Raw genomic sequence first — 106,346 nt, 5'->3', positions numbered from 1 at the left:
TGCCCGCCCGCCCCGTTCGAGTGAATGGACCATTGCACGGCTGAGACGTATGCAGGGTGACATCCACGCGCACGGTGTCCTCGCGTGAATGAACCATCGCACCGCCGAGGGCAGTTTCAAGCGGTCGTTGCAACGACTAGCTCGTTGATCACTTTTGCTGGTGAGTTCCAGCCTAGCGTTCGGCGGGGGCGGTCGTTGAGTTCGTCGGCGACCGCTTGAAGCCGCTCTGCGGTATGCGCGGAGAGGTCTGTGCCCTTCTTGAAGTATTGCCGCAGTAGCCCGTTGGTGTTTTCGTTCGTGCCACGTTGCCAGGGACTGTGGGGGTCGCAGAAGTAGATGGCCATGTCGGTGGCCATCGTGATCTCCGCGTGCCTGCGCATTTCCATGCCTTGATCCCAGGTCACCGACTGCTTGAGCGTGTCCGGCATCGATCGGATCGCGGCGATCATCGCGTCTCTGACGGCGTCGAGGTTGTGTGAGTGCGGCAGGTGCAGCAGCATCGTGAATCGGGATGTGCGCTCGACCAGGGTGCCGATCGCCGATTTGTTTCCGGCGCCCAGGATCAGGTCGCCTTCCCAGTGCCCAGGGACTTTGCGGTCTTCGACGTCGTCGGGGCGCTCGGAGATCAGCGTCTTGTCGGGAATGTGGTGGGCATGGCTGGGCACTCGCCCATGCTTGCGGCGATGTGCCCGGCCGGTCCGGAGCGCGTCGGCGACATCGGCTTTGAGTTCGCCTTTGGCTTGAACGTAGATGGCGTTGTAGATCGTTTCGTGCGACACGTGCATCTCCGGCCGATCGGGGTAATCGATCTTCAGTGTCGCCGAAATCTGTTGTGGTGACCACTTTTTCCGCAGACGGCGAACAACTTCCGCGCGGAGTTCACTGTCCGGATCGGCCAGCTTCGCAGTCTTGGGTCGGCGGGCGCGTGTCTCCGCTCGTTGCTGCGCGGACACCGATCGGTAGGTGCCACCGAGGTTGGTGTTGCGGCCGAGCTCGCGTGAGACGACCGACTTGTCGCGACCGATGAGATCGGCAATGTCGGTCTGAGACAGCCCCATCGCACGGCCGATGGCGATCTCTTCTCGTTCGGACTGAGAAAGGAATCGTCCGCTGGGTTCGGACCGGATCCGTTTGGCCCCGCGGACGATTCCTCTCCTCTGATCTGTCCACCGCATTCCCGTGGATCGACTGACACCGGCGGCGGCCGACGCAACGATCACTGACGCGCCCGAATCTCGCATGGCATGGAACCTAGCGACTACCTCTGCTCGGTTCGGGATGACACGTCGGGACATCTGCTCCACATCTCCTCAGGTCAGGAGCTGTGTTGCAACCATCGCTTGAAACTGCCGAGACGTGTGCAACGGTCCATTCACGCGGGAGGGCGGGGAGCGGGGGCGAGCAGAGGGTGAGTGCTAGATCAGCACCGCACCGTTCGAGGCCGATCCCACCAGCTTCGAGTATTTGGCCAGCACTCCGCGGGTGTAGCGCGGCGGCAGGGGAGCCCAGCCCTTCGCGCGGGAGTCCAGTTCGGTTGCGTCGACGAGCAGGTCGAGGGTGCCCTTGCCGACGTCGAGTCGAATCTGGTCGCCGTCGCGCACGAAGGCGATGGGACCGCCGTCGACTGCCTCGGGTGCCACGTGTCCGACGCACAGGCCGGTGGTGCCGCCGGAGAACCGTCCGTCGGTGAGCAGCAGGACGTCCTTGCCGAGGCCCGCGCCCTTGATTGCTCCGGTGATCGCGAGCATCTCGCGCATTCCCGGCCCGCCCTTGGGTCCCTCGTAGCGGATGACCACGACGTCGCCCGCTGCGATGGTGCCGTCTTCGAGGGCGTCCATGGCCGCGCGTTCACGTTCGAAAACTCTTGCCGTGCCGACGAATACGTCGGAGTCGAAGCCTGCGGACTTGACGACGGCCCCACCCGGAGCGAGTGAGCCCTCGAGAATGGTGATGCCGCCGGTCGGGTGGATCGGCTTGTCGAGTGCGCGCAGTACCTTTCCGTCCGGGTCCGGCGGTGCGATGTGAGCGAGGTTCTGCGCCACTGTCTTTCCGGTGACCGTCATGCAGTCGCCGTGCATCAGGCCGGCGTCGAGCAGAGCCTTCATCACGACGGGAACTCCACCGATGGCGTCGACGTCGGTCATGACGTGCTTGCCGAAAGGCTTGACGTCCGCGAGGTGCGGCACTTTCGCGCCGACGCGGGTGAAGTCGGCCAGGGTCAGCTCCACCTGAGCTTCGTGGGCGATGGCGAGGAGGTGCAGGACGGCGTTGGTCGAGCCACCGAAGGCCATGACGACAGCGATGGCGTTCTCGAAGGCTTCCTTGGTGAGGATGTCGCTGGTGCGGATGCCGCGTCGGAGAAGATCGACGACGGCCTCGCCGCTGGCGTGCGCGAATCCGTCGCGTCGACGGTCCGGTGCCGGCGGGGATGCGCTGCCGGGCAACGACATTCCCATGGCCTCGGCTGCGCTGGCCATCGTGTTGGCGGTGTACATCCCGCCGCAGGCGCCTTCACCGGGGCAGATGGCGCGTTCGATGGTGTCGACGTCGGCCCGCGACATCAGTCCACGCGAGCACGCTCCGACGGCCTCGAATGCGTCGATGATCGTCACCTGATGCTCGCTGCCGTCGGACAGGGTGGCGAAGCCGGGCAGTGTGGAACCGGCGTAGAGGAACACGCTCGCCAGGTCCAGACGTGCTGCGGCCATGAGCATTCCGGGCAAGGACTTGTCGCAGCCGGCAAGGAGCACCGAACCGTCGAGCCGCTCTGCGCTGATGACGGTTTCGACGCTGTCGGCGATGACCTCACGGGAGACCAGTGAGAAGTGCATGCCCTCGTGACCCATGGAGATGCCGTCGGACACCGAAATGGTGCCGAATTCCAGCGGGTACCCACCGGCGGCGTGGACGCCCTTCTTGACGGCCTTCGCCAGCCGTTCGAGCGAAAGATTGCACGGAGTGATCTCGTTCCAGGACGACGCCACGCCGATCTGGGACTTGCCCCAGTCGTCGTCGCCCATGCCGACGGCGCGGAGCATGCCGCGGGCAGCGGTCTTCTCCAGCCCGTCGGTGACGTCGCGACTACGCGGCTTGACGTCGATGTCGTTGGGTTGCTCTTCCGGGGGATTCTGCGGGGTCGTCATGACTCTCCTGAGCGGTCGGCGGACGCGCGTCCTCAGGTTCCGCTCCTGAGTCGCATTCACCGTCAACACTAAACCTGTGGTTGCCGCCGTCGATCGGCCTGCACCCAACTCCTCTACCGGAATGCCCTCTGTCGAGTGACGAATGGCCCTGTCGAGCGGTACCAGCTGGAAGCGACAGTGGTTGTGCAGCCACCGCATCGAGGTGGGAGGTCGAGGAGAGACGATGAACGATCAGCCGGATACGGCCGTGGTGGAGATGCTGGTGGAGCTCGCGTGTCGGGCACCGTCGGTACACAACAGTCAACCGTGGCGGTGGACCTACTCCGCACGCGGACTCGATCTGTACACCGACAGCTCGCGAGTGCTCGGGGTGATCGACCCGGCGGAGCGACAGATGGTGTTGAGCTGTGGGGCAGCGTTGGACCATCTCGACAAGGCTGCCGCGGCGTTGAGGTGGACGACCGAGATCGATCTGCTGCCCACACCGGGTTCGCCCGATCATCTCGCGCATGTTCGCTTCGTTCACGACGCACGTCCGCGCTCGCACGAGTTCGATCTGTTGGCTGCGATCAACCGCCGCCACTCGGATCGGCGGGCATTCGGACCGGTGCCGAGCAATCGCATTCTGACGAGGTACCTCGGGCAGGCGCACTACGGCACGCAGATGACCGTCCTGTCGCCGGAGTCCAAACAAACGTTGGCGAAGGCCTCGACGCTGAGCGCGAGCGTGCGAAAGTACGACGCGACCTATCAGGCAGAGATCAGATGGTGGGCCGGGCACTCGTTCCGCTCGGGAGGAATTCCGCCGGAGGCCCTGACGAACCGGGCCGAGGCGTCGAGGGTGCAGGTCGGGAGACAGTTCCCCGAACCGCACCGGGTAGCCGAGACCACGACGCAGGAGCCGGTCGAAGACGAGTCCACAGTGTTGCTGCTCGGCACGGCATCGGACGAACGCCTCGATTGGTTGAACTGCGGCCGCGCGATGTCTTCGTTCCTGTTGGCCGCGACTGCGGACGGGCTGGCGACATGCCCCTTGACGCACATGACGGAACAGTCGGGGAGCAGGCACCTGGTCGAGTCCCTGGCCCCGCGAAACGGCCTGGCGCAGGTGTTGATTCGAGTCGGCACCCCCATGATCGGCTCGCCGCCACCCCGAACCCCGCGACACGCCGTGGCGTCGGTGCTGTCTGCGCCCGCCCACACAACGAATCGAAGGCGATCATGATGAGTACATCCACCGACCGAGTGCTTCCCATTCTGGTGGGCATCGACGGTTCGACCGAGGCCGATGCCGCAGCGCTGTGGGCGGCCACCTACGCCGCGAGGACACATTCGTCCGTTCGCTTGATTCATGCTGTCCCCGAGGGGGATTGGTACGGATCGGCAGCGTTCGTCGACGCCGGTGCGCTCGAGCGCGACCTCCGTATCATCGGACGCAAGCACCTCACTCGAGCGGCCGGTGCGATGCACGACGCGGCACCCGAGGTGTCCGTCGACATCGTCACCGTCGATGGGACGATCGCGTCGTACCTGTCGAATGCCGACGCAGAATTGATTGTGCTGGGATCGAGGAAGTCGAGTGCACTACGAGACCTGACCCTGGGCAGCAACACCCTCCGAGTCGTCACGCACGCCCATTGCCCTGTGCTGCTCGTGCGTGGCGGTGGGGAGAGCGTCGATTCCGCTCGGCCCATCGTGGTGGGTGTCGACGGAAGTGAGCAGTCGGATCGAGCGTTGAGTGCCGCGCTCGAGTTCGCGCATACCGTCGGTGCACCGGTGGTCGCGGCGAACTATTGGGGATTCGCGGCCCAGCCGGGTCTGGGAACAGGATTCGAGGGTGTCGACTGGGTGAGCGTTCGCGAACACGAAAAGCATTGGCTCGATGCGCATGTGGGGAAAGTGCGCGAGAAGTACCCGGAGGTGACGTTGACGACCGTGAGCACTCAGTCGAGCCCGACGCGAGGGTTGCGTGCGATGTCGGCGTCCGCGTCGATGCTCGTGGTGGGTTCTCGGGGTCGAGGTGTACTCCGCGGTGCGATTCTGGGATCGGTCAGTCAGAACCTCGTTCACCACGCCGACTGTTCGGTGCTGATCGTGCGTTGAGTCACGCGCTCCGGCGCGGTGCCATCGGTGGTGACGTCATGTCGCAGTGCGGTGGGCAGTTCGACGCCTCGCCGCCCGTTCCTCGGATCAGTACGGCTGCGATGAGGGCACCGATCACCAACAGTCCGGCACACAGGAGCATCGCTGTGTGGAAGCCGGCCGAGAACACCTCCGGCGCAGAGTAATCGGACCCGGCGATTCCGGCGAGCGCAGGCAGGGCTGCGACGGCGAGCAGTTGGCTGGTGCGGGCCACGGCGTTGTTGACCCCCGACGCAATGCCGGCGCGGTCGGTCGACACCGCACCGAGAACGGCTGCCGTCAACGGGGCCACCAGAGCGGACAGGCCGAGACCGAACACGACGACCGCGGGCAGAATGTCTGTGACATAACTGGATCCAGGACCGATGCGCAGCATCAGCACCAGCCCGAGGGCCGACAGTAGCGGCCCGACCGTCATCGGAATGCGTGGTCCGATACGCCCGGCCACCCGGCCCGCGCGGGCCGACAGTACGAGCATCAGTGCTGTGATCGGCAGCGTCGAGACTCCGGCCGAGATGGGCGAGTAGCCCACGGCGAACTGCAACTGCAGCACCAGCAGGAAGAACACTCCGCCGAGTGCCGCATAGACGGCGAAGGTAACGAGGTTGGCCGCCAGAAAAACTCGGGAAGCAAACAGTGACGGCGGTACCAATGGATCGTGCGAGCGGCGCTCGATCGCCACGAACACTCCGACCGCAACAACCCCGAGTACCAGCGCCACGGTGTGCGACTCGATCAACCCGTACGTGAGCAGACCCAGCGCCACCGCGACAGTCACCGCGCCCGGCACGTCGAGTCGTCCGGACGCGTGCGGATCTCGGCTCTCCGGAACATGTTTCGCGGCTACCGACACGACCACGACGGCGAGGGGGATGTTGATCAGGAACACGGCACGCCACCCGACGGCGTCGACCAACCAGCCCCCGAGCAACGGGCCGATGGCCGACGCGACACCACCCAATCCCGACCACAGCCCGATTGCCGCGCCCCGATCCTCGGCCTTGATGGACGCCGAGATCAGTGCCAGCGAACCGGGAGTGAGCAGCGCTGCGCCGACACCTTGCAACAGCCTCGCCGCGATCAGCACCTCGATGCTGGGAGCGAGGCCGCACAGCACCGACGCGGCGGCGAACCAGACTGTGCCCCAGATGAACACCCGTCTGCGCCCGAGCCGGTCACCGAGGGAGCCGCCGAGCAGAATCAGCGAGGCCAGCGCGAGGGTGTAGCCGCTCAGAGTCCATTGCAGACCGGTGACGCCTGCACCGAGGTCGCGGCCGATCGCAGGCAACGCAATATTGACCACGGTGGCGTCGAGCATCGCCAGAGCCGAACCGAGCACCGTGGTCGCGACGATCCACCGCCCCCTGGCACTGGAGAGTGCGATGCCCTCAGCGGTCACAAGCGTTCTACGCAGACGACGAAGTTGCGGGAGTCCTTCTCGTACCCGTAGAGAGCGGGGTCGGGGCAGTCGTCGACCGAGGAGGTGCCCTGCAGGATCGTCACGACGCGGCGAGTGTCGGCACCGGGGGTGGCGCAGTCGACCCGTTGGGCGAATTCACCGACGATGTCCATGCATCCGCCCACAATCCAGTCGATGTCGAGGCACAGGGCTCCCTGTTCGATGTCGAAGTACGTCTCGTAGTAGTACTGATCGGCGTCCGCGGGACATTCGGCCGATGTGGGCGTCTTGGCGAAGACGACATAGTTGGACTCCGGCGATCCGCAGGCCGCATTGGCGATGGTGGCCTCGTCGACGGTTCCGCCGAGGTTCACACACTCGCCGATCTCCACATCGATGTCGACGCTGCCACCGTCGTCGATGTCGGGGGTCGGGGCGCTCGTGGTGGTGCGAGGAGCACTCGTGGTGGTGGGCGCGATGGTGGCACCCGAGATGGCGACGGCGGTACCGGACACTTCCGAGGCGCACCCGGCGAGTATCAGGGCCGTGCACGCCGTCAGCGCGAGAACGAGAGCGCGGACCGAACGGTTGGATGACGCCATGGTGAGTCCTGCCCTCGTGAATTCAACCGTGCTGTGTGCATCGATCGTCTGTGTGTAGAAAATATCGGACTCGGTTGTCGGCCGCATGAGGCAGGATGATCTGCGTGGATCTTCCTCTTGCCGTGCCGGTCGCGCCGATGCTCGCCAAAGCAGCCAAAGTGGTGCCCGCCCAGCCCGAGGACGGGCCACCGGTGTGGTCCTACGAGCCGAAATGGGACGGGTTTCGCGCCATCGTCTTCCGCGACGGCGACGAGGTGGTGCTCGGTTCACGCGGGGGCAAGGACCTGGCGAGATACTTCCCGGAGTTGGTCGAGGCGGTCAAGGCCGAGCTGCCGGAGAAGATCGTCGTCGACGGCGAAATCGTCGTTCCCCGGGCGAAGGACGGTTCCACGCGGCTCGACTGGGAGTCGCTGTCGGAACGAATTCACCCCGCGGCGAGTCGGGTGACGATGCTGGCGGAGAAGACGCCCGCGCAGTTCATCGGATTCGACCTGTTGGCCGTCGGCGACGAGGACCTGACGAGCGAGCCGTTCTCGACGCGGCGAGCGAGATTGCTCGACGCGGTCGGCACAGGTGGGCCGAGCTGCTTCGTCACCTCCGCCACCGATGATGCGGCGGTGGCCGAGGATTGGTTCGAGCGATTCGAAGGTGCCGGTCTCGACGGTGTGGTGGCCAAGAAGCTCGACGGTCTCTATCTACCCAACAAGCGCGAGATGATCAAGATCAAGCATGCCCGCACCGCAGACTGCGTGTTGATCGGTTATCGAATCCACAAGTCCGGCAACGGTATCGGATCACTGCTGCTCGGGCTCTACGATGGCGACGATCTGCGGATGATCGGCGGGGCCTCGGCGTTCACCGACAAGCGGCGCCTCGAACTGCTCGAGGAGCTCGAGCCGCTGCGACTCGGTGACGACGTCACGTACGACGGCGAAGCGACCCGCTGGAATTCGTCCAACGATCGCAACTGGATACCGGTGCGCATCGAGCGAGTCATCGAAGTGGCCTACGACCAGATGGAAGGTGCACGGCTACGGCACGTGGCGCGGTTCCTACGGTGGCGACCCGATCGCGATCCGCGCTCCTGTGCGTACGACCAGCTCGAGGTTCCGGTGCGCTACGACGTCGCCGATGTCATTGCCGGAGGGCGATAGCCATGGCCGCGAAAACACCACCGGCGTTCGTGCAGGTCGGCGAGCGGGAAGTGCGGGTGTCGAGCCCCGATCGCGTCATCTACGAGGCGACCGAACGTACTCCCGAGATCACCAAACTCGAGGTCTGTCAGTATTTCGCCGCCATCGGTGAGCCACTGATGCGGGCGATCGGCGACCGCCCGACGGCGATGGAGCGGTGGCCCGACGGCTATCGCGAGGGCATGCGATTGGCGCTAGGCCCACAGGACAAGGAGGGCGATGGCTTCTATCAGAAGCGGTTGCCCAAGGGCGCGCCCGAGTGGATCGAAACGGTGAAGATCGCGTTCCCCAGCAAGCGCACCGCCGAGGAGCTGTGTCCCTCCGAACCGGCTGCGTTGGTGTGGGCAGCCCAGATGGGCACGCTGACGTTCCATCCGTGGCCGGTGCGTCGACCGGACGTCGACCATCCCGACGAGTTGCGTCTCGACCTCGATCCACAGCCGGGCACCACGTTCGCGGACGCCCTGCGGGTCGCCGAGGTGACGCGAGAGTTGTTGGAAGAGTTGGGTTTACGTGGCTATCCGAAGACGAGCGGCAATCGGGGCATTCACATCTATGTGCGCATCGAGCCCGAGTACACCTTCGAGCAGGTGCGGCACGCGGCCATCGGTTTGGGTCGAGAACTCGAACGGCGTGACGACGGGGTGACCACCAACTGGTGGAAGGAGGAACGCGGAGAACGCATCTTCATCGACTACAACCAGAACAACAGGGACCGTACGATCGCCAGTGCGTGGAGTCTGCGCGCTCGACCGGGCGCACCGGTGAGTACTCCGATGACATGGTCGCAGTTGGCCGACGTCACCGATCCGCGTGAATTCAACCTCGTCACAGTGCCGGAACTGGTGCAGGACGGCGACCCGTGGGCCGACATGGATTCGCAGGCCTACTCGCTCGAACCCCTTCTGCACCTGTGGGAAACACTGCCGGGCGGGGAGCTGAACTTCCCACCCGATTATCCCAAGATGCCCGGCGAACCGCCGCGGGTGCAGCCGTCCAAGAAGGTCGCCGAGCATTGGGATGCCGAAGGAAACCGCACCGAGAGCTGACTCCGCTCACTCCGTGCGTACATGTCGTTCGGCCTCCCGGTCGGCTTTGATTCCGGCACCCGTCAGGATGACGGCGGCCCCGAGTGTCAGCGCCACCGACAGCAGCAGCAATGCCGTGGCGGGTAGGGAGCCGAGGGCCAGTAACCCCACGATCAACGCTGCGGACACCAAGCAATGGGTGGCGCCCGCCATCATGTAGGGATAAGCGGCTCGATGGCCGGCGACCCATGCTTCCTTGCCGGACTTGGTCGCCCGCGTCTTGATGCCGATCAGCGAATTGGGTTCCTGATCAGGTCCTTTGGTCACCAGCGCTGTCATGTACACCGTCAGCGACAACACGAACAGTGTCAGCGCGAACGCACCGGCTACTTCTCGAGCGGACTGCGGGTCCACCGTCGATCCCTTCGTCGGCGTGGGTCTCGTTCCGGGAAAGAATACCGAAAAGTCCTATTCGGTGGTTTGCCGACTCTCCTCCAGCGCTCGGATCAACGTCGCCGCATCGTACGGTCCGATGTGTCGGGTCAGGTTCTTGTCGCCGCGACCCAGGTAGAACGTCGGAGTGCCGCCCACATCGGAGGAGGTGGCGTCGAGTTCGTCGTCCTCGACGCGCACCACGTAGTCGCCGGTGCGGATGTCGTCCTCGAATCTGTCCATGTCGAGGCCGAGTTCGCGCGCGTAACCGTCGATGTCGTCGGGTTCGAGGGCGTCGCTGTTACGGAACAACACGTCGGCCATCTCCCAGAACTTGCCCTGCGCTGCGGCAGCCTCACTGGCGTACGCGGCGTAGCGGGCATGCGGGTGATAGTCGTCCAGTGGCAGGTGGCGGTAGACGTACCGGAGGTCGTCACCGAAGTGCTTGCGTACCTCGGCGACGCTGCCGGTTGCCTTGCTGCAGAACGGGCACTCGAAATCGGCGTACTCCACGATCGTCAAAGGAGCGTCGACGGGACCGCGGATGTGATCGCGCTTGGCGCTGACCGGACGCAGAATACGGAGCGACGCTTCGGCTTTCGGTGGATGAATTCTCGCGTCGATGCGGAACAGGATCCAGCCGAGCAGCGCGGCGATCACCGAGGCCGCCAAGACGCCGACGCGGGCCTCGTCGGCCAGTAATGGGTCGTCGAGCGCGAGGTCGATGATGAACAGGGAGATCGTGAATCCGATTCCGGACATCGCCGCACCGCCCGCGATGTGCGAGAGCGTCAGGCCCGGTGCCAGGGCCGAGGGCCGCAGTTTGGCGAAAATGGCTGATGCGCCGGTGATTCCGACGAGCTTGCCGAGGACGAGACCGGCGATGATGCCCCAGGTGAGCGTCGACGTCGATGCGGCCTTCAGGGTGTCGGAGCTCAGTACCACTCCGGCGTTGGCGAGCGCGAAGATCGGGACGATGATGAACGCCGTGTACGGCTGGTAGAGCCGCATCAGCCTCTCGTTGACCGAGACGGCTTGATCCAGGCCGAGTCTCGCGGCTCGCGCGTATTCGGGATTCGGTGATTGACGGAAGGCGCGGGTGAGGTCGGATGCTCGCTCCACCTCGGAGCGGCGCGGCGGGTAGACCGGAAGAATCAGCGCGATCATCACGCCGGCCAGCGTGGGGTGAACTCCCGACTCGTACATCGCGACCCACGTGAACAGTGCGACGACGAAATATCCGACACCGCGCCACACCTCGAGTCGACGCAGTAGGAAGATCAGTCCCAGCCCGATGAAGGCCAACACCAACGGCACCACATCGAGATCGTCGGTGTAGAAGAACGCGATGATCGCCAGCGCGCCCACGTCGTCGGCCACCGCGAGGGTGAGCAGAAAGATCCGCAACCGCGCGGCCTTCTTCGGTCCCAGGACGGCGAGTGCACCGAGCAGGAACGCAGTGTCGGTGGAAATGACGACGCCCCACGCCTGGGCGGCCGGCCCGGAGGGATTGAAGGCGAGGAACAGCAACGCGGGTGCGGCCAGTCCGGCGAGTGCAGCCACGATCGGGATGGCGGCGCGTGATCGGTCGGTGAGCTCACCCATCGCGAACTCGCGCTTGACCTCGAGGCCGACGACGAAGAAGAACAGCGCCATGAGCCCGTCGTTGACCCAGTGGGCCAGATCGAGAGAAATGCCGTGCTCACCGACGGTGACCGAGAGCTCTGTGTGCCAGAACGATTGATACGTCTCACCGAGTGGTGAGTTCGCCCAGATGAGGGCGATCAGGGTAGCGGCCAGTAGGAAGCCTGCCGCCAGGGTCTCGCTGTTTCTCTCGCCGCGAGCCCGCGAGATCCGTTCGACGAAGCGTGCCATCGGCCGATTCGTCGGCGTGATCTGATCTGCCATCTGCAGTCCGAGTCCTTCCGAGGAGTGTTGTGAAGCAGTCTGTACCAACACCGCTGTCGGCGCTTTCCTTCCACGCACTCGAGTAGAGTTGTCGGGTCGCGGGCTCGGTGCGCCGGGAGAGATATGCACGACATATTCGGGACAAGGCATTAGTCCGCGGATAAACGGGAATACGAGCCCGACCCACCCCTGCCACGAAGGAACATCCATGCGTGATTTCATCTGCCGCAAATGCGGACAGAAGCTGTCGTTCGAGAACTCACTGTGTCTGAGCTGCTCGAGCGCACTCGGCTTCCATCTGCCGAGCAGGGCGCTGCTGGTGCTGCCGGACAAGGCCGACGACGGCGTCGCCGAAGCCGAGGTGGACGGTACGACGTGGAAGATGTGCGCCAACCTCAACACCGCGCGGTGCAACTGGCTGGTCGACACCGCGGACACCGACGATCTGTGTGTGTCCTGCCGACTGACCCGAACCCGGCCGGCCGACGACGATGTGGACGCGATGGCCGCCTATGCCGATGCCGAGACCAACAAGCGTCGCGTCGTTCTCGAGCTCACCGAACTTGGTCTGCCGATCGTGGGACGAGACGAGGACCCGTCGACGGGTCTGGTGTTCGATCTACTCTCCAGCGCCGACCAGCAGGTGATGACCGGCCACGACAACGGTCTGATCACTCTCGACCTGGCCGAGGGCGACGACGTGCACCGCGAGCAGTTGCGCGTGGCGATGTCCGAGCCGTACCGCACTTTGGTGGGCCACTTCCGGCACGAGATCGGCCACTACTACCAGATGGTGCTGGTCGGAGACGGTGAGCATCGAGCAGCGTTCGAGGAACTGTTCGGCGATCCGGACTCGAGCTACCAGGACGCTCTCGATCGCCACTACAGCGAGGGTGCGCCCGACGGCTGGGAAGACAATTACGTCTCGTCCTACGCCACCATGCACCCGGCCGAGGACTGGGCCGAGACCTTCGCCCACTACCTGCACATCCGCGACACCCTGGACACAGCGGCGGCGTTCGGGATGGCACCGGCGGGTTCGACGCTGGAGAGCCCGCTGCCGGGTGACGTCGGCTTCGATCAGATCATCGAATGGTGGCTGCCGTTGTCGTGGGCGCTGAACCAGATCAACCGGTCGATGGGGCATCAGGACCTCTATCCGTTCGTGCTGCCGCCGACCGTCGTGAAGAAGATCGGGTTCGTGCACTCGCTGATCGCGCCCAGCACGCTCTGATGCGTCGCTAACGGTTCCCGAGCTTTCTCGCCTGGGGCGTATCCTGTGGTGTCGGCATTCGGCCGATGCCGGGATGCGCCCCTGTGAGTAGCGGGACCAGTGCAGCAGTAGGACGAGGTGACCACCATCTGCGAGCAGACACTGAACGAGTCGGGTGCAATCCCGCGGGTTACCGACTTCCAGCTGAGTCGACGGCTGGCCGAGGTGGCCGAGAAGCTGCGGCGTCAGCATTCGGATCCCGATCGGGTTCTGGCCGTCATCACCGAGTCGGCGGTGGCCAATGTCCCCGCTGCGGAGTTCGCGTCCATCACCACCGTGCTGCAGGGCAAGTTCGTGCACAGTGCTGCGCTGTCGGGTGAGCCTGCCGGCCACTGCGACAAGATTCAGGAGCAACTGGGCGAGGGCCCGTGCCTCGAATCGGCCATCGAACAGAAGACCATCAGAATCGACGACATGGACAGCGACACCCGCTGGCCACTGTTCGCAGACGCCGCGTCCGCGCTCGGGGTCAAGAGCATGATCTGCTTCCAGCTCTACGTCGAGGGAATCAACTTCGGCGCTCTGAACCTGCATTCCACCCGTAAGAACGCGTTCTCGGACGAGGCCGAGTCCATCGGCTCGCTGTTCGCTGCTCATGCCGCCATCGCGTTCTCCACTGCACGCGAGGAGCAGCAGATCCGGGCCGCGTTGACGAGCCGAGACCTGATCGGTCAGGCCAAGGGCATGTTGATGGAGCGGTACAACCTGAACTCGCAGGCAGCATTCGCGTTGTTGGCCAAGCTTTCTCAAGACACCAATGTCAAACTCGCCGACCTCGCCGAACAGCTTGTGATCGACGCGGCGAAGTCCACCGACTGAGCCCCATCTTCGGAGATCGAGCGCCGTCAGCGCACGTCGAGGCCGTCCGTACTCGCGACCGACACCGCAGGCCCATCGGAGGCGACGAAGACCTCGATGCGGACATCCTCGTCCAGGTAGCGGCTGAGCAATGCCAATCCTGGTGTTGCGGCGATGATCTCGTGTACTCGATCCCCCGAGATCGGATAGTCGTCCACGTCGTGACGCCAGTGCGCTGCCACCAGAGTGCCGCCGATCTCCAGATGATCGACGACGCGGTTCATGGCCGACGCCAGATCGGCGGCATCGAGGTAGTACCCCACCTCGCTGACGACGATCAGATCGAAGGGCTCCTTCGCATCGGGCAGGGCCGACCAGTCGTCCGTCAGAGACCACAGCGCGAATTCCACTGCAGCCGAATCCTGTACGCGGGCCCGCGCCGAGTCGAGGGCGCTCTGCACCACGTCGGTCGAGACCACGTGCTCGCACCGGACGGCCAACTGTTCGGTGAGTACGCCGATCGAACAACCGGGCTCCAATGCCCGCCGGTACTGCGCCTTGGGTAGCGACGCCATGGTCAGCGCATATTTGCGCCGCTCGTACCACTTGCTGTCGAGCATGAACGGATCGTCCTTCGCCGCGTAGACGTCACGAAAGTACTCGGCGCTCAGGCTCGTTGGAGAATTGGGGCTCGTTCGAGAACCCTGGCTCACGCGAACACCACCTCGAACGGGCGCCGGTAGCGGGCCAGGATGTGCGGCGGCAGCACGGCTCGGTCCGCAGGGTGATCGGACAGGGGCCGGATCTGAGAGTCGAACTGCTCGATGGATGCTCGTTTGGCTTCGAGGACGTGCGCCGGGAGATCGACACGGCGGCACCGCGTCCACGGCACGGCCGGATGCTCCGGAGTTGCCCAGTGCCACATCCAGATCGGATACTCCACCACCGGTATCCCCACCGCGTTCGCCGCGGTGAGACACGCTCTCGCGGTGGCTTCGTGATCGGGATGGCCGTCCCCGCGCCACGGCGTCAGGCACCAGGTGCCCGGGGTGGCGTCGAGCAGCGGCATCAACGCATCGGCCACCGCACCCTCGTGCTGCTCGACGGCACCGTCGGTGATCTGCAGACGCGTCGGTGAGTGGTCGATTCCCAGCTCGGCCAACGCACGTTCGGACTCGACGGGGCGTCGCGCACGCAGGTCCTCCGCCGTCACCGTCGGGGATCCGGGATGTGAGCCGTCGCCGTCGGTCACCGCGACCACCCGCACGTCGACGCCTGCCGCGGCCGCCAACGACAACAGACCACCGACACCGAGTATCTCGTCGTCGGGATGTGGGGCGACGACGACCATGGTGACGACGTCGTTCCATTGCAGCCCGGGGACGGACCAGTCGGCCGTCATCCAGTTCGATTCGGTGGTGCCGACATCCACTTCGGCATCGAAGGCATTCTCTACCATGGGTTTTCCTCCTCGGCGACATCGTGACCGAGTGCTTCGAGGTCGCGCTCGGCGTGACTCTGCCGCAGGTAGACGGTGAGATCGGCGACGCGTCGGGCATGCTCGGCATCACCGCACAGGGGTCCGGCACCGAGAGCGCGGCCCACGCGGTCGATGCACTCCGTTGCTGCATTCTCGACCACTGCCCGCACGATCCGAGCCCGCGTGCGCGCGTGACCGGAACGGTCGAACGGATCGGCGTCCACTTCCGCCGCAGCGGTGGTCAGGGCGCTCGACGCGGCACCGAGCGCCGCTGCGATCGCACCGAGATGGGCCGCGCGATGCGGGTCCGGCCTGTCCCGAACAGCAGCGTGCAGCGTGTCTGCGACCGCACACGCGCTGCCGAACCAGGCCGCCGACACCCCGATTGCGCCGTGCCAGAAGCCCGGTCGGGTCAGGTAGTCGGTCGGTCCGCCGACGGCGACGGCGGGAACGCTGTCGAACTCGACCGAACCGGAATCGCTCTCACTCATTCCGACGGCGTGCCACGAGTTCGGTACCGGGGTGACGCCTGGATGCGTCAGGTCGACGGCGAACAACCGAGGACCGCCGTCGACACGCGCGGTGACCAAGGCGTGTGTGCACAGCGATGCACCCGAGCACCACGGCTTGGTCCCGGTCAGAACCCAGCCCGAATCCTGTTGTAGCGCTTCGAGGATCGGTGCCGGGGGTTCCGCGGCCCACACGCCCCAGATCTGACCACGCCGAGGCGTCGGGCCGTCGAGTTCGTGCAGGATCGCGATCGCATCGGTGTGCGCCTCCGACCATCTGCCGAGCACGGTGTTGTGCCGACTGAGGGCGGCGAGCGACTGCCATCGCAGGTCTGTGTAACCCGACCCTGGCAGGGCCAGATCGAGACGGCCGTCCGCCTCGAACGCCAGGAAGGCGGCGCGCAACCCGGTGTGCTGTCTCGGTCGGTCGATCGTTTCGTGGATACCGGTGTCGATCATGCAGAAGGCTCCAGAGATCGTAGGAATCCGGCCATACCGTCGGGCGCTCTGCCTCGCAGGCGACCCGACGTCGTGACCGAGAGGTCGCACACCCGTCGGCATGTGACGCCGCCGAGCTCGAGGCGTCGGACCAGGTCGTGGTCCTCGCCGGTGGCCAGCGGCGCGAATCCGCCGACGGCGATGTAGTCCGCAGCTCGGACGCCCAGATTGGCACCGTGCACGTGTGGATGGCCGAGTTGGTGTCGGTAGTGCGCGTCGTACGTCGAGCGCAGCCGAAGATCTTCCTCGACGCGACCCTCGAAGTCGACGATCACTGTTCCTGCCACCGCCCGGGCACCGTCGGCGGCGTGCCGGAGATGGCCGACCAGCCAGTCCTCGCCCACCCGGGTGTCGGCATCGGTGGTCGCGAACCAGGTGGTGTCGGCGCGTTCGAGGCCGTGGTTCGAGAATCCGGCTGCTCGCGCCGCTCCGACGTTGCGGTGCGCGACTGCCACGGTCGACACCGATGGGTGACGAGCGGCGATCGAGGCGGAGTCGTCGGTGCAGGCATCGAGCACGACGATCGTCTCCACGGTCACCGGGGCCACCTCGACGACGCGACGCTCGGCCCGTGACAGCGCCGTCAGGCAGGCGTCGAGCAGATCCTGTTCGTTGTGCGCCGGTACGACGACGACGATGTGACCGACGGGGGTACGGCTGGGGATACTGGAAGAATCTTCGAAGACCACGGTCCACCCTTTTCAGACACCGGACTGGAGGACAGTCCGCGAACGGGAAACCGCCGGTGTCTGGACGGATGAGGTTCCTTCTCTAGTACCCGTTCCCGGCCTGTCGACACATGCGCTCTGGCCAGCAGAGACAATGTCGGGGTTGGGTTGGCGCAAGGTACTCGTACTCGAGGTTTTTTTCGGCCGTTTCGGAAATATCCGATTAGCAAATGTCCGAGCGGTATGTGTTAATGGGCTTTGCCCGCGCTCAGCACTGTCGATGGGCATCGCGACGCAGCACGAAGGATGGTCGGATTACATGGCATCACCGGTTCGCACACGCAGATTCGCCCGTCTCGGCGCAATCCTTGCAGGTACAGCCCTTGCTGCGTCCGCCGCATTCGGTTCAGCACAGGCCGCCCCGCTGTGGCCGGGCGGGCCCGACATCTCCATTCCCGGGTTGCCGGGTCTCTCGGATCCGGCCGCTCCTGCCCCTGCGCAGCCTCTCGTTCCGCAGCTCGCGCCCGCGAACTTCGCCGATCCGAGCATCAGCCCGTCCGGCGGCGAGGTCGTCGGAGTCGCGCAGCCCATCGCCATCCGCTTCGACGAGGCCGTCGGCGATCGCGATGCTGCACTCCGGGCTATCCGCGTCACCACCGAACCGTCCGTGCCAGGGCACTTCTACTGGATCAACGACAGTCAGGTCCGGTGGCTGCCCAACGAGTTCTACCCGGCACACACCAAGGTGACCGTAGAAGCGGGCGGCGCCAAGGCCGACTTCTCGACCGGCGACTCGATCATCACCACGGCAGACGACAACACCAAGCAGATCACCGTCACCCGCAACGGTGAGGTCGTCAAGACCATGCCCACCTCGATGGGCAAGGTCGGCCACGAAACCCCGAACGGCACCTACATCGTCGGCGAGCGATTCCGCGACATGTACATGGACTCGTCCACTTACGGCGTCCCGGTGGACTCCGAGGAGGGCTACCGCACGTACGTCGAGTACGCCACGCGCATCTCCTACAGCGGCATCTTCGTGCACGCAGCCCCGTGGTCGGAATCCCAGCAGGGGTACTCCAACGCCTCGCACGGCTGCCTCAACGTCAGCACCGAAGACGGCAAGTGGTTCTTCGAGAACGCTCAGAAGGGTGATCCCGTCATCGTCGTCAACACCGACGGCGGCACCCTGAGCGGATCCGACGGCCTGGGAGACTGGAACCGTTAGAGCGGCTTCGCCGCATGTGCTCGGAACTTCGTAGCCCACTACGAAGTTCTGCTCACATAGGTTGGTCTGCGCGACGGTGAGCGTTGGGGCTGAGTTCACCATTCGTTAGCCGAGGCTGAGCACAGTCCTCGCGGTGAGTGCAACAACCGAACGAGTGCTGCCCACGGCACGCGAGAAGCGTTTCTTCTCGCGGCCGTGGACCGACTACGCACTGTTCCTGATTCTCGTGGGCCCCAACCTGGCCCTACTGGCGGTGTTCACGTACCGGCCGTTGGTGGAGAACTTCCAGTTCTCCTTCTTCGACTGGAACCTGTCGTCGCCCACGTCCACGTTCGTCGGCTTCGACAACTACCGCGAATGGGCGTCCCGCGAGGACACCTGGCAGATCGTCGGCAACACCGTCGTGTTCACGGTCGCGGCCGTCGTCGGGTCGCTGGTGCTGGGCCTGGTGCTCGCGCTGCTGCTCGATCGAAAGCTGAGGGGCCGCAACTTCGTTCGCTCTGCCGTGTTCGCCCCGTACGTCATCTCCGGCGCAGCGATCGGCATCGCGTTCCAGTTCGTCTTCGACCCCAACTTCGGCCTGGTGCAGGACCTGATGCGACGCCTCGGCCTCGGCTCGGTCCCGGATTTCTATCAGGACCCCAAGTGGGCGATGGTCATGATCACCGTGACGTACCTGTGGAAGAACCTGGGCTACACCTTCGTCATCTACCTTGCGGCTCTGCAGGGCGTGCGAAAGGAACTGATGGAAGCGGCCGAGATCGATCAGGCGAGCCGCTGGACCACGTTCCGCAAAGTGCTTTTACCGCAGCTTCGTCCGACGACGTTCTTCCTGTCGATCACGGTGCTGCTCAACTCGCTCCAGGTCTTCGACATCATCAATGTCATGACGCGCGGCGGTCCACTGGCCACCGGAACCACCACGATGGTCTACCAGGTCTACGAGGAGACGTTCCGCAACTTCCGGGCCGGCTACGGTGCGACCGTCGCGACGATCCTGTTCCTCGTGTTGTTGATCGTCACTCTCGTGCAGGTACGAATCATGGATCGGGACGATCAGCGATGACCTTGGTGAGCAAGCCCGATGCCGCAGTGCCGGAGAAGGTTTCGCGCAGTCGTGACCCACAGCGCACGCGCCGAAGCGCGAACATCCTCGGTTACGCGGCCATGGTTGCTGTCCTGTTGATGATCGGGCTGCCACTGTTCTGGATCCTGATCACCTCGTTCAAGGACCGCCCGGACATCTACGTTCAGCCGGTCACATGGTGGCCCAGCGTCTTTCATCCGCAGAACTACGACGAGGCGACGACGGAGGTGCCGTTCTTCACCTACCTACGCAACTCCATCATCATCACCACGGCCGTGTCGTCCATCAAGTTCGTCCTCGGGGTACTCAGCGCCTACGGTCTGGTGTTCCTGCGGTTCCCGGGCAAGAACATCGTCTTTCTCGTCATCATCGCCGCGCTGATGGTGCCCAATCAGATCACCGTCATCTCGAACTACTCGCTCATCTCCGAGTTGGGTTGGCGGAACTCGTTCCAGGGCATCATCATTCCGCTGGCCGGCGTAGCCTTCGGTACCTTCCTGATGCGCAATCACTTCCTGTCGTTGCCGCCGGAGATCATCGAAGCCGCTCGTATGGACGGAGCCGGGCCGGTGCGGCTGATGTTCCGGGTGATCCTGCCGCTGTCGGGTCCGACGATGGTGGCCTTTGCCATCATCACGATCGTCACCGAATGGAACGAATACCTCTGGCCGTTCCTGATGTCGGACGACTCGTCGGTCGCGCCGCTCCCGGTCGGCTTGACACTGCTGCAGAACAGCGAGGGCTACACCAACTGGGGAGCGGTCATGGCTGCAACCGTGCTGACCATCCTGCCGATTCTTCTCGTCTTCCTCGTCCTGCAGCGCCACATGATCAAGGGCCTCACCTCCGGTGCGGTCAAGGGCTGATTCACCTCACTATCAGGAGTCGAACACCATGGCACACATCATCAATCGGCGTGGCTTCCTCACGCTCACGGGTGCGGCTGCGGCCGCCGCAGCTCTGGCCGCATGCAGCGGTCCCGGATCGGGCTCGTCCGGCGGTGGCGGCGTCGAAGGCGATGCGAACACGATCAACTTCTGGTCGAACCACCCGGGCAAGTCCCAGGAGTTCGAGAAGGAACTGATCTCGCGCTTCCAGGCCGAGAATCCCGGTCTGACGGTCAATCTCATCGACGGTGGCAAGAACTACGAGGAGGTGTCGCAGAAGTTCAATGCGGCGCTGTCCGGCAACGATGTACCCGACGTGGTCGTGCTTTCGGACGTCTGGTGGTTCAACTACGCACTCACCGGTGCGATCGAGCCGCTCGACAAGCACTTCTCGGCAGCAGGCGTCGATCAGTCCGACTACGTGGATTCGCTTCTCGCCGACTACAACTGGAACGGTAGCCACTGGGCGTTGCCGTATGCACGTTCGACGCCGCTGTTCTACTACAACAAGGCCGTCTGGTCGGCAGCCGGTCTGCCCGATCGTGGACCGGCCACCTGGCAGGAGTTCGACGAGTGGGGCCCGCGCATTCAGGCCGTCGTCGGAAACGGCAAGCTCGCCCACGGCTGGGGTAACGCCGTCGACTACCTCGGATGGACGTTCGAGGGCCCGATCTGGACGTTCGGCGGATCGTACTCGGATCAGTTCGAGCTGAAGTTCGACGACCCCAATACCATTGCGGCAGGCAAGTTCCTGCAGGAGATGATCCACACCAAGAAGTACGCGGCGGTCTCCAACGACATCGCCAACGACTTCGCCGCGGGAATACTCGCGTCCACCATCGCCTCCACCGGCGACCTGTCGACCATCACCAAGGGGGCCGCGTTCGAGTTCGGCACGGCCTTCCTGCCGGCCACGGACGGTGCGCCAGGTTGCCCCACCGGTGGTGCAGGCCTGGCCATCCCGGCGAAGATCTCGGACGAACGAAAGGTGAATGCACTCAAGTTCATCGACTTCGTCACCAACGGTGCCAACACTGCCTACTTCTCGCAGAACACCGGCTACATGCCGGTCCGCAAGTCGGCGCAGCAGGACCCGTCGGAGATCGCCTTCCTCGAGGCCAACCCCAACGCGAAGACGGCCGTGGATCAGCTGGCGCGTACCCGCTCACAGGACGCCGCTCGTGTGTTCGTTCCCGGTGGCGACAAGATCATCGGTAGCGGACTGGAGCAGATCGCTCTGCAGAATGCCGATGTGGCAACGACATTCGCCTCGATCTCGGATCAGCTGCAGCAGATCATCGACCGCCAGATCACCCCGAAGCTGCCGAAGTAATGGCCGCCGTTCACTACGCCGGTGTCTCGCACCGGTATCCGGGAGCCGATTCACTCGCAGTCGACACACTCGAACTCGACATCGCGGACGGTGAATTCATCGTCCTGGTCGGGCCTTCGGGCTGCGGTAAGTCGACGAGTCTGCGGATGCTCGCCGGTCTCGAGTCCGTCGAAAGCGGGCACATCGACATCGGCGGAGTGGACGTCACCTCGTTGGCCCCGCGGGCAAGGGACGTCGCGATGGTGTTCCAGAACTACGCGCTGTATCCCAACATGACCGTCGGCGACAACATGGGTTTCGCGCTGCGCAATGCTGGAATGAGCAAGGCGGACACCGCAGCACGGGTGCTCGACGCGGCGAAGATGCTCGAGCTCGAACCGCTGCTGAACCGTAAGCCCGGCAAGCTCTCCGGCGGACAGCGACAGCGAGTGGCCATGGGACGCGCCATCGTGCGTCAACCCAAGGTGTTCTGCATGGACGAGCCGCTGTCCAACCTCGACGCCAAGCTACGGGTGTCGACCAGAGCCCAGATCGCCGGTCTACAGCGACGACTGGGCACCACCACGGTCTATGTCACCCACGATCAGGTCGAGGCCATGACCATGGGTGATCGCGTCGCAGTGTTGCTCGACGGCAAATTGCAGCAGATCGCCGCGCCGCGGGAGCTGTACGACAATCCTGTCAACACGTTCGTCGCGGGATTCATCGGGTCGCCCGGCATGAATCTCGTCGACGCTCCTGTGCACGACGGCGCTGCCGTACTCGGCGAACTACGCATCCCGGTCCCGTCGTCAGCACGCGAGCGCGTCGTGGTCGGAATTCGCCCGGAATCGTGGGACCTGGTGGGCGACAGTACCGGCCTGCAACTGACCGTCGAGCTGATCGAGGAACTGGGTGCGGAGTCGTTCGTCTACGCATCCGCACCGAGCACCGACGGCGGGTGGACGACGACCACCGGACGTATCTCGGTTCGCGTCGACCGCAAGCTGTCCATCGCACTGGCCGAAACCATCCGACTCGTGCCCAAGCTGGACGAGCTGTTCTTCTTCGACTCCGCTACCGGTCTGCGGTTGTCGTAGCAGGTTCACCGAGATCGATGGGGAGCGTGGCCCATCCGTGGAGGACGCGGGTGTTGCGCCGGGTTCCCTCGCCTGCCGAGCGCAGGTGGGGGAACCTGTCGAACAGCGCTTTCAGGCCCACCTCCGATTCGGCCTTGGCCAGTGCTGCGCCGAGGCAGTAGTGGCGGCCGCCCGAGAACGACAGGTGCTTGCTTGCGTTGGCGCGGGTGACGTCGAATCTGTTCGGATCCTCGAACACCAGCGGGTCGCGGTTGGCGCCGGCGAGCACGAGGATCACCAGTGATCCCTCCCTGATCGGCACGCCCTCCACCACCACGTCGTGCTTGGCGGCTCGCGCGGTCAGCTGCACCGGAGATTCCATCCGCAGCATCTCGTCGATGGCAGTGGGCCAGTGCGACGGATCCTGCTGCAGCACGGCGAGTTGATCGGGGTGATCGAGCAGCAACCGGATTCCGCTACCGAGCAGATTGACGGTCGTCTCGAATCCTGCTGCCAGCACCAATCCTGCAGTGGCCCTGAGCTCTTCGTCGTTGAGGCCGATGCCCTCGTCCTTCGCGGCGATCAGCTGGCTCATCAGATCGTCACCGGGAGTGCGGCGCAGCTCGGCGATGTGCTGGGAGAGCCAGGCGTCGAACCCGATCAGCCCACGCTCGACCTGCTTGAACTGGTCCCAGGACAAGCCGATGTCGAGGCTCGGTGCGGCCATCTCACCGAACTCGAGAACCCGCTGGTTGTCCTCCACCGGAACACCGAGGATCCGCCCGATCACCGCGACCGGCAGGCGCGCGCAGTAGCGATCGACGATGTCGACAACCGGAGAACCGTCGGACAGCTCGTCGAGTAGCGCGTCGGCGGTTTCCTGCACCTGATCGCGCATCTGCGCCACGGCCCGAGCGGTGAACACAGAGGACACCAGCTTGCGGTACCGCGTGTGATCGGGCGGTTCGACCGAGAGAAGAGACGGCGGCAGAATCGGATGCAGGGCACCGGATCTGGTGTGCCGTTCGACCCACTGCAGCGGCGCGGGCAAGGTGCCGCCGAGCCTAGTGACTCTGAAGTCGTCGGAACGGAGCAGGTCGAAGGCCACGCGATGGTGCACGGTGATGTTCGAGATGCGGGTCTTCACCAGCGGTGCCGTGACGCGCAGTTTTTCGTAGACCGGCGTCGGATTCGCCCGCGTCGCGGGATCGGCCACGAGCATGGCCTGTGGATCACCCGCTGCCGCTGCCCGTCTGGCCGCGAACCGAATGACCCCGTGCGCTGCAAGCCATCGTACGAATTCCCTCATCCGAACATCCTCCCCTTGTCCTACCCCGTGCGTTACCAGATCTTGACGCGATTGCCCGGTTCCAAGTACAACGCATCTCCGGGCTGTACGTCGAAGGCTTCGTGAAAACTGTCCAGATTGCGCACGACGCCGTTGCAGCGGAACTCCGGCGGCGAGTGCGGATCGACGGCGAGACGACGGATCGCCTCGGCATCGCGTGCCTTGGTGCGCCACACCTGCGACCACCCGAAGAACACACGCTGCAGCCCGGTCAGGCCGTCGAGCACCGGTGCATCCTTGCCTTCGAGCGAGATCTCGTAGGCTGCGACCGCGATGGAGAGCCCGCCGAGGTCGCCGATGTTCTCGCCGATGGTGAACTCGCCGTTGACCTTGTGGCCGGGCAGTGCCTTGGGCTCGAACTCGTTGTACTGCTCGATCAACGCCGTGGTGCGCTTGCCGAATTCGGTGCGGTCGCTGTCGGTCCACCAGTCGACCATGTTGCCGTCGCCGTCGTACTTGGCGCCCTGGTCGTCGAATCCGTGGCCGATCTCGTGGCCGATGACGGCTCCGATACCGCCGTAGTTGGCCGCGTCGTCGGCCTCGGGGTCGAAGAACGGTGGCTGCAGAATCGCTGCGGGAAAGACGATTTCGTTCATGCCCGGGTTGTAGTACGCGTTGACGGTCTGTGGCGTCATGAACCACTCGTCGCGGTCGACCGGACCGCCGAGCTTGTCGAGGTCGCGTTGGTAGTCCGCGGTGTAGCCGCGGCGGTAGTTACCGAGCAGATCGTCTGCGCTGATCTCGACGCTGGAGTAGTCGCGCCAGCGATCGGGGTAGCCGATCTTGGGGGTGAACTTGCCCAGCTTGTCCAGTGCCTTCTCGCGCGTCTCCGGGCTCATCCATTCGAGCTCGGAGATGTTGCGGCGGTACGCCTCGGTGAGGTTCTCCACCAGCACCTGCATCCGCGCCTTGGAGTCGGCCGGGAAGTGCCGTTCGACGTACAGCTTGCCGACGGCCTCGCCGAGCACGTCCTGCACCACGGAGACTCCGCGCTTCCACCGCTCCCGGTTCTCCTCGGTTCCGGTCAGCGTCGCTCCGTAGAACGCGAAGTTCTCGTCGACGATCGCGCTCGTCAGGAACGGTGCGCGCGAATGTACGACGCGCCAGGCGAGCCACGCCTTCCATGTCTCGATGTCCTCGGAGACCCACAGCGAGACGAACGTGCCGAGGAACGGCGGCTGTCGCACGACGATCTCGGCGAACTGCTCGGTGGTGGCTCCGAGCCCGGAAATCCATGCAGCCCAATTGAATCCGGGTTCGTTCTGCACGAGGGTGTCGAACTGGACGAGGTTGTAGCTCTTCTCGGCGTCACGCCTGGCGACGACGTCCCAGTGGCCGGCTGCGATCTTCTGCTCGAGGTCGAACACCGCCTGCGCGTCGTAGTCGATCCCGCTGAGCGCGAACATCTTCGAGATGTGTTCGACGTAGCTCGCACGGATTTCGGCGTACTCGTCCTGGCGGTAGTACGACTCGTCGGGCAGGCCGATGCCGGATTGGCTGAAGTGCACGAGGTAGCGATCGGACTGCTTGGCGTCGGTGTCGACGTACTGGCCGATTCCACCGCCGACGCCGGTGCGTTGCAGTGAGCCGAGAATGCCTGCGAGCGTGACCGGATCGGCTGCGTCGGCGATGGCGGTGAGCTCGTCGGCGATGGGGGTGACGCCGAGCTGCTCGGCACGGTCGGCATCCATGAAGCTCGAGAACAGGTCGCCGATCTTCTGTGCGTCGCTGCCCACGGGGGGATTCGCGGCGGCGGACTCCTCGATGATGGTCTGGACGTCCACCTCGGCGCGGTCGTACAACGTCCGGAAGGCTCCGTCGACTGCGCGGTCTGCCGGGATGTCGTAATTCTCGAGCCATTTGCCGTTGACATGCACGAAGAGGTCGTCCTGCGCCCGTGTGTTCTCGTCCTGGTAGCTGAGATCGATGCCCGAGTTCACTACTGAAGTCATGCGTCCATCTTTACACTCTTGCGCCTCATTGAACGGGTGTTTAGGGTCTTGTACATGCGTACAGCAACCGAGGATCTCACGACCAGGGCGCGAATCCGGGATACCGCGATCGACGTGTTCGGCGCACACGGTTTCACCGCAGGGTTGCGGTCGATCGCCACGGCGGCAGGTGTCTCACCCGGGCTCGTCAACCACCATTTCGGGTCCAAGGAGGGGTTGCGCACGGCCTGCGACGAGCATGTTCTGCGGGTGATCCGGGAATCGAAGACTGCGTCGGCGGGCCCGGCCGGGATGATGGAGCAGCTCGCTCGCATCGACGAATACGCGCCGCTGGTTGCGTACATCGTCCGGAGCTTCTCGGCAGGCGGCGCACTGGCGCGAGAATTGTTCGAGCACATGGTCGACGACGCCGTCCGGTACATCGACGACGGTGTCCGCGACGGCCGGTTCACGCCCAGTCGAGACCCGGCGGCCCGCGCCCGATTTCTGACGCGACAGAACGTCGGCGGACTGCTGCTCTACGTGCAGATGGCCGGCCCCGACGTCGATTTCCGCGAGGCCCTGAACGCTCTCGGCGACGAGGTCATGCTCCCTGCACTCGAGCTCTACACCGATGGATTGCTCACCGACTCGCAGGCTTTGGACACCTATCTGGAGGCGAAGAAATGACCGATGCAATCTCCGTGGCCGGGCTGGTGAAGACATTCGGTTCGGTCCGGGCGCTCGACGGACTGAACCTGCGTGCCGAAACCGGCGAGGTGCACGGCTTCCTCGGCCCCAACGGTGCAGGAAAGTCCACGACGATCCGTGTCCTGCTCGGTCTGGTCCGCGCAACATCGGGCGACGTCCGGCTACTGGGCAGTGACCCCTGGACCGACACCGTGGCACTGCATCGACGCCTGGCGTACGTCCCAGGCGATGTGACGCTGTGGCCGTCGCTGACCGGCGGGGAAGTGATCGATCTGCTCGGACGGATGCGTGGCGGCATCGACACCGCCCGCCGCGCCGAACTGATCGAGCGGTTCTCCCTCGACCCCGGCAAGCGCGCCCGCACGTACTCCAAGGGCAATCGCCAGAAGGTGGCGCTGATCTCGGCTCTGGCGTCGAACGTGGAGTTGCTCATCCTCGACGAACCCACATCGGGCCTCGACCCACTGATGGAACAGCACTTCGCCGACTGCGTGAAAGATGCTGCCCGACGCGGAACCACGGTGCTGCTGTCGTCACACATCCTGTCCGAGGTGGATGCGCTGTGCAGCTCGGTGACCATCGTCAAGGACGGTCGAACAGTGGACACCGGCACGCTGGCGTCGATGCGGCACCTCACCCGCACTACGGTGACCGCCACCGTCGATCGAGTGCCGGGCGATCTCGCAACCGTCGACGGGGTCACCGCGGTCGATGTGGATTCATCGGGTCGCTCCGCAGGCTCCACTCCTGGCGGCTCATCGGGTCGTTCCGCAGGCTCCACTCCTGGCGGCTCATCGGGTCGTTCCGCAGGCTCCACTCCTGGCAGAACTACCGTCACCTGCACGGTGGAGAACGAGGCCCTCGCTGCGGTGATGCACATCCTGGCCGATGCGGGAGTGCAGAGCTTGGTCAGCTCCGCTCCGACTCTCGAGGAGCTGTTCATGAGGTACTACGCATGAGCAGCCTGAGCGGGACGGGGGCATTGTTGCGGTTGTATCTGCGCCGCGATCGCCTGGTAGCGCCGATATGGGTCGTTCTGCTCGGAGCGCTCCCGCTGCTGTACGCGGTCAGCTTCGAGGGGCTGTATCCGACGGCGGCAGACCGGCAAGCGTTCTATCTCGGCACCGAGGCAGTGCCGGCCCAAGCGGCGCTCGTCGGACCCATCTACGGCAGCGACCTCGGTGCCCTGGTGGCGTGGCGCGCCGGACTGATGCTCACCCTCGTTCCGTTGGCGGCGATCCTCACCGTCGTTCGGCACACCCGCGGTGAGGAGGATGCAGGGCGCACCGAGCTGATCGGGTCGACTGCAGTGGGCAGATATGCAGGGCTGACAGCGGCCGTGCTGCTTGCGGGCGGCGGCGTCGTGGCGACGGGAATGTTGTCGTTCATCTCGCTGTGGGCATTCGGTCTGCCGGTGACCGGGAGTCTCGCGTTCGGTGCCTCGATCGTCGTCGTCGGTGCGGCGTTCGTCGGCTGCGCGGCGCTGGCGGCGCAGGTAGCGTCCGGGGCTCGCGTGGCTCGCGGCTACGCCCTCGGCGTGTTGGCCGGAGCGTTCGTTCTCAGAGCTGTCGGCGACATCGGCTCGGGAACCCTGTCGTGGTTCTCACCGATCGGGTGGTCGGCGCAGGTGCGGCCGTTCGCCGAGGAGAGGTGGTGGCCGCTGCTGCTGTCGCTGGCGGCCGCAGCCGCGTTCTGTGCCGCGGCATTCGTGGCAGCCAGTCGACGCGATCTCGGCAGTGGGCTGCGGGCCGAGCGCCGCGGCCGGGTGGCTGCCGTCCCGTCACTGTCCGGTCCCGTCGCCCTCGCCTGGCGACTCTCTCGCGGAACCATCGTCGTCTGGACCGTCGGGCTCGCCCTGTTCGGCATCGTCATCGGATCGTCCACGGACGGGATCGGTGACCAACTCGGCAGCAGCACTGCCATCAGCGACGCGCTCGGAAAATTCGGCGGCACCACACTCGAACAATCGTTCGTTGCCGCGGTGCTGAGCATCGTCGGCATCATGGTGGCGGCCTACTCGGTGTCGGCCCTGCTGCGGCTCCACAGTGAGGAAGAGGCGGGCCTGGCCGAGATCGTGCTGGCCACCGGTACCTCGCGCCTTCGGTGGCTGGCAGGGCATCTTCTCCTCGCCGTTCTCGGCCCGGCGTGGCTGCTGCTGGTCGTCGGTCTCACCGTCGGGCTGACGTACGGGTCGGCCACCGGCGATATCTCAGGCGAACTGCCGTCCGTTCTCGGCGGCGCACTGGGTCAGCTTCCGGCCGTCTGGGTGGTCACGGCCATCGGCGTGGCGTTGTTCGGTGCGGTCCCTCGATTCGCGACTCTCCTGTGGGCCGTCCTGGGCGGCTTCGTCGCGCTCGGGCAGATCGGGTCGGTGATCGGCTTGCCGCAACCGTGGCTCGATCTCTCGCCCTTCACTCACGTGCCGCGATTGCCGGGAGCGGCCGTCTCGCTCGAGCCCTTCGGATGGCTCCTCGTTGTCGCCGTCGTCGTCGGCGCCGTGGGGTCGGGAGCATTCCGCCGAAGTGACATCCGAGGGTGACGACGGTCGAATAGCATCGAGGGTGGCCGATATGTCCGGCCCGGCCCGGCTGTGAAGCGTCCGGTCCGGTGGATTCAGGGCCGGAACGCGCATGGAGGTTACGTGCAGTCGACATTCCTGCGCACGTGGTGGAACCAGCCGCACAGCTACGAGTCGGTGGTCAGCTACCTCGATCTGCACGGTGCGCTCACACCGTATCGACTCGCCGCATCACTGAGCACGTTCTCCTACGGACTCGGTGCAGCCGCCCTGTTGCTGCTCACCGATTCTCCGCCGACCTCTGCGATCAGTAGGTCGATCTTCGTCGTCGCGATCGTGTCGACGCTCGTGGTCGGTGTCGCCTGGCTGAAGGCTCCGTGGCCGTCGAAGCGCGTGTCCCTGATGTTCGCCGGGTACTCGGACATCGGAGTGACGCTGGTTCTGTTGTCCTACGGATCGCCTCAGTCTGTTTTCTTGGCCCTCGCGATGCTCGCCGCCAACAGCGTGTACGTCCAGCTCTTCCACAGTCCGAGAGTCATGGCGTTGCATCTGTTGTGGGCCGGAACGGCCGTGGCGCTGTTCTTCGTGCTGATCCTGCTGTCACCCGACACGGATCACGGCTTGGCCGTCGCGCAACTCGTGGTGCTGATACCCATCACGTTCATGGGCCCGACCTTCTTCCAGTACCTGCTGCTCAAACTGCAGGTCCAGGCGCAGGCGGCCAACTTCGACCCACTCACCCAGGTGCGCAATCGTCGAGGCCTCGACGAAGCACTACCCGTCTACTTCCTCGGTGCAGGCAACGTTGCCGTGATGGTCGTGGACGTGGACAGGTTCAAGTCGATCAACGACCGATTCGGCCATCACCAGGGCGACGCGGCCCTGCAGCTCGTCGCGCGGCGGTTGACGAAGGACGGTGTACTGGTCGCGAGGGTGGGCGGTGAGGAGTTCGCGGTGGTGACCAAGCTGGCCGAGAACGAGGCCAGAGCGTTGGCCGAAGAATTTCGAAACACCGCGCACTCGGCGGGGGACTCCGCGCCGCTGACGGTGAGCATAGGCGTAGCGCACTGCATGTACCCGAGTGCCGAAGGCTCCGGTATCGGTGCCGATGTCGTCACACTCACCACGCGACTGTTACGGCGAGCAGACGCTGCGATGTACGAAGCCAAGCAGCAGGGCGGCAATCAGGTGGTCGTGGCGGACCTGTCGACCCGAGGTGACGTGACTGGCTGAGGCACCGAGTTGCCAGTGCCTCGGCCACGCCTCAGTTCGGTGTCGAGTCGTCGTACTGATTCTCGACGTTCTGCCGGAAATCGTCGGCACATTGCTGTCGCGCTGCAGTATCGCTGCCTGCGTTGCTGATGCAGTCGGTGAAGTCCTGTCCACCGACTGCGTTGAACAAACCGATGCCGACGACGACGAGAACGACCGACAAAGCTGCGGCCACGAAGCCCAGGATGATCGCGACGAGGGATACGGTGCCGTTGGTGGCGACACGCTTTTTGTATCTGGACCGTCCGACGAAGCCGAGAACGATGGCGATCAGGCCGAGAAGAATTCCGCCGACGATGGTCCAGGAGAACAACACACCCAGAATGGCGAGAACCAGAGCCACTGTTCCGATCGTGTTCTTCGGGGCTGTCGGCTGGTCCTGGTACCCGCTCTGTTGCGGATACCCGCCCTGCTGGGGGTACTCGCCGGGTGATGGATAGTTTCCGGGAGGGGGATAGTCACCCGGAGGCGGATTCTGATTCGACACGCTGAGTACCTCCGAAATCGGCGATCGTGAACGCTGGGAGTCTATGTGGGTGTCTCCTGCGCGCACAGGACCCGCGAGTTCCCGTGATCAACTTGTCATCGAACGGGTATGTCAGCCGCCGAGTCGCGAGTGCATCTCCCAGATCAGTACCTCGGCCGGCTCGGTAGCGGTAATGCATTGTCCGCCAGTCGAACTCATGCGTACGGCATCGCCCTCGTACAGTTCACCCACGCCCTCCATCGAGACGGTGCCGCGGGCGACGAAAACATGGATGAACGGTGCGTCGGGCACCGTCACCGAGTTCCCTGGCAACAACCTGGCCGCATGCAGCGCCGCCGACTTCTGCGAAATCCCGATCGCGGCCTGACCACGGTGCTTGTCCATTCCCGACGCCACGGTGACCAGCCCGCCGCGCAGCAACTCGTCGCCGATTTCGAGTTGTTCGTATCCGGGCGTGGTGCCGGGACTGTCCGGCAACACCCACATCTGCACGAAGCGAACGGGTTCGGTGTGCCGATTGCCGTCGATGTTCCAGGAGTCGTTCTTCTCCGAGTGCATGATGCCCTTGCCCGCGCTCATCCGTTGCGCGAGTCCGGGATAGATGATTCCGGAATGGCCGATGGAATCCTGATGCACCAGCGAACCCTGCACCACCCACGTGACGATTTCCATGTCGCGATGCGGGTGCGTCTCGAAACCCTGACCGGCAGTGACGATGTCGTCGTTGTTGACCAACAGCAGTCCATGATGGGTGTTGTCGGGGTCGTAGTGCTGGCCGAAGGAGAACGAATGTTTCGAGTCCAGCCAAGACACACGGGTTTTCGATCGATCGCCTGCGCGGTGTACGTCGATGTGGGCGGTCAGTGGAGCGGACATGTGACCACTCTACGAGCATGTCGGTGCACCGGCGTACGACCTGCATAACGTTCGGGTGTCTTTGCTGCCGGTGTGTGAGCGTCGCCGTGAGTGGGTAGGTTTCGCTGCGTACGGTCACAAGCTCCGCAAACTCCGAAGAAGGCGGCGAGAGATTCTCATGGTCGGTTCCAGCTCGAGTGCGGCACGCATGGTCGAAGCACAGCTCGAGGGCGCTCTTGCGGCGTGGTTGCCAGGTCAACGGTGGTTCGGCGCAAAGGGTTCGACCGTCGATTCGGTGCGGATCGTCGCCCGTGACGTGCTCCGAGACGAGCCACACTTCGCGGCCGAGCATCTGCTGGTGGAGGTTCGGTTGACGCAGGACGGCTCGGCCGTGACGCAGACCTACCAGGTGCCTCTCGGGTTTCGCACCGAGCTGACCGACGAGCTCCGGCCGTGGGCGCTTCCGGTCACGGGTGAGGTGGCCGTGTTCGACGGTTTGCGCGACCCCGAGATCATCGGCCTGTACGGCGACGCATTCGGTTCCGGAAACACAACGGACAACATCGAATTCAAGATCGTCGACGGTTCGAGTGTGCCGAGCGGTCTGCTCGGTCGGGTTCTGGGTGCCGAACAGTCCAACACCTCGGTGATCCTCGGTGATCTGCTGTTGCTCAAGCTGTTTCGTCAGGTCCCGCCGGGAGTCAGCCCCGATGTGGAACTGCATCGTGCGTTGGCGGAGGCAGACAGTGCCAACGTCGCACCGTTGCGAGGCTGGCTGGAAGCCGAAGTCGACGGTGAACCGACCACGCTGGGCATGATTCAGGACTTCGCCGCGAACTCCACCGAGGGATGGACCGCAGCACTGGCCAGTGTTCGCGAGGTGTTCGACTCCCCGGACACGCCGATCGAAGAACTGCCGGGCGATTTCGCCCAGGATGCGCATCGAATCGGAGCAGCCGTTGCACAGGTGCACCACGACCTCGCGTCGGTGCTGGGCACCGTGGAACGCTCGGTGGAATCGACGGCCGTCGAGGAGATTCTCGCTCGTATCTCGGGGGTGGCTCGGGTGGTGCCGGAGATCGCCCGGTACATCCCGGCGGCGACCGCTCTGATCTCGCGGGCGGAGGCGTCGAACAGCACCACCGTGCAGCGCATCCACGGCGATCTCCATCTGGGGCAGGTGTTGGGTACTCCCGAGCGCTGGCTGCTCATCGACTTCGAGGGTGAGCCGGCCAAGACACTGGCCGAGCGCAAACAGATGGACAGTGCCTTGCGCGACGTCGCGGGAATGCTGCGCTCGTTCGACTACGCCGCCAATCACCTGCTGGTGGACCGGCCGGAGGACCCCGCGATGCGGGAGCGAGCCGAGCGATGGGCCGCGCGGAGCATCGCCGCGTTCTTCGACGGATACGCCTCGGTTGCCGGCCACGATCCGCGCGACGAGGCCGATCTGCTGCGTGCGTACGAACTCGACAAGGCCGTGTACGAGGTTCTCTACGAGGCGCGCAACCGGCCGACCTGGTTGTCGTTGCCGATGCGGGCCGTGGAGCGCTTGGTGAGCTGATCGGTGAGCTGGGGGTGCACGTCGACCGGACTGTCTACGACAAGTACCGTATTGCCTGACACGGGAGGCAGGACATGAACGGTATTTTGGCAATTTTCGGCATCGCGGTGGTCGTCATCACCATCGTCGTCGTGGTGGTACTCGTTGCGGTGTTGTTCGTCGCGTCGATCAAGCCCAACAGTCTCAACATCGATCTGGACCGCAAGAAGCGCGCTCGGGAAGAAAGTTCCTCCAAAGCCTGAGACTTCCGTCACGTCCGAGACCGATGTGCGCGTGTTCGGAGTTGTATCGAAGCGAAGCGCCGATCGACGCTTCCGGTTCTACAACTGGAGACCTCGTGAGCACCTCGCTGAAAGCCTCGGCCACGCCCGGGCCATCGGGCTGCGCGCCCCGGATGAAGTCGAGGGTGCTCGGGGAGTCCGTCCTAGCCCAATTCACCCGGTTCGTGGTCGTCGGGGTATCGAGCAACGGTGTGTACGCCCTGTTGTTCGTCGCCCTCGCCTCCCTTGGGCCGTTCACCGCGAATCTCGCAGGCGTCGGTGCCAGCACGGTTCTGGCCAACGAATTACACCGCCGTCACACCTTCCATGCAGCCGACCGAGTCGGCTGGTTCCAAACGCAGTGGGAAGCCGGTGGGCTCGCCCTGATCGGGCTGGGTCTGAGTACCGCTGCGCTCGCAGCAGTGCACGTCCTCGTCCCGGCTGCACCGGCATACGTTCAGGTGCTGGCCGTCATCGCCGTCAGCGGGCTCGTCGGGGCAGCCCGGTTCCTCGCCCTCCGTGGATGGGTCTTCCGAGCACCGAACTTCTCCGGCCTCGAACCAGCCAAGCAATGACCTGTGACGTCGCACCACTGGGTGTCCGCGTCGGTTGCTACCTCTAACAGAATCTCGGCGAGGCTCCACACCCGTCGCACTGTTGGCTCTAGGCTCGTGAGCTGACGTCGATGCGAGGAGACAAGCCAATGGCACGGGATCTGACACAGCTCGAGCTTCTGCAGGAGCTGGTACCCACTGCCGAGGACAACGTGAACCGTCACATCACGATGGCACGCGAATGGCATCCCCACGACTACGTGCCGTGGGACGAGGGCCGCAACTTCGCCGCCCTCGGCGGCACGGACTACGACCCCGAGCAGTCCAAGCTCTCCGACGTCGCCCAAGCCGCGATGATCACCAACCTGCTCACCGAGGACAACCTGCCCTCCTACCACCGCGAGATCGCCGAGAACTTCTCCCGCGACGGTGCCTGGGGAACCTGGGTCGGCCGCTGGACCGCCGAAGAGAACCGCCACGGCATCGTCATGCGCGACTACCTCGTCGTCACCCGCGGCGTCGACCCCGTCGCCCTCGAAGAAGCCCGCATGATCCACATGACCAACGGCTACGCCTCCCCCGCCGGATCGCAGGTCGGACTGCTGCACTCGGTCGCGTACGTCACCTTCCAGGAACTCGCCACCCGCGTCTCGCACCGCAACACCGGCAAGGTCTGCGACGACCCGATCGCCGACCGGATGCTCCAGCGCATCGCCGCCGACGAGAACCTGCACATGATCTTCTACCGCAACATCACCGGCGCGGCGATGGACATCTCCCCCGACCAGACACTGCAAGCCGTCTCGGACATCGTGACCAACTTCGTCATGCCCGGTGCCGGGATGCCGAACTTCCGCCGCAACGGTGTACTCATGGCCAAGCACGGCATCTACGACCTACGTCAGCACCTCGAGGACGTCGTCTGGCCGGTACTGCGCAAGTGGAACGTCTTCGAACGCAACGACTTCACCGCCCGCGGAGAGAACAAGCGCGAAGAACTCGCCGCGTTCCTCGAAGACCTCGAACGCCAAGCCACCAAGTTCGAGGAAATGCGAGACCGCTCCCTCGCCCGCGAACGCGCCAAGGCCGAAGCACGCGCGTCCTAGTCACTGCGGCGAAGCCGCATACTTGGGTGTGAACGAATTCTGGGACCGCATCTCCGCGGTGAGCCCTGATCCACCGGTATGGATCGTCCAAGTTGCGGCTCTGGTTGCACTCGTCATCGTCGTGTTACCGCAGACGTGGCGGATCGCGCGCAACGTGGTCACCATTGCGCACGAAGGCGCGCACCTGTTCCTCGCACTGATCACCGGCCGACAGCTGATGGGATTGCGCCTGCACTCGGATACCTCGGGTGTCGCGATCTCCAAGGGCAAGCCGACCGGACTCGGGGTCATCGCAATGACCTTCGCGGGTTACGTCGGGCCGTCGCTACTCGGCCTCGGTGCCGCGTTCGTGCTGGGGACTCAGCATGCCGTCGCAGTGCTGTGGATCGGCGTCATCTCGATTGCGTTGATGCTGTTGATGATTCGCAACATCTACGGCTTACTGTCACTAGTCGTGGTGGGTGCCGCACTGTTCGTCGTGTCCTGGTGGGGCACCGGGGAGCAGCAGGTCGCGGCGGCGTACTTCATCACGTTCTTTCTGCTGATCGCCGGTCCGCGTCCGGTGCTCGAATTGCAGCGGTCCCGCAGCGCCGGACGGGCACGGGACTCCGACGCCGATCAACTCGCCCGACTGACCTTCCTGCCCGGCATCGTCTGGGTCGGGCTGTTCCTGCTCGTCACCGTCGGCTCATTGGCATTGGGCGCGTGGCGAATTCTGATGCCGGTGCAGTGATGTCGGTCGACCGGAGATTCGGTGCAGAAACCCTCGTTCAGTGAGGGATTCTGCACCGAATCTGCGCGAGGACAGCCTCGGGTCGCTCCACCAAATCGGCCCAGGTGTATCGCAACACCGTCCACTCGCTACTGAGCTCGTTCTGGCGGTGCCGATCGTTCTGGAACGCAGCTGCGTCGCTGTGGAATGCCCACCCGTCGATCTCGATGGCCAGGCGGGCGTCGGGGAACGCGACGTCGATCACGAAACGGCCGTATCGGAAGTTCGCACACCAGCCGGTGATGCCTGCATCCGTCAGTAGCCGGACAAGAATCCGCTCGGCCTCGGACCGCGCGCCACCTTCGGCCGCCCGCAGCAACCGACCAGCGGCCGCCGAGCCACGTCGGCCGGAATTGCGAGCATGCGCGGCTCGAAGTGCGCCGACAGTCGTGTGACGCCCGAGTGCCCGATCCATGACACCGATGCCACCCGTCGTGCTTACCGCGGCCTCCAGAACTGTCAGCGCGACTGCCGTCACGCGGACACCTTTGCGGACGATCACATCGGCGAACGCCAGATCCCGCCGGCGTACACAGGTTCCGGAAAGCGCGTGGGACCGTCCGCGGCGGGGAGTGGTGATCTCCAGGATGTCAGGAAGCCGTGGTTCGAGGTCCAGCCAGAAGGCCGCGGTCATACCCGAGGCAGTGGCTCCGGCTCCGGAGCCCCACACCGCGCACCGCACGCGAGCGCGGTCACCGAACTCACGATCGCAGACGAAGTAGACGTTCGGGGCCTTGCGTTCCCACAGCCCGGAACGGACGCGCCGCTCCACCTGCTGCCGTGACAGACCGCACGCCATCGCTTGGGGGCCGGTGATCACTCCGTCTTGGACGCTGAGCACATCGTTGAGCATGCGAGTAAGACGGCAGAGCGGGCGCGACGGTTCCTCCGCATGAATCGGGTGCACAAACCCTCCTTGATCGAGGGTTTGTGCACCCAAGTCCCGAGCGTGCTAGAAAACCACCCACAGCAGTGATGCGACCGCGAAGATCGCCAGTCCCAGTGTGGTTTCCATGACGGTCCACGTCTTGAGGGTCGTCTTCTCGTCCATGCCGAAGAAGCGGCTGACGAGCCAGAAGCCCGAATCGTTGACGTGGGAGAGGACGGTCGCTCCAGCGGCGAGTGCGAACACCAACAGCGCGATCTTGAAGTTGCTCAGATCCAGCTCGGCCACCTGCACCGAGATCAGCCCGGCGGTGGTGGTGAGAGCGACGGTCGCCGAACCCTGAGCGACGCGTAGCGCGGTGGCGATCAGGAAGGCCTGCAACAGAATCGGCAGCCCGATGTCGGACAACGAGGCGGTCAGGGATTGCCCGATGCCGCTGGCTCGCAACACTCCACCGAACATGCCGCCTGCACCGGTGATCAGGATGATCGAGCAGATGGGGCCGAGAGCCTGGTCCATGTACTTGGCACCGTCGGCCACCGGGAAGCGTCCCGGCGCGAGGATGAACAGTGCCAGCAGCAGGGTGATGAGCAGCGCGATGGGTGTCTGACCGATGAGCGTCAGCGCTGCGGCCCAGGTCTCGTCCCCGGTCAGCACGCCCGAGGTGGTCAGTGTGTTGACCACGGTATTGAGCGAGATCAGCACCAGCGGCGTCAGCAGGATGAGCAGCACCGCACCGAACTTCGGCGCCGGGTCTCGGAGTCCGGCCATCTCCTTGTCGTGTTCTTCGGAGTTGGCTGCGCCGTCGGCGAAGAGGTCGGCAGGCATGGTGACGAATCGTTTGCCGAGCTGGGTACCGACGAGGTAGGAGCCGACGAACCAGGAGACGACGGCGACCGGAACGCCGACGAGAAGAACCGATCCGATATCGCCGCCGAGCAGTTCGGTGGCAGCGACCGGGCCGGGGTGCGGGGGAACGATGGCGTGCATCGCGGCAAATGCGCCTGCCGTCGGGAGGGCGTACAGCAGCACCGATCCGCCGAATCGCTTGGCGACGGTGAAGATGATCGGCAGGAAGACGACGAGGCCGGCGTCGAAGAAGATGGGAAAGCCGAAGATGAGCGCGGCGACACCGAGCGCGAGCGGCGCGCGTTTGGCCCCGAATCGGTTGATCAGGGTGTCGGCCAATACCTGTGCGCCACCGGTGATCTCGAGAAGTCTGCCGACCATCACGCCGAGGGCGACCAGAAGTGCCACCGAGCCGAGCGTGGAACTGAAGCCCGAGAGCAACGCCGACGGCACGTCTGCCAGTGGGATTCCCGCTGCGACGGCGGTGACCGCGCTGACCAGGACCAGGGAGACGAAGGCGTGCAGTTTCACCTTCATGATGAGGAAGAGCAGGATTGCAACGGCTGCGGCGGCGATCAGCAGCAAAGCCGTCGTTCCGTATGCCGGTTCGATCGGATCCATGGGTGTACCTCGTTCGTTCGGCGCGAATTTCGACCATAACGGACAGGTTGGACGTCGCGTGGGGTAACGAGCGCGGTTGTCTGTCGGCCGTGGGCGCGTGGAGTACCGTGCGGGTATGAGTGATGGGGATCACGTAATGGGTGGGGACGGCGCTGGAGGTTCGACGGGGGACCAGGCGAAGGGGCAATTGCGCGAGCAAGCACAGCGCTACGCGGCGGCGGCCCGGCTGAAGATGAAGGAGCGTCGCGAGAAGGCGTCCGGTGGCCTCGGAGCGGTGGTAGCCGAACGCGCGGGCGACTGGAACCTCGACGATCAGAACACCGTGGCGATGGACCGTCAGCAAAAGCTCTGGAACGGCGTGATGGATCGCTATTTCCGCATGGAGATCGACGGCTGGGAGACAATCCCCGAGTCGCCGGTTCTCGTCGTCGGGGTTCACTCGGGTGCGCCGTTCGTCTGGGATGCGTGGACCGTCGGCGCGCAGTGGTGGCGACACTTCGGTGAGAAGCGCATTCTGCACGGCACGGCGCACGATGCCCTGATGGCGTTTCCGTTGATCGGCAGGGTCTTTCGATCCATGGGTGTGCTTCCTGCTGCGCCGGACTCGATGTCGACGGCATTGGCCGAGGGTCGTGACGTCATCGTGTGGCCGGGCGGCGAGGTCGATTCCTTGCGGCCCTGGAGCAAGCGCGACGAGGCGACGCTCGGTGGCCGAACCGGCTTCATCAAGCTCGCCATTCGGATGGGCGTGCCCATCGTTCCGGTGGCAACGGTGGGCGGTGCCGACGCCATGCCTGTACTCATTCGCGGGGACAAACTCTCACAAGCGTTGAAGCTGGACAAGATTGCGCGGTTGAAGGTCTTCCCCATCGCGATTTCGCTTCCGTGGATCATCGCGCCTGCAGCGCTCCCGCAGATTCCGTTGCCCGCGAAGATTCGCACCCGATTCATGCCGCCGGTCGAACTCGACCACGATCCGGCACGGTGCGACGACGAGGCCTACGTCGACGCCAAGTACGAGGAGGTGCGCGCGCGTATCCAGTCGGGAATGGACGAACTTGCCCGCAAGCGAAAGTTCCCCGTCTTCGGCTGATTCTCCACCGTCGTAGCAACGCGGACCGAAGCTGACCGCGATCGTTCCTAACGTCTTCGTCGTACGGATTCATTCAGTGCGACGAGGGGCGTCACCAATGATCGAAACATCGGGACTGACCAAGACTTTTCGACAAGGCAAGAAGACCGTGGAGGCGGTGCGCGGCATCGATCTGACGATCGGCGAGGGAGAGTTGGTGGCTCTGCTCGGCCCGAACGGGGCCGGCAAATCGACCACTCTGCGCATGCTGACGACGCTGCTCGCTCCGACCTCGGGCTCGGCGCGGATCGCCGGATTCGACGTGGCAAAGGATCGGGATCGAGTTCGCCGGAGCCTCGGCTACGTCGGGCAGGGCAACGGTGCGGGCCACAATCAGCGCGTCCGAGACGAGTTGGTGGTGCAAGGTCAGTGCTACGGCATGACACGTCGTCGATCAGCTGATCGCGCAGACGAATTGGTCGAGGCACTCGAGCTCGGCGAACTCGCGGGCCGCACCGTGTCGACGCTGTCCGGTGGGCAGCGGCGTCGACTCGACATCGCTCTGGGGTTGGTGCATCGGCCGCCGTTGCTGTTTCTCGACGAACCGACCACCGGGATGGACCCGCAGAGCCGCGCGAATCTCTGGGACCACATTCTGCGGCTCAGACGGGAGATGGGTACCACCATCGTGCTCACCACGCACTACCTCGACGAGGCCGATTCGATGGCCGAGCGAGTGATCGTCGTCGATCGTGGCACCGTCATCGCCGACGACACGGCAACCGCGCTCAAATCCGAACTGGCAGGAGATCTGATCGTCCTCACCGTGTCCGACGCGCCGGCGCTGGCAGGGCTTCTCGGCGGTGTTGCGGGGGTCAGGGACGTAACGGTGGCGGGCACGCGCCTGAACATCCGGGTCGAGGGTGCCGAGGTGGTTCTTCCGAACCTGCTGCGGATCGGTGAATCTCACGGGATCACTGTGCTCACGGCAGAGATGACGAGACCGACTCTCGACGACGTTTTCCTCGGCCTCACCGGGCGCAGTCTGCGTGAGAGTGCTGCCGCGGTCGACTCTTCTCTCGACATCGTCGGCGCGGCAGGAGAACTCCGATGAACGTACTCGCAGGGAGCACTTTGGTGATGGGCCGCGAACTGCGACCGATGGTGCGCGATCCGTTCACGGTGATTTTCAGTCTCATCCAACCGCTGATCCTCCTGGCGCTGTTCGGCCCCCTGCTCACCGAGGTCCCCGGGTTGGGCAGTGGAAGCGTGTGGGACTGGTTCGTTCCCGGGGTGCTTGCGATGATCACCATTTTCGGAACGTCGATGACGGGCTCGAACTTGTTGGCCGAGTTGCAGCAGGGTTCCCACGAACGAATGCTGGTGACGCCGTTACCGCGATCGGCTCTGCTCGTGGGACGCGCGTTCAAGGAGATGGTTCCGCTGGCTGCTCAGGCCGTCTTGATCATTCTGGTGGCATTGCCACTCGGGTTGTCGGTGAACGCGATCGGCGCTGTCGTGGGGGTCGTGCTCCTCGGCGTGTTCGGTGTCGGGCTGGGCGCGTTGTCCTACACGCTGGCTTTGGCTGTGCGCGGTCAGGATTGGGTGTTCTGGTCGGTCCAACAGACCCTGATGTTTCCGCTGCTCATCCTCTCGGGCACGATGCTTCCACTCACGACTGCACCCGGATGGATGCAGTTCCTGGTGAACATCAACCCACTCGGGTACCTCGTCGACGCCGAACGTGCGCTGTTCGCGGGCGACTTCACGAGTTCGACGGTGACGGCCGGTGTCGTCGCCGCCGTGGCTACCGCGGTGGTCGGACTCTGCGTCGGGATTCGGGCTATGGGTTCCTCGCGGGTGTGACGCTAAGCTCGCTTCATGGATCGGCCTGCGGTAATTCTCGAAAACGATGTGACCGTGTACGACTTCTACCTGCGTCACCAGCAGAACCGTCAGGTGGCGAGGCTGGCGTACGCCACTCTGGCCAGGCGCTTCCGCCCGCGGGTGTCGTATCCCGGTGGTGCCCGCGAGGAGCTGCGTCGTCTGGTGTACGACAACACTCGTCTGCTCATCGCGGTCAATCATCTGACCGAGAGCGATCCCTACACCCTCGCGGCGGCGGCCTGGGCGTCGCCGCTGCGTCCGGTGATCGGACGTACGAGGGTGTTGGCGAAGGACGAGCTCTTTCAGGAACCCAAGCAGCGCAAGCGAATCGACATGATGGGTGGAATCCCCGTTTTCCGGGGCAAGAATCACGGAATGCGCGCGGTCAGCGCTGCGGGCAGCCGCATGATGGATGTCAGCGCCGAGCGCATGAAGCGGGGCGACGACCTCGCGGTGTTCCCCGAGGGCACCTGCAACCTCGAGGATCCGACGACGGTGCAACACGTCGGCAGCGGGATCGGCCACATCGCGCTGCGCGCACGCAAGCTCGGTGTCGAGCCGGTGCTGATCTGCATCGGATTGAGCTACGGCCCTGCGACCAAGGTCAAGCGGGCGAGCGTGTACATCGATTCGCCCATCACCGAACTGCCCGAGAAGCCGATCGACATCACTCGGGTGGTGGCGCAGGGAATGCAGAAGGCACTCGACGGGGCGGTGGCGGCGTACTGACTGCGACACCGGGGTTGGTAGAAACAGATGACAGGTAATTCGATTCGGCGTGTTCCTAGGAGATATTCGTGAGCGATCAGATCAAGACGGCCATCGTCACCGGCAGTGCACGTGGAATCGGCGCTGCGGTGGCGAAGCGGCTGGCCAAGGACGGTTTCGGAGTTGCCGTGGTGGACCTCGACGAGGCCGCGTGCAGTGACACCGTCGGTGCGATCCAGGCCGCAGGTGGGCAGGCAGTGGCCATCGGTGCCAACGTCGCCGACGAAGAATCGGTCCAGACCGCAGTCGATCGGATCGCGAGCGAGTTCGGTGCGCCGACCGTGCTGATCAACAACGCAGGTATCACCCGCGACAATCTGCTGTTCAAGATGACGGTGCAGGACTGGGATTCCGTTCTCGGCGTGCATCTGCGTGGATCGTTCCTGATGACCCGCGCGGTCCAGAAGCACATGATCGACGCCAAGTGGGGCCGCATCGTCAACCTGTCGAGCACGTCTGCCCTCGGTAACCGCGGCCAGGCCAACTACTCCGCCGCCAAGGCGGGTATGCAGGGGTTCACCAAGACCCTTGCCATCGAACTCGGCAAATTCGGCGTCACTGCCAACGCCATCGCTCCCGGTTTCATCGAGACCGAAATGACAGCGGCCACGGCAGAGCGTGTCGGAATGCCGTTCGAGGACTTCAAAGCTGCTGCGGCGTCACAGATTCCGGTCAATCGCGTCGGACACCCCGACGACATCGCGCACCTGGCTTCGTTCTTCGTCAGCGAGGGTGCCGGCTTCATCTCGGGTCAGGTCGTCTACGCCGCCGGTGGGCCGAAGGACTGACCTCTCGCGAATGCGTGAATGGACCGTTCACCGGCCCTGACGGGGGTGAACGGTCCATTCACGCAGACGCGGGCGCGCCTACTACGAGTACGTGTAGAAACCCTTGCCTGTTTTGCGACCCAACATTCCCGCGTCCACCATGCGCTGCAGCAGCGGCGGCGGAGCGTAGTGCGGTTCGCGGAACTCCGCGTACAGCGACTCGGCCACCGCGAGGGTGACGTCGAGGCCGACGGTGTCGGTCAGACGCAACGGACCCATGGGATGTGCGCAGCCGTTCACCATGCCCTCGTCGATGTCCTCGGCGCTGGCGAAGCCGGACTCGAGCATGCGGATTGCCGAGACCATGTACGGAATCAGCAATGCGTTGACGATGAATCCGGCACGGTCACCGGCGCGGATCGTCTTCTTGCCCAGCGTGTTTCCGGCGTAATCTGTCACCGCGGAAACGGTCTCTTCGCTGGTGAGCAAGCTGACTACGATCTCGACCAGCGGAAGCACCGGCACCGGGTTGAAGAAGTGCACGCCGACGACCTTGTCGGGACGCTTCGTCGCGTTGGCCATCTTGATGACTGGAATCGACGAGGTGTTCGTGGCCAGGATTCCCTCGGGCTTGACGATGGAATCGAGCTTGCCGAACAGGTCGAGCTTGAGCGATTCGATCTCCGGTGCCGCCTCGACCACCAGGTCGCGGTCTGCGAAGTCGTTGATGTCGAGCGTCAATGCGATTGCAGCTCGGGCCTTCTCGGCTGCGTCGGCGTCGATGCGGCCGGACTTGACGGCGCGGGCGAAGGACTTGTCCAGGCGGGCTTCTGCGGCGTCGGCCGTCGCCTGGCTCGTCTCGAGGATCAGTACGGAACTGCCGGAGCGAGCACACATTTCGGCAATGCCGGCACCCATGGTGCCGCCGCCGATGACGCCTACGAGGTCGATGTCGCTCATTTGAGCAGCGCCCGCGACATGACGACCCGCTGAATCTGGTTGGTGCCCTCGTAGATCTGGGTGATCTTGGCATCGCGCATCATGCGCTCGACCGGGAAGTCGGTGGTGTATCCGGCACCGCCGAAGAGCTGCACGGCGTCGGTGGTGACCTCCATGGCCACGTCGGAGGCGAAGCACTTCGCTGCCGCGGAGATGAACCCGAGGTTCTTCTCGCCGCGCTCGGCGCGGGCTGCGGAGCTGTAGACCATGAGGCGCGCGGCTTCGACCTTCATCGCCATGTCGGCGAGCATGAACTGCACGGCCTGGAAGCTCGAGATCGCAGTGCCGAACTGCTTGCGGTCCTTGGTGTACGCGATGGCGGCGTCGAGGGCACCCTGTGCCAGGCCGACGGCCTGAGCGCCGATGGTGGGGCGGGTGTGATCGAGCGTTTCCAGGGCGGTCTTGAAGCCGGTGCCCGGTTCGCCGATGATGCGATCGCCGGGGACCTTGCAGTTCTCGAAGTACAGCTCGGCCGTGGGGGAGCCCTTGATGCCGAGCTTCTTCTCCTTGGGGCCGACGACGAATCCCTCGTCGTCCTTGTGCACGATGAACGCGGAGATGCCGTTGGCACCCTTGTCGGGGTCGGTCACTGCCATGACGGTGTACCAATCGGACTTGCCGCCGTTGGTGATCCAACACTTGGAGCCGTTGAGGATCCAGTCGTCACCGTCGGCCTTGGCGCGAGTTCGCATTCCCGCTGCATCGGAGCCCGCTTCCCGCTCGGACAGCGCGTACGACGCCATCGCGCCGCCTGCGAGTGACGGCAGGACCTGCTTCTTGAGCTCCTCGGAGCCCTTGAGGATCAGACCCATCGTGCCGAGTTTGTTGACGGCGGGGATCAGCGAGGACGAGCCGCAGACTCGTGCGACTTCTTCGATGACGATGCAGGCGGCGACCGAGTCGGCACCCTGACCGTCGTACTCCTCGGGGACGTGGATGGCATTGAAGCCGGACGCGTTCAGGGCCTGCAACGCCTCTTCGGGGAAGCGTGAGTCCTCGTCCACCTCTTTCGCGTACGGAGCGATCTCCTTCTCCGACAGCGCCCGAATGGCTGCACGCAGTTCGTCGTGCTCCTCGGGCGATTGGTACAGATCGAAGTCGGGATTTCCGGCCATGTCGGCCACGCTCCTTGAAGTTAGGGGGTCAGCACTGCCCGCAGGGGCACTCAGTGCCAAGGATGCACCTATCGTACGTCCGCAGCTTGCTTGTTTCAAGGGTGGGTCCACGTTGTGCGGCACTGAGTGCCACGCGGTCGGGTGGGTCAGTCTGTTGTGTGATCGGCCAACGCGTCGATGACTTTGGTGACGGACATGCCTCGAGGAAAGGACGCAACGACGATTTCACCGAGGAACTGCGCTCGCACCTGCGCCAACGCAGACCGCAGATCGCCGACGGACGTGGGTAGCCCGTCGCGGATCATCCGGCGAAGAATGTAGTTGTGGGTCGCCGTGACCGACGCCGAGAACTGAAGAATCTCCAGATGTGGGTGATCGGGCAGAGCGCGCTGCAGATATTCGACGAACAGCCGGTCGTAGCGAAACACGGTGACGATCTCTCGATCGCGCAGCGCAGGGTTGCGGTGCACCACCTGATAGCGCAGGCGCGACATCTCCAGCCAGTCGGAGAATCGCTCGTACACCTGCTGCGCGGCGTCGCACACCGCCTGCCAGGGGTCGCCTTCGTTCGAGTCGAGAAATGCGCCTGCCTGCTCGAGCAGTATTTCGTGATCGGCGAATACGACGTCTTCCTTGGCACGGAACTGACGAAAGAACGTCCGTCGCGAGATTCCGGAGGCTCCGGCTATGTCGTCGACCGTTGTCGACTCGTAGCCCTTGACCGAGAAGAGGTCGAGAGCCGCCGTGGCCACGGTCAGCCTGAAGTCGGTGGATTCGTCGGGTTCTCCGCGCATGTCAGTGAAGGTAGCGGAGTTTCGGTAAGGGCAGGGATGGCACTCGTCGCGTCGGCTGATTGCTAGTGTTCGCAATCAGCCTGCTGCGTGTGGCGGGTGACATGGAAGGGGCGTCATGGCCACGGATGCGAGTCGACCGCTGTACCGAATGAAGGCCGACTTCTTCAAGACGTTGGCCCACCCCGCACGTATTCGGGTGCTGGAGCTGTTGAGCGAGCGCGAACATGCAGTGTCCGAGATGCTGCCCGAGATCGGCATCGAACCGGCGAATCTGTCGCAGCAATTGTCCATTTTGCGACGCGCGGGCCTGATCGAGGGCACTCGTGAGGGGTTGTCGGTTTCGTACACGCTGACGTCGCCCAAAGTCGCCGACCTGCTGGTGGTCGCCCGGGAGATACTCACCGGAGTGGTGGCCAACCAGGCCGAAATGTTGGACGGCGAGTCCGGATCAAGCACCTGACTCGACGGTTCGGAACGGTGTCGAGCGTCTCCCTGTCGCCCTGATTCATTACTTGCTAAACTTAGCAATCAGTTACATTGGGTTCGATCGAGTTGTCAGGAAGCGTCGCATGTCCGAACCGACGAAACACACCCGTGCGAACGACGCACTGACGGCCGTATCCGCACTCCTGCCCCGATGGAGCGAGTGGAAGCCCGCGTTCCGCGCACCCGGCGCGGATTTGATGGCTGGACTGATCGTGGCACTGGTCGCGTTGCCCCTGGCCCTCGGATTCGGCGTCAGCACCGGGCTGGGCGCCGCAGCCGGCCTGACGACAGCGATCGTCGCCGGCGTCGTCGCCGCGGTATTCGGTGGTTCCCGCTTTCAGGTGTCGGGGCCTACCGGTGCCATGACGGTGGTACTCGTACCGATCGTCGCCGAGTACGGGCCAACCGGTGTGCTCGCCGTCGGGCTGATGGCCGGAGTCATGCTGCTGGCACTCGCGGGCGCAGGCGTCGGAAGAGCGGTGCGGTACATGCCGGCTCCCGTCATCGAGGGCTTTACCGCGGGAATCGCCGTTGTCATTGCACTGCAACAGATTCCGGCCGCTCTCGGCATATCCGATGCCGAAGGCGACAAAGTGTGGCAGTCCGCGTTCGACGCGGCCCGTTCGTTCGTCTCGCACGCGAGTGTCCTGACCCCGGCAGTCGCGATCGCCGTCGCCGTCGTCATGCTCGTCGGTGGTCGTCTGGCACCGAAGATTCCGTTCTCGTTGGTCGCCGTCGCCGGGGCGACTGTGGCCACCCAGCTCTTCGATCTCGACATCGCCCGCATCGGAACCGTTCCGTCGTCGTTGTCCGCCCCGAGCCTGAGCTTCTTCCACATCGGCGACGTCACGGCCCTGCTGGCTCCAGCGTGTGCCGTCGCCGCGCTGGCGGCCTTGGAGTCGTTGCTCTCCGCCACTGCTGCGGACTCGATGGGCGTCGGCGCACGACACAACCCCGACAGGGAGTTGTTCGGACAGGGCCTGGCGAACATCGCCGCACCATTGTTCGGCGGTATCCCCGCCACCGGTGCCATCGCCCGCACTGCCGTCAACGTCAGATCCGGAGCACGCACCAGGCTCGCGGCGCTCACCCATGCCGTGATTCTCGCCGCGATCATGTACTCCGCTGCTGGGATCGTGGCCCACATCCCGCTCGCGGCACTGGCCGGGGTGCTGCTGGCGACAACGGTGCGCATGGTCGAGACCGCATCCATCAGAGCGATCAGCCGCGCCGGGCGCGGCGACACCGTGGTGATGGTGGCCACCTTCCTCGTCACAGTCGTCTTCGATTTGGTGACGGCAGTGGCCGTCGGGGTCGGGTTCGCTGCCGTCCTGGCCCTGCGCGCTGTCGCGAGATCCGCCACGGTCGAGCAGGTTCCCCTCGATGCACTCGACGCGACCTCGGAGGAAGAAGGCGACCTGCTGCGCGAACACATCGTTGCGTACCGAATCGACGGTGCGTTGTTCTTCGGTGCCGCCCACAGCTTCCTGCTCGAACTTGCCGACGTCTCGGACGTGAAGGTGGTGATCCTGCGCATGTCACGGGTGACCACAATCGATGCCACCGGGACCATCGTCCTCAAGGACACGATCACCGAACTCGAACACCGCCACATCACAGTCCTGATCTCCGGAGCGAAGACCGAGCATCTGCGTCCTCTGACGGCGCTGGGCGTGTTCACCACCAAGGACGACGATGCTCGACGCGTCTTCGACACCACTCCGCAGGCCATCGCCTACGCGCGCACGCTGGTGACCGAGGCAACCACCCCTCGCGGGTAGGGTCGTAGATCACACTTGCGTAGGAAAGGACCAGCTCACCGTGGCTCTTGTTGCCGGAATCGACTCCTCCACCCAATCGTGCAAAGTTTTCGTTCGTGATGCCGAGTCGGGGGAGTTGGTCCGCCAGGGCCGAGCCGGTCATCCAGACGGCACCGAGATCGATCCGCAGCGGTGGAAGGATGCGCTCGACGAGGCGATAGCCGATGCTGGCGGGCTCGACGACGTGGCCGCGGTGTCGGTCGGTGCGCAGCAGCACGGCATGGTCTGCCTCGACGACGCGGGGGCCGTGGTCCGTAAAGCGCTGCTGTGGAACGATACTCGGTCGGCTCAGGCCGCAGACGATTTGATCGCGGAGTTGGGCGAGCGGAGCGGCGGCGACGGCGGGCAAGCCTGGGCCGACGCCGTCGGAGTGGTTCCGTTGGCCTCGATCACGATTGCCAAATTGCGGTGGCTCGCCGACAACGAGCCGGACAACGCCGATCGCACTGCGGCAGTGTGCCTTCCGCACGATTGGCTCAGCTGGCAGCTCGGCGGTGCAGCCGGGCTCGACGCCTTGGCGACCGATCGCGGGGACGCGAGTGGCACCGGGTATTTCTCTGCGGCGTCCGGCGAGTATCGAACCGATCTGTTGCAGTTGGGCTTTCGTGGTCGCAATCCCTTGCTGCCCCGCGTGGCTGCGCCGAACGAGTCGATCGGCCGTACACCGGCCGGGGCACTGATCGGACCGGGGACCGGGGACAACGCTGCGGCGGCGCTGGCTCTCGATGCTCAGCCGGGTGACGTGGTCGTGTCGGTGGGCACGTCCGGCGTCGTATCGGCGGTGACCTCGGTTGCCGCAGCAGACGGTTCGGGCCTGGTGGCTGGATTCGCCGACGCCACCGGCCGTCAACTGCCGTTGGTGTGCACGCTCAACGCTGCTCGCGTCCTCGATGCGACGGCGCGGCTGCTGGGCGTCGACCACGACGAGTTGTCTCGGTTGGCACTGTCGACGGCGAGTGATGGCCTGGTGATGGTGCCCTACCTCGAGGGTGAGCGCACCCCCAACCGTCCCGATGCGTCCGGTGCGATTCACGGCCTGCGACTGCACAATTCGACGCCGGGTCACCTGGCGCGCGCGGCCGTCGAGGGGCTGCTGTGCGGTTTGGCCGACGGTATCGACCATCTGCGTGTCCAGGGGGTGGAAACGAAGCGGGTGCTGCTGATCGGCGGCGGCGCGAAATCGGCTGCACTTCGCGAGCTTGCCCCGGCGATTCTCGGCGTTCCGGTGATCGTGCCAGAGCCGGGAGAGTACGTCGCCGACGGTGCCGCGCGCCAGGCGGCGTGGACACTGGCCGGAACCAGCGAGCCGCCGACCTGGGCGCAGGCAGCGTCGAAAACATACGACGCAGATCCCACCCCTGCGGTGCGTGAGCGCTACGCGGAGGTGCGGGATCTGACCGAGGGCACCAACGCTATGTGAGCGGAAACTCGTAGTGGGCGACGAAGTTTCGTGCACGTGCGGCGCAGCCGCTCTCACGCTCTAGGGAATCAGGCGCGCGTCTCGGTAGCGCTGGATCACCGAGGCGATGGCATCCGGTGTCGACCGGAAGCCGAGGAAGCCGGCCTTCTTCGACTTGTTCATGTCCGTCAGGCATTCCATGTCGCGGCCGAGGTCGCCGTCGGTGTGCCACCACGACGCGAGGCGTGAGACGTCGCTTTCGACCAAATCGTGCTTGTCGGCGATGCGCTTCCACGCGGCGGCCGCGTCGGACATGCGGGGTTCGAGGGGACGCGGCTCGGTGTCGAAGCCCTCGGGCTCGACGCCGAAGTGCGCGGCGAACTGCGGCCACAGCCAGCGCCAACGGAAGACGTCACCGTTGGCGATGTTGAACGCCTCGTTGTGCGCATTCTCATCGGTTGCGGCCCAGACCATCTGCTCGGCGAGCAGGTCGGCGTCGGTGAGGTCGGTGAGTCCGTTCCACTGGGTTTCGGAGCCGGGAAAGACGAACTTCTCACCGAGTTCCTTGCAGATCGATGCGTACACGGACAGCGTCAGCATCATGTTCATCGCGTTGCCGACCGCGAATCCGGAGATGGTGTGCGCGCGGTGCACGCTCCAGCCGAATCCGAACTTCTCGGCACCGGCGAACAGTTCGTCCTCCTGCGCGTAGTAGAAGTTCGGGGTGTCGAGGCGGTCCTCGGTCTCGTGGAACGGCGTCTCGGCCATCACTGCCTCACCGTAGGCATCGAACGGTCCGAGGTAGTGCTTGAGGCCGGTCATCAACGCGACGTGCTGCACCGAATCGAGGGGGCCGAGAACGTTCAGCACATTGCGTAGGGTCGCCGAGTTGACCTCGATGTTCTCCTGCTCCGAGTCCTTCTTCATCCAGGCGGTGAAGAACACGATCTCGGGGCGAATGTCCTTCAGTGCCTCTTCGAGCGAGGTCACGTCGAGCAGATCCGCAGCCACCGGCACGACGCCGTCGACGGGGGTACTTCCGCTGCGACTCAGTCCGTAGGTGGTCCAGCCTGCATCGAGTGCGGCGTGGCACAGGGCCTGCCCGGAAATTCCGGTGGCACCGACGATCAGCGCGCGCGTGGTGTTCGTAGTCATCGTCACCGGTTACCCATTGCGACCGATGCAACACGTGACACGGCCCTCACCTCAGGGCAAGTACCTGTTGTCCGACGAGCACGAGCGCGCCGACGGCGGAGACGGTGATCGCGATGATGCGCAGGCGTCGACGATCGAGAGCACGATTGACCACTCGAGAGAGCAGGAAACCGAGAACGGTCGCCGGGGCCAGGAACACGAACAGCGTCGCGGTATGGGCGTCCACTGCGCCTGCCACCGCGAGTACCGCCAGCGAGATCAGCGAGCCGACGAGGAAGAAGCAGCTCATGGTGCTGCGCAGTTCGGCTCCGGTGTTGCGTTGCCACACAAGAGCCATCGGGGGTCCGCCGATGGAGGTGGCCGTTCCCAGAATTCCCGACGCGGCCCCGGCCACCACCAGATTTCGTCTGTGCGGCAGCGGAACCCAGCCGAAGGACGTCAGGGCGACGCCACCCAACACCACCAGTGCGAGCAGGATCGCCAGTCCGCGTTCGGGCAGCAGGACGAGCAGCAGTGCTCCCACCGCCGAACCGGGCAGGCGACCGGCGAGCGCCCACCCCGCGCCCGAGAGGTCGAGGGCAGTGCGATCGCGAACCAGGACGAGCACACTGACGACGACGGCGAGCATGATCAGCGTCGCCGGGATGAGGCCGGGGTCGACGATGGCCACGATGGGCGCAGCGAGCATGCCCATACCGAATCCGATGGACGCCTGCATCGCCGATGCGAAGAAGATGGCCAGGGCGACGACGACGAATCCGGTGACGCTCAGGTGTGTCGCCATCACGTCCCGGCAGCGACGAGGCCGAGATTGCCTGCAACGAGCGGATAGTGGCATTCGGCGACGTGATCGGCCTCGTCTGCGTCGAGCGCCACCGGGGGTGCCTCACTGGCGCACAGGTCGGTTGCCTTCCAGCAGCGCGTGCGGAACCGGCATCCCGACGGCGGGTTCAGCGGTGACGGTACCTCGCCCTTCAGCAGGATCTTCGTGCCACGGGTCGACGCGTCGAGCGTGGGTGCCGCCGACATCAATGCCGCGGTGTACGGGTGGGCGGGACGCTCGAATACTGCTTCGGTGGCCCCGGATTCGACGATGCGGCCGAGGTACATCACCGCGACGCGGTCGGCGACGTGTCGGACGACCGACAGATCGTGCGAGATGAACACGTAGGAGATGCCGAGTTGCTTCTGCAGATCGTTGAGCAGGTTGAGCACCTGCGCCTGGACCGAGAGATCGAGTGCCGAGACAGGTTCGTCGCAGATGATCACGTCGGGGTTCAACGCCAGAGCCCGGGCGATGCCGAGGCGCTGGCGTTGACCGCCGGAGAATTCCTGCGGGAATCGGTTCTCGTCGCTCGGTCGAAGGCCGACCAGATGCAGCAGCTCACGCACTCGTGCGGAGCGATCACGCCGAGTCTTGTACAGGCCCTTGTGAGTTCGCCACGGCTCGCCGATGATGTCGCCTGCCGTCATCCGCGAGTTCAGCGAACCGTACGGGTCCTGAAACACCATCTGTACTCGCCGACGCCACGCGAGGAGTTCCTTGCCGCGTAGCCCGAACGGATCGACGCCGTCGAAGGCGACGGTGCCCGAGTCGGGTCGTTCGAGCATCATCAGGGTGCGCGCGAGAGTGGACTTGCCGCAGCCGGATTCGCCCACGAGGCCGAGGGTTTCACCGCGTCGAAGATCCAGGTCGATGGCGTCGAGGGCGCGGAGCTTGCCGCGGCCGACGTCGAAGGTCTTGTTCAGGCCGCGGACGGTCAACAGTTGCTCAGACATGGCTGGATACCTCGTTCGGGAAGTGGCAGGCCGACATGCGGCCGCTGCCGACGGATTCGAGCGGGGGGCGAGTGTTGATGCAGATCTCTCGGGCCAGGGGGCAGCGGGCCTGATAGACGCACCCGTCGGGGATGGAGTGAAGATCCGGTGGGGTGCCGCCGATCGACTTCAGATCCTCACCGCGGACGGCGTGCACGGGTACCGAGTCGAGCAGTCCCTTGGTGTAGGGGTGCCGCGGTGCGCCGAATACCTCGGATACCGGTCCGGTCTCGACGACGTTGCCCGCGTACATGATCGCGACCCGGTCGGCCTCCTCGGCCACCAGGGCGAGGTCGTGGGTGATCAGTACGACGGCCATGTCGTGTTCGGTACGCAATTCCTTCAGCAGAGCCATGATCTGGGCCTGCACGGTGACGTCGAGGGCGGTGGTGGGTTCGTCGGCGAGCAGTACCGACGGGCTCAGTGCCACGGCCATGGCGATCAGCAGGCGTTGACGCATTCCGCCGGAGAACTGGTGCGGGTACGAGTCGGCGCGTGATTCGGGCTCGGGAATGCCCACGCGGGCCATGAGTGCGATCGCTTCCACGCGAGCCTCTTTGGCCGACATGCCCCGGTGGATCCGAAACGGTTCGGCCAGTTGCGTTCCCACGGTGTAGACGGGATTGAGTGCCGTCAGTGCGTCCTGGAAGACGATGGCCAGTTCGGTGGCCGCGATGGTGCGTCGAATCTTGGTCTTGGCGGTCACCAGGTCCACGTCACCGAGTTCGACGGAGCCACCGGTGATGTCGGCGATCGGCTCGAGCAACCCGACGATGGCCTGTGCCGTCATCGATTTGCCGCATCCGGATTCGCCGAGCAGAGCGAGGGTTTCACCGCGGCGGGCGGTGAAGGTGACATTGTCGACGGCGCGAATGACGCCCGACGGGGTACGCAGGTCGACGGTCAGTCCACGTACGTCCAGAGCGACGTTGCCGGTGTCGGGGCGCTGTGGTGCAGTTGCCGGTGCGCTCATGAGACGACCTTTCGTACTGGGAGCAGGCGTGATCGCTTGGAGCGGGGCACATTGAGTCGCCACCGCTGTGCCGGATCGGTGGCGATGCGGGCCCAAGCGGCGAGAACGGTGGCCGAGACGGTCGTCAGCACGATGGCCAGGCCGGGGAAGAAGGAGAGCCACCAGGCGGTCTGCAGGTAGGTGCGGCCCTGCGAGACCATCAGGCCCCAGGAGACGTCCGGTGGCTGAATGCCGATGCCCAGGAAGCTCAATGACGATTCGGCGAGGATGACGAAGCAGAAGTCCAGGGTGGCGACGGTGAGCAGTGTCGGCAGCAGAATGGGGGCCACGTGCCGGCGGATCACCGATCCGCTCTTCGCGCCGAATGTTCGGGCGGCGTCCACGAACAACCGACTCTGCAGCTCGGCCGACTCGGCGCGGGCGGTACGCAGGTAGATCGGGATACGCGTGACCGTCAGGACCAGAACGATGTTCGCGGCACTGGGCGAGAAGACGTACAGCACCACGACGGCCATCAGCAGGGACGGGAAGCTGAGGATGACGTCGGCGACGCGCATCGCCGCGGTCTCGCGCCAACCGCGATGGAAACCGGCCCACATACCGATGAACGAGCCGATGATCGCCGAGAGGATCACAGCCGGAACGGCCACCGAGAGTGTGGTTCTGCTGGCCACGATCAACCGGGCCAGCATGCTGCGCCCCAGCGGATCGGTGCCGAGGATGTTCATCCAGCCGGTGTCGAGGGTGAACGGTGGCAGGTTCGAGCGGTCGAGATCCTGATCGGTTGCGGCATCACCGACCAGCATCGGGCCGAAGATCGCGGTGAGGAAGACCAGCACCAGGATCGCGGCGGCGACGGTGGCGACCCTGTCTCGCAGGAGCAGCTTCCACAGCGGGGCCGACGCCTTGCGGGCTTCCACCGGACTCTGCGGTGGAACATCCTCGGGTTCGGATGTTTTCGGTGCCTCGAAGTCGAGTGACATGTTCTTACCTAGACCTTCACCTTGTCGCGAACCCGGGCGTCGAGCAGTGCATAGCAGGCATCGATGACGATGTTGAGCACGAAGATGCTCACCGCCGTCAACAGCACGGCCGCCTGCAGAACAGCGAAATCGCGCTGCAGGATGGCGTCGATCATCAATTTTCCGATGCCGGGCCAGCCGAAGATGGCCTCGACGACCACCGCGCCGTTGACGAGGCCGACCATCAGGTCACCTGCGACGGTCAGGGCCGGTGCGGCGGCGTTGCGCAGAGCGTGGTGGGTGACGACCCGAAGATCGCCTGCCCCTTTGCTTCTCGCGAGCCGAACGTACGGTGCCGACAGCGCCGAGACCATCGCACCGCGGACCACCTGAGTCAGTACTCCGAGCGGGCGAATGAGCAGCGTGGCGATCGGCAGCACCCAGGAGAGCATTCCGCTGTCCACGCCGGACGTGGGCAGCCAGCCGAACACGATGGCGAAGACGTAGACGCCCATGATGGCGAACCAGAAGTCGGGGATGGATGCGGCCGTCATCGACAGCAGGCTCGAGATGCGATCGGCCAGCGAGTTCGGCCGATACGCAGCCCAGCAGCCGATGATCACGGCGCCGAGGATGGCGAGGAACATCGTCGCGAAGGCGAGCTGCAGCGTTGCGGGGAAGGCGCGCAGTGCCATTGCCGACGCGTCCTCACCGGTTCGGAGCGACTGCCCGAAGTCGAGTTGCACGACGCCTTTGAAGTAGTCCAGCAGCTGCGTCAGCACCGGCTGGTCGAAGCCGTTGGTGGCGCGGAATGCCTCGCGCTGCGCCTGGGTGGCCGACTCGGGTAGGTACAGGCTGGTGGGGTCGCCGGTGAGACGAGCGAGGAAGAACACGCCCAGCAGGACGACGAACAGCGGGATCAGGCTGGTGTAGATCCGTCGGCGCAGAAATCTGAACATGTCAGGGCCTCTCGGTATCGGCGCGGGTCATCGCGGCCAGGTGCATTTCGTCGACCGTGGCCGAGTCCGGCGTGTAGTCGACCGAGGCTGCCTTGGCGAGCACCCCGTTCATGTGTGCGATGTAGGCCATCTGCATGATGTCCTTCGGTTCGTCCGCGAACACCTGCGCGTACGCTGCCTGCCTGTCCTCTCCGGTGAGTGCGCCGGCAGCAGCGATCTCCTTGTCGAAGTCCGCTGTGCCGTAGGCACTCTGGAATCCGTCACTGGTGAAGTACTGGTCGACGGTGAACGCGGAGTCGCCGGCCTGATTGCCGTGCTGAATCACCAGTAGATACGGCCCGACGTCCGGGAACGGACGTTCCTGGTATTCGGCGGTACCGGCGGCGTCCATCATCTCGATCTTGACGTTCATGCCGATCTTGGACAGTGAGTTCTGGATGACCTCCACTGTCTCGTTGATCTTGGGGAACTGTCCGGTGCGTCCGATCAGACGGATCTCGGTATCCACCGGTACCCCGTCTGCCCGTGCCTCGTCGATCAGCGTGCGGGCCTGGTCCATGTCGTAGGGCCACGGCGTCAGGTCCTCGTTGAATCCCACGACACCCTCGGAGATGAGTTGCGCTGCAGGCGAGCCGAGTCCGCGGAAGAGTGCTTTGACGATGCCGTCGCGATTGATCGCGTAGTTGATCGCCTGCCGCACCCGGATATCGTCGAGCGGCGGTTGAGCGGCCTGGATGCGCAGCGCCGTTGTCTCGTTGTTGGGGTACGCCACGCCGAGGTCGCCCGCACCGTCCTCCGGTCCGACCGACGTGGCGATCTCGGCCTCGCCGTTGGTCACCATCGATGCGCGGACGCTGCCCTCGCTGCGCCACTGGTACTCGGCCCTGGCGTACTCGGGTTTCGGGCCCCAGTAGGTCTCGTTCCGTACCAGGGAGAGCTTCTGGCCGTAGTCCCAGCGCTCGATCGCGAACGGCCCCGTTCCGATGGGCTCTCGTACCCGCTCGGTGTAGCTGGCTGTGCGCGGGACCATCTCGACGAACGACAGGCGCAGCGGCAGGATGGGGTCGGGTTCGGGGGACTGCACAGTCAGTGTCATCGGGTCGACGGCCGTGACCACCAGGTTCGCGTCGCCGAACACGTACCCCTCGACGTTGCAGCCCAGTTCCGAATTGACTGTGCGGTCGATGGAGAACGCGGCGTCCTCGGCTTCGAAGGGGCTCCCGTCGCTGAACGTCACGCCGGGGTGGATGGCGAACGTCCATTCGGTATCGGAGGTTTGTTCCCACGAGTCGGCGAGCTTGGGTTCGAGGTCGCCGGTGCTGGGATTGCGCTCCATGAGCGGCTCGGTGATGTTCGAGCGAGTGACGACTCCGACCGACGTGAGCGAGACGTCGCAGGCTTCGAGGGTCGGAGGTTCCTGGGGCAGGACGATGCGCAGAGTATCTGCGCGGGCGGCTCCACCGTTGTTGGAGTTGGCGACGGTGCAGCCGCTGGCGATCAGTGAAAGTGACAGTGCGCCAACAGCAATTGCGGCGACGCGGTGGGTCCGTCCCTGCTGCACGAAGAGTGCAGGGCTCATGGTGGCCTCCAGTGGGAAAAGGATCCGCGTCTGCGAGTCGCAGCCGAATCTGTGACGGTAGACACACGGTATGAGCGGGCTGTCTTCATCGTCAACCGGACGAAATGCCCTTTCCGGCCAGTTTTGTGGGTCACAAAGACAGTTGTGATGAGGCCTGAATCACATCTGTAGGGGGCTGACCAGGCCGGATATGGGGAAGGCTGGACAAGCCTGCATCGGCAATGCGTCGTTCATGCCGTTTGGGTATCGGTCCATGTTATTTCCGTGTTGGACAGGTATTCGAGAAGCGGCATACCGTACAGGAAACGCGCACGTTCCACCATCTCGCGAGGAGAACAATGGTCACCGTCAGCTCGCAGAGTTCCTCTGTGTCTCAACCGGATTCGCAACAGGGCGGTCGGGTGCTCCGCGTCGGACCGCTCAAGCCGTCGCTGATGGACACGTTGGTCGCCGAGTACGACGCGCTGGAACTGCCCGAAGGGGATGGCCGCGACGAATTCCTCGATGTGCACGGCGAATCGATCACCGCAGTTGTGACCTCCGGCCGCACCGGGGTCGATGCCGCGCTGATGGAACGGTTGCCGCAGCTCGGAGCTGTGGTGAACTTCGGCGTCGGATACGACACCACCGATGTCGACGCCGCAGCCGACCGCGGGATCGCCGTCAGCAACACCCCCGACGTGTTGACCGACTGTGTGGCGGACCTCGCCGTCGGTCTGGTGATCGACACCATGCGTGGGCTGCCCTCCGCCGAAAGGTTCGTGCGTGCCGGCCGGTGGCCGGCCGAGGGCAACACGCCACTGACGCGTCAGGTCACCGGCAAGCGCGTCGGAATCATCGGACTCGGCCGCATCGGTTCGGCAATTGCCGATCGGCTCAGAGGATTTCGCTGCGAGATCTCGTACCACAATCGCAACGAGATCGACGGTTCGCCTTACGTCTACGCGGCCAGCCCAGCAGCGCTCGCCGAGAACGTCGACGTCTTGATCATCGCCGCGTCGGGCGGCTCGGGAACTGCGCATCTGGTCGACCGCGCGGTGCTCGAAGCGCTGGGGCCGCAGGGGTATCTGATCAACGTCGCACGCGGAAGCGTCGTCGACGAGGAGGCGCTGATCGAGTTGCTCGCCGCGGGGCAGCTGGCCGGAGCCGGTCTGGACGTCTTCGCCCACGAACCGAACGTGCCCGACGCCCTGCTGGGGATGGACAACGTGGTGCTGCTGCCGCACGTGGGCAGCGGGACGGTGGAGACGCGGGCCGCGATGGAAGCACTGACGCTCGAGAACCTCGATCGCTTCCTGGCCGACGGCACCCTCGTCACGCCGGTGACGAAGTGACCGTCGTCGTCGGCTACTCGCCGACCATCGAAGGAAAAGGCGCGCTGCCCTTCGCTTTTCGTGAGGCGCACATGCGTGGAACGGACTTGCTCATCGTGGCCGAGGACAACAGCGCAGCCGACGCCGACTTCGCTGCCACCGTCGAATCGGCCCGCGAGGAGACGGCGGCCGTCGGTGTCACGACGAAAATTCACGACAACGAGGCGGGCCGCTCGCACGCCGACAATCTGATCGACCTGTCGTTCGACGAGCAGGCTCAGCTGGTCGTGATCGGAATCCGGCGTCGATCGCCCGTGGGAAAGTTGTTCATGGGCAGCATCTCTCAGCGCGTTCTCCTCGAGGCGCACTGCCCGGTGACGGCCGTCAAGCCGCCGGTGGGATTGCCGCGGTAACTGTCACGACCACTCCCGCGTCGGCAGCACATCGGTCATGAAGCGGTGCAGTGCTGGGTTGTCGTTGTCCACGCGCCAGGCGGCGTCGAGTTCCACGGGTCGTTCCTTCACGGTCCGAACCGGCCGAAACACAACACCTTCCGGCCGCATGGTCGACGCGGACTCCGGTACCAATGCCAGTCCGATCCCGGAGCGAACGAGCACCAGCATCGTGTGCACCTGGGTCACATACTGCACGTAACGCGGGGTCACCCCGACGATGGTGAACGTGCTGATGAGCAACTCGTGGAAGTACCGGGCGTCGACGGGCGAGTACATGATGATCGGCTGCTCGTCGAAGTCCTCCACCGACAGTTCGTCCTTCTCGGCCAGCGGATGAGTGTCGGGCATCGCCGCGATCAAGGATTCGTGCAGCACCGGCCGGGACGCGATGCCCGGTCGCTTGAGCGGCGGCCTGGCCAACCCGAGATCGATATCTCCGACGGCCAAGGATTCCATCTGTACCGCCGAGACCATCTCGCGCAGAACGAGTTTCACATCCGGAAGCTTGTCGCGCGCGGCGTCGAGCAATTGCGGGAGCACCGCATGGGCCGAGGCGCCGGTGAATCCGACGACCACCGTCCCCAAGTCGCCGGTGGGTACGCGACGGACGGTGAGCAGTGCGCCCTCGGCGAGGTCGAGGATGCGTCGGGCCTCGGGGAGAAAGGCCAACCCCGCGGCCGTCAACGTCACCGACCGGCTCGTGCGGTCGATCAACTGCACGCCGACTTCGCTCTCGAGCTGTTGGATCTGCCTGCTCAGAGGTGGCTGCGTCATGTGCAGCCGTTCGGCAGCGCGGCCGAAGTGCAACTCCTCGGCGACGGCGATGAAGCAGGAGAGCCTGTTGAGCGAGAACATCGATTCATTCCTTGCATCGCGGAGTGAGTTTTGTTGTGCCTCTGTATATGAATCTAGCTCACCGGCTGGGCCCCGACGATTGACAACCTTCTCTCCGGTAAGAGTAGAGTTGCCCGCGGAGTGGACGCCCTACCTGTCGCAGTCCCTCGCACCCATCGAACGGAGTCGTCGTGTCTCGAGCTGCCCAGGTGCCTGTCACCGCCGTCGAAGACGTCTCGGTGCTGGGTGCGTTGCGCTCACCGAGGCGGCTCAAAACAGAGGTTCTTGCGGGCCTGGTGGTGGCGCTGGCGCTCATTCCCGAAGCCATTTCGTTCTCGATCATCGCCGGGGTCGATCCGCGCGTCGGGCTGTTCGCGTCGTTCACGATGGCGGTCACCATCTCCATCGTCGGTGGCCGTCCGGCGATGATCTCCGCTGCGACCGGTGCCATCGCACTGGTCGTGGCCCCGCTGGCTCGGAATTACGGCATCGACTACCTCATTGCGGCGGTGATCCTCGGCGGAATTCTGCAGATCGTGCTCAGCGTCCTGGGAGTCGCCAAGTTGATGCGATTCATCCCGCGCAGTGTCATGGTCGGATTCGTCAACGCGCTGGCGATCCTCATCTTCTCCTCGCAGATCCCGTACCTGATCGGTGTGCCGTGGTTGGTCTACCCGATGGTCGCCGCGGGCCTGGCCATCATGTTCTTCCTACCCAAGCTCACCACCATCGTGCCGGCACCACTGATCGCGATCGTGATACTGACCGGCGTCACACTCGTCTTCGCGCTGGCCGTGCCGGATGTGGGTGACGAAGGAGAACTGCCGTCCTCGCTGCCGTCGTTCCTGATCCCGAATGTGCCGTTCACGTTCGACACGCTGAGCATCATCGCCCCGTTCGCACTCGCCATCGCCCTGGTCGGCCTGCTCGAGTCGCTGATGACAGCCAAGCTCGTCGACGACATCACCGACTCGCACTCGAACAAGACCCGCGAGGGTTGGGGGCAGGGTGTGGCGAATCTGGTCACAGGGTTCACCGGCGGCATGGGCGGCTGCGCGATGATCGGCCAGACCATGATCAACGTCAAGGTCTCCGGTGCTCGCACTCGTATCTCGACGTTTCTCGCCGGTGTCTTCCTGCTGATCCTGGTGGTCGGTCTCGGCGATATCGTCGCGCTGATCCCGATGGCCGCGTTGGTCGCGGTGATGATCATGGTCTCGATCGGAACTTTCGACTGGCACAGTGTCAACCCGAAGACGTTGCGCCGCATGCCCAAGAGCGAGACCCTCGTCATGGTCGCCACCGTCGCGGTCACCGTCGTCACCCACAACCTCGCGTACGGCGTCGTCGTCGGAGTGATCACTGCAATGGTGCTGTTCGCTCGCAGGGTCGCCCATCTGACCGAGGTGGTCGACGTGGCACATCCCGACGAGGACACCCGCGTCTACGCGGTGAAGGGCGAGTTGTTCTTCGCGTCGAGCAACGATCTGATCTATCAGTTCGACTACGTCGGAGATCCGAAGAACGTCGTCATCGACATGTCCGAGTCGCACATCTGGGACGCATCGACAGTGGCGACCCTCGACGCCATCACCACCAAGTACGCGGCCAAAGGAAAGACCGTGGAGATCGTCGGCTTGAACGCGCCGTCGACCGAGCGGCACGATCGTCTCAGTGGAAACCTGGGCGGCGAGCACTGACTAGGGTGGTTGGGCGGGCGAGGAGAGGCGGCACATGGCAGACGACGGCGTACACATGCAGATCGGGCAGGTAGCTCAGAAAACCGAGCTGTCCATCCGCACCGTCCGTCACTACGACGACGTAGGCCTGGTCACGCCCTCTGCCCGCTCCGCAGGTGGATTTCGGTTGTACACCGAGACCGACGTCGAACGCCTGCTCGTCATTCGCCGGATGAAGCCACTCGACTTCACGTTGGCCGAGATTAAACAGCTACTGGAATCCCTCGACATCCTGGGTGACGAGAACGCGGCCGACGATGCTCGATCGTCGGCCGCGGCGTTCGTTCGCGAGTGCCACACCAAGGCCGAGGACAGCTGCCGCACGTTGCGGCGGCAGCTCGCCTACGCCGAGGAGCTGACCGAGGTGTTGTCGACTCGGGGTGCAGCGGCGCAGATCTAGCCGTCGACGACAACCGGGACGATGAGGGGCTGACGTCCCAGGGTTTGCTTGGCCCACCGGGCCGATTCCTGGACGATGCGCTTCTCGATGTGCTCTCGCGAGGCAACGTTGACGTCGCTCTCGCGGGTCAGAGTCTTACCGATCGCCGTGGCCAACGAGTCGAAAGCGTTGGCCTCGTGCGCGAATCCGCGTCCGATGAAGTCGACGTCGTCGACCAGCAGGCCAGTGTCGGGATCGACGATCGCGATGACGGTCAGTACGCCCTCGTTCGCCAGCAAGCGACGCTCGGCCAGCGAATCCTCGGTAACCCCACCGACGGCACTGCCGTCGACGTAGATCAGCTCGATAGGAACGCTTCCGGTGATCTGCGCGACACCGTCGAACAGGTCGATGACGCTTCCGTTCTCGGCGATCAGCACGCGATCACGAGGTACGCCGGTCCTGATCGCGAGATCGGCATTGGCGCGCAGGTGTCGCGCCTCACCGTGTACGGGAAGCACATTGGCGGGTTCGAGAATGTTGTAGCAGTAGACGAGCTCGCCTGCGCTGGCGTGGCCGGAGACGTGCACCTTGGCATTTCCCTTGTGCACCACGCGTGCACCCTTCTCGACGAGACCGTTGATGACGCGGTAGATCGCGTTCTCGTTTCCGGGTATCAGGCTGCTGGCCATCAGCACGGTGTCGCCGTCGCCCACCTTGATCTGGTGTTCGCCCGAGGCCATCCGCGACAGTGCGGCGAGGGGCTCGCCCTGCGAACCGGTGCAGATCAGCGTGATCTTGTTCGCCGGAAGCCTGTTGAGCTTCGGTAGGTCCACGACGAGCCCGTCGGGTACATCGAGGTAACTCAGATCGGTCGCAATCTTCATGTTGCGCACCATCGATCGCCCCACGAACGCAACCTTGCGGCCCTGCGCATGCGCGGCGTCGAGTACCTGCTGGATTCGGTGTACGTGACTGGCGAAGCTCGAGACGATCACGCGCCCCGTTGTTTCGCGGAACACCTTCTCGATGGCCGGGACCAGATCGCGCTCCGAGACCATGAACCCGGGAACTTCGGCATTGGTCGAGTCGACGAGGAGGAGATCGAGCCCTTCCTCTCCGAGGCGGGCGAAGCTACGGAGGTCGGTGATCCGACCGTCGAGCGGAAACTGATCCATCTTGAAGTCGCCGGTGTGCAGCACCAGGCCGGCGTCGGTACGGATGGCGATGGCGAGACCGTCGGGGATCGAATGGTTGACGGCGATGAACTCGAGCTCGAACGGGCCTTCCTGACGCGTTTGCCCTGCTTCGACCTCGATCAGCGTCGTCGAGACCTTGAACTCGTCGAATTTGGCAGCCAGGAAGTGCAGCGTCAGCCGCGACGAGATGACGGGGATGTCGCCCCGCTCGCGCAGCAGGTAGGGGACGCCGCCGATGTGGTCTTCGTGTCCGTGGGTGAGGACGATCGCGACGACGTCATCGAGACGATCGCGGATGCAACTCCAGTCGGGGAGGATGACGTCGACGCCGGGCTGGTGCTCTTCGGGGAACAGGACGCCGCAGTCGACGATGAGCAGTTTTCCGTCGTATTCGAACACGGTCATGTTCCGGCCGATCTCGCCGAGACCGCCGGTTGCGATCACTCGAAGGTGCCCGGCCTGGAGTGCGGAAGAGGCTCGCTTTCTCGGAGCGGCGGGGGATTTCCGGTTACGTGGTGATCGCGACATGCGTCCAACGCTACGGGGGCCCCTCGACCTGGCGTCGACCCCGGTCCTAAGATCGCGACGCCATTGCGGAATCACGCATCATCACTTTAAAGTGATGACACGCGTCATCGGATTGCGTCTCGTGCGAGAGGGGTTCGTCAGCATGCATGTTCACAGTGTGGTCATCATCGGCAGCGGCTTCGGTGGCCAGTGCGCCGCCAAGGCCTTGCTCGATCGCGGGATCGACGACTTCGTCATTCTCGAGAGGCGTCCTTTCCTCGGCGGCACCTGGAAGCAGAATCGCTACCCGGGCGCAGCCGTCGACGTGCAGAGTCCGCTGTACTCGATCGCGTCGGAGCCCTTCGAGTGGTCGCGCATGTTCGCCGAACGCGAGGAGCTGGAGCGGTACACCGACCACGTGCTCGAATCGAACGGTCTGCCGGCTCGTACGCATGTCGACACCGACGTCCGGAAGATCGAGTGGGCGGGCGATCACTGGTCGATCTCCACCTCACGCGGCGATTACGCGGCGAAGTTCGTCGTCAACGCGTCGGGACCACTCAGTACACCCGTCGTACCGCCGTTCCCCGGACGGGAGAAGTTCCAGGGCACCCAGTTCCACACCAACGACTGGCACACCGAGTACGACCACGCGGGCAAGCGCGTCGCGATCGTCGGTAGTGGTGCCAGCGCCGCGCAGGTGATTCCCGCGATCCAACCCGATGTAGCGCAGCTGCACGTCTTCCAGCGCACCCCGCACTGGGTGATGCCACGTCACGATCGCGAATTCACGCCGTTGCAGCGCAGGCTGCTGAAGTTGGAACCGATCCGCAGGCTGGTCCGCGCGGGGATCTACTGGAGTCTCGAAACTCGCATCCTCGGCTTCAAGTACTCACGGACGATGTTGAAGGCGGTGGCACAGCGAACTGCGGTGAAACACATCGAGTCTCAGATTCCGGATTCCGAGCTTCGAGCGAAGGTCACCCCGGACTACGTCATCGGGTGCAAGCGGGTTCTGCTGTCCAACACGCTCTATCCCGCGCTGGGGCGGGCGAACGTCACTCTGCACGACAAGAACGACGGCATCTCGGAGATCACCGAAACCGGAATCGTCACCACCACCGGCGAACACGTCGATGTCGATCTGCTGGTGTGGTCCACCGGTTACGACGCAACCGACGGCGTCATCTCGTACCCGGTCATCGGCCGCGACGGCCGGGCCCTGTCCGACGTCTGGGATCCCTACCCGCGCGCCTACCTCGGCACCACGATTCCCGGCTTTCCCAACCTGTTCGTCGTCACCGGACCGAACACGGGCATCGGGCACACTTCCGCGATCTTCCTCATCGAGGCGCAGATGGAATACATCGTGCGGGCCATCGACGCCGTCCGACAGGTGGGTGCGACCGCCATCGAGGTCACCGCTGCCGCGGAGCAGGAGTACACCGACACAATTCATCGCGAGATGGAAGGCACCGTCTGGAAGGACGGCGGCTGCCACAGCTGGTACCAATCCAAATCCGGGCACGTGGTCGCCATGTTCCCGGGATTCAGCTTCACGTTCCGCCGCTGGGCCAAGCGTTTTCGACCGGAAGCCCATCACATCCACCGGTCGTCCACCGAGGTGACGACGAAAGACGAGGTCTCGGCATGAGCAAGCACACCGGACAGGTAGCGCTGATCACCGGAGCGGCAGGCGGCATCGGTTCCGCCGTGGCGACCGCACTGCATCGACGCGGTGCCTCGATCGTTCTGGTCGACATGGAGTCGACCGATCTCGAGTCGGTGGCGGCGAAGCTGGGCAACCAACGCGTGGCAATCGCCTATGCCGACGTCACCGTGCGGGAGCAGCTCGACGCGGCCGTCGCGACCGCGATCGACACCTTCGGCAAGCTCGACGTGGTGATGGCAAACGCCGGAATCTCCAGCGGTGCCAGGGCATCGACCGTTCGGTCGATAGAGGACGGAGTGTTCGAGCGGGTGATCGGCGTCAACCTGATCGGCGTGTGGAACACGGTGCGTGCCGCCCTTCCTCACATCGTCGAGTCCGGGGGCTACGTGCTGCTCACCTCGTCCACGTACGCGTACCTCAACGGCCTGGCGAATGCGCCGTACGCGGCATCGAAGGCGGCGGTCGAACAGCTCGGTCGTGCTCTGCGTGCGGAACTCGCCGGCACGAAGGCGACAGCGGGGGTGCTGTATCCGGGGTGGGTGGCAACTCCGATCGCCGAGGTCGCGTTCGGCGGCGACGACGTCGCGACGGCCATGACAGCCCGCGCCTTCCCCACGCCGCTGCTCCGCCCGATCACCCCCGACAAGCTCGCCCGCGTGGCCGTTCGAGGTATCGGACGGCGGGCTGCGCGTATCACCGTGCCCGGTCGCTGGATTCCGATCTCGATACTGCGCGGCATCGTCAACCCGATCATGGACGCCGCGATGGAGCGGGACGCCGAATTGATCCGTCTGACTGCCGAACTGGATGCCCGACGCTCATGAGCACGGTGTCCGAAGCGGCCGGCCGCGCCTACGGCGGTGAGAGTGCTTCCGACCGTGACGACCGGCGACGCAGACAACTGCTGGACGCGGGACTGCGCGTCTTCGGCAGCGTAGGGTACCGAGCCGCGACCGTCCGTGGACTGTGCCGCGAGGCAAAGATCGCCGACCGCCACTTCTATCAGTATTTCGACAAGACCGAGGATCTCCTGCTCGCTGTCTACGCAGAATGCATTGCGCGACTGACGGACTCGGTGTCCGAGGCTATGGCAGAGGTGGATCCTGACAGTGGTCTCGGGGCTGTTGCGAAGCAGTTGCTCGAACCGTTCTTTCAGGTTGTCGAAGACCCGCATCTGGCGCGCGTGGTGTGGATGGAGGTGCTCGGTGTCAGCCCTCGTGTCGAGCAGACGTATCTGACGGTGATGCAGCAATTCGGGACACTGCTGCTCGGTTACCTCCGCACGTTCGCGGGCGACGTACCGTCGGGGCCCGATATGGATGTCGACCTGCTTGCGACCGCCGCCATCGGCGGCATCAGCCACACCGCGATGACGTGGTATCAGAACGGATATGTCGCAGAGCGTCGCATCGTCGTGGGCACCATCGCGACCATGCTCACCAATATCGTTGCGCCGCTGACGAACACAGTGTCCGAGAAGCGGGTGAATTAGCGCACCGGAACAGTCCTCTTCAGGAACTCGAGCTGCTCGGCGACGATGACCGGGAACAACGGCTGCACGTACGGGTCGAAATGACCACCCTTGTGGATGTGCACGGTCACGTCGGAGATCTTGCGCGCGACTTTCTCTGCCACCGCCGCTGGAGTGACGGCGTCCTCGGACATGATCTGCATCAGGACCGGGCATGCGATGTCCGACGCGGTCTTGCCCGGCGAGTACAGCCCGATACGTAGAAGAACCCGTGCGGCAACGGTTTCCGGGTAGTCCCCGGCCTTCAGTCCGGACTCGGCGAGGAGCAGGTCGCGCCCGGGCGCGGCGTCGGGAGTGGACATGACCGCGACGTCCCCTGGGGCGCCCACTGATTCGACGTAGCGAGGGGAGCGTCCGAGCAGTGCGCGGATCTGGTCGACCACGGCAGATGGAGCAACTCGAATGGTGCGCCGAAGTCCGGTCGCACGCACGGCAGCCAATCCGTCGACGTGCGGAACCTGTGCGATCACGGCGGCGAAATTCTCACCCGTACCCGCCCGGGTGAGCACGTGCCCGCCGGCGAAGGAGGTACCCCAACCGACGATGCGAGCGGAGTCGATGCCGTCCAGGGTCCGGGCGTACGCGACGGCGTTGGTCCAATCGACGAGCTGCTTACCGATGTCGAGGAGTTGGCGCGGCTGTCCGTCACTGTCGCCGAAATGGCGGTAGTCGAAGACGAGAACCGTGTAGCCGGCACGGGCGAACACCTCGGCGTAGGCATACAGGCGTACTGCGCGCGGGGTGCCGAATCCATGGGCCATGACCACGGCAGGAGCATCGGCCGACGTGCCGGTCGGTCGATACACCGCGACCGCGCAACGAACGCCCTCCGAATCGAACCATTCGTCGGTACGGCGGTATTCGGGCTGGTCGTCGGCGCTCATTCGGTCGTCCTTTTTCGGGTCCTTGATCGGCATTCAAGAAGCTAGCACTCTCTTGAATGCCGATCAAGATCGGATCGTGGAATGCCGCGCAACAGTCGACCCGTCGATCGCGCCGAAAAGCGTTCCGAGATCGTGAACGCGGCTCGGTCGCTGTTCGTCGACGACGGTTACGAGAACACCCCGATGGGGCGGATCGCTGCCGCTGCCGGAGTGACGACCAATACGATCTATTGGTATTTCGGAGACAAGGACGAGCTACTGGTCGGCGTGCTGGACGAGATCCACGCCGATGCGCTGAGTCGGTTCGTTGCCCTCGCCGACACGTCGGTGACCGAGCAGGTTCTCTGGGTCGTGGACGAGCTGGAGAGATATCACCGACTGGTCGACACGGTCCACTCGCGCACCTCGGTGTCTGCCTGTATCGACAAATGGCACAACGACTTCCATGGTCTGTGGGAACAGTGGATCGCCGTCGAACTACGCAACGGCGGGTTCGATGACGCCGACATCGAACCGGCGACCCGCATGATCGTCTTCGTCATCGAGGCCATGCTGACGCACCCACAGGACGAGGCGTCGAAACGGACGATCATCGATCTGCTGTTTCGTAAGGTCGGCGTCTCGAACGGAACGGACAGACTGGGCCCTCACACCTGAGGGTGACGCGAATGCCCTGGTCTTGCGTCAGGTCTGGCCGAATCGATGACGTCGTCCAACACACCTCGCGAGACTTCCAGGCTCCGGATTGCCTCGTCGATTCGTGCGCGCTCGGCTGCCAGCATCTCGGCCAGCTTGTCGGTTGCTGTGGCAGCCGGTCCACCGTCCACATCGCGCATACAAGGCAGGAGTGCGCTCACGGTCTTGCTCGCGATACCCGCCGCGAACAGTTCTTGAATATGCACGACTCGATCGACGGCCCACTCCGAGTAGACGCGCTGTCCGCTGGACGTGCGGTTGGACGCGAGCAGTCCCTGCTGTTCGTAGTACCGCAGCGAGCGCACACTCACACCCGTTCGCACGGCGAGTTCTCCGATTCGCATACGTCGGTTATACCTCGACAGTTGCCTCTGACATCGGTGTCAGGTCCTACGGTGTCGACCATGAACGACAGGACGAGGTCCGTGCCACCGTACGACTACAGCCCGATCGTGGACCGACCACCCATCGAGTGGCCGAACGGTGCGCGTGTGGCGGTGTATATCGGTCTCAACGTAGAACACTTCTTGTTCGACGAGCCGTCGACCAGCATATGGCCCGGCTCCGCGGAGCTGAAGCCCGATGCCCTCAACCATGGATGGCGTGACTACGGTGCCCGTGTCGGAATCTGGCGCACTATCGACAGTTTGGACCGGCACGGGCTCGCGGCAAGCGTATTGCTCAATTCGTCTGTTGTGGAGCAGTATCCGCAGATCGTTGCTGCCGGCCTCGAGCGCGATTGGACCTGGGTCGCGCACGGGCGGACGAATTCGAGACTGCACAACGGTATCGATGTGCAGGACGAGCATCGTGTGTTGAGCGAAATAACCGACAGCATCCGCTCGGCTACAGGGCGCGCGCCGCGTGGCTGGATGGGCCCGGGTCTGACCGAGACTCACCAGACGCCGGAAATTCTGGCCGAGCTCGGATACCGTTACGTTCTCGACTGGACGAACGACGACCAGCCCTATCCGCTCACCGTTCCGGGCATGCTGTCGGTGCCCTATTCCGTCGAACTCAACGACCTGATCGTGTTCGGCAAAGGAATGACCGGACCGGACTTTCTCCAGATGGTCGTCGACGCCTATGAACAGCTGCGCGCCGATTCGGCCACGAGTGGACGCGTCCTGGCCATTGCGTTGCATCCCTTCGTCATCGGACAACCATTTCGGCACAAATACCTCGACCGCGCGCTCGAGTACCTCGCGGCACAACCCGACGCCTGGCTGACGACGAGTGACGACATTGCCGACAAGTACCTGGAGCAGGTTCCGAACGAGTAGCTACGAAACACCGTGAATCGTTGTTGCGCCACGTCCTACCAGCGCGGGCAGGTGTTCTCGAAACTCGGGTCGATGCTCTGCATGTATCCGGTGTCGTCGCGGTCGCGAATACCGCAGTCGAGGTACTGCTGATGCAGCGCCGCCAGCGCATCCTCGTCGATCTCGATGCCCAGACCGGGCCCGCTGGGAACGGGCACTGCGCCGTCGACGAAGTTCAGCACTCCCGGCACGATGACGTCCTCGTGCTTCCACGGCCAGTGCGTGTCGCAGGCGTAGGTCAGGTTCGGTGTTGCTGCGGCAAGGTGAACCATGGCCGCCAGGCTGATGCCGAGGTGGCTGTTCGAGTGCATCGACAGTCCGAGCTCGAAAGTGTCACAGATTCCGGCGAGCAACCTCGAGCGCTGCAGACCACCCCAGTAGTGATGGTCGGACAGCACCACCTGCGCCGAGTCCTTCACCACGGCAGGCTTCAGGTGATCGAAGGCGACGACGCACATGTTGGTCGCCAGTGGCATCTTCGCTTCCCGCGCGACCTCGGCCATCCCGTCGAGTCCCGGTGTCGGATCTTCCAGATACTCCACGATGCCGTCGAGCTCGGAAGCGACGCGGATGGAGGTGTCGACCGTCCACGCGGCGTTGGGGTCGAGTCGAAGCGGCAGCTCGGGGAATACTTCCCGGAGCGCTTTGATTCCGGCTATCTCCTCGTCGGGCGGGAAGACACCACCCTTGACCTTGATGGCCTCGAAGCCGTACTCGTCGATCATCTTTCGCGCCTGCCGTACCAGTCCGGCCGGGTCGACGGCCTCACCCCATTCGTCGGGTTGCCGGCCGGGATGCGCTGCCCACTTGTAGAACAGATACGCACTGAACGGAACCGAGTCGCGGACCTTTCCGCCGAGCAGATCCGACACCGGTCGACCCAGTACTTTGCCCTGAACGTCCAGGCAGGCGATCTCGAACGGGGAGAACACTCGGTCGGTGGTGCTGGCCGTGGTGATCATTCCGGCAACGCCGTCTCCGCCGGTGATCGACAGCGTCCCCAACACGGTGTCGACAGCGTCTCGAATGGCGTTGAGTGCGAACACGTCCAGGCCGGTGATGGCCTGGGCCGCCGCGTCGAGACGAGCCAGATGCGCAGTGTCGGCGTAGGTCTCACCGAGCCCGACGACACCGGCATCGGTGTCGAGCTGAATGATCGCGCGCAGTGCGTAGGGCTGATGCACGCCGACCGTGTTGAGCAACGGCGGGTCGACGAAGGCGATCGGGGTGATTCGAGCGCCGGTGATCAGGACCGGATCTTGCATCAGTGCACCGCGAGCTCATCGGCCAACACGGCCCGGCCGGCGGCGACGATGGCGGTCAGTTCCTCGAGGTGCGGCGCACTGATGTCCACCAGTGGCGGGCGCACGGGGCCTGCCTCGATCCCTTCCATCGTCACGCCCGCCTTGATGAGCGAGACGGCGTAACCGGGGACCTTGTCGCGCAGGCGAACCAGCGGGTGGAAGAACTCGCGAAGCAGTGCGGCAGTGAGCTTGTCGTTACCACTGTCGAGTGACCGGTAGAACGCCAGCGCCAGTTCGGGTGCGAAGGCGAACGTCGCAGAGGAGTACAGCGTGACACCAATTGCGCGGTAGGCCTGCTGCGAGACCTCCGCGGTCGGCAGACCGTTGAAGAACTGGAAGGGCTTGCCCGACGGCTCGAGTGCATCCAGCACCGCGCGGACGATGCGACCGACCTGATCGAGATCGCCTGTGCCGTCCTTGAATCCGACGACGGTCGGCAGCTGGGCAACCTCGACGGCCGAGTCCTCGGTGAAGCGGGCATTGCCGCGGTTGTAGACGATCAACGGCAGATCCGACGCGGCGGCAACGGCCTTGGTGTAGTTGACCAGGCCGGCCTGCGGCATCGTCACCAGGTAGGGCGGGAGCAGCAGGATGCCGTCAGCACCGTTCGACTTCGCGCTCGCCGCGAATGCCTTTGCCTGGGCGACGGATCCGCCTGCACCGGCGTAGACCGGCACGCGACCCGCGACGACGTCGACTGCGGTGCGCACGATCTTGCCGAACTCCTCGGTTTCGAGGGCGTGGAATTCGCCGGTGCCGCAGGCGATGAACACTCCACCGGGTCCCGCGTCGACACCCTTCGCGATATGAGCGGCCAGCAGGTCGTAATCGACTTCACCGGAAGCGGTGAACGGGGTGACGGGGAAGAACAGGACTCCGTCGAGCATGGGGATCTCCTCGAGAATTGGGTGGGGTGTGTCAGTCTTGGGTGAGCTGGCCGTCGATGCGGCGGAAGATCCCGTCGGGATTACCGTCGGCAATTGCGCTGGGCAGCAGGGAAGTCGGCACGTCCTGGTAGGAAACAGGACGCAGGAAGCGTTCGATGGCGAGCGATCCGACCGATGTCGTGCGCGAGTTGGAGGTGGCGGGGAAGGGGCCGCCGTGCACCATCGCGTGGCCGACCTCGACGCCGGTGGGCCATCCGTCGAACAGGATGCGCCCGGCCTTGAGTTCGAGAACCGAGAGGAGCTTTCCTGCATCGGCGTGATCGGACTCGTCGGCGTGGACGGTGGCGGTCAGCTGGCCTTCGAGCAGCGCGGCGACGTCTCGAACCTGCTGTGCATCGGTGCAGCGAACGATGAGACTCGAGGCGCCGAACACCTCGGCCTGCGCTGCCTCGGAGGTGAGGAACGTATCGGCATCGGTATCGAACAATGCTGCGCGGCAGGCATTCGGAGCGTCCGTTTCGGTACCGCGGGCGATCTCGGTGACCGAATCGGACAGCGTGGCGACACCGTCAGCGAAGCTCGACGCGATGTTCGGGGTCAGCATCGTGGTGGGCGTGGACTGCTGCACGGCTGCGGTGGCTGCCTCGGTGAACGACTGCAAGCCCGGGCCGTCGACGGCGATCACGAGACCGGGGTTGGTGCAGAACTGGCCCGAGCCCATCGTCAGCGATGCGACGAAGGCGCGGCCGAGTTCGGCCCCGCGGGAGGCGAGTGCGCCGTCCATGACGAACACGGGGTTGATGGAACTCATCTCCGCGTACACCGGGATCGGCTCACGACGACCGGCTGCTGCGGCGACGAGAGCCGTTCCACCCGAACGTGATCCGGTGAATCCGACGGCCTTGATGCGTGGGTCGGTCACCAGAGCGGTACCGAGTCCGCGGCCGGAGCCGAACAGTAGTGAGAATGTGCCCGAGGGCATTCCGGTGGAGGACACCGCGTCGGCGATCGCTCGACCGACCAGCTCGGACGTTCCGGGATGGGCATCGTGTGCCTTGACCACTACGGGGCATCCGGCTGCGAGGGCGGAGGCGGTGTCGCCGCCGGCGACGGAGAAGGCGAGCGGGAAGTTGCTGGCTCCGAACACTGCAACCGGGCCCAACGGAATCTGCCGTTGGCGGATGTCGGCGCGGGGGAGTGGCGTGCGCTCGGGCAGGGCCGGATCGATGCGGGCACCGTTCCAACTACCCTCGCGCAGAACCGAAGCGAACAGGCGGAGCTGCCCGGTGGTGCGGCCGACCTCGCCGGTGATGCGGGCCACGGGAAGTCCGGACTCGGCGACGGTGCGCTCGATCAACGTGTCGCCGAGAGCTGCGATGTTGTCGGCGATGGTCTCGAGGAACTGAGCTCGGGTCTCCGAGGAGGTGGCACGGTAGTCGGCGAATGCTTCGGCCGCTGCGGCACAGGCCTTCTCGACGTCGGCGCTGTCTCCGTGCCCGTAGGCGGGTTCGAGGTTCGCGCCGGTACTGGGGTCGATTCCGTGAATCTGCGTGCCGCCACCGAAGACCGGGACGCCGGCGATGATCATCCGTCCGGTGAGGTGGGTGGACTGTGTCGTCGACGCTGTCATGGGGTGACTCCTAGGGCTGTGGTGCGATACGTGCGCTGACGCCAGGGCGTGACCTGGCTCATAGGTCACCACGCTAGAAGGCCGTTCGATACATGTCCAAGTCTAAAAAAGTCGTATTTGATTCAGTCTCGGTATCGATCTCGCTGCCAGGCACGATGAGCGCCGAATGCAGTGGCCGATACCTCTACTGCATCGGTCGATGCGTAGATGGTCTTGGACATGCATCGATCTGCGGCCCTACTGTCTCATGTGAGCAGAGTCACCAGAAGTATGCGAGAAAGGTCGGACATGAACGTCCACACCAGCACCCCCGTCGTCACCGATATGAGCGTCATACCCATCGCGGGTCACGACGACATGCTGCTCAATCTCAGCGGTGCGCATGCACCGTACTTCACTCGCAATCTGGTGGTGCTCACCGACTCGGACGGGCGCACCGGCGTCGGCGAAGTGCCGGGCGGAGAGGCGATTCGGCAGACTATCGAGGATGCGCGCGTGCTCGTGCAGGGCCAGGGAATCGGTCGTTACAACGCGATTCTCGCCGAGATGCGCCGCGCGTTCGCGGATCGTGATGCCGGTGGCCGAGGAGCGCAGACCTTCGATCTGCGGATCGCGATACACGCTGTGACCGCGGTGGAATCGGCATTGTTGGATCTGCTCGGCCAGCACCTCGGCGTCAGCGTCGCCGCACTGTTGGGGGACGGGCAGCAGCGCGAGAAGGTTCAGGCTCTGGGCTACCTGTTCTTCGTCGCCGATCGGACCAAGACCGACCTCGCCTACCGCAGTGCAGACGACGAAGCCGCTGGGGCCGATGACTGGATGCGTATCAGGCACGAGGAGGCCATGGATCCCGAGTCGATCGTGCGCCTCGCCGAGGCCGCGCAGGCCCGATACGGGTTTCAAGACTTCAAGCTCAAGGGTGGTGCGCTTCCCGCGGCCGAGGAGGCTGCCGCGGTGCGCGCGCTGGCCGAGCGATTCCCTGAGGCTCGAATCACGTTGGATCCCAACGGTGGCTGGCTCCTGAAGGATGCGATCGACACCTGCCGCGGCCTTCTCGATGTGCTGGCCTATGCCGAGGACCCCGTCGGACCTGAGGGTGGATTCTCGGGCCGCGAAGTGATGACCGAATTCAAGCGCGCCACCGGATTGCAGACCGCGACCAACATGATCGCCACCGACTGGCGCGAGATGGGCCACACCATCCGATCCGGTGCGGTGGACATCCCGCTGGCCGACCCACACTTCTGGACGATGGCCGGCTCGTTGCGCGTGGCTCAGCTGTGCGATGCGTGGGGCCTGACGTGGGGTTCGCACTCCAACAACCACTTCGACGTCTCGCTGGCCATGTTCACCCACGTCGCCGCAGCGGCGCCCGGGACGATCACCGCCATCGACACGCACTGGATCTGGCAGGACGGCCAGCGAGTCACCAAGGATCCCTTCACGATCGAGGACGGGTACCTCACCGTGCCCGACAAGCCCGGCCTTGGCGTCGAACTCGATTTCGAGCAGATCGACGCGGCACATGAGCTGTACCTGAAGGAGGGCCTCGGTGCCCGCGACGACGCCATCGGCATGCAGTATCTGATCGAGGGTTGGACCTTCGATAGCAAGCGACCGGCTCTGGTGCGCTAGTGAAGGTCGTCGTCGGCGATCGGAATGTGCTGCCCCATCGGGAGCAGTTCGAGGCGGGGCTGCCCGCCGACACCGAGGTGATCTGGTGCGTTCCGTTCGACGAGAGTCGGGTCATCGGCGAACTTGCCGATGCAGACGTGTACGTCGGCGGCAAGTTCAGTGCGGCCATGGGTGCCGCAGCGCCGAACTTGCGTATGGTGCACGTCGCGGGTGCCGGAACGGACAACGTCGACCGCTCCGGATTGGGCCCCGATGTGCAGGTGTGCAACACCTTTCATCACGAGCAGTCGATCGCGGAATATGTCGTGGCTGCGACCGTGATGCTGCGCCGTAAGTTTCTGGAACAGGATCGTGCACTCCGCTCCGGAGTGTTCGCCACGTCGGTCTACGACCCGAGCATTGCGCAACCGTTGTCGCTGAGCGGTGCCCGCATCGGATTCGTCGGCTTCGGGCACATCGGCAGGCGAACGTGGCAGCTGTTTCGGGCATACGGCGCCGTGGGTGCTGCGGTCACCGGAAGCGGACGGGCTCCGGATGACGGGCTCGAATGGGCATCGGATACGCAGGATTTGACGAGGCTGGTCGACTTCGCGGATGTTCTCGTGGTCTCCGCACCGCTGAACGAGCACACCCGCGGCGTGATCGGTGCCGAGGAGCTGAGCAGGCTCGGCACCGATGGGGTACTCATCAATGTCGGTCGTGGGCCGTTGGTGCAGGAGCAGCCGCTGTTCAACGCGTTGTCTCGCAACGAGATTGCCGCGGCCGCGATCGATGTCTGGTACCGCTACCCCGGGCCGGATGGCGTGGGAGAGCCGAGTGTGTTGCCGTTTCGCGATCTCGACAATGTGCTGATGACTCCGCACTCGTCCGGCGTCACGCATCACACGTTCGTGGGCAGGGTTGCCGATTTTGCATCCAACATCGATGCACTGGCGGCATCGATCAGCCGGTAAATGGTGTTGGACGTGCATCGCTGCTCGAAATAGGCTGTGAAGCAACGTAATCGACGATCTCAGGAGTCACAGATGACCATCGACACTGACAAACCGACCAGCGGACTCACTGCCCCGAACGCGGCGATCACGGCGCTGGCCCCCGGGGCGGCGAGCATCGACCGCATCGCCGAGGTGACGCTGTCCTCGATCGTGCTACCCCTGAAGAATCCGATCAGCGACGCCAAAGTACTCACCGGCCGGCAGAAGGCGATGACCGAGGTGGTGTTCCTGTTCGCTGAAATTCGCACCGAACAGGGCCATGAGGGAATCGGTTTCGGGTATTCCAAGCGTGCGGGCGGGCCTGCTCAGTTCGCGCATGCCCAGGAGATCGCCCCGGTACTCATCGGCGAGGACCCGAACGACATCGGCAAGATCTGGACCAAGCTGGTGTGGGCCGGAGCCTCGGTGGGCCGCAGTGGTGTTGCTACGCAGGCGATTGCCGCGATCGACATCGCACTGTGGGATCTCAAAGCCAAGCGCGCCGGGTTGCCGCTGGCCAAGCTGATCGGCTCGGCGCGTGATTCGGTGCAGACGTACAACACCTCCGGCGGGTTTCTGCACACGCCGATCGAGGAGGTCATCGAGAACGCTGCCATGTCGCTGGCGAACGGCATCGGGGGTATCAAACTGAAGGTAGGACAGCCGGATTGGCGTACCGACATCGCTCGTGTCACCGCGGTACGTGAATTCCTAGGCGACGATGTCCCATTGATGGTCGATGCCAATCAGCAGTGGGATCGACCGACGGCGCAGCGGATGGGCCGAATCCTGGAGCAGTTCGATCTCGTCTGGATAGAGGAGCCGCTCGACGCCTACGACGCGGAGGGGCACGCCCAGCTCGCTCGCAGCCTCGACACCTCCATCGCGACGGGGGAAATGCTGGCCAGCGTCGGCGAGCACGTCCGCCTCATCGAGGCCGGTTCGGTGGACATACTGCAGCCCGACGCTCCGCGCATCGGCGGAATCACCCAGTTCCTGAAATTGGCGACGCTGGCCGAGCACCACAATCTGCAGCTCGCCCCGCACTTCGCCATGGAGATCCACCTGCACCTTGCGGCGGTGTATCCACTGCAGACATGGGTGGAGCACTTCGACTGGCTGGACCCGTTGTTCGACGAGCATCTCGAGACCCGGGACGGACGCATGCATCTGTCTGCGCGCCCGGGATTGGGCTTCACATTGAGTGAGCAGGGTCGTGCGTGGACCGTCGCGAAGGCAGTAGTGCGCTGACGCGTGGAGCGCTGACGCGCAGGTGAGCGGAACCTCGTAGCCCACCACGAGCTTCCGCTCACGTGCCGCGAAGCGGCTCTACCGCACTCCCTCGGCCCGAAGCTCTCGGGCCCAGGCGGCGGCGTGGTCGGTGAGCACCCCGGCGATTCGTTCGAGTTCGCCCGGGTACGAGGCGACTTCCGCGGGCATCGAGACGCTGAGCGCATCGGTGGCCGGGATCCGATAGGGCACGACGGTCGCTATGCAGACCACGCCGGCGGTGCCCTGCTCCTGCTCCAACGACCACCCTCGTCTGCGAACCTGCGCGAGTTCGGCGATGAGGGCATCACGATCGACGATGGTGTTCTCGGTGTACCGCTCGAGTTTCTTCGGCAGCAGCTGTGTCACCTCGTCGGTCGTCAGCTCGGCGAGCAATGCCTGACCGAGAGCGGTGACGTGGCACGGCAGCTTGCGTCCCACGCGGTGCATGCGCCGTACCTCGAGCTTGGAGCCGCGGCTGGCAAGGTATATGACGCAGTCCTCGTCACGTCGGGCGAAGTGGACAGTGTGCCGGACGTCCGAGCGCAGCGTTTCCAGCACTGCCGCCGCTCGACCGACGACGGAGTCCTTGTCGAGGTAGGACGTGCCGGTGAGCAGGGCGTGTGTGCCGATGCCGTACCGCGAACCGGACTCGTCGGCCTCGATCCAGCGCAGGTCCTTGAGCGTCCTCAGCAAGGCGTGCAGACTCGATCGGGGATACCCGCACGCCTCCTGCAGTTCGCCGAGGCTCATGCGCGTGGGGGACGCCGCCAGGGTCTCGAGGATGTGGATCGTGCGTTCGGCCGACTTCACCGGCTGACTATCCGGCGCAGCTGTGGCCGTAACATCGTTCACCATGGAGACAGTGTCCCTCATGATGAACGATGCTTCATACGCGGACACGGATGTTGTCGACGGACACTAGTACTCGGCGATCAGATTGTTCGCGATGTACTCCAGGTCGATGTCCTCGCCCAGGCCCGGTCGCGATGGCATCCGCACCATCCCGTCCGCGTCTATCGGATCGACGATGGACTTCAGGTGCGGCGGAACCCAGTCGTAGTCGACCAGTGGATGCAGCAGGCCACGTTCGTACCACTGGATGTTCGGAGCGCCGCCTACCAGTGCGAGATTGGGGGCACCGTTGCCGTGGATCTCGCACTCGAGCCCAAAGCCGTCGGCCATGTGCACGGTCTTCAATGCAGGCGTGATGCCGCCACCGTTCATCGCACCGACGCGCAGGATGTCGCACGCCTCGTCGGCGATCCAATCCGCCCGCGAGCGATGCCGGCCGGGAGTGGTCTCCGGACCGATTACGGGAGTATCGAGCTGATCGGCCAGCCACTTGTACGAGCGCATCGAAAACTCGTCCATCGGTTCCTCGAACCAGTCGAACTTCAGAGCGTCGAGTTCCCGGCCGAGCTTGAGTGCATCGGTACGTGAGTACCAGTGGTAGCCATCGAGCATCAACGAAAACCCGGGTCCGACGGCATCTCGCACCGCCGCGCAGGCCTCGATGTCTCGTGTGAGGCTCGGTGCCCCTTCGAGCGGGGGCATCCACGTGTGCAGTTTGATTCCCTGGTAGCCCTGATTTTTCAGCGCCACAGCGAAGTTCGCATACTCCTGTGGACTGGACAGTCCGCCCTCGATGGTGTCTCCACACATGGTGCTCGCGTAGGCCTTGACCTCGTTGCGGGCCCCGCCGAGCAGCTTCCACACCGGGGTGTCGAACCGGTTACCCGCCAGATCCCACAGCGCCTGATCGAGGTAGCTGCAGGTGTGTTCGGGCAGTTCGACGGCTCTGGTGCGCTGTCGGATCGCGAACTTGCGGTCCATCTCCTCGCGGTGCAACGGGTCGGTACCGATCATGACCGGCCGGAAGTGTTGCTCCACTTGGTCTTCGCGCAGGTAGTTGGTCTTGCCGAGGACGTAGCCGCTGACGCCGTCGGAATCGGTGATGCGCAACAGTGCCTGGGTGGTCGGGACGGACGGCCCCGGGTGTCGATGCCCGTAGGAATCGACGGCGGTGCGAGCCTCGGTCTTGAAGACCTGGACGGCAACCTCGGTGATGACGCTTGACATGGCGATGAGTCCCCTATTTACCCTGTCGGGCATCGTATTTGGCCTTGGAGCGGTCGAGCTTCTCGGCGAAGTCGTCGGCGAAGTCCTGAGCGCTGAGCTGCCCGATGAGGACCTTCTGCCACTGGCCCAGCATCTGAACCTGGACGATCTTGCCGAAATCCGGCAGGTAGTCCGGTGGGGTGACCAGCACCGTCTCCGGATCGTCGAGGGCGGCCTGAGCAGCTTGCACCGACGGCATCGCCTGGAAGGCGGGAGCGGAGCGAGCGGCGGCGTTGACCGGAATCTGCCCCACGTTCTCGTTCCAGTAGGCCTGCGATTCCGAGGAGGTCATGAACTCGAGGAACTTCCAGGCCGCAGCCTGATGCTTGCTGCTCTTGAACACCGTGTAGGACGGGAACGGGTCCGTCATCACCGTACGGACGCCGTTGTCCGCGCGAGGCAGTGCGACGGCACCGACGTTGTCGCCGAGGGCCTTGCGGTGATTGCTCAACGATCCGAGGTTGTGCTGCATCATCGCCACCGAGCCACCACCGAAGCTGGCGACCATCTGCGGGAAACCGTTGTTGACGTCGGCGGTGGGGGTGTCCACGTCGTACAGGGCGGCGAAACGTTCGATGGCCTGCACCATCTCGGGTCGGTTGACGGTGGATTCGCTGCCGTCGAAGAAGTTGTCGATGCCGGTGGTGGCGAACATGTGCTGCAGCAACGGGTAGATCGAACCGGCACCGCCTCGGATGGTGAACCCGTAGCGGCCCTCGGACTTGTCGGTCAGTTCGTCTGCGGCGTCGTAGAATTCGTCCCATGTGTCCGGGGGCTCGATGCCGGCCTCCTCGAACCAGTCGGCTCGATACCACAACGTTGCGTTGTTGCTGGTGAACGGCAGGCCGTACAGGTTTTCACCGCCACCGGACTCCATCGCCGACTCGATGATCTTCGGGTCGTACTCGTCCTTCTGTGGCGAGGACGCCACGAAATCGTCGAGCGGAATGACGGCATCCTGCGCGACGAGGGGCGCCAGATACGCGGTGGACACGATCCCCAGATCGGGAGCCGACCCACCGGCGAGAGCCGTCTGATACTTCTGCTGGGCACTGTCCGAGGGAAGCCCGACGTACTGGATGTCGATGCCGGGATTGACATCCTCGAAACGTCGAATCAGTTCCTCGTACAACGGGGTTCGATCCGGTCCGGCATTGTTGTCCCAGAAAGTGAGGGTGCCGCTGTTCGGATCTCCGAGTTCACCGTCGGGCAGTGCGGTCTCGGAACTGCAGGATGCCAGTACCAGCGTCGCGACCGCGCCGACGAGGGTCGTGCGCAGCAGGGTGCGTCGATTCATGTCGATTCTCTTTCCGTACGTCATGATCAGCCCTTGACCGCGCCGGCGCTGAGGCCCTGGACGAGGTACTTCTGGATGACGGCAAACACAGCGACCACCGGTACCGCGGCAATCAGTCCGCCGGCCGCGAGGACGCCGAAGTCGACGTTGTAGGAACCGATCGTGTAGCTCAATCCGACTGGGAGGGTGAACTTGTCTTGGCTGCTGATGAACATCAGGCCGAACAGGAAGTTGTTCCAACTGCCGATGAACGCGAAGGAACCGACGGCGATCAGGCCGGGTCGCAGCAGCGGCAGCATGATGATGCGGAAGGCTTTCAGGCGTGAGCAGCCGTCGACCATCGCGGCTTCCTCGAGTTCCACGGGAATCTGAGAGATGAAGCCGGCCATCAACATTGCCGCCAGGGGCAGTTGGAAAACAGTGTCGGCGACGATGAGGCCGAACAGGTTGTTCACCAGTCCCATCTCGCGGAACACCTGGAACAGCGGGATGAGCAGCATTGCGCCGGGCACGAACTGGCTGCACAGCAGGGCCATCACCAAGGGGATCTTGGCGCGGAACTTGAAGCGTGCCAATGCATAGCCGGTCGCCAGTGCGACGAAGGTGGTCAGCACGAGAGACAGGCCTGCCACGATGAGGCTGTTCTTGAAGAAGAAGCTGAAACCGAGGGTGTTCCAGACGGTGTCGAAATGGTCGAGCGTGATGGGCCAGGGGAGCATCGAATTGGAACCGGCGGGTCGGAATGCGAAGACGATCATCCAGTAGAACGGGACGAGGGTGAAGAGCAAGTAGACGGCCAACGGGAGTCCGACACTGAATATGCGGGGCTTGGTGCGATGCACGCGCACCTTGTCGGAGTGGTCCTGCGGCGGTGTGGCCACGACGGGACGGTCTGCAGTAGTGGTCATGTGCGTCAGGCCTTATCGCTGTTGAATTTGCTGAGGCGCAAGTAGAGGATCGAGCAGAAGAGCAGGATGACGAACGCGACGGTGGTCAGAGCCGATCCGTATCCGAAGTCCTGTGCAGTGGTCGCGAGCTGAGAGACGTAGAGCGGCAACGTGGTTGTCACGTCGGCCGGTCCGCCCGCGGTGAGGGTGTAGAGAAGGTCGACGTTGTTGAATTCCCACACGCCGCGCAGCAGAGTCGACAGGATGATCACGGCCTTCAGATGCGGCAGTGTCACGAAGCGGAAGCGCTGCCAGCGGTTCGCACCGTCCACGTTGGCTGCCTCGTAGAGGTCTTTGGGTGCACTTTGCAGTTCGGCGAGGATGAGAATGGCGAAGAACGGAACGCCGCGCCAGAGCTCGGCAACGCTGGTGGCCCAGAACGCAGTATCGGGATCGGCGATCGGTGCGGCGGTGCCGTCGCCGATGCCCATGTTGCCGAGCAGTTTGAACAATCCGGTCGACGGGTTGTAGATCAGCAGCCAGATGCCGGTGGTGAGGACACCCGAGACGGCCCACGGAGAGAACACCAGAGCTCGGGCCAGGCCGCGTCCACGGAAGACCTCGTTGACCAGCAGGGCCAGTCCGAGGCCGAGGATCAGCTGGAAGACGACCTGTACCCCGACCCACTTGGCGGTGACGAGCAGGCTGTTCCAGAACAGGTCGTCGGCAAACATCAGCTTGAAGTTCTCCAGGCCGGCGAAGCCGTTGTCCCACGGCGTCGTCGGGTTGTAGAACTGCAGGCTGTAGTAGAAGACGCTGCCGACCGGGTAGAAGATGAACACGGCGAGCAGGATGACTACCGGTGCGATCAGAATGTACGGGGCCGAGATGCGGCGCTTGCGTTTCGGCCGAACGGGAGGTGCGGACGCGCTGTGCGCGCGGGTGCCTCCCGATCGGGGTGGTGTGGTGGTGACCATGGGGACGCTCCGAAGCGTTCGGGGCCGGATCGGGGAGCCGGCGAATGGGTCTTGCGGTTCTTCCGGCTCCGATGAGCCGGGCGGTGGAAAGTCTGTGCCATTCACATATATGAACTACCGTCTTCTATGTGAATTTCTGAACCAACTATGACGGCAGTCACAAGCGCTGTCAAGCATGACCGGTCACACGTGCAGGCTCAGCCAGCTCGCGGAAGCATCCTGCATCGCCCGGGTGAAGCGGTGTGGCTCCGAAAACCACTCAGTGGACAGTGTTTTCGAAGATCCGTAGTCGCGACGCAACGATGCCTCGGCGTCGCGCATTCCGGCTGAGCCGAAATGCGAGTCCTGCTCGGCGAATTGGATCAGTAGTGGGGTCGGAGCGGCGGAGCCGGCAATCTCCGGCCAGTCGCATACTGCGGGCAGGCCGGGGGTGATCATCAGCCAGCTGGTGTCGTCCGCATGCCCGTCGGCGATGTCGGCGTACGTACTCATCGAGGCGGTGATCACCCCGGCGCGGAGTCGGTCGCTGCAGGCCAACAAGTGCGCCACGCGGGCTCCGCCTCCGGAGAATCCTGCCGTGGCGATGCGATCGGCGTCCACCTCGGCGCAGTCGCGCAGTACGTGCAGCGCCGTCAGATCCTCGGTCAGTATCCGTCCCGCCAGCGAAGTACCGCGCAGCGCAGCCGCTTTCGCCAGACCGTGCTCGTGCTCGCGGGCGGCGGCCTCGTATTGCTGCAGTCCCTCCAGGTGCGCAGCGGCCCGGTGGGCCCGCTCGGGAAGCTGCTCCCACGGCACCTGTCGGGAGCCCCACGGGAACACGTCGTGAATCAGCACCGCGAAACCTGCTGCCACCAGCCGTGCCGCGGGCGGACTGCCGTCGTAGCCGTGCTCGCGCAGCGCGGCGATGCCGGGAGCGATGCCATTCGGACCGTCGGCCACCTTCTCCTTTCCGTAGAACTTCATCCCGTCGTGGCCGTGCATGAACAGGATCGCCGGCAGTGGGTGCTCTGCTTCCGGAGGCGTCAGCAGCCACGCGGACGTGTCGTTCCAGGTCAGTTCCACTCCGCGGACGCCGTCGCGTATCCACGTGCGACCGCGTGTCACCTGCCGGGGCGGTGGGGTGTCGACGACTCCGAGGGCCTTCCCGATTGCCGCACGGCGGTCGAATCGTGGACAGCCGGGCTCGAATTGTGTTCCCATGTGTGAACTCAGTTCTCTCTATCGAACAAATCAGCCATCGAAGGATGACCGCTATGACCGTCGACCGCATCGTCGCGCACGCCTATCCCTGGGACGTACTCGGTGATCCTCACTTCGTCGATCGCGCCCGCAGGCTCGGGGTGCGTGAGATCTCGCTCGCCGCGACCTATCACTCGACCAGGGCGGCAACCCCGCTGCATCCGCAGCACAAGGTGGTCGACGCCCACCACGCCGCGCTGTACCGGCCGGTGCGGCCCGAGGCCTGGGCCGGGCACACGATCACTGCGCGTACGGCCGATTGGGGTGGGGCCGAGGATGCGTTCGGCGAAGCGGCGGCCCTGCTGCGCAACTCCGGATTTCTGGTGAACGCCTGGATCGTGCTGACACACAGCACAATTCTCGGCCACGCCCATCCCGACGCAACCGTCGTCAACTGTTTCGGAGATGCCTATCGGTATGCCCTCGCACCAGGGCATCCCGACATAGTGCGGTACAGCGCCACGCTCGCGGCCGAAGCGATCCGCGGCGTCGAGGTACACGGAGTGTCCGTCGAGGCCTGCGGACAGCTGGGCTTCGCTCATGTCGGACCACACGAGAAGACGGACGGAGCATTCCCGGGCATCGGCGACACGCTGATGTCGATCAGCTGCACGCAGCGCGAGCTCGATGCGTGGGCCTCGCGAGGCGTCGACTCGGCCGAGGTGACGCAGAAGCTGCGCGACGGTGTCGACGCCCTGTCGGCCGGAACCTTGCCTGCAGGTGCGGCGATCACGGACGTGTTGGCCGCCGACGAGATCGACGCGGTTCTCGCCGTCCGACACGCCGACGCCGATCACCTTCGCGCGGAAGTGCTTGCCGCCGTGCGTGAACAGGCTCCGTCGGCACGCGTGACGCTGCACGGTCACCCGGATCCGTGGAAGACCGGGCCTTCGCCTGCGCTGACCGCCTCCGCGCCAGCCGATGTCGATGCGGTGCTCGTGTCGGCCTGGCCGGGAACGGCCGAGGCGGTGTCGGTGGTGAAGGCAACCCGCGCGGCCGTAGGCGACGGGGTGGACGTCGGTGCCTACGTATCGGTACTGCCGCCGAAGAAGCTCGACGAGGTGGCCGCGCATGTGGCCGCGACCGTCGACGCCGGGGCGAACGAGCTGCACCTCTATCACCTCGGTCTCGTCAATCGACCCCAGCTCGACGCGTTGGGGTCGATCGTCACAACGTATTCGTAAGGCGGACTGCAACAGGCGCTCCACTCGTCCGTCCGCGGCGCGGAATCCCCGCCCGAGGACGTCGAGTGGAGCAGAGGGTGCGTCAGCGCATCCGCTGGCCGAGCGGGTGATCGCAGAATGCGCCGCCGACTCGTTGCAGGATCGGATCGCTGAACGTCCACTCGTGTTCGGCCAGGAACTGCTCGGCGAACTGTTCCGCGTCGTCGCGAGGTAGGTATCCGATCTCTGCACCCTCGTTGCCGGACCACCACGCGCGCGAGTTCTTCGAGATGCCCCACACAGTGTGAAAACCCTTGGCGCTGTCCGACAGTGACGCCTCGATCAGTCGGGCAGTGTCGGCGGGCGACATCCAGGTGGCAAGGCCACGGTAGTTCGGCGGCGCGTCGAAGCTCGAGCCGATACGCAGATTGACGACGTCGATGCCGAAGCGGTCGTGGTACATCCGGCCCAGTGCTTCGACCGCGGCCTTGCTCCAGCCGTAGAAGCCGTCGGGTCGAGGAGCGGCGTCACCCGGAAGCGGTGCGTCGCCCGCCTCGTCGTGCGTCCAGAAGCCGACCGCGTGATTGCTCGACGCCACCACCACACGGGTGACTCCGTGCGTCACCGCGGCTTCGAAGACTGCCTGAGTGCCGTCGACGTTCACCGACAGAATGTTGGCCCACGAGTCCTCGGTGCTCAATCCCCCGAGGTGCAGGATTGCATCGACACCGTCCACCGCGGCGGCCACGGCAGCGCGATCGGTGACCGAACCCTGTACGAATTCCTCGGTGGCCGAATCGATGTCGGTGATCTCGGCGATATCGAACAGGCGCAGCGTGCGGCCGGGAGCCGCCAGCAGAGGCCTGAGCATCGCACCCATGTTGCCTGCGGCCCCGGTGATGAGCACTCGTGAAACGGTGTCGGTCATTCTTCTCGAACTCCTTCGATGGCAACCTTGTAATGGGCATCACAGTAATACATACTTCTAAACGAAGTCAGCATTCTGGCATCCATTCACATATATGAACCCCACTTGGATCGTCCGGCACGTTCCTGCCGGTGAAGGGACCACCATCATGGCCACCGTTGCATTTCAGGGCGTCACCAAACTGTTTCCCGGCGGCGACAAGGCTGCCGTCGACCAGCTCGATCTCGACATCCAGGACGGTGAATTCCTCGTCCTCGTCGGCCCGTCCGGCTGCGGGAAGTCGACGTCGTTGCGCATGCTCGCCGGCCTCGAAGAAGTCGACAGGGGAGCCATCACCATCGGCGGCAAGGACGTCACCGACCATCAGCCCAAGGATCGCGACATCGCGATGGTCTTCCAGAACTACGCCCTGTACCCGCACATGACAGTCGGCGAGAACATGGGATTCGGACTGCGCATCGCCGGCGAGGACAAGGCGGAGATCAAGCGTCGCGTCGAGGACGCCGCCAAGATCCTCGACCTCAACAAGTTTCTCGACCGCAAACCCAAAGCGCTCTCCGGCGGCCAGCGTCAGCGAGTGGCCATGGGCCGCGCCATCGTTCGCAAACCCCAGGTGTTCCTCATGGATGAGCCGCTGTCCAACCTCGACGCCAAACTCCGGGTACAGACCCGCGCGCAGATCTCTGCACTGCAACGCAGGCTCGCCACGACGACCGTCTACGTCACTCACGATCAGGTCGAGGCCATGACGATGGGTGATCGCGTGGCCGTCCTCAAAGACGGTGTGCTGCAGCAGTGCGACTCCCCGAGGCGCATGTACGAACACCCGAACAACGTGTTCGTCGCCGGCTTCATCGGATCGCCTGCAATGAATCTGCTCGAGCTTCCCCTCGTCGACGGCGGCGTCCGCTTCGGCGGTGAAGTGGTTCCGGTTCCCCGCTCCGCCATCGCCGGAATCGGCGAGAACACAGTGACGCTCGGAGTGCGGCCCGAGGACCTGCAGATCACCACCGGGGCAGGCCTCGAAGTGACCATCGACGTCGTCGAAGAACTCGGAGCCGACGCCTACGTCTACGGTCAGGCCGATATCAACGGCACGCGTCAGCCCATCGTCGTCCGCGCCGACGGCCGCATCCCACCGGAACGCGGATCGACGATCACGCTCTCCTACGCCGCCGAGCGCACCCACCTGTTCTCCACGGTGACCGGGGAGCGCTTGGTCGACTAGTGGAGCGCTGACGTGGAGCGCTGACGCGCAGGTGAGCGGAAACTCGACCCCTGCTACGAAGTTTCGTGCACGTGCCGCGAAGCGGCTCCTGCCACCGGTACTGTCTGCCGAGTGACAGACGCTCGCCCGGCATCGCGATGGTCCACGGTCTTCCGGCCGACACCGGTCCGGGTCATGGCGTCGGGATTCGCACTTGCCATCCTGGTCGGTGCAGCAGTGCTGATGCTCCCGACTGCCACCGAGTCCGGGATTGCGTCCGGGTTTCTGCAGGCGTTGTTCACATCGACCTCGGCGGTCAGCTTGACCGGCCTGATCGTGGTGGACACGCCGGTGTACTGGTCGGGTTTCGGGCAGGGCGTGATCCTCGGCCTGATCCAGATCGGCGGGTTCGGGATCATGACGATCGCGTCGTTGGTCGGATTGGTGCTGGCCGATCGAATCGGGTTGCGAAGCAGGCTCAACGCGGCCGCCGAGGTCCGCACATCCGGGCTGGGCGACGTCAGAAGTGTCGTCGTCGGTGTGTTCCGCACCAGCCTGATCATCGAGAGTGTCGTCGCGATCGTCCTGGCGGCGCGCTTCGTCATCGGCTACGACGAGCCACCGGGTCGCGCGCTGTGGCTGGGGATCTTCCATGCCGTCTCGGCGTTCAACAACGCTGGGTTCGCCCTCTTCAGCGACAACATGATCGGGTTCGCCACCGACCCGTGGATCTGTGTGCCGCTGTTGATCGCGGTCGTGTTGGGAGGCATCGGATTTCCGGTTCTGTTCGAGGTCGCCCGTCACCTCCGCGCACGTGCCGGCGGTGTACGGGCACGCAAGCGATGGTCACTGCACACTCGAATGACGCTGTCGGTCACCGGGGTTCTGTTGATTCTCGGACCGACGGTGGTGTTGCTCTTCGAGTGGTCGAGGACCTTGGGCGGATTCGGCTTCTGGGACAAGATGCTCGTCGCGACGTTCCAGGGCGTCATGCCTCGCACCGCCGGATTCAACAGTGTCGACTATGCGGATGTGGACAACGCGACCCTGCTCGTCACCGACGTCCTGATGTTCATCGGTGGTGGCAGCGGTGGCACGGCGGGTGGCATCAAGGTCACCACGTTCGCCCTACTGCTGTTCGTCATTCTGGCGGAGATCCGCGGTGACCGTGAGGTGTCGGTGTTCGGTCGTCGAATCGACGCGCGCGTGCAACGTCAGGCGCTGACCGTCGCGTTGATCGGGGTCGCGTTGGTCATGCTGCCGGTCGTGGCGCTGTTGGCCGGCACGAATTTCGATCTCGACGTGCTTGTCTTCGAGGTCGTCTCGGCGTTCGCGACGGTAGGCCTGTCCACCGGAATCACCGCACAAATACCCGGCTGGGGTCAGGTGATTCTGATAGTCCTGATGTATCTGGGCCGCATCGGTTCGATCACTCTGGTCAGTGCCCTCGCCGCCCGCGACCGCGGACGGCGCTACACGCTTCCCACGGAAAGGCCGTTCATTGGCTAGGAAACCATCCTCCGATGTCGTCGTCGTTCTCGGTCTCGGTCGCTTCGGTAAGTCTCTCGCCCTGGAACTGATGGACCAGGGGGTCGAGGTGCTCGGCGTCGACAGCGACGAGGCCGTAGTGCAGCGCGTGGCAGACCGTTTGACGCATGCTGTGGTGGCCGATACCACCGACGAGGAGTCTCTTCGGCAATTGTCGGTGCACGAGTACGACCGTGCCGTCGTGGGTATCGGTTCCAATCTCGAAGCGAGCCTGCTCACCGCATCGGCTCTGGTGAATCTGTCGATGTCGACCATCTGGGCCAAGGCTCTGAGCAACGCACACGCCAAGATTCTCAGCCAGATCGGCGTACACCACGTCGTCAGGCCCGAGCACGACATGGGTAAGCGAGTAGCTCACCTGGTACGTGGTCGGATGATGGACTACATCGAGTTCGACGATGGTTACGCCATGGCGAAGACGTCGCCGCCGGCCTCGCTGATAGGAAAAACACTGGGCGAGAGCGGGATCCGCACCAAGCACGGAGTGACCGTCGTCGCGGTGAAGCGCCGAGGCGAGGGGTTCACCTACGCGACGGCCGACACGGTGATCGCCGCAGGCGATACCGTCATCGTCTCCGGTCAGGTTCGAGACACCGAGAAATTCAGTGAGTCGACCTGAGTGATTCCAGCGTTGCGCGCGCGCCCTGCTCCTGCAGAGAAGACAGCTGTTTCGTGTATTCGGCGACGAAGCGCTCGTTGTCGATCAGGTCGCCGAACACGGCGCGGTTGGCGATGAACGCAGTGGGGTTCTCGCGCTGACTCTGTGCGATCGGAACGAGTGAATCCTTCAGTTGGTCGACGATGTCGATGGGATCACCGGATTCGTCGACCGCCTCGGCGTAGCGGGCCCAGCTGGCGACCACTGCGGTGGAGCGCGTGATCTCGCCGCCGGTCTCGAGGTTCTTGCGGATGACTGGCAGGAGCCACTTGGGAATTCGATCCGAGGACTCGGCACACAGGCGCGCGACGGTATCGCGAATCTCGGGATTGGAGAATCGTTCGATCAACGTCCGCTTGTAGTCGTTCAGATCGATGCCGGGAACCGGCTGCAGCGTCGGGGTTGCCTCCTCGTCCATGTAGGCGAGCAGGAAGTCCGCGAACTGCGAATCCTGGCAGACCTCGTGGACGAGCCGGTAGCCACTGAGGTAGCCGAAGTAGGCGAGGGCTTGGTGACTGGCATTGAGCAGTCGTAGCTTCATCAGCTCGTAGGGGGTGACGTCCTCGACAACCTGGACGCCCACATCCTCCAGTGGCGGACGGCCGAGGGTGAAGTTGTCCTCGAGCACCCATTGCGTGAACGGCTCACCGGCGACGGGCCACTGGTCGTCGATGGCGTAGCGCAGTGAAAGTTGTTCGGTCACTTCCGGTGTCGTGACCGGAGTGATGCGATCTACCATCGAATTGGGGAACGCGCCTCCGGCTTCGATCCAATCGGCCAATGCCGGGTCCTTCAGGCGCGCGAACGTCGTGAACGTCGATTGCGCCATGTGGCCGTTGCCCTCGATGTTGTCGCAGGACATGATCGTGAATGGCTTCATGCCACGATCCTTCCGACGCGCCAAGGCCTCGACGACGAGTCCGAATGTCGTTGCCGGCACGGCACCGTCGGTGAGGTCGGCGACGATCGCCGGATTGTTCGAGTCGAACTCCCCGGTGGTGGCGGAGAAGTTGTAGCCACCTTCGGTGATGGTGAGCGAGACGATCTTCGTCGTGTCGGCCGCCATCTTCTCGATGACGGCCTCGGCGTCGTCGGGCGCGAACAGGTACTCGACGATGGAACCGATGACGCGGGTGTCCCATGTGCCGTCGGAATGCTTGAGCGCCAACGTGTACAGGCAGTCCTGTGCCTGCATGACGTCGTTCATTCGACGGTCTCCCGGCAGTACCCCGACGCCGCAGATTCCCCAGTCCAGCGCTTGCCCCTGCTGCAGCAGCCGGTCGACGTACATCGCCTGGTGCGCTCGATGAAAGCCCCCGACACCGAAATGCACGATGCCCACCGTCACCTCGGACCGGTCGTACGTCGGAACCGCGACGTCCTCGATGAAGTCGGCGAGGTTCTGCGAGTTCAACTTCATGCGTTCGTCTCCTTCGAAAATCCTGGGATCACTACGGCTTTGATGCTTCCGGGTTGCCTGTCGGCGTTCAATGCATCCTCGACGCCATCGAGCCCGAACCGCGCCGTCACCATCGCGTCGAGATCCACCATGCCCGACGCCACCAGCGCGCGTGCGGTCGGCCACGTGTTGGCGTACCGAAAGACGCCGGTGAGCAGCAATTCTCGGTTCTGGATTCGCGAGATCGGCAGCGGGTAGTCCGATCCGCCCATGCCCACGAGGACGACCGTGCCTGCGGGCCGAACCGCGTGGATGCCGTCGAACACGGCCCGGGCGGCACCGGATGCGTCGACGAAGGCGTCGACCGTCAGTGCACGGACGTCCTCCGCGGCGGGGTCGAGCACCCGCGTCGCTCCGAATCGCGTTGCGTTGGCCCGGCGGGACGCGTCGATGTCGGTGACGATCACCTCGGTGGCACCGAATGCGCGAGCGACCTGCGCAGTGACGAGCCCGACGGGGCCCGCTCCCGCGATGAGCACGCTAGAGCCCGCGGAGATGCGGGCCTTCTGGGCGGATGCGATGCCGACCGACAGCGGCTCGAAGAGGGCGGCGGCCTCGTCGGAGACGGTGTCGGGAACGTCGTGCGCGAAGGTCGATTGGATCAGTACGTACTCCGCGAGCGCGCCGTCGACGGGCGGTGTCGCGAAGAACTCCATGGCCGGGCACAGGTTGTAACGGCCGGCGCGGGACGGTGCGCTGGTGGGATCGGGGCGCTGCGGCTCGATGGACACTCGCTGCCCGACGCGGGCATCGGAGACGTCGGAGCCCACGGCCACGATGACGCCCGCAGCCTCGTGTCCGAGCACGAGAGGACCGTCGACCACGTAGTCGCCGATGCGTCCCTCCCGGTAGTAGTGCGCATCGGATCCGCACACTCCAACTGCCGTGACCTGCACGAGGACTTCATCGGACGCGGGTGTGGGGACGGGCCGCTCTTCGAGACGGATCTCGTGCACGCCGGTGAGCACGCTGGCCTGCATGGACTGTGGCACGGGTCGCTGGGCGCGAGGGGGTGTTGTGTAGATCACACCTTAATGTTAGCTTAGTGAGCAGATGAACACGAGCTGAGCATCTGCTCACAAAGCGGGGAGGCGTTATGGACGGATCGGAGCCCAATGGGGCAAAGTCCACGCGGTCCGGAGAGGATCTTCGTCTGGCCCTGCGCGCCGCCACGATGTACCACCTCGAAGGTGCCACGCAGGCCGAGATCGCAGTGAAGCTCGGCGTCTCGCGCCCCACGGCAGGACGGCTGGTGGCACGGGCCCGCACTCAGGGGCTCGTCACCATCGAGATCAACGTTCCCGACGATCTGCAGGGCACCGTGCACGCCGACATCGAACGTGAACTCGAGTCTCGCTACGGGCTGACCGAGGTACTCGTCGTATCGGACGTCATCGACGGCACGGATGCCGGCTACGGGTCACTGGGTCGCGCAGCGGCGACGTTGCTCTCGCGTCGACTCAAGGATCAGGATGTTCTCGGCTTCACCTGGGGACCCGAAACCGTGGCCGTCGCGAGTTCACTCAAGACCAGGTCCACCAAATGTGCTGCGGTGGTTCAACTCGACGGCTCCATCACGTCTGCCGACTATCAGACCGGCGTCGAGTACACGCTCGGGCGGTGCGCTGCATATCTGCAGGCGACACCCATCCGGCTCAACGCGCCGCTGTACGCCGATCAGGCGACAGTGGTTGCGCTGGAGCAGGATTCCGTGATCTCGCGCGCTCTCAGATCCGGGACCGATGCCGATGTGATGATGTACGGCATCGGTCCCGTCTCCACGTCCACCACGTTGTTCGAGGGCAGCTTCATCGACCTCGAAGTGCTCGACGAATTGCGTCGACTCGGCGCGGTGGGCGAGATCGGCGGACGGTTCTACGACGCCGACGGCAAGGACACCGGAGGATCGCTCCCCGGGCGAACCGTCTCGGTGGGACTCGACGCCATCAGAGCCTGCGATCGGGCTGTGCTTGTCACCGGCGGACAGCGCAAACACGAAGCGCTACTCGGTGCGTTGCGGGGTGGACTGGCGTCGATCTTGGTCACCGATATCGAAAGTGCACGTTGGCTCGTTGCGCAAGCTCCAGCAACGGCGACCTCCAATGGAAAGGTATTTCAGTGAGGGTATTACCCAAAGTGGTTCTCGCGGGCTCGCTCGCGACGACCTTGGTGCTGTCCGGATGCGCCGGTGCCGGCTCGTTCGGTGGTGACGGTGACGGCAAGACGATCACCGTTGCGATCGTCTCGAATTCGCAGATGTCCGACGCCATTTCGCTCGCTCCGGAGTTCGAGGCGGAGAACCCGGGAATCAATCTGAAGTTCGTGTCGCTGTCGGAGAACGAGGCGCGCGCGAAGATCACGGCCTCGGTCGCGACCGGTGGCGGTGAGTTCGACGTGGTGATGATCAGCAACTTCGAGACTCCGCAGTGGGCCGAGAACGGTTGGCTGACCAACCTTTCCGAATACGCCGACGCCACGCCCGGGTACGACGAAGACGACTTCATCCCGACGCTCAAGGAATCGCTGTCCTACGAGGGCAGCATGTACTCGGTGCCGTTCTACGGCGAGTCGTCGTTTCTGATGTACCGCAAGGATCTGATGGAAGCCGCAGGCATCACGATGCCCGAGGAGCCCACCTGGCAGGAAGTCGCCGACGCCGCAGCCAAGCTCGACAGCCCCGACGTCTCGGGTATCTGCCTGCGCGGCAAGCCCGGTTGGGGTGAAGTGCTCGCCCCGCTGGATACCGTCATCAACGCGTTCGGCGGACGGTGGTTCGACGAGAACTGGAACGCGCAGCTCAACAGCCCCGAGGTGGAACAGGCTGTTCAGTTCTACGTCGACTTGGTACGCGAGCACGGTCAAGCAGGCGCAGCGACAAGTGGCTTCAGTGAGTGCGGCACGCAGCTCTCGCAGGGAAACACCGCGATGTGGTACGACGCAACGTCCGCGGTGTCGGTGTTGGAGGACCCCACCTCGAGCAACGTCGTCGGCAAGATCGGATACGCCAAGGCTCCGTCGGCGGTCAAGGGTGACAACGGGTGGCTCTACTCCTGGGCACTCGGTATCCCGAAGACGTCGGAGAATCCCGATGACGCATGGAAGTTCGTCTCGTGGATGACCAGCAAGGAGTACCTGAACAAGGTGGGTAACGAATTGGGTTGGGAGCGAGTGCCTCCCGGTAGCCGTCTGTCGACCTACGAGATCCCCGAGTACGAGGAGGCGTCCGCGGCCTACGGTCAGGTGACCCTGGATTCGATCAACGGCGCCGACCCGAACAAACCCACGGTCGATCCGGTTCCGTACACCGGAGTCCAGTTCCTGACCATTCCCGAGTTCCAGGACCTGGGGACCCGCGTCAGTCAGCAGATCAGCGCCGCAGTGGCAGGACGAATCAGCGTCCAGGACGCGCTCGAACAAGCGCAGCAGTACGCCGAAGTGGTCGGCAAGACGTACCAGGAGGGCCAGGGATGACCACCACCGAAACACGTTCGGCAGTAGCCGATTCCGAGGAATTCGTACCGAGACCCAGGACGATCTCGAAAGCCGAAGGGTGGCGTCGCCGCGGCCCACTGCTGCCGGCGATGGTGTTCGCCATCCTCGTCACTCAGGTTCCCTTCCTGTTCACGCTGTACTACTCGACCCAGTCGTGGAACCTCGTTCGGCCGGGTTCACAGAAGTTCAACTGGCTCAACAACTATGTCGCGGTCTTCCAGGACAGCCAGTTCCGCGAGGTCGCCCTCAACACGGTGATCATGATCGTCGGAACCGTCATCATCTCGGTGATCCTCGGACTGTTCCTGGCTCTGCTTCTGGACCGAAAGTTCATCGGTCGCAGTCTGATTCGCACCCTGCTGATCACGCCGTTCCTGATCACGCCGGTTGCAGGGGCATTGATCTGGAAGACCACGATGTTCGATCCGGTCTTCGGCCTGATCAACTTCGTACTCGGTCCGTTCGGTGTGGATCAGATCGACTGGGTCTCGCGCTACCCGCTACCGGCCGTCATGGCGAACCTGATCTGGCAGTGGACTCCGTTCATGATGCTGCTCATCCTCGCCGGTCTGCAGTCCATGCCCAAGGACATCGCCGAGGCCGCACGGGTCGACGGCGCGGGTCCGGTCAAGCTCTTCCGTGAGTTGACGTTGCCGCATCTGCGCCGATTCATCGAGCTCGGTGCGGTTCTCGGAGCCATCTATCTCGTCAACACCTTCGACGCCGTCTACATGATGACCTCGGGCGGACCGGGTGTGGCCAGTGCGAACCTGCCCTTCTACATCTATCAGCGCGCGTTCCTCGGCTTCGACATCGGGCAGGCCGCCGCCATGGGTGTCGTCACCGTGGTGGCCACCATCATCGTCAGCACCCTGGCGCTGAGACTGATCTTCAAGAGCTTCAGCGGAACCGAGGAGGCAGCGTGATGAGTACCGCAACTGTAGAAAAGTCGACCAATGCCGCGCCGATCAAGCGCAAGAGCAAGTGGGGCCCGGGGTCCATCTGGTCCTTCGTGGCCTGGGTCGCCGGCATCGCATTCTTCTTCCCGGTGCTGTGGATGGTCCTCACAGGTTTCAAGCAGGAGGCCGACGCCTACTCCGATCCGCCCAAGCTGTTCTTCACGCCGACCCTCGATCAGTACCGCGGGGTCTTGGAGAGTGGCATCGGCACCACCTTGCTGAACTCGGCGTTCGCGACGGTCGTCTCGACGATCTTCGTTCTGCTGTTGGGTGTTCCGGCCGCGTTCGCACTGTCACTGCGTCCGGTCGAGAAGACGAAGGACGTGCTGTTCTTCTTCATCTCCACCAAGATGCTCCCGGTCGTCGCGGCGATCGTTCCGCTGTACGTCATCGTGGGCGACATCGGAATGTTGGACAACATCTGGACCTTGGTCGTGCTGTACACCGCGATGAATCTTCCTATCGCTGTGTGGATGATGCGCTCGTTCTTCCTCGAGGTGCCGAGCGAACTGCTCGAGGCCGCCAGCATGGACGGTGCATCGCTGTGGACGTCGGTACGAGAGGTGATCCTGCCGCTCGTCTCCCCCGGCATCGCGGCAACGTCGTTGATCTGCGTGATCTTCTCGTGGAACGAGTTCTTCTTCGCCGTCAACCTCACTGCCGTTCAGGCCCAGACGATTCCGGTGTACCTCGTCGGATTCATCACCGGCCAGGGCCTGTACTGGGCCCAGCTTTCCGCTGCTGCGAAGTTCGCAGCACTTCCCGTCGTCCTTGCCGGATGGTTCGCGCAGAACAAGCTCGTGCGCGGTCTGTCCTTCGGCGCAATCAAGTAGGAGAAGGTCACATGGCTGCAATCACGTACAAGAAGGCATCCTGCGTCTACGAAGGTGCCGACAAGCTCGCCGTCGATTCACTCGACCTCGACATTCAGGACGGCGAATTCGTCGTTCTGGTCGGGCCTTCCGGCTCCGGCAAGTCCACTGCTCTGCGCATGCTCGCAGGCCTCGAGGAGATCGACGGTGGTGCCATCGAGATCGGTGGCAAGAACATGGTGGGGGTACCGTCGAAGGACCGCGACATCGCGATGGTGTTCCAGAACTACGCCCTGTACCCCAACAAGACCGTCGGGGAGAACATGGGCTTCGCCCTCAAGATGCGCGGTGTTTCTCTCGAGGAGCGCACGAAGAAGGTGGCCGAGGCCGCGAAGATCCTCGACCTCACCGAATACTTGGACCGCAAGCCCGGCAAGCTCTCGGGCGGTCAGCGTCAACGAGTTGCCATGGGACGCGCCATCGTTCGTGAGCCGCAGGTGTTCTGCATGGACGAGCCGCTGTCCAACCTCGACGCGAAGCTCCGCGTCCAGACGCGTACACAGATCGCGGCGTTGCAGCGCAGGCTCGGCACCACGACTGTCTACGTCACCCACGACCAGGTGGAGGCCATGACGATGGGCGATCGTGTCGCGGTTCTTCGTGGTGGCAAACTGCAGCAGTTCGCCTCTCCGACAGACCTGTACGACCATCCGGTCAACGCATTCGTCGCGGGCTTCATCGGTTCGCCGGCGATGAACCTGATGACGGTCCCCATCGGATCGGGCGGAGTGCAGATCGGCAGCTTCCTGCTGCCGCTCGAACGCGACGAGCTCACCAAGCTCGCGAGTCTCGGTCTCGACGAGGTCACCGTCGGGCTACGTCCCGAACAGCTCGGCATCGTGCACGGTGGTGGTGAGGGTTTCGAGGGAAAGGTCGATCTGATCGAGGAACTCGGCAGCGAGTCCTACCTCTACGCGCATCTCGACGACCCCAAGGTCAAGGGACTCGACGGGGGACCGGTGTCCTTGGTTGCGCGTTCGGCAGTGCGAGCCCCGGCCAAGATCGGCGAAAGCATCGGTCTGACTCGACTCGACGGTGCGATCCACCTCTTCCACCCGGAGACGGGCGATCGGATCTGATTCATCGCGTGTGACCGAGATGTGAAGTCTTCGACACAGGGGTGCGAGCCGGGTTGGCCCAGCAGCGGGTGTAGTACATCCTGGTACCTGTGATTACCGGGGGTATCTCCATCGTGTTCACCGCATTGGCGTCGGTAGCGCTGGTCGTCGTATCGGTTGCGGCGCTGGCGCTACTGGCTCGTCGGACGCTCGGAGTGCCGGTCGGTTGGGTCCGCGCGATCGTGGTGGGTATCGGAGTGGTCGGGTTCGGTGCGCCGATCCTGAGTTTCGTGGCCGACCGACTGCACCTGGTCGATTCCGAGAACGGCAGCAGGCTTTTCGATCCGGCCGCGGCGACGTTGCTGGCCGTGTTGACGGTGGCCTGGATATTCCTGTTCGGCCTGTTGGCGGTGGTGGTTCTCGAAGCCGTGGCACCCAGTGGCTCGCTTCCTGGCCCGATGTCGTTGATCTTCGGTTGGCGAGCCCGCCGTCGCAAGGCACGGCGGTACGGGCAGATCATGACGATCCTCGTCCGACACGGTCTGTCTCGGTTCCTACGCCTCGGTGCGCGAGGTACCGACGCCGACCAGCGCCGCACGGCGCGCTCGCTGCGCCGCGCGCTCGAAGAGGGCGGGGTGACCTTCGTCAAGCTGGGGCAAACACTGTCCACGCGATCGGAACTGCTGTCGCGTGTCTACATCGAGGAACTGTCCCGCCTGCAGTCCGACGCTCAGGCGGTCGGCTTCGAGTCTCTCGAAGGGACCCTGCTCGACGGGTTGGACAGGCCGATCGAGGAGGTGTTCTCACGCATCGACCACGAGCCACTCGCCGCTGCATCGGTGGGGCAGGTGCACGCGGCAACGCTGATGGACGGCACCGAGGTGGTGGTCAAGATTCAACGGCCGACGGCCCGTCGACAGATCGCCATCGATCTGGACATTCTGGCCGGCCTGTCCGCCCGGCTACAGCGTGTCGCACCCTGGGCCAGAGCGATCGGTATCGACTCCCTGGTGTCCGGATTCGCGGCGTCGTTGCAGGAGGAATTGGATTACGACGTCGAACTGGACAACGCATTGGCGATCGGTTCCACGCTCGACGAATCCAGCCCGTACTCCATTCCGCGCATGTATTCCGACTTCAGCAGTCCGATGGTGTTGGTCATGGAGAAGATCGACGGTGTTCCGCTCACTCGCGCAGGGTCGATCCTGGCTCGAATGTCCGATGAGCATCGAGCCGATCTGGCATCCGACCTCCTCGAACAGATGCTGCGGCAGATGATCGTGTCCGGGGTCTTCCATGCGGACCTGCACGGCGGAAACGTTCTCATGCGCGAGGACGGCACCGTGGTGCTGCTCGACTTCGGGTCGGTGGGCCGACTCGACGACGTTTCGCGGATGTCGCTCGGACTGTTCCTGCACGCAGTCGACTCCGAGGACTCCCTCATCGCGGCAGACGCCCTGATCGAGTTACTCGGACGTCCGGACGGACTCGAAGAACGCAGGCTCGAACGCAGCCTGGGCGAACTGATGGTGCGTTACCGCGGATCGGTCGGAGGGAGCCGCAGTAACAGCGGCCTGTTCGGCGACCTGATCTCGCTGGTGATCCGTCAGAAATTCACGATCCCACCACAGATCGCTGCAGCGTTTCGGGCGCTTGCCACGGTGGAAGGCACCCTGACCCTCATCGCACCCGATCTGGATCTGATCGCGGTTGCGCGAGAGCGGGGACGAGCGGTGATGGTGGGTCGACTCTTCGACCGAAGTTTCGTCCGATCGCAACTCGAGAGCCAGATGGCCGCCAATCTGCCACTCCTGCGCCGGATGCCCCGCAAGCTCGGCAAGATCGTCGATCAGGTCGAAGAAGGCCGGTTCACCGTCGGGGTCCGAATATTCGAGGATCGATCCGACCGGCAGTTCATCGCCAGGTTGGCGCAGGAGTTCATGCTCTCGGTGCTCGCCGGAACCGGTTCTATCGGGTCGATTCTGCTGTTGCTCAGTACCGATGGGCCGCAGCTGACGTCGACGGTGCCGCTGTATCCGGTGCTGGGCACCGCGCTCCTGTTCGTCTCGTTCGTGCTCGGGCTGCGGGTGGTCGTTCGATCGTTCTTCGACTCCGGCCACCCCTGACGCCCAGGACGGACGTCGCCCACGCGACAGAAGGGGTCACCCGAAGAAGTCGGAGACCGTGTGACCGCCGCCGTTCGCTGTCACCCGGTCGTGCACCCACCTGCCGAGCGCGATGTCGAGGACCCCGAGCCCGAACGGCGAGAACACGATCGGTGCGGACCGGTCGAAGGTGACCGGGTCGTCCAGTAGTTCACCGAGGGTGCCGCGTACGAAATCGCGGTGACCGTATGCGAGTTCGGCCAGGTGCAAGGACGTGCGTTCGCGAATGGCGTGATCGACGTCGTCGGTGATGTTCACGCTCGCCGCGATCAGTTCCGGTGCCAGGTCGCGGAGGGACAGATGCAACACGACCGGGTTGGAGTCGAGCAGTGCCGGATCATGCAGGTGAGGCTGCGCCGCCACGGTTGCAATGATGACGAGATCGGCGTCGCGGCAGGCATCTACCGCGGAATCGGCGACAGTGACGATCAGATCGGGATCGTCGATTTCGGACCGAAACCGACGCGCAGAACCGAGATCGGTATCGAACACGGACAACTCGTCGATCGACCAACCGAGGTCCGTCAGGATCGACCAGCAGGTGCGCGAGATGAGGCCGGCACCGATGATCGCGACCTTCGCGGCCCGTCGTTCACCCACCACCCGTTCGGCGGCCAGAACCGCCCCGGCTGCCGTTCGGTTGGCGGAGATCGTCGACGACTCGAGCATCGCGTAGGGGAATCCGGTCTGCATGTCGTTGAGTATCAGCACTGCCGATGCTCGTGGTCGACCATCGGCGGTATTGCCCGGCCACGACGAGATCCACTTGATTCCCGCAGCAGGTGAGCTGGATCCGAGGAAAGCGGGGAGGGCGATGATGCGGTCGCTCGGCCGATCGGGAAACCGAAGGAAGGAAGAGTGCGGCACCACCACATCGCCCGCTGCCACGGCGCGATACGTGGCGGCGATGGTATCGAGAACACCGGGACGGTCCTCGGAGACGACGCGGTCCACCTCGGCTTTGGTGATCACACTCATCGACGGCGCAGTGTGGATCGACGGAGCAGTGTGCACAGAGGGCACGGAGAACGTATGGGTCACGAGAACTCCTGGTTCGATGTAGGTCGGTCGAAATGATCGCGCACCCAGCCGGAGTCGTACACGGTATCGGTGTACGCGGTGCCGCGATCGGCGCACAGGAACAACACACGGGGGCGACGCATCGGCCGATGATGCCGAAAGTACTGGTTCACAGCGTGATACACCGTTCCGGTCGATCCGCCACCGAAGACCCCGTGCCTGCGGACGAGTTCGTGACAGGCCAGAACGGCGTCGGCCTCCTCAACCATCACCACGTCGTCGATGATCGCTTGCCGCACCAGATCCGGCACTATGGACGAGCCGAGACCGGGGATGTGACGTCGGCGAGGCTGGCCGCCGAAGATGACCGAGCCCACCGAATCGACCGCAACGACGGTGACTCCGGGGAAGTCCTCCTTGAGACGGTTCGACACCCCCGAGATGGTGCCGCCGGTGCCGACACCGACGAACACGTAGTCCAACGTGTCGAATCGGTCGACGATCTCGCCTGCGGTGAGGGTGTAATGCGCGTCCAGCGCATCGTGATTGGCGTATTGGTTGGGCCAGAATCCGGCGAGATCGGCCAGCAGGTGATCGAGGCGACGCAACCGATTCTGAAGAAAGCCGCCGCCTGCGTCGGGTTCGCTGATCTTCTCCACTCTGTCGCAGGCACCTCGGAGAAAGTTCTCGGTGCTGGTGTTCGTGTTGGCATCGATGACCGGAATGAATTCCAATCCCAGTGCGCGGCAGAGTGATGCGAGAGCCACTGCGAAGTTGCCCGAGGACGACTCGATGATCGGCCGGCCCGGGGATATCTCGCCGCGGGCGATCGCACGACGCATCATCCAGAACGCCGAACGATCCTTGGAACTGCCGGTGGGATTGGTGAATTCGAGTTTGGCGAACAGGTCGACGCTGTCGTGGGCCAGTTTGACCACCGAGGATCCGCTGTAGGCGGGCCGTAGCTCGTTGATCGTGTCCCCGAGCGAGGTTCGGGTCCCGAGGTTTACGGTCCGCGGTCCGGTCTGGGTGCTGGTGGCACCTCCGTGTCCGCGGGCGGCGTTCACTTCGATTCCCGACGGTACGCAGCCACGGCCAGTGCGGCGAACACCACCGTCAATGCCGCGGAGAGTCCTACCGCCCACGCCACGGGATGCGTCGGGGCCACGGCGGATGCGCCTGCGCCGCTGGGGTTTCCGAACAACTCGCGGGTCGCCTGAACCACCCAGCTCATCGGATTGAGACTGCAGACCACGCGCAACCATCCGGGTAACCCCTCGAGCGGAATGAACGCGTTGGACAGGAACGTCACCGGCAGCACGATCACGAAGGCTACGGAGGTGATTGCCTCCGCGGTGCGGAGCATCAATCCGATCACCACTCCCAACCAGGACATGGCGAATCCGAACAGCAGTAGGACGCCGAAACCGGCTGCAGCATGCCAGAAGTCGGTGTTGATCTTCCAGCCGATCAACAGCCCGACGGCAGCCATGACGGCGACCGACACCGCGGAGGTCATCACATTGGCCACGGTGCGCGAGAGCAGCACCGACGTCTGGGTGATGGGGAGTGCGCGGAGTCGGTCGATGAGGCCACCGTTGAGATCGTCGGCGACCCCGAGTCCGGTGGAGGTGATTCCGGAGAGCATGGTCTGCGCCAGGATTCCGGCCATGAGATATTCGCGATAGTTGCCGCCGGGTACCGACATCGCCGCTCCGAAGAGATATCCGAAAATGACGAGATAGGACACCGGCATGATGGCGATGGCCAGCAGTTTCTCGGGAACTCGAACCAGATGCAGCATCTGCCTTCCGACCAGAGCTCCGGTGTCGCTCACCATGGTGGTCATCGCGCTGCCACCGGCTCTCGGGCACCCTTCGACTCCGGGTCGGCGGTGAGCTGATGGAAGACATCGTCGAGCGAGGGCCGGTCGATGCCGAACTCGGCGGCCTCGATGTCGTCGGCGACCATCCGATCGGCAACGTGCGCGACCTGCGCGATGGAGGAAGTGAGAGGCACTGTGAGACCCTGCTTTCCGTTCGTCGGTTCTCGGCCGCACACGGTTGCCATGATGGCGGCCATGTCAGCGGTGCGGTTCGGGTCCTTGGGGACGACTCGGAGTACCTCCCCGCCGACCTGTCGTTTGAGTTCTGCGGGCGAGCCCTCGGCCACCACCGTGCCCGCCGAGATGACGGCGATGTTGTCGGCCAGGTGATCGGCCTCTTCCAGGTACTGGGTAGTGAGCAGTACGGTCACGCCGTTGGCGACCTCGCGTTCGACCGACTCCCACAGCATGGCGCGGCTGGTGGGGTCGAGGCCGGTGGTGGGCTCGTCCAGAAACAGCACCCGTGGATGTCCGACGAGCGCGGCCGCCAGATCGAGCCGCCGCCGCATGCCGCCGGAGTAGTGCTTGGCCACGTCGTTCGCGCGATCGGCAAGACCGAACGTGTCGAGGATCTCCATTGCCCTCGCTTTGGCCCCCTTGCGGCCGAGCCCGCGGAGTACCCCGACGAGGGTGAGATTCTCCCGCCCGGTGAGCCGGTTGTCGATGCTCGCGGACTGGCCGGCGACGCCTATGGCGCGTCGCACTTCGTGGGCCTGCGTCCGCACATCGAATCCGGCAACCGAGGCGGACCCGGAGTCGGCGTCGAGCAGCGTTGTGAGGATACGAGCAGTAGTAGTTTTTCCGGCACCGTTGGGACCGAGGACGCCGAGCACTGTGCCCTCACGGGCGCTGATGCTCAGCGAATCCAGCGCCATCACGCCTGCGGATCCGGGGAATCGTTTGCAGAGACCTACGGCCTCGATCATTGGTGTCACACGAACAGTGAAGCGTCGCTGCGGGGCCACTCGCCAGGGCTTTGCACGGACTGACCGCGACGCGTGTTGCCAATTACCGGTTGCTGCAACCGCATTGCACCGGTACCCCGCTCGTCGCAAACATGGCTCTCGAGGCCACACGACCTTTCACCGACCCGTGGCCGGGGGGACTGATCACTCGAGATGAACGCATCGCCCGCAACCGTCACCGCCGATGCCGAAGATGCCTCGGATGCAACGCAGCCGACCTCCGTGATGACCAGGGCACAGTCCGGCATCGTGTACGCCCAGCAGCTCGATCCAGACAATCCAGTCTTCGCTCTGGCGGAGGTCGTGGACATCCCTGGGCCCATCGATGTCGACCTTCTCTCTCGAGCCATCGTGACTGCAGTCGCCGAGGCGGACGTCCTGCACCGTGAGACGGCCCCGGAAATCGCGGTACCCGTGATCGATATGGCCGATTCCGACACCACGGATTCCGATACGAGGGCGCGGCAGTGGATCGAGGCCGACATGGCCGTCCCGATGCAACCCGGACGGACGCCCCTGGTGTTCTCGGCCATCGTGACCCTCGGCGAGAACAGAACCCTCTGGTACCAGCGCTATCACCACAGCATCCTCGACGGAGTGGGCGTCACCCTGGTGCAGGATCGCGTCGCTGCGATCTACCGGGACCTGGCGTCGGGCTCGGCGATCTCCCCGTCGAGTTTCGGTCCGATCGAGGACCTCGTCGAACTCGAGGCGGCGCGGTGCGACAGCGATGCGGCCGCCGAGGACGGCAGGTACTGGACCGAGCGATTGGCCGGCCACGGCGGACCGGTGGCGATCGGTACGCCGACGCATCGGGTGGCGGCAGGTCGAATCCGGTTGCGTTCGATGCTCGACGAGGCAGTGCTGAGCGGGGTGCACCGCACCGCACGCGAGGCCTCGGTGTCCTGGCCCACCGTTCTGGTCACTGCGCTGGCGGTGCTGTCGACCCGCACGACCGGTGAGAACGAGACCGTACTCGCTCTCCTCACCTCCAATCGCTCGATGTCGATGCGCAGTACTCCCGGGATGGTGTCCAACATCGTCCCCCTGCCGGTCGGACTCGATACCGGCGAGTCGATCGCTCTCGCGCTCGGTGATGTGAATGCAGGCCTGCGTACGTCCGCCAAGCGCCAGCGCTACCGGTACGAGGACCTGCGCCGGCGTGCGGGCACCGAAACGTCGGTTACCGGCGTGCAGGTCAATCTCGTTCTGGGAGAGAGCGATCTACGATTCGGGACGCAGCGCGCAGAGGTGCGTAACCTCGCCGGTGGACCGTTCGAGGACATGGCCCTCGTGCTCGACTGCCGCAACGGCGGGGTCGAGATCGTCCTCGACTTCGACTCGGCCGGGTACGACCGCTCCGAGGCGCAGGCGATCGCGGCGCGCTACCACACGGTGGTGCGCAGTCTGATCTCCACCGAGCTCTCGGACCCGGTTTCGGCTCTGGACATCCTCCCCGCCGCCGAGCGTCACCGACTCGCGGAGTTCGCGGTCGGCCGAGCCGAGGGTGCCGGCACGGCGTCGAGGTCGGACATCGATCATCCGCTGGCGCTCATCGCCGAGCATGCCCGGACGCATCCCCTCGACCCGGCGATCGACATCGGTTCTCCGTCCGGACCGCGCAGCACCACCTATGCCGCACTGGTCGAACGATCGGACGAGTTGGCCCGGACTCTGATCGCAGCAGGGGTGACCCCCGGTTCCGTCGTCGGTGTCGCCCTGCCGAGATCGGACGAGATGATCGTCGGCGTGCTCGCAGCCTGGAAAGCGGGCGCAGGGTACGTCCCCATCGATCCCGCGCATCCCGCCGAGCGCATCGCGCACATCCTGCGGGACGCGCAACCGCCTGTGGTGCTGACACATTCGAGTACCGATGCAGTGGTGCGGGCGTCGGTACAGGCAGCTGCGCAGCATTCGGACGCCGTGACGAGGACCCTGCGTGTCGACGACCCGAGCTCTGTCGGTACCGGTCCGGTACTCGTCGAGCGCCCGAAGGACTCCGATACCGCATACGTCATCTACACCTCGGGCTCGACGGGCGTTCCCAAGGGCGTGGTGATCTCGCACGGTTCACTGCGCAACCTGGTGGGCTGGGCAGTCGATACCTTCGGTTCACAGGGACTCTCGCGGGTGTACTGCGCCACGTCACTGTGCTTCGACGTCTCGGTGTTCGAGATCTTCCCCGCGCTCGCGGTCGGCGGTACCGTCACGATGGGTGAGAATCTGATAGAGCTGGCGCAGAACGGTTTCCGTGGTTCACTCGTGTCCGGGGTGCCATCGGCGATGGTAGCCGTTCTCGGCGGCGACGCGGTGATCGAGGTGGACACCGTGGTACTGGCCGGTGAGGCCTTGACCGATCATGTGGCAGAACGAATCTCGCGCGCTGTTCCCGGCGCTCGCATCGCGAACATCTACGGACCCACGGAGTCGACGGTGTACGCCACCGCCTGGTTCTCCGACGAGGCCGAATACCGGTCCGCGGATGCGATGCACTCCGCCGACCCGCCGATCGGACGGCCGCTGAGCGGGGTACGGGCACACATCCTCGACCGGGCGCTGCGACCTGTGCCGATCGGCACCATGGGTGACCTGTACCTCTCGGGAGCCGGACTGGCCGATCGCTATCATCGTCGACCGGCCTTGACCGCCTCGCGCTTCGTGGCGCTGCCCGCATCGACCGGAGTCGATGTGGTTGCCGGAGAACGGATGTACCACACCGGCGACCTCGCCGTGTGGTCCGAGTCGGGGGACGTGCGCTACCTCGGCCGCGCCGACAACCAGGTCAAGATTCGGGGATACCGCATCGAGACCGGCGACATCGCAACGGTGGTGCGTGCGCACCCGTCGGTGTCCGACGCGGTGGTGACGGCGCGAACCGACGGACCGGGCGGAGCTCCACGTCTGGTTGCCTACGTGCTGGCCACGGAGTCCGAGACCCTCGTCGACGAGGTGCTCGACCGCTGCAGGTCGGCGCTACCCGAGTACATGGTCCCCTCGGCAGTGGTGCCACTCGGCGCATTTCCCACCAACGTCAACGGCAAGCTCGACATCGCCGCATTGCCTGCCCCGGTGTACATCTCGACCACGGATGTACGGTCGGCGCCCGGTACCGAGGCGGAGGAAGCGATCTGCGCAGCCATCGGCGAAGTACTCGGCCGGGAAGTGGGCGTGGACGACGATTTCTTCGGACTCGGCGGCGACAGCATCCTGGCCATCAGCGCGATCGACAAGATCTCCAAGTACGGCCGCGCCGTCACCTT

Annotated in this window: 97 protein-coding genes (1 of these 97 running past the window's edge); 51 read left to right on the top strand and 46 right to left on the bottom strand. The window is 64.5% G+C overall.

Translation table 11 applies throughout. The features are described from left to right. Nucleotides 1-116: 116 nt before the first annotated feature. The gene (locus CH275_RS06715; protein WP_094676457.1) at nucleotides 117-1,295 is read right to left on the bottom strand and encodes an IS30 family transposase; all 1,179 of its coding nucleotides are present in this window, start codon (nucleotides 1,293-1,295) and stop codon (nucleotides 117-119) included. A 120-nt stretch (nucleotides 1,296-1,415) separates the two neighbouring features. Then, entirely contained in the window at nucleotides 1,416-3,143 is a 1,728-nt protein-coding gene (ilvD, locus tag CH275_RS06710) for a dihydroxy-acid dehydratase (RefSeq protein WP_094676351.1), read from the bottom strand. Nucleotides 3,144-3,366: 223 nt separating this feature from the next. On the opposite strand from ilvD, the gene CH275_RS06705 reads away from it, so the two are divergent. Both CH275_RS06705 and CH275_RS06700 read left to right on the top strand, forming a co-directional pair. Further along, a complete protein-coding gene (locus CH275_RS06705) occupies nucleotides 3,367-4,368 on the top strand; it encodes an Acg family FMN-binding oxidoreductase (RefSeq protein WP_094676455.1) in 1,002 nt (333 codons plus the stop codon). Beyond that, entirely contained in the window at nucleotides 4,368-5,246 is an 879-nt protein-coding gene (locus CH275_RS06700) for a universal stress protein (protein ID WP_179276015.1), read from the top strand. Before CH275_RS06705 ends, CH275_RS06700 begins: the two co-directional genes overlap by 1 nt. 1 nt (nucleotide 5,247) lies before the next feature. On the opposite strand, the gene CH275_RS06695 is transcribed toward CH275_RS06700, so the two are convergent. Together CH275_RS06695 and lppU are read right to left on the bottom strand one after the other, a co-directional pair. Next, nucleotides 5,248-6,684 (bottom strand): MFS transporter, encoded by a 1,437-nt coding sequence (locus tag CH275_RS06695; RefSeq protein WP_094676347.1) that lies wholly within the window; start codon nucleotides 6,682-6,684, stop codon nucleotides 5,248-5,250. Then, a complete protein-coding gene (gene lppU / locus CH275_RS06690) occupies nucleotides 6,681-7,286 on the bottom strand; it encodes an LppU family putative lipoprotein (RefSeq protein WP_094676453.1) in 606 nt (201 codons plus the stop codon). The genes CH275_RS06695 and lppU overlap by 4 nt, the downstream gene beginning before the upstream one ends. Before the next feature lie 104 nt (nucleotides 7,287-7,390). On the opposite strand from lppU, the gene CH275_RS06685 reads away from it, so the two are divergent. Beyond that, nucleotides 7,391-8,440 (top strand): ATP-dependent DNA ligase, encoded by a 1,050-nt coding sequence (locus CH275_RS06685; RefSeq protein ID WP_094676451.1) that lies wholly within the window; start codon nucleotides 7,391-7,393, stop codon nucleotides 8,438-8,440. Nucleotides 8,441-8,442: 2 nt separating this feature from the next. After that, the gene (locus CH275_RS06680) at nucleotides 8,443-9,528 is read left to right on the top strand and encodes a DNA polymerase domain-containing protein (protein ID WP_094676345.1); all 1,086 of its coding nucleotides are present in this window, start codon (nucleotides 8,443-8,445) and stop codon (nucleotides 9,526-9,528) included. Between the two features lie 6 nt (nucleotides 9,529-9,534). Here CH275_RS06680 and CH275_RS06675 read toward each other — a convergent pair whose 3' ends face one another. Further along, nucleotides 9,535-9,921 (bottom strand): SdpI family protein, encoded by a 387-nt coding sequence (locus CH275_RS06675; protein ID WP_094676343.1) that lies wholly within the window; start codon nucleotides 9,919-9,921, stop codon nucleotides 9,535-9,537. Between the two features lie 54 nt (nucleotides 9,922-9,975). After that, entirely contained in the window at nucleotides 9,976-11,847 is a 1,872-nt protein-coding gene (nhaA, locus tag CH275_RS06670; protein ID WP_094676449.1) for a Na+/H+ antiporter NhaA, read from the bottom strand. A 208-nt stretch (nucleotides 11,848-12,055) separates the two neighbouring features. Here nhaA and CH275_RS06665 point away from each other — a divergent pair, with 208 nt between their 5' ends. Together CH275_RS06665 and CH275_RS06660 are read left to right on the top strand one after the other, a co-directional pair. Next, nucleotides 12,056-13,081 (top strand): zinc-binding metallopeptidase family protein, encoded by a 1,026-nt coding sequence (locus CH275_RS06665; RefSeq protein ID WP_094676341.1) that lies wholly within the window; start codon nucleotides 12,056-12,058, stop codon nucleotides 13,079-13,081. A 117-nt stretch (nucleotides 13,082-13,198) separates the two neighbouring features. Continuing rightward, nucleotides 13,199-13,939, top strand: coding sequence for a GAF and ANTAR domain-containing protein (locus CH275_RS06660; protein ID WP_256990885.1), 741 nt, complete (start codon nucleotides 13,199-13,201; stop codon nucleotides 13,937-13,939). 26 nt (nucleotides 13,940-13,965) lie between these two features. Here the strand turns inward: CH275_RS06660 and CH275_RS06655 are convergent, their stop codons facing one another. From CH275_RS06655 to CH275_RS06640, 4 genes are read right to left on the bottom strand one after another with little or no spacing between them, the layout of a single operon-like run. After that, nucleotides 13,966-14,631, bottom strand: a complete 666-nt coding sequence (locus tag CH275_RS06655; protein ID WP_094676339.1) for an SAM-dependent methyltransferase — start codon at nucleotides 14,629-14,631, stop codon at nucleotides 13,966-13,968. Then, nucleotides 14,628-15,377 carry a PIG-L deacetylase family protein gene (locus CH275_RS06650; protein ID WP_094676337.1) on the bottom strand — a complete coding sequence of 250 codons (750 nt, stop codon included), beginning with the start codon at nucleotides 15,375-15,377 and terminating at the stop codon, nucleotides 14,628-14,630. Before CH275_RS06650 ends, CH275_RS06655 begins: the two co-directional genes overlap by 4 nt. After that, nucleotides 15,371-16,366, bottom strand: a complete 996-nt coding sequence (locus CH275_RS06645; RefSeq protein ID WP_094676335.1) for an acyl-CoA dehydrogenase family protein — start codon at nucleotides 16,364-16,366, stop codon at nucleotides 15,371-15,373. The genes CH275_RS06650 and CH275_RS06645 overlap by 7 nt, the downstream gene beginning before the upstream one ends. Continuing rightward, the gene (locus tag CH275_RS06640; RefSeq protein ID WP_256990884.1) at nucleotides 16,363-17,094 is read right to left on the bottom strand and encodes a glycosyltransferase; all 732 of its coding nucleotides are present in this window, start codon (nucleotides 17,092-17,094) and stop codon (nucleotides 16,363-16,365) included. Before CH275_RS06640 ends, CH275_RS06645 begins: the two co-directional genes overlap by 4 nt. A 298-nt stretch (nucleotides 17,095-17,392) precedes the next feature. On the opposite strand from CH275_RS06640, the gene CH275_RS06635 reads away from it, so the two are divergent. The 5 genes from CH275_RS06635 (at nucleotide 17,393) to CH275_RS06615 (ending at nucleotide 22,690) form a co-directional block, all read left to right on the top strand. Beyond that, entirely contained in the window at nucleotides 17,393-18,304 is a 912-nt protein-coding gene (locus CH275_RS06635; RefSeq protein WP_094676443.1) for a L,D-transpeptidase, read from the top strand. A 133-nt stretch (nucleotides 18,305-18,437) separates the two neighbouring features. Beyond that, nucleotides 18,438-19,370: a carbohydrate ABC transporter permease gene (locus CH275_RS06630; RefSeq protein WP_179276014.1), complete on the top strand. Its 933-nt coding sequence runs from the start codon at nucleotides 18,438-18,440 to the stop codon at nucleotides 19,368-19,370. Next, on the top strand, nucleotides 19,367-20,257 hold the full coding sequence (locus CH275_RS06625; RefSeq protein ID WP_094676333.1) for a carbohydrate ABC transporter permease: 891 nt from the start codon (nucleotides 19,367-19,369) through the stop codon (nucleotides 20,255-20,257). Before CH275_RS06630 ends, CH275_RS06625 begins: the two co-directional genes overlap by 4 nt. Before the next feature lie 28 nt (nucleotides 20,258-20,285). Then, entirely contained in the window at nucleotides 20,286-21,611 is a 1,326-nt protein-coding gene (locus CH275_RS06620; protein ID WP_094676331.1) for an ABC transporter substrate-binding protein, read from the top strand. Next, nucleotides 21,611-22,690, top strand: coding sequence for an ABC transporter ATP-binding protein (locus CH275_RS06615; RefSeq protein ID WP_094676329.1), 1,080 nt, complete (start codon nucleotides 21,611-21,613; stop codon nucleotides 22,688-22,690). Before CH275_RS06620 ends, CH275_RS06615 begins: the two co-directional genes overlap by 1 nt. On the opposite strand, the gene CH275_RS06610 is transcribed toward CH275_RS06615, so the two are convergent. Beyond that, nucleotides 22,668-23,978: a cytochrome P450 gene (locus CH275_RS06610; protein ID WP_094676327.1), complete on the bottom strand. Its 1,311-nt coding sequence runs from the start codon at nucleotides 23,976-23,978 to the stop codon at nucleotides 22,668-22,670. The genes CH275_RS06615 and CH275_RS06610 overlap by 23 nt on opposite strands. A 32-nt stretch (nucleotides 23,979-24,010) precedes the next feature. Next, nucleotides 24,011-25,969 (bottom strand): M13 family metallopeptidase, encoded by a 1,959-nt coding sequence (locus CH275_RS06605; RefSeq protein ID WP_094676325.1) that lies wholly within the window; start codon nucleotides 25,967-25,969, stop codon nucleotides 24,011-24,013. A gap of 54 nt (nucleotides 25,970-26,023) precedes the next feature. Between CH275_RS06605 and CH275_RS06600 the strand changes: the two genes are divergently transcribed. From CH275_RS06600 to CH275_RS06585, 4 genes are all read left to right on the top strand, one after another. Next, the gene (locus CH275_RS06600) at nucleotides 26,024-26,638 is read left to right on the top strand and encodes a TetR/AcrR family transcriptional regulator (RefSeq protein WP_094676323.1); all 615 of its coding nucleotides are present in this window, start codon (nucleotides 26,024-26,026) and stop codon (nucleotides 26,636-26,638) included. Then, on the top strand, nucleotides 26,635-27,618 hold the full coding sequence (locus CH275_RS06595) for an ABC transporter ATP-binding protein (protein ID WP_094676321.1): 984 nt from the start codon (nucleotides 26,635-26,637) through the stop codon (nucleotides 27,616-27,618). Before CH275_RS06600 ends, CH275_RS06595 begins: the two co-directional genes overlap by 4 nt. Then, a complete protein-coding gene (locus CH275_RS06590) occupies nucleotides 27,615-29,198 on the top strand; it encodes an ABC transporter permease (RefSeq protein WP_256990883.1) in 1,584 nt (527 codons plus the stop codon). The genes CH275_RS06595 and CH275_RS06590 overlap by 4 nt, the downstream gene beginning before the upstream one ends. A gap of 102 nt (nucleotides 29,199-29,300) precedes the next feature. Then, complete coding sequence (locus CH275_RS06585; RefSeq protein WP_094676437.1) at nucleotides 29,301-30,410, top strand: GGDEF domain-containing protein; 1,110 nt, start codon at nucleotides 29,301-29,303, stop codon at nucleotides 30,408-30,410. A gap of 31 nt (nucleotides 30,411-30,441) precedes the next feature. Here the strand turns inward: CH275_RS06585 and CH275_RS06580 are convergent, their stop codons facing one another. Both CH275_RS06580 and CH275_RS06575 read right to left on the bottom strand, forming a co-directional pair. Then, nucleotides 30,442-30,936: a DUF4190 domain-containing protein gene (locus tag CH275_RS06580; protein WP_256990882.1), complete on the bottom strand. Its 495-nt coding sequence runs from the start codon at nucleotides 30,934-30,936 to the stop codon at nucleotides 30,442-30,444. 111 nt (nucleotides 30,937-31,047) lie between these two features. Beyond that, the gene (locus CH275_RS06575) at nucleotides 31,048-31,812 is read right to left on the bottom strand and encodes a pirin family protein (RefSeq protein WP_094676319.1); all 765 of its coding nucleotides are present in this window, start codon (nucleotides 31,810-31,812) and stop codon (nucleotides 31,048-31,050) included. A 157-nt stretch (nucleotides 31,813-31,969) separates the two neighbouring features. Here CH275_RS06575 and CH275_RS06570 point away from each other — a divergent pair, with 157 nt between their 5' ends. The 5 genes from CH275_RS06570 (at nucleotide 31,970) to CH275_RS06555 (ending at nucleotide 36,008) form a co-directional block, all read left to right on the top strand. Then, entirely contained in the window at nucleotides 31,970-33,355 is a 1,386-nt protein-coding gene (locus tag CH275_RS06570) for a maltokinase N-terminal cap-like domain-containing protein (protein ID WP_094676317.1), read from the top strand. Nucleotides 33,356-33,429: 74 nt separating this feature from the next. After that, the gene (locus CH275_RS29395) at nucleotides 33,430-33,597 is read left to right on the top strand and encodes a hypothetical protein (protein ID WP_179276013.1); all 168 of its coding nucleotides are present in this window, start codon (nucleotides 33,430-33,432) and stop codon (nucleotides 33,595-33,597) included. A 152-nt stretch (nucleotides 33,598-33,749) separates the two neighbouring features. Beyond that, a complete protein-coding gene (locus CH275_RS06565; protein ID WP_094676315.1) occupies nucleotides 33,750-34,190 on the top strand; it encodes a GtrA family protein in 441 nt (146 codons plus the stop codon). 128 nt (nucleotides 34,191-34,318) lie between these two features. After that, nucleotides 34,319-35,275, top strand: a complete 957-nt coding sequence (locus CH275_RS06560; protein ID WP_094676313.1) for an acyl-ACP desaturase — start codon at nucleotides 34,319-34,321, stop codon at nucleotides 35,273-35,275. Nucleotides 35,276-35,303: 28 nt separating this feature from the next. Continuing rightward, nucleotides 35,304-36,008 carry a M50 family metallopeptidase gene (locus CH275_RS06555; protein ID WP_094676311.1) on the top strand — a complete coding sequence of 235 codons (705 nt, stop codon included), beginning with the start codon at nucleotides 35,304-35,306 and terminating at the stop codon, nucleotides 36,006-36,008. 37 nt (nucleotides 36,009-36,045) lie between these two features. On the opposite strand, the gene CH275_RS06550 is transcribed toward CH275_RS06555, so the two are convergent. Together CH275_RS06550 and CH275_RS06545 are read right to left on the bottom strand one after the other, a co-directional pair. Further along, on the bottom strand, nucleotides 36,046-36,900 hold the full coding sequence (locus tag CH275_RS06550) for a type IV toxin-antitoxin system AbiEi family antitoxin domain-containing protein (RefSeq protein WP_094676309.1): 855 nt from the start codon (nucleotides 36,898-36,900) through the stop codon (nucleotides 36,046-36,048). A gap of 99 nt (nucleotides 36,901-36,999) precedes the next feature. After that, nucleotides 37,000-38,403 (bottom strand): GntP family permease, encoded by a 1,404-nt coding sequence (locus CH275_RS06545; protein WP_094676307.1) that lies wholly within the window; start codon nucleotides 38,401-38,403, stop codon nucleotides 37,000-37,002. Between the two features lie 136 nt (nucleotides 38,404-38,539). Here CH275_RS06545 and CH275_RS06540 point away from each other — a divergent pair, with 136 nt between their 5' ends. From CH275_RS06540 to CH275_RS06520, 5 genes are all read left to right on the top strand, one after another. Further along, nucleotides 38,540-39,496 (top strand): lysophospholipid acyltransferase family protein, encoded by a 957-nt coding sequence (locus CH275_RS06540; protein ID WP_094676305.1) that lies wholly within the window; start codon nucleotides 38,540-38,542, stop codon nucleotides 39,494-39,496. Between the two features lie 97 nt (nucleotides 39,497-39,593). Beyond that, on the top strand, nucleotides 39,594-40,589 hold the full coding sequence (locus CH275_RS06535; protein WP_094676303.1) for an ABC transporter ATP-binding protein: 996 nt from the start codon (nucleotides 39,594-39,596) through the stop codon (nucleotides 40,587-40,589). Beyond that, nucleotides 40,586-41,341 carry an ABC transporter permease gene (locus CH275_RS06530; RefSeq protein ID WP_094676301.1) on the top strand — a complete coding sequence of 252 codons (756 nt, stop codon included), beginning with the start codon at nucleotides 40,586-40,588 and terminating at the stop codon, nucleotides 41,339-41,341. The genes CH275_RS06535 and CH275_RS06530 overlap by 4 nt, the downstream gene beginning before the upstream one ends. 15 nt (nucleotides 41,342-41,356) lie before the next feature. Beyond that, nucleotides 41,357-42,091, top strand: coding sequence for a lysophospholipid acyltransferase family protein (locus tag CH275_RS06525; RefSeq protein ID WP_094676299.1), 735 nt, complete (start codon nucleotides 41,357-41,359; stop codon nucleotides 42,089-42,091). 68 nt (nucleotides 42,092-42,159) lie between these two features. Continuing rightward, complete coding sequence (locus CH275_RS06520; protein ID WP_032396725.1) at nucleotides 42,160-42,918, top strand: SDR family oxidoreductase; 759 nt, start codon at nucleotides 42,160-42,162, stop codon at nucleotides 42,916-42,918. A gap of 81 nt (nucleotides 42,919-42,999) precedes the next feature. On the opposite strand, the gene CH275_RS06515 is transcribed toward CH275_RS06520, so the two are convergent. The 3 genes from CH275_RS06515 to CH275_RS06505 form a co-directional block, all read right to left on the bottom strand. Then, a complete protein-coding gene (locus tag CH275_RS06515) occupies nucleotides 43,000-43,848 on the bottom strand; it encodes a 3-hydroxybutyryl-CoA dehydrogenase (RefSeq protein WP_306436938.1) in 849 nt (282 codons plus the stop codon). Nucleotides 43,849-43,853: 5 nt separating this feature from the next. Next, the gene (locus tag CH275_RS06510) at nucleotides 43,854-45,011 is read right to left on the bottom strand and encodes an acyl-CoA dehydrogenase (protein ID WP_094676295.1); all 1,158 of its coding nucleotides are present in this window, start codon (nucleotides 45,009-45,011) and stop codon (nucleotides 43,854-43,856) included. 146 nt (nucleotides 45,012-45,157) lie between these two features. Continuing rightward, complete coding sequence (locus CH275_RS06505; RefSeq protein ID WP_094676293.1) at nucleotides 45,158-45,805, bottom strand: TetR family transcriptional regulator; 648 nt, start codon at nucleotides 45,803-45,805, stop codon at nucleotides 45,158-45,160. Nucleotides 45,806-45,920: 115 nt separating this feature from the next. Between CH275_RS06505 and CH275_RS06500 the strand changes: the two genes are divergently transcribed. The 3 genes from CH275_RS06500 to CH275_RS06490 all read left to right on the top strand — a co-directional run bounded on the left by CH275_RS06500 (nucleotide 45,921) and on the right by CH275_RS06490 (nucleotide 49,531). Beyond that, nucleotides 45,921-46,265 carry an ArsR/SmtB family transcription factor gene (locus CH275_RS06500; RefSeq protein WP_094676291.1) on the top strand — a complete coding sequence of 115 codons (345 nt, stop codon included), beginning with the start codon at nucleotides 45,921-45,923 and terminating at the stop codon, nucleotides 46,263-46,265. Between the two features lie 109 nt (nucleotides 46,266-46,374). Next, a complete protein-coding gene (locus CH275_RS06495; RefSeq protein ID WP_094676289.1) occupies nucleotides 46,375-48,072 on the top strand; it encodes a SulP family inorganic anion transporter in 1,698 nt (565 codons plus the stop codon). A gap of 40 nt (nucleotides 48,073-48,112) precedes the next feature. After that, the gene (locus CH275_RS06490) at nucleotides 48,113-49,531 is read left to right on the top strand and encodes a xylulokinase (RefSeq protein WP_094676287.1); all 1,419 of its coding nucleotides are present in this window, start codon (nucleotides 48,113-48,115) and stop codon (nucleotides 49,529-49,531) included. A gap of 60 nt (nucleotides 49,532-49,591) precedes the next feature. Here CH275_RS06490 and CH275_RS06485 read toward each other — a convergent pair whose 3' ends face one another. Genes CH275_RS06485 through CH275_RS06455 form a run of 7 tightly spaced genes read right to left on the bottom strand, consistent with a single transcriptional unit; the run spans nucleotide 49,592 to nucleotide 56,956 of the window. After that, entirely contained in the window at nucleotides 49,592-50,665 is a 1,074-nt protein-coding gene (locus CH275_RS06485) for an SDR family oxidoreductase (RefSeq protein ID WP_094676433.1), read from the bottom strand. A 46-nt stretch (nucleotides 50,666-50,711) separates the two neighbouring features. Then, on the bottom strand, nucleotides 50,712-51,449 hold the full coding sequence (locus CH275_RS06480) for a sulfite exporter TauE/SafE family protein (protein WP_094676285.1): 738 nt from the start codon (nucleotides 51,447-51,449) through the stop codon (nucleotides 50,712-50,714). Continuing rightward, nucleotides 51,449-52,444, bottom strand: a complete 996-nt coding sequence (locus tag CH275_RS06475; protein WP_094676283.1) for an ABC transporter ATP-binding protein — start codon at nucleotides 52,442-52,444, stop codon at nucleotides 51,449-51,451. Before CH275_RS06475 ends, CH275_RS06480 begins: the two co-directional genes overlap by 1 nt. Next, entirely contained in the window at nucleotides 52,437-53,456 is a 1,020-nt protein-coding gene (locus CH275_RS06470; RefSeq protein WP_094676281.1) for an ABC transporter ATP-binding protein, read from the bottom strand. The genes CH275_RS06475 and CH275_RS06470 overlap by 8 nt, the downstream gene beginning before the upstream one ends. After that, complete coding sequence (locus tag CH275_RS06465; protein WP_094676279.1) at nucleotides 53,453-54,439, bottom strand: ABC transporter permease; 987 nt, start codon at nucleotides 54,437-54,439, stop codon at nucleotides 53,453-53,455. The genes CH275_RS06470 and CH275_RS06465 overlap by 4 nt, the downstream gene beginning before the upstream one ends. 8 nt (nucleotides 54,440-54,447) lie before the next feature. Continuing rightward, nucleotides 54,448-55,377: an ABC transporter permease gene (locus CH275_RS06460; RefSeq protein WP_032377499.1), complete on the bottom strand. Its 930-nt coding sequence runs from the start codon at nucleotides 55,375-55,377 to the stop codon at nucleotides 54,448-54,450. Between the two features lies 1 nt (nucleotide 55,378). Continuing rightward, a complete protein-coding gene (locus CH275_RS06455; RefSeq protein WP_032405208.1) occupies nucleotides 55,379-56,956 on the bottom strand; it encodes an ABC transporter substrate-binding protein in 1,578 nt (525 codons plus the stop codon). Between the two features lie 338 nt (nucleotides 56,957-57,294). On the opposite strand from CH275_RS06455, the gene CH275_RS06450 reads away from it, so the two are divergent. Further along, complete coding sequence (locus CH275_RS06450) at nucleotides 57,295-58,290, top strand: 2-hydroxyacid dehydrogenase (protein ID WP_179276012.1); 996 nt, start codon at nucleotides 57,295-57,297, stop codon at nucleotides 58,288-58,290. After that, complete coding sequence (locus CH275_RS06445; protein WP_094676277.1) at nucleotides 58,287-58,682, top strand: universal stress protein; 396 nt, start codon at nucleotides 58,287-58,289, stop codon at nucleotides 58,680-58,682. The genes CH275_RS06450 and CH275_RS06445 overlap by 4 nt, the downstream gene beginning before the upstream one ends. Nucleotides 58,683-58,685: 3 nt before the next feature. Here CH275_RS06445 and CH275_RS06440 read toward each other — a convergent pair whose 3' ends face one another. Beyond that, on the bottom strand, nucleotides 58,686-59,579 hold the full coding sequence (locus CH275_RS06440; protein WP_094676275.1) for a LysR substrate-binding domain-containing protein: 894 nt from the start codon (nucleotides 59,577-59,579) through the stop codon (nucleotides 58,686-58,688). A gap of 170 nt (nucleotides 59,580-59,749) precedes the next feature. On the opposite strand from CH275_RS06440, the gene CH275_RS06435 reads away from it, so the two are divergent. Then, complete coding sequence (locus CH275_RS06435) at nucleotides 59,750-61,258, top strand: SulP family inorganic anion transporter (protein WP_306436936.1); 1,509 nt, start codon at nucleotides 59,750-59,752, stop codon at nucleotides 61,256-61,258. A gap of 34 nt (nucleotides 61,259-61,292) precedes the next feature. Next, on the top strand, nucleotides 61,293-61,697 hold the full coding sequence (locus tag CH275_RS06430; protein ID WP_094676273.1) for a MerR family transcriptional regulator: 405 nt from the start codon (nucleotides 61,293-61,295) through the stop codon (nucleotides 61,695-61,697). On the opposite strand, the gene CH275_RS06425 is transcribed toward CH275_RS06430, so the two are convergent. After that, complete coding sequence (locus tag CH275_RS06425; RefSeq protein WP_256990881.1) at nucleotides 61,694-63,403, bottom strand: ribonuclease J; 1,710 nt, start codon at nucleotides 63,401-63,403, stop codon at nucleotides 61,694-61,696. The two genes, CH275_RS06430 and CH275_RS06425, sit on opposite strands and share 4 nt — an antisense overlap. 94 nt (nucleotides 63,404-63,497) lie before the next feature. Here CH275_RS06425 and CH275_RS06420 point away from each other — a divergent pair, with 94 nt between their 5' ends. From CH275_RS06420 to CH275_RS06410, 3 genes are read left to right on the top strand one after another with little or no spacing between them, the layout of a single operon-like run. Next, complete coding sequence (locus tag CH275_RS06420) at nucleotides 63,498-65,036, top strand: flavin-containing monooxygenase (RefSeq protein ID WP_256990880.1); 1,539 nt, start codon at nucleotides 63,498-63,500, stop codon at nucleotides 65,034-65,036. Beyond that, nucleotides 65,033-65,878, top strand: a complete 846-nt coding sequence (locus CH275_RS06415; RefSeq protein ID WP_094676269.1) for an SDR family NAD(P)-dependent oxidoreductase — start codon at nucleotides 65,033-65,035, stop codon at nucleotides 65,876-65,878. Before CH275_RS06420 ends, CH275_RS06415 begins: the two co-directional genes overlap by 4 nt. Further along, nucleotides 65,875-66,546 (top strand): TetR/AcrR family transcriptional regulator, encoded by a 672-nt coding sequence (locus CH275_RS06410; protein WP_094676267.1) that lies wholly within the window; start codon nucleotides 65,875-65,877, stop codon nucleotides 66,544-66,546. The genes CH275_RS06415 and CH275_RS06410 overlap by 4 nt, the downstream gene beginning before the upstream one ends. Here CH275_RS06410 and CH275_RS06405 read toward each other — a convergent pair. Continuing rightward, a complete protein-coding gene (locus CH275_RS06405; RefSeq protein ID WP_094676425.1) occupies nucleotides 66,543-67,469 on the bottom strand; it encodes an alpha/beta hydrolase in 927 nt (308 codons plus the stop codon). The two genes, CH275_RS06410 and CH275_RS06405, sit on opposite strands and share 4 nt — an antisense overlap. Before the next feature lie 81 nt (nucleotides 67,470-67,550). Between CH275_RS06405 and CH275_RS06400 the strand changes: the two genes are divergently transcribed. Continuing rightward, entirely contained in the window at nucleotides 67,551-68,126 is a 576-nt protein-coding gene (locus CH275_RS06400; protein WP_094676265.1) for a TetR/AcrR family transcriptional regulator, read from the top strand. Here CH275_RS06400 and CH275_RS06395 read toward each other — a convergent pair. Beyond that, entirely contained in the window at nucleotides 68,117-68,509 is a 393-nt protein-coding gene (locus CH275_RS06395; RefSeq protein WP_094676263.1) for a MerR family transcriptional regulator, read from the bottom strand. The two genes, CH275_RS06400 and CH275_RS06395, sit on opposite strands and share 10 nt — an antisense overlap. A 60-nt stretch (nucleotides 68,510-68,569) precedes the next feature. On the opposite strand from CH275_RS06395, the gene CH275_RS06390 reads away from it, so the two are divergent. Then, nucleotides 68,570-69,448: a polysaccharide deacetylase family protein gene (locus CH275_RS06390; RefSeq protein ID WP_179276011.1), complete on the top strand. Its 879-nt coding sequence runs from the start codon at nucleotides 68,570-68,572 to the stop codon at nucleotides 69,446-69,448. A gap of 35 nt (nucleotides 69,449-69,483) precedes the next feature. Here CH275_RS06390 and CH275_RS06385 read toward each other — a convergent pair whose 3' ends face one another. Genes CH275_RS06385 through CH275_RS06375 form a run of 3 tightly spaced genes read right to left on the bottom strand, consistent with a single transcriptional unit; the run spans nucleotide 69,484 to nucleotide 73,308 of the window. After that, on the bottom strand, nucleotides 69,484-70,752 hold the full coding sequence (locus CH275_RS06385) for a glucarate dehydratase family protein (RefSeq protein ID WP_094676261.1): 1,269 nt from the start codon (nucleotides 70,750-70,752) through the stop codon (nucleotides 69,484-69,486). Next, nucleotides 70,752-71,678 carry a 5-dehydro-4-deoxyglucarate dehydratase gene (locus tag CH275_RS06380; protein WP_094676259.1) on the bottom strand — a complete coding sequence of 309 codons (927 nt, stop codon included), beginning with the start codon at nucleotides 71,676-71,678 and terminating at the stop codon, nucleotides 70,752-70,754. The genes CH275_RS06385 and CH275_RS06380 overlap by 1 nt, the downstream gene beginning before the upstream one ends. A 31-nt stretch (nucleotides 71,679-71,709) precedes the next feature. After that, the gene (locus CH275_RS06375; RefSeq protein ID WP_094676257.1) at nucleotides 71,710-73,308 is read right to left on the bottom strand and encodes an aldehyde dehydrogenase (NADP(+)); all 1,599 of its coding nucleotides are present in this window, start codon (nucleotides 73,306-73,308) and stop codon (nucleotides 71,710-71,712) included. A 288-nt stretch (nucleotides 73,309-73,596) separates the two neighbouring features. On the opposite strand from CH275_RS06375, the gene CH275_RS06370 reads away from it, so the two are divergent. From CH275_RS06370 to CH275_RS06360, 3 genes are all read left to right on the top strand, one after another. Continuing rightward, entirely contained in the window at nucleotides 73,597-74,943 is a 1,347-nt protein-coding gene (locus CH275_RS06370) for an enolase C-terminal domain-like protein (protein ID WP_094676255.1), read from the top strand. Continuing rightward, nucleotides 74,943-75,896: a 2-hydroxyacid dehydrogenase gene (locus tag CH275_RS06365; RefSeq protein WP_094676253.1), complete on the top strand. Its 954-nt coding sequence runs from the start codon at nucleotides 74,943-74,945 to the stop codon at nucleotides 75,894-75,896. The genes CH275_RS06370 and CH275_RS06365 overlap by 1 nt, the downstream gene beginning before the upstream one ends. A gap of 72 nt (nucleotides 75,897-75,968) precedes the next feature. Then, on the top strand, nucleotides 75,969-77,168 hold the full coding sequence (locus tag CH275_RS06360; protein ID WP_094676251.1) for an L-talarate/galactarate dehydratase: 1,200 nt from the start codon (nucleotides 75,969-75,971) through the stop codon (nucleotides 77,166-77,168). Between the two features lie 78 nt (nucleotides 77,169-77,246). Here the strand turns inward: CH275_RS06360 and CH275_RS06355 are convergent, their stop codons facing one another. From CH275_RS06355 to CH275_RS06330, 6 genes are all read right to left on the bottom strand, one after another. Continuing rightward, nucleotides 77,247-78,044, bottom strand: coding sequence for an IclR family transcriptional regulator (locus tag CH275_RS06355; protein WP_179276010.1), 798 nt, complete (start codon nucleotides 78,042-78,044; stop codon nucleotides 77,247-77,249). A gap of 63 nt (nucleotides 78,045-78,107) precedes the next feature. Next, entirely contained in the window at nucleotides 78,108-79,268 is a 1,161-nt protein-coding gene (locus CH275_RS06350; protein WP_094676247.1) for an enolase C-terminal domain-like protein, read from the bottom strand. A 13-nt stretch (nucleotides 79,269-79,281) separates the two neighbouring features. Then, a complete protein-coding gene (locus tag CH275_RS06345) occupies nucleotides 79,282-80,604 on the bottom strand; it encodes an ABC transporter substrate-binding protein (protein WP_256990879.1) in 1,323 nt (440 codons plus the stop codon). 26 nt (nucleotides 80,605-80,630) lie between these two features. Next, entirely contained in the window at nucleotides 80,631-81,512 is an 882-nt protein-coding gene (locus tag CH275_RS06340; RefSeq protein WP_094676243.1) for a carbohydrate ABC transporter permease, read from the bottom strand. 5 nt (nucleotides 81,513-81,517) lie between these two features. Next, the gene (locus CH275_RS06335) at nucleotides 81,518-82,468 is read right to left on the bottom strand and encodes a carbohydrate ABC transporter permease (RefSeq protein ID WP_094676241.1); all 951 of its coding nucleotides are present in this window, start codon (nucleotides 82,466-82,468) and stop codon (nucleotides 81,518-81,520) included. Between the two features lie 183 nt (nucleotides 82,469-82,651). Continuing rightward, the gene (locus tag CH275_RS06330) at nucleotides 82,652-83,668 is read right to left on the bottom strand and encodes a hypothetical protein (RefSeq protein ID WP_094676239.1); all 1,017 of its coding nucleotides are present in this window, start codon (nucleotides 83,666-83,668) and stop codon (nucleotides 82,652-82,654) included. A gap of 53 nt (nucleotides 83,669-83,721) precedes the next feature. Between CH275_RS06330 and CH275_RS06325 the strand changes: the two genes are divergently transcribed. After that, nucleotides 83,722-84,891: a hypothetical protein gene (locus CH275_RS06325; protein ID WP_256990878.1), complete on the top strand. Its 1,170-nt coding sequence runs from the start codon at nucleotides 83,722-83,724 to the stop codon at nucleotides 84,889-84,891. 82 nt (nucleotides 84,892-84,973) lie between these two features. Here the strand turns inward: CH275_RS06325 and CH275_RS06320 are convergent, their stop codons facing one another. Next, nucleotides 84,974-85,798 (bottom strand): NAD-dependent epimerase/dehydratase family protein, encoded by an 825-nt coding sequence (locus CH275_RS06320; protein WP_094676235.1) that lies wholly within the window; start codon nucleotides 85,796-85,798, stop codon nucleotides 84,974-84,976. Between the two features lie 148 nt (nucleotides 85,799-85,946). On the opposite strand from CH275_RS06320, the gene CH275_RS06315 reads away from it, so the two are divergent. The 3 genes from CH275_RS06315 to CH275_RS06305 all read left to right on the top strand — a co-directional run bounded on the left by CH275_RS06315 (nucleotide 85,947) and on the right by CH275_RS06305 (nucleotide 89,172). Further along, nucleotides 85,947-87,026 (top strand): ABC transporter ATP-binding protein, encoded by a 1,080-nt coding sequence (locus CH275_RS06315; protein WP_094676421.1) that lies wholly within the window; start codon nucleotides 85,947-85,949, stop codon nucleotides 87,024-87,026. A 174-nt stretch (nucleotides 87,027-87,200) separates the two neighbouring features. Beyond that, nucleotides 87,201-88,514 (top strand): TrkH family potassium uptake protein, encoded by a 1,314-nt coding sequence (locus tag CH275_RS06310; protein ID WP_094676233.1) that lies wholly within the window; start codon nucleotides 87,201-87,203, stop codon nucleotides 88,512-88,514. Then, a complete protein-coding gene (locus CH275_RS06305; protein ID WP_094676231.1) occupies nucleotides 88,507-89,172 on the top strand; it encodes a potassium channel family protein in 666 nt (221 codons plus the stop codon). The genes CH275_RS06310 and CH275_RS06305 overlap by 8 nt, the downstream gene beginning before the upstream one ends. Here CH275_RS06305 and CH275_RS06300 read toward each other — a convergent pair. Both CH275_RS06300 and CH275_RS06295 read right to left on the bottom strand, forming a co-directional pair. Then, nucleotides 89,156-90,631 (bottom strand): mannitol dehydrogenase family protein, encoded by a 1,476-nt coding sequence (locus CH275_RS06300; RefSeq protein WP_094676229.1) that lies wholly within the window; start codon nucleotides 90,629-90,631, stop codon nucleotides 89,156-89,158. The two genes, CH275_RS06305 and CH275_RS06300, sit on opposite strands and share 17 nt — an antisense overlap. After that, nucleotides 90,628-91,650, bottom strand: coding sequence for an NAD(P)-dependent alcohol dehydrogenase (locus tag CH275_RS06295; RefSeq protein WP_094676227.1), 1,023 nt, complete (start codon nucleotides 91,648-91,650; stop codon nucleotides 90,628-90,630). Before CH275_RS06295 ends, CH275_RS06300 begins: the two co-directional genes overlap by 4 nt. A 116-nt stretch (nucleotides 91,651-91,766) precedes the next feature. Here CH275_RS06295 and CH275_RS06290 point away from each other — a divergent pair, with 116 nt between their 5' ends. The 6 genes from CH275_RS06290 (at nucleotide 91,767) to CH275_RS06265 (ending at nucleotide 99,177) form a co-directional block, all read left to right on the top strand. Next, a complete protein-coding gene (locus CH275_RS06290; RefSeq protein WP_094676225.1) occupies nucleotides 91,767-92,792 on the top strand; it encodes a sugar-binding transcriptional regulator in 1,026 nt (341 codons plus the stop codon). Continuing rightward, nucleotides 92,789-94,141, top strand: a complete 1,353-nt coding sequence (locus tag CH275_RS06285; RefSeq protein WP_441347267.1) for an ABC transporter substrate-binding protein — start codon at nucleotides 92,789-92,791, stop codon at nucleotides 94,139-94,141. The genes CH275_RS06290 and CH275_RS06285 overlap by 4 nt, the downstream gene beginning before the upstream one ends. Beyond that, a complete protein-coding gene (locus CH275_RS06280; RefSeq protein ID WP_094676220.1) occupies nucleotides 94,138-95,088 on the top strand; it encodes a carbohydrate ABC transporter permease in 951 nt (316 codons plus the stop codon). Before CH275_RS06285 ends, CH275_RS06280 begins: the two co-directional genes overlap by 4 nt. Beyond that, a complete protein-coding gene (locus tag CH275_RS06275; protein ID WP_094676218.1) occupies nucleotides 95,088-95,954 on the top strand; it encodes a carbohydrate ABC transporter permease in 867 nt (288 codons plus the stop codon). Before CH275_RS06280 ends, CH275_RS06275 begins: the two co-directional genes overlap by 1 nt. A gap of 11 nt (nucleotides 95,955-95,965) precedes the next feature. Further along, a complete protein-coding gene (locus CH275_RS06270; RefSeq protein ID WP_094676216.1) occupies nucleotides 95,966-97,072 on the top strand; it encodes an ABC transporter ATP-binding protein in 1,107 nt (368 codons plus the stop codon). Nucleotides 97,073-97,161: 89 nt separating this feature from the next. Next, on the top strand, nucleotides 97,162-99,177 hold the full coding sequence (locus tag CH275_RS06265) for an ABC1 kinase family protein (protein WP_143546700.1): 2,016 nt from the start codon (nucleotides 97,162-97,164) through the stop codon (nucleotides 99,175-99,177). 36 nt (nucleotides 99,178-99,213) lie between these two features. Here CH275_RS06265 and sbnB read toward each other — a convergent pair whose 3' ends face one another. Genes sbnB through CH275_RS06245 form a run of 4 tightly spaced genes read right to left on the bottom strand, consistent with a single transcriptional unit; the run spans nucleotide 99,214 to nucleotide 103,047 of the window. Then, a complete protein-coding gene (gene sbnB, locus CH275_RS06260; RefSeq protein WP_218828753.1) occupies nucleotides 99,214-100,257 on the bottom strand; it encodes a 2,3-diaminopropionate biosynthesis protein SbnB in 1,044 nt (347 codons plus the stop codon). Then, nucleotides 100,254-101,303, bottom strand: coding sequence for a 2,3-diaminopropionate biosynthesis protein SbnA (gene sbnA, locus CH275_RS06255; RefSeq protein ID WP_218828752.1), 1,050 nt, complete (start codon nucleotides 101,301-101,303; stop codon nucleotides 100,254-100,256). Before sbnA ends, sbnB begins: the two co-directional genes overlap by 4 nt. After that, entirely contained in the window at nucleotides 101,300-102,085 is a 786-nt protein-coding gene (locus tag CH275_RS06250; protein ID WP_045197335.1) for an ABC transporter permease, read from the bottom strand. The genes sbnA and CH275_RS06250 overlap by 4 nt, the downstream gene beginning before the upstream one ends. Further along, nucleotides 102,082-103,047, bottom strand: coding sequence for a daunorubicin resistance protein DrrA family ABC transporter ATP-binding protein (locus CH275_RS06245; RefSeq protein ID WP_045197332.1), 966 nt, complete (start codon nucleotides 103,045-103,047; stop codon nucleotides 102,082-102,084). Before CH275_RS06245 ends, CH275_RS06250 begins: the two co-directional genes overlap by 4 nt. A 192-nt stretch (nucleotides 103,048-103,239) precedes the next feature. On the opposite strand from CH275_RS06245, the gene CH275_RS06240 reads away from it, so the two are divergent. After that, nucleotides 103,240-106,346, top strand: partial view of a non-ribosomal peptide synthetase gene (locus CH275_RS06240; RefSeq protein WP_094676214.1) — the 5' end (the start) only. It continues 5,953 nt past the right edge of the window; the window shows 3,107 of its 9,060 coding nt (coding positions 1-3,107); it begins with the start codon at nucleotides 103,240-103,242; its stop codon lies off the right edge, out of view.

Origin of the sequence: Rhodococcus sp. 06-235-1A (assembly GCF_002258785.1) — a bacterium.
GTDB lineage: Bacteria > Actinomycetota > Actinomycetes > Mycobacteriales > Mycobacteriaceae > Rhodococcoides.
This window is presented reverse-complemented; position numbering and strand designations above follow the sequence as displayed.

Bases quoted from the DNA above. Each gene is read 5' to 3' on its own strand.
- ilvD (WP_094676351.1), bottom strand. From the start codon at position 3,143: ATGACGACCCCGCAGAATCCCCCGGAAGAGCAACCCAACGACATCGAC.
- CH275_RS06270 (WP_094676216.1), top strand. From the start codon at position 95,966: ATGGCTGCAATCACGTACAAGAAGGCATCCTGCGTCTACGAAGGTGCC.
- CH275_RS06610 (WP_094676327.1), bottom strand. From the start codon at position 23,978: ATGAGGGAATTCGTACGATGGCTTGCAGCGCACGGGGTCATTCGGTTC.
- CH275_RS06510 (WP_094676295.1), bottom strand. From the start codon at position 45,011: ATGGCCGGAAATCCCGACTTCGATCTGTACCAATCGCCCGAGGAGCAC.
- CH275_RS06420 (WP_256990880.1), top strand. From the start codon at position 63,498: ATGACACGCGTCATCGGATTGCGTCTCGTGCGAGAGGGGTTCGTCAGC.
- CH275_RS06400 (WP_094676265.1), top strand. From the start codon at position 67,551: ATGCCGCGCAACAGTCGACCCGTCGATCGCGCCGAAAAGCGTTCCGAG.
- CH275_RS06280 (WP_094676220.1), top strand. From the start codon at position 94,138: ATGACCACCACCGAAACACGTTCGGCAGTAGCCGATTCCGAGGAATTC.
- CH275_RS06540 (WP_094676305.1), top strand. From the start codon at position 38,540: ATGGGTGGGGACGGCGCTGGAGGTTCGACGGGGGACCAGGCGAAGGGG.
- CH275_RS06565 (WP_094676315.1), top strand. From the start codon at position 33,750: ATGAAGTCGAGGGTGCTCGGGGAGTCCGTCCTAGCCCAATTCACCCGG.
- CH275_RS06650 (WP_094676337.1), bottom strand. From the start codon at position 15,377: ATGGTAGAGAATGCCTTCGATGCCGAAGTGGATGTCGGCACCACCGAA.
- CH275_RS06635 (WP_094676443.1), top strand. From the start codon at position 17,393: ATGGCATCACCGGTTCGCACACGCAGATTCGCCCGTCTCGGCGCAATC.
- CH275_RS06340 (WP_094676243.1), bottom strand. From the start codon at position 81,512: ATGACCACTACTGCAGACCGTCCCGTCGTGGCCACACCGCCGCAGGAC.
- CH275_RS06485 (WP_094676433.1), bottom strand. From the start codon at position 50,665: ATGACTACGAACACCACGCGCGCGCTGATCGTCGGTGCCACCGGAATT.
- lppU (WP_094676453.1), bottom strand. From the start codon at position 7,286: ATGGCGTCATCCAACCGTTCGGTCCGCGCTCTCGTTCTCGCGCTGACG.
- CH275_RS06375 (WP_094676257.1), bottom strand. From the start codon at position 73,308: ATGACAGCGTCGACGACACAGTCCACCCACCTCACCGGACGGATGATC.
- CH275_RS06595 (WP_094676321.1), top strand. From the start codon at position 26,635: ATGACCGATGCAATCTCCGTGGCCGGGCTGGTGAAGACATTCGGTTCG.
- CH275_RS06465 (WP_094676279.1), bottom strand. From the start codon at position 54,439: ATGTCACTCGACTTCGAGGCACCGAAAACATCCGAACCCGAGGATGTT.
- CH275_RS06275 (WP_094676218.1), top strand. From the start codon at position 95,088: ATGAGTACCGCAACTGTAGAAAAGTCGACCAATGCCGCGCCGATCAAG.
- CH275_RS06295 (WP_094676227.1), bottom strand. From the start codon at position 91,650: ATGCAGGCCAGCGTGCTCACCGGCGTGCACGAGATCCGTCTCGAAGAG.
- CH275_RS06500 (WP_094676291.1), top strand. From the start codon at position 45,921: ATGGCCACGGATGCGAGTCGACCGCTGTACCGAATGAAGGCCGACTTC.
- CH275_RS06600 (WP_094676323.1), top strand. From the start codon at position 26,024: ATGCGTACAGCAACCGAGGATCTCACGACCAGGGCGCGAATCCGGGAT.
- CH275_RS06590 (WP_256990883.1), top strand. From the start codon at position 27,615: ATGAGCAGCCTGAGCGGGACGGGGGCATTGTTGCGGTTGTATCTGCGC.
- CH275_RS06535 (WP_094676303.1), top strand. From the start codon at position 39,594: ATGATCGAAACATCGGGACTGACCAAGACTTTTCGACAAGGCAAGAAG.
- CH275_RS06360 (WP_094676251.1), top strand. From the start codon at position 75,969: ATGACCATCGACACTGACAAACCGACCAGCGGACTCACTGCCCCGAAC.
- CH275_RS06450 (WP_179276012.1), top strand. From the start codon at position 57,295: ATGGTCACCGTCAGCTCGCAGAGTTCCTCTGTGTCTCAACCGGATTCG.
- CH275_RS06475 (WP_094676283.1), bottom strand. From the start codon at position 52,444: ATGTCTGAGCAACTGTTGACCGTCCGCGGCCTGAACAAGACCTTCGAC.
- CH275_RS06455 (WP_032405208.1), bottom strand. From the start codon at position 56,956: ATGAGCCCTGCACTCTTCGTGCAGCAGGGACGGACCCACCGCGTCGCC.
- CH275_RS06575 (WP_094676319.1), bottom strand. From the start codon at position 31,812: ATGTCCGCTCCACTGACCGCCCACATCGACGTACACCGCGCAGGCGAT.
- CH275_RS06425 (WP_256990881.1), bottom strand. From the start codon at position 63,403: ATGTCGCGATCACCACGTAACCGGAAATCCCCCGCCGCTCCGAGAAAG.
- CH275_RS06560 (WP_094676313.1), top strand. From the start codon at position 34,319: ATGGCACGGGATCTGACACAGCTCGAGCTTCTGCAGGAGCTGGTACCC.
- CH275_RS06700 (WP_179276015.1), top strand. From the start codon at position 4,368: ATGAGTACATCCACCGACCGAGTGCTTCCCATTCTGGTGGGCATCGAC.
- CH275_RS06480 (WP_094676285.1), bottom strand. From the start codon at position 51,449: ATGGCGACACACCTGAGCGTCACCGGATTCGTCGTCGTCGCCCTGGCC.
- CH275_RS06570 (WP_094676317.1), top strand. From the start codon at position 31,970: ATGGTCGGTTCCAGCTCGAGTGCGGCACGCATGGTCGAAGCACAGCTC.
- CH275_RS06665 (WP_094676341.1), top strand. From the start codon at position 12,056: ATGCGTGATTTCATCTGCCGCAAATGCGGACAGAAGCTGTCGTTCGAG.
- CH275_RS06405 (WP_094676425.1), bottom strand. From the start codon at position 67,469: ATGAGCGCCGACGACCAGCCCGAATACCGCCGTACCGACGAATGGTTC.
- CH275_RS06645 (WP_094676335.1), bottom strand. From the start codon at position 16,366: ATGATCGACACCGGTATCCACGAAACGATCGACCGACCGAGACAGCAC.
- CH275_RS06680 (WP_094676345.1), top strand. From the start codon at position 8,443: ATGGCCGCGAAAACACCACCGGCGTTCGTGCAGGTCGGCGAGCGGGAA.
- CH275_RS06315 (WP_094676421.1), top strand. From the start codon at position 85,947: ATGGCCACCGTTGCATTTCAGGGCGTCACCAAACTGTTTCCCGGCGGC.
- CH275_RS06395 (WP_094676263.1), bottom strand. From the start codon at position 68,509: ATGCGAATCGGAGAACTCGCCGTGCGAACGGGTGTGAGTGTGCGCTCG.
- CH275_RS06620 (WP_094676331.1), top strand. From the start codon at position 20,286: ATGGCACACATCATCAATCGGCGTGGCTTCCTCACGCTCACGGGTGCG.
- CH275_RS06325 (WP_256990878.1), top strand. From the start codon at position 83,722: ATGACCGTCGACCGCATCGTCGCGCACGCCTATCCCTGGGACGTACTC.
- CH275_RS06525 (WP_094676299.1), top strand. From the start codon at position 41,357: ATGGATCGGCCTGCGGTAATTCTCGAAAACGATGTGACCGTGTACGAC.
- CH275_RS06625 (WP_094676333.1), top strand. From the start codon at position 19,367: ATGACCTTGGTGAGCAAGCCCGATGCCGCAGTGCCGGAGAAGGTTTCG.
- CH275_RS06320 (WP_094676235.1), bottom strand. From the start codon at position 85,798: ATGACCGACACCGTTTCACGAGTGCTCATCACCGGGGCCGCAGGCAAC.
- CH275_RS06545 (WP_094676307.1), bottom strand. From the start codon at position 38,403: ATGGATCCGATCGAACCGGCATACGGAACGACGGCTTTGCTGCTGATC.
- CH275_RS06430 (WP_094676273.1), top strand. From the start codon at position 61,293: ATGGCAGACGACGGCGTACACATGCAGATCGGGCAGGTAGCTCAGAAA.
- CH275_RS06385 (WP_094676261.1), bottom strand. From the start codon at position 70,752: ATGCAAGATCCGGTCCTGATCACCGGCGCTCGAATCACCCCGATCGCC.
- CH275_RS06505 (WP_094676293.1), bottom strand. From the start codon at position 45,805: ATGCGCGGAGAACCCGACGAATCCACCGACTTCAGGCTGACCGTGGCC.
- CH275_RS06335 (WP_094676241.1), bottom strand. From the start codon at position 82,468: ATGGTCACCACCACACCACCCCGATCGGGAGGCACCCGCGCGCACAGC.
- CH275_RS06440 (WP_094676275.1), bottom strand. From the start codon at position 59,579: ATGTTCTCGCTCAACAGGCTCTCCTGCTTCATCGCCGTCGCCGAGGAG.
- CH275_RS06530 (WP_094676301.1), top strand. From the start codon at position 40,586: ATGAACGTACTCGCAGGGAGCACTTTGGTGATGGGCCGCGAACTGCGA.
- CH275_RS06470 (WP_094676281.1), bottom strand. From the start codon at position 53,456: ATGAGCGCACCGGCAACTGCACCACAGCGCCCCGACACCGGCAACGTC.
- CH275_RS06370 (WP_094676255.1), top strand. From the start codon at position 73,597: ATGAACGTCCACACCAGCACCCCCGTCGTCACCGATATGAGCGTCATA.
- CH275_RS06310 (WP_094676233.1), top strand. From the start codon at position 87,201: ATGGCGTCGGGATTCGCACTTGCCATCCTGGTCGGTGCAGCAGTGCTG.
- CH275_RS06380 (WP_094676259.1), bottom strand. From the start codon at position 71,678: ATGCTCGACGGAGTCCTGTTCTTCCCCGTCACCCCGTTCACCGCTTCC.
- CH275_RS29395 (WP_179276013.1), top strand. From the start codon at position 33,430: ATGAACGGTATTTTGGCAATTTTCGGCATCGCGGTGGTCGTCATCACC.
- CH275_RS06355 (WP_179276010.1), bottom strand. From the start codon at position 78,044: ATGGTGAACGATGTTACGGCCACAGCTGCGCCGGATAGTCAGCCGGTG.
- CH275_RS06495 (WP_094676289.1), top strand. From the start codon at position 46,375: ATGTCCGAACCGACGAAACACACCCGTGCGAACGACGCACTGACGGCC.
- CH275_RS06330 (WP_094676239.1), bottom strand. From the start codon at position 83,668: ATGGGAACACAATTCGAGCCCGGCTGTCCACGATTCGACCGCCGTGCG.
- CH275_RS06460 (WP_032377499.1), bottom strand. From the start codon at position 55,377: ATGTTCAGATTTCTGCGCCGACGGATCTACACCAGCCTGATCCCGCTG.
- CH275_RS06605 (WP_094676325.1), bottom strand. From the start codon at position 25,969: ATGACTTCAGTAGTGAACTCGGGCATCGATCTCAGCTACCAGGACGAG.
- CH275_RS06715 (WP_094676457.1), bottom strand. From the start codon at position 1,295: ATGTCCCGACGTGTCATCCCGAACCGAGCAGAGGTAGTCGCTAGGTTC.
- CH275_RS06250 (WP_045197335.1), bottom strand. From the start codon at position 102,085: ATGACCACCATGGTGAGCGACACCGGAGCTCTGGTCGGAAGGCAGATG.
- CH275_RS06350 (WP_094676247.1), bottom strand. From the start codon at position 79,268: ATGTCAAGCGTCATCACCGAGGTTGCCGTCCAGGTCTTCAAGACCGAG.
- CH275_RS06705 (WP_094676455.1), top strand. From the start codon at position 3,367: ATGAACGATCAGCCGGATACGGCCGTGGTGGAGATGCTGGTGGAGCTC.
- CH275_RS06245 (WP_045197332.1), bottom strand. From the start codon at position 103,047: ATGATCGAGGCCGTAGGTCTCTGCAAACGATTCCCCGGATCCGCAGGC.
- CH275_RS06415 (WP_094676269.1), top strand. From the start codon at position 65,033: ATGAGCAAGCACACCGGACAGGTAGCGCTGATCACCGGAGCGGCAGGC.
- CH275_RS06615 (WP_094676329.1), top strand. From the start codon at position 21,611: ATGGCCGCCGTTCACTACGCCGGTGTCTCGCACCGGTATCCGGGAGCC.
- CH275_RS06410 (WP_094676267.1), top strand. From the start codon at position 65,875: ATGAGCACGGTGTCCGAAGCGGCCGGCCGCGCCTACGGCGGTGAGAGT.
- CH275_RS06290 (WP_094676225.1), top strand. From the start codon at position 91,767: ATGGACGGATCGGAGCCCAATGGGGCAAAGTCCACGCGGTCCGGAGAG.
- CH275_RS06550 (WP_094676309.1), bottom strand. From the start codon at position 36,900: ATGCTCAACGATGTGCTCAGCGTCCAAGACGGAGTGATCACCGGCCCC.
- nhaA (WP_094676449.1), bottom strand. From the start codon at position 11,847: ATGGCAGATCAGATCACGCCGACGAATCGGCCGATGGCACGCTTCGTC.
- CH275_RS06345 (WP_256990879.1), bottom strand. From the start codon at position 80,604: ATGAATCGACGCACCCTGCTGCGCACGACCCTCGTCGGCGCGGTCGCG.
- CH275_RS06390 (WP_179276011.1), top strand. From the start codon at position 68,570: ATGAACGACAGGACGAGGTCCGTGCCACCGTACGACTACAGCCCGATC.
- CH275_RS06300 (WP_094676229.1), bottom strand. From the start codon at position 90,631: ATGAAGTTGAACTCGCAGAACCTCGCCGACTTCATCGAGGACGTCGCG.